Consider the following 112,619-nt stretch of genomic DNA (forward strand, 5'->3'; position numbering starts at 1 on the left):
TGGTGCCGTTGGTGGCCGCCATCACGTCGTTGCCGGCGCCGCCGTCGATCACGCCGACGAAGCTGCCCACGCCGCTGGCCAGCGTGAAGGTGTCGGCCCCGCTGCCGCCGGTGATGGTGGCAAAGCCGCTGAAGCTGGTGACACCGTTGAAGGTGCCGGCGGCCGCGCCGGTCAGGCTCCAGCTGTTGGTGCCGTCGGTGGCGCTGAAGGTGTCGTTGCCGCCACCGCCGATGATCGAGCCGGTGTAGCCCGTGACGCCGCTGGCCACGGTGACGGTGTCGTCGCCGGTGCCGCCCTGCAGCGTGGCGACGCCGGAGATCGCGGTGCTGCTGTTGAGCGTGACCGTGCTGTTGCTGGAGACCGTCCAGGTGTTGCTGCCATCGGGCACGATCACCACATCGGCGCCGCCGCCGCCGGCGATCGAGCCGTTGAAGCTGGCCAGACCCGACGGGAAGGTGAAGGTGTCGGCGCCCGTGCCGCCGCGCATCGACTCGATGCTGCTGAAGCTGGTGTCGGTGTTCACCGTGCCGGTGTTGGCCGCCGTCGGCGCCCAGGCATTGGTGCCGTTGGTGGCCGCCATCACGTCGTTGCCGGCGCCGCCGTCGATCACGCCGACGAAGCTGCCCACGCCGCTGCCCAGCGTGAAGGTGTCGGCCCCGGTGCCGCCGGTCAGGGTACCGATGGCACTGAAGGTGGTCACGCCGTTGAGCGTGCCGGCGCCCGCGCCGGTGATGGTCCAGGCGTTGGTGCCGTCGGTGGCAGTCAGCGTGTTGTTGCCCGCGCCGCCCAGCAGCGTGCCGGCAAAGCCGGTGGCGCCCGCAGCCACGGTGAAGGCGTCGTCGCCACTGCCACCCTGCATCGACTCGACCGAGGTGATCGTGGTGCTGGTGTTCAGCGTGACCGACGAGCCCCCGTTGAGCAGCCAGGCGTTGTTGCCGTCGGTCATCACCAGGCTGTCCGCCGTGCCACCGCCGCCGGCGATCGAGCCGTTGAAGCTGGCCAGACCCGCCGCCACGGTGAAGGTGTCGGCGCCGCTGCCGCCGGACAGCGACGAGATGCCGCTGAAGGCGGTGGTGGTGTTGAGCGTGCCGGTGTTGGCCGCGGTGATCGACCAGGCGTTGGTGCCGTTGGTGGCCGCCAGGATGTCGGTGCCGCCGCCCCCGACGATCGAACCGCCGAAGGTGGTGACGCCGGTGTTGAGGGTGAAGGTGTCCGAGCCGGCGCCGCCATTGAGCGTGCCGATGCCGCTGAAGGTGGTCAGGCTGTTGAGCACACCGGCGTTGGCGCCGCTGATCGCCCAGCTGGTGCCACCGGCCGTCAGCGACAGCGTGTTCGAGCCGCCGCCACCGACGATGGTGCCGGCAAAGGCGTTGGCCGCCGTGGGCGCGGTGAAGCTGTCGTTGCCGCTGCCACCCTGCAGGGTCTCGGTGGAGGTGATCGTCGTGGTGGTGTTGAGCGTCACCGAGGAGCCGCCGCCGAAGTCCCAGCTGTTGGCACCATCGGTCATCACCAGGCTGTCCGCCGCACCGCCGCCGCCGGCGATCGAGCCGTTGAAGGTGGACACGCCGGCCGCGAAGGTGAAGGTGTCGGCACCCGAGCCGCCGCTGAGCGACTCGACGTTGCTGAAGCTGGTGCTGGTGTTGACCGTGCCGGCCCTGGCCCCGGTGATCGACCAGGCATTGGTGCCGTTGGTGGCCCCCAGCGTGTCGGTGCCGCCGCCGCCGTCGATCGAGCCGTTGAAGCTGGTGACGCCGGTGTTGAGCGTGAAGGTGTCACCCCCGGAGCCGCCCTGCAGCGTCTGCACGTTGCTGAAGGTGGTGTTGCCGGCCAGCGTGCCGGCATTGGCGCCCGAGATCAGGAAGGTCCGGCCGCCATCGGTGATGCCCAGCGTGTTGTTGCCCGCGGCGCCATTGAAGCTGCCGGTGAAGGGCGTGATGCCGGTGCCGAAGGTCAGCGTGTCGTCGCCCGCGCCACCCAGCGCCGCGATCGAGGTGCCCGCCGGCGCCGCATTGACCGCCAGGGTACCGCCGGCCCCGCCCTGGCCGAAGCGCAGGTTCATCACCGAAGTGCCGCCGTTGGCGGTGACCACGCTGCCCAGCGTCAGGTCGGTGCCGGCGTTGAGCGTGACACTGCCCCGGGTCGTGATGACCGCATTGACGCTGATCGCGCCGGTGGCGTCCAGCGTGATCAGGCTGCTGTTGTTGGCGTTCGGGCGGGTGTTGGTGATCGCGGCATTGACCGTCAGGTTGTTGTCGGCGTGCAGCGTCAGGGAGTTCTGGTTGTTCCAGGAGATGGCGGAGCTGACCAGCAGGTTGCCGACTTCGGTCACTCCGGTGTTGTCGGCGGTGGTGACCGAGACGCTGGTGGTGTTCAGGCGGTTCTCGATCAGGCCGGCGCCGAGCGTGGCGCCGTCACCGTCCGGCACGAAGACGCCGTTGCCACCGGTGTCGTTGATGTTCGAGCGGCCGTTGCCGTTGACGATCTCCACATTGCGCGGGTCGAGCAGCCACAGACCGACAAGGCCATTGGGCGCCAGCGTGTTGACCTGGCCCACCGCCTCCAGGGCGTTCCTGGACGAGGTCTCGATCAGGCCGCCGTCGCCACCGCGAACACCGCCCTGGGCCGAGATCGAGCCCCCGAAGCGGGTCGAGTTCTCGGACCACAGCACGACCTCGCCGCCCTGACCCTGGTCACGCGCATCGGCCATGATGGTGGCGCGGGTGCCCATGAACACCGCGTCGGCGTTGTGCGATTCGCCCTGGCCCCGGAAGCCCCCGCCCACATGGACCACACCGCCACCGGCAGAGCCCGAGGCATCGATGCGCGCGTTGTCGAACAGGCCCACGTGGTGGCCCAGCACGTCCACCGAGCCGCCGGTGGAGCCGGCGGCCTGGCCACTGGCGTCGATCGAGCCACGCACCAGGGTCTGGCCGGCGGTACCGCCGTCGATCACGACCTGACCGTCCTTCATGCCCAGCGAGCGCGCCTGCACCACGCCGTTCATGTTGAGCACCGTGTCGGCAAAGCCGGCGCGGGCCTGGGCGCGCATGTCGACGGTGCCGCCGCCCTGGGCCAGCACCTGGCCCAGCACGTCCAGCCGGGCGTCGAGCTTGCTGTTGGCCACATTGAAGAAGATCAGGCCGTCGCCTTCAACGTCGACCTGCACCCGCTCCGCCGCCGCCAGGCCCACGCGCTGGCCCTGCAGGCGCCCGCCCACCGACAACTCGGGCGAGATCAGCGCCAGCGTGCCGCCATGCACGTCGATCACGCCATCGGCCTGCAGCTTGCCCGGCTGGCCGTTGCCCGCCGACAGCAGGTAGCGACCGGCCATGAAATCGGCGTCGGTCATGCCCAGCGTGGTGGCCATGAACCCGCCCGCGTCGACGCGCGAGCCCTTGCCGAAGACGATGCCGTTGGGGTTGATCAGGAAGACCCGTCCGTTGGCGCTGATCTGGCCCATCAGCGCCGAGGCATCGACACCCACCACCCGGTTCAGCAGCACCGCGCTGCTGTTGGGTTGCTGGATGCGCAGCCACTCGCCGACGTTCACCGAGAAGCGGTCCCAGTTGACGATCGCCTTCTGGCTGCCCTGCTGCACCAGCAGCTGGCCCGGCGCCACCGGCTTGACGGTCACCTGGCCGGTCACCACCTGGGCGCCCTGCGGCAGGGCCAGTGCGGCGGTGTCCAGGAACATCAGGCAGGCGGCCCAGGCCACCGGACGCCACCCGGGCAGGGGTGCGCGCGACAGGGTCAGGGCGGATGCGGTAGTGCGCTTCATGGTGGAACTCTCGGCAGGTCGGTCTGCAATGCGGACGGGCGGTCAGGCAGCTTCGCCTGGGCGGGCCTCAGAAGTAGTAGCTGGCCTGGACATAGATGCGCGGGTCACGTGCCAGGGTGTCGCCGGTGGCGGTGCCACGCAGCTTCCAGGCGACGCTCATGCGCATCGAGTAGGCCTTCTGGCGCGCCCACACCACCGACAGGCCGGCGCCGGCATAGCGCGCCTCGTTGCGGTAGTTGGCGGCGCGGGGAATCTGGGTGGGGTCGTGGCGCAGCAGCACATAGGCGGCATCGCCGAAGACCGAGAACACCAGCTCGCGCGCCCAGCGGTCGAACAGCGACTCGGGCGGCAGCCAGCGCAGCTCGCCGGTGGCCACCAGGCCGCTGTCGCCGGTGCCCTCGCCGGGCGCGAAGGCGCGCACGCCGTCGGGGCCGCCGATGCGGAACTGCTCGGTCGTGTCCAGGTTGTGCAGCGCGTACTGGCCATGGACCGAGCCGTAGACCATCAGGCGCTCCACCGGCAGCGCCTGCAGGCGGGTGTAGGCCAGGTTGAGCTTGGCGAAGCGCGCAGCGCTGTCCAGGCCCTGCGGCCGGCCATCGGGGAAGCGCAGCGTGCCCAGGTTCATCGAGGCCTGGAAGGTGTTGACGCCCCCGCCGAACAGCGCGTCGCGGAAGTCGCCGGTCACGCCCAGGCCCAGCACGTCGGCCTGCTTGAGCGTGGAGGAGCCGGCGGCCGAGTCGTCGTACTGCTTGTGGTCCAGCGAACCCAGCGCAAACAGGTTGATGTTGCGCGACCGCAGCCACGGGTACAGCGCGAACGCATTGACCGTGACGCCGGTGCCTTCCAGGCCCAGCGGGAACTCGACCTCGCTGAGCTGGTAGCGCAGCCCCGACACCGAGGCGCCCACCTTCAGCCCGTTGCCGAACAGCGGCGTGTTGTAGCCCAGCAGCACGAACTGCATGCCGCCGTTGACCGAACCCAGGCCGGACAGCGTGATGCCATCGCCGCGGCCGAAGGGGCTGTCGTAGGACAGCATCGCGCCGATCCGCTCGCGGCCGATGAAGCGCGAGCCGTTGGCATCGACGTCGACCTTGCCGTTCCACTGCGGATCGGCCTTGGGCGTGAATTCAAGGATGGCGGTGCCGGGCTGGCTGCCTTCCTTCACCTCGGCGCGCAGGTTGATGCCGCGCAGGTCGCCGATCAGGAACACCGCCCGCTCCACCGCCTGCACGGTCAGCACGTCACCGGTGCGCAGTTGGTCGAGGTAGGACTGGATCACCTCGCAGCGCACCGGCAGCGGCTGCGATTCGTCGCAGTTCAGCACGTAGCGGTCGAGCTTGCCGACCAGCACGCCGATCGTGATCACGCCCTCCTTGGGCGCCTGCTCGGGAATGTAGGCGTAGCCCAGGTAGTAGCCCAGGTCACGCTGCAGGTAGCGGGTGATGTCGCTGGCGGCGTTGACCAGGTCCTCGTAGCTGCGGCCCTTGCCCACATAGGGCGCGGTGATCGTGGCCAGCGCCTGGCGCAGGGCCTCGGGGGCGTCGTCGGCCACGCGGTAGGCGTTGACGTCGATCGTCAGGTTGTCGTCGCGCTTGCCCAGTTCGCGCTGCACCGGCGCCACCGCACCGTCCACCAGGATCGGCGTGCTGGTGCGCGGCAGACGGGCGTCGCCCCCCAGCGACGAGGGGCTGGGCACCGACGGTGGGGTGGGCACGAAGGCGCCTTCGGCCGGGGGCGGCGCCACCTGGGCCTGCGCGGCAGTGCCCAGGGCCCATGCCAGCAGGGTGGCCGTCATCACGGGACGGAGCGATCGGCGCTGGGGCCGGGGGGCTCCGCTGTGCTGGGCGTTCATCGTCGGAATCTCCTCGTCATACAAGTCTGCGGTGCGGGCGTTGTCGGGGCAGTGTGCCCGCAGTCCGGCCGGGTCGGTCATGCCCAGGCCTCGAAAAGCGATGCGGCCGGCGGCAGGCCCTGGACCAGCTGGCAGGCCCCGTCGGTCGAACATCCGCGCTGCCACAGCGAGCGGCCCGCGCGATGTTCGGTGAAGAGGCGTCGCCCTGCCACCCCCATGGATGCTAGGGCGTCCGCTGCAAAGATGACGCGATCTTGCGCCAGATCCAGGTCGGCCGCGCTGGGTGGCGCACGGCGCTGCGGGTCTGCGTCGAGCTCGGCCTCCAGGCGCTCGATGGACCAGTCGTCGTGCAGCGCATCGACCGCGGTGCGCTCCAGGCGCTCCAGCCACCAGCCCAGGGCCTCGCCGTCGGCGGGGTCCAGCGGCCAGCCGGCCAGCGGTGCCAGCAGGGTCAGCGGAAAGTAGCGGCCGACGCTGTCCACCGAGGGGATCAGCACGCCCGCCCAGGCATGCTGGCCCAGCTTGCCCGGCGCGACCCCGGGCGCCAGCACGAAGCGCCAGACCGGCGCGGCCAGGAACTGCGCCTGCCAGTCGTCGGCATGGCGCTCCCGCAGCGCGGCCAGGCCCAGCGAGAGCCAGCTGTCCCACCAATCGATGACATCCTGAGGCAGGCGCCGGGACACAAAGTCGCCGGCTGTTGGCAATTTGCCAAACCATCCCGGTGCGATGAGGGTCTCGAACATGGCGCAGTCGGTTTGGCGAAGGTCAAACGGCCGTCGCGGCGGAGCGATCGGCCACCACAGGCTGGGGGGTCGGAGGACAGAGCGGTCGGCCCACAATGCGCGCTGCCGGGCATCGCCGCGGCCGACCGGCGAATTCTTCCTCGTTTTTATCCCCGGCCAAGGCCTGGCCTCCCCCTATGGTCAACCCTGACCCCATGCTAACCAGCGCTAATGCCCGCGCCCACATCGGCGTGATATATTGGCGGAACGCTATGGATGCACGCCACATGCCCGTCGTGATTGCCACCACACCCGGACCTGACCAGCCGGACACCCGGAGGACGGCTGGATGAGCGAATCCTCAGGACCCAAGCATCCGTCGGTCGAGTCCATCGACCGCCAGGTCGACGCCTGGCTCGAACCGGTGGGCGACGCCCCCTGCGGCGAGAACATGGAGTACGAGCTCGACTTCCTCGAGTTCTCGCAGGCCGCCGAAGGCAAGCCCGAGACCCAGTTCTCGGCCGCCGAGCCCCCCGTCTGGAGCGACGTCGAGTCGCGCGCCGTGGCGCTGATGGAGCGCACCCGCGACCTGCGCATCGTCGTGCCCTGGATCCGCGCCCAGCTCTATGAACACGGCCTGCCGGCGCTGGCCCCGGGCGTGCGCCTGCTGCATGGCCTGATGGAGCGCTTCTGGGAGCAGCTCCACCCCGAACTCGACCCGGACGACGGCGACCCCTTCGCCCGCATCACCGCGGTCAGCTCGCTGGCCCAGTTCAACGGCCTGCTGGGCGACACCCGCGAGTGCCCACTGCTGGTCGACCGCCGCCTGGCCGGCCTGCGGGTGCGTGACGTCGAACTCGCGCTGGACCGCCTCACGCCCAAGCCCGACGAGGACCCGCCCTCGCTGGCCCACGTGCGCGGCGTGCTGACCGACCCTGACCTGGCCGAGCCCGGCGCGCAGCTGCGCACCGCGGTGCTCGACGCGCAGGAGCAGCTCAAGGAGCTGCAGCGCCTGATGCAGGACCGCTTCGGCTTCGAGCGCTCGGTCGACCTCAAGCCGATCCGCGGCATGCTTGATGCCGTGCTGGGCCTGCTGCCCGAGTCCTTCGACGGCGCCAGCGCCGGCAGCGGCGACGGTGCCGGCAGTGACGGCGGCGAGGGCGGCGGCGAGGCCGCGGCAGATGCCCCGCGTGCACGCCGGGGTGGCGGCGCCTGGAGCGTGGAATCGCGGGAAGACGCGCTCAAGGCCATCGCCCTGGTCTGCAACTACCTCGAACGCCACGAGCCCACCAACCCGGCCCAGTTGCTGCTGCGCCGCGCCGAACGCCTGATCGACAAGAATTTCCTGCAGCTGGTCCGCGATCTCGCACCCGATGCGATCAACGAAGTTGCTCGAATCATGGGGGTTGATCCCGATAGCATCACGTCCGACCATTGAGGGCTCCGGTGCGGTCGGCCGCTGCTGCGGACAGACCAACCCGTTGCCCGCTGGTCACTCCTTCGCCCTGACCCTGACAACTCTCTTTCTCAACCCGGAGCCAACACATGGGAAGCAGCCAGAAATTCATCGCCCGCAACCGGGCGCCTCGGGTCCAGATCGAATACGACGTCGAGCTCTACGGCGCCCAGAAGAAGATCCAGCTGCCCTTCGTGATGGGCGTGATGGCCGACCTGGCCGGCAAGCCCGAGGAACCCCTGCCGCCGGTGGCCGACCGCAAGTTCCTCGAGTTCGACGTCGACAACTTCGACACCCGCATGAAGGCCATGAAGCCGCGCGCGGCCTTCACCGTGCCCAACACCCTGACCGGTGAAGGCAACCTGTCGGTCGACCTGACCTTCGAGAGCATGGACGACTTCTCGCCGGCCGCCATCGCCGCCAAGACCGAGGGCCTGAAGCAGCTCCTCGAGGCGCGCCAGCAGCTGTCCAACCTGGTCACCTACATGGACGGCAAGGGCGGCGCCGAAGAGCTCATCGGCAAGGTGCTCAACGACCCGGCGCTGCTGCAGTCGCTGAGCAGCACCCCCAAGCCCGAAGGCGACGCCTGAGCGTCTGACCCCCAGCCCCTTCGAACACCCAGAACCCGGAGCTACCGATGGCCGATCCCCTGCAGCAAGGCAATGCGTCCTTTGCCGGCGTGACGATGGAAGGCAGCGATTTCGCGTCGCTGCTCAGCAAGGAATTCAAGCCCAAGTCCGAAGAGGCCCGCTCGGCCGTCGAGACCGCGGTGCAGACGCTGGCCCAGCAGGCGCTGACCAACGCCAAGCTGATCAGCAACGACACCGTGGCCACGATCGAGTCGATGATCGCGGCGATCGATCGCAAGCTGTCCGAGCAGGTCAACCTGATCCTGCACCACCCCGACCTCCAGAAGCTGGAGTCGGCCTGGCGCGGCCTGCACTACATGGTCAACAACACCGAGACCGACGAGCAGCTGAAGATCCGCGTGATGTCCATCTCCAAGCAGGAGCTGGGCAAGACCCTCAAGCGCTACAAGGGCACGGCCTGGGACCAGTCGCCGCTGTTCAAGAAGCTCTACGAGGAAGAGTACGGCCAGTTCGGCGGCGAGCCCTTCGGCGCCATCGTCGGCGACTACCACTTCGACCACTCGCCGCCCGACGTCGAGCTGCTCGGCGAGATGTCCAAGATCGCCGCCTCGGCCCATGCCCCCTTCATCACCGGCGCCGCGCCGACCGTGATGCAGATGGACTCCTGGCAGGAGCTGGCCAACCCGCGTGACCTGACCAAGATCTTCACCACGCCCGAGTACGCCGCCTGGCGTTCGCTGCGCGAGTCGGACGACGCGCGCTACCTGGCGCTGTGCATGCCGCGCTTCCTGGGCCGCCTGCCCTACGGCGCCAAGACCAGCCCGGTGGACGCGTTCAACTTCGAGGAAGACACGGTCGGCGCCGACCACGACAAGTACTCGTGGTGCAACGCGGCCTATGCGATGGCCACCAACATCAACCGCTCCTTCAAGCTCTACGGCTGGTGCTCGCGCATCCGCGGTGTCGAGTCGGGCGGCGCGGTCGAGAACCTGCCGGCCCACACCTTCCCCACCGACGACGGCGGCGTGGACATGAAGTGCCCCACCGAGATCGCCATCTCGGACCGGCGCGAGGCCGAACTGTCGAAGAATGGCTTCCTGGCGATGATCCACCGCAAGAACTCGGACTTCGCCGCGTTCATCGGTGGCCAGTCGCTGCAGAAGCCCGCCGAGTACGACGATCCGGACGCCACCGCCAACGCGGCCCTGGCCGCCCGCCTGCCCTACCTGTTCGCCTGCAACCGCTTCGCGCACTACCTGAAGTGCATGGTGCGCGACAAGGTGGGCTCGTTCAAGACCCGCGACGCCATGGAGCGCTGGCTGAACGACTGGATCGGCAACTACGTCGACGGCGACCCCACGAACTCCAGCGAAGTGACGAAGTCCGAGCGCCCCCTGGCAGCGGCCGAGGTCGTCGTCGAGGAGGTCGAAGGAGCACCGGGCTACTACCAGTCCAAGTTCTTCCTGAAGCCTCACTACCAGCTCGAAGGTCTGACCGTGTCGCTGCGGTTGGTGTCCAAACTGCCCTCCGAGAAATCCGGCGGCTGACAACCGCACCCTTCCCCTTAACCCTGCACGGAGAAACTGCACATGCCCGGTAATACCTTCATCAAGTTCGACGCGGTGCCAAAGGGCGAGTCGTTCCAGGACGGCCACCACGGCGACCAGGGCTGGATCGAGATCGGCGACTGGAGCTGGGACATCGAGGCCGAGACCAGCTTCCTCAAGGGCGGCGGCGCCAGCGTGGGCAAGCCCACCCCCGGCAACCTGTCGTTCAGCCACTACTACGACAAGGCCTCGCCCGTGATCATGGGCAAGATCGTCGCCGGCACCGCCTTCGGCGTCGTCACCATCGAAAGCCTGAAGCAGACCGGCGCCAAGAACCCCGAGATCTTCATGCGCCTGACGATGACCGACGTGTTCATCACCAAGGTCTCGTCCAAGGGCGGCGAAGACGGCTCGGTGAACCAGGACGTCGAGATGGTCTTCAAGAAGATCAAGGTCGAGTACAAGGCCCAGACCAACCAGGGCAAGCTCGAGAGCTCGTTCATCCCGTTCGAGTGGGACATCGCGGCGATGAAGCTGCTGCAGTAAGGCCCAGGCCGCACTGCCCGTGCACGGTTTCTCCGGCCCTGTGCCAGCCGGACCGGGAAACCCTGCCGAAGTCGCGCGCGCCTCGGCGCGCGCGCTTGATTTGTCCTGAGCCCACGGTCCCGCCATGAGCGACACCCTCTTCTACCTGGACATCACCTTCGAGAAGGCCGGACAGTTGCGTGGCGAATCCACCGTGGCCGGCTTCAAGCACCAGATCGAGATCGACGGCTGGAAATGGGGCATGTCGGTCCAGGAAGTGCGTGCCGAGGTGTCGCAGCGCGACGGCTCGGGGGTCAAGTTCGAGACGCTGGACCTGTCCGGCTACTTCGACACCGCCACGATCAACCTGCTCAAGGCCCTGCGGCACCGCGACAAGTTCACCAAGGCCAGGTTGTCGATGATCCACGCGGTGCAGCCCAAGGACCGACCTCGGGAACTGCTCACGATCGAGGCCCGCAACGGCTACGTCGAGGACCTGCAACTCGACATCAACAGCGGCAAGGTGGCGCAGATCAAGTGCTCCCTGAAGCTGTCCTATGCGCTGATCGGGGTCGACTACTACCCGACCACCAAGCGCCGAGACGAACACTCCGGCCGCCTGACCTTCTCCGCCGAGGCGCGGGGGCGCAGCGACCGCTGATCTCCTTCCTGCACAGGCGCACCCACCATGCCGTCCACCCCGTTGTTCATGTCGCTGTCCACCGAGGGCGGCGGCCCCGTCGTCGGCGAAAGTGAAGTCGACGGCTTCGAGAAATGGATCGAGCTCGACGACTGGAACTGGGGCGCCGCGTTCCAGCAGGCCGAGGGCGATGGCCGTGACGAGGTCGTGCCCACCAAGTTCAGCTTCACCAAACCGCCCGACCGCTCGTCGACGGTGCTGATGAAGGCCCTGAACACCGGCAAGCCCTTCCCCAAGGCCCAGATCTGCTTCTCGGACTGGACCTACAACGAGTTCGAGCTGTGGGTGGAGCTGACCAACCTGCGCATCATCAGCCTGTCGATGACCGGCTCGCTGTCGGACGCCTCGGCCGACATGGACGAGCACTGGGAGTGCGACTTCAACTCGATCAAGTTCAAGCACTACGTCAAGAACCCCCTGGGCCAGAAGGTCGCCACCGACGCCGAGATCATGCGTCCGCCCAATGCCTCGCTGAACGCGCCGCGCCGCCAGCGTCCACGGCGCGATGACGACGACCGCGACGACGACGGCAACGACCGCGATCGCGATGGCCGGGGCGGCAACAACCGAGCCGGCTCGCGCAATGGCGGCGGCGGCAACCGCCGCAACTGAGCGGCACAGCCAGCGAGGCCCACCCATGCCCCTGAACCAGTACCGCGACCTCAGCGTCATCGGCTCGCACATGCAGGCGGGCTTCCAGTTCGAGTTCGCCTGTGCCCACTGCTCGAACACCTGGCGCAGCCCCTTCAAGCCCTACCGCATGGGCCAGCTGTCGACGCTGCTGCACAAGTTCACCTTCCTGCTGCCCGGCATGGACAACGCCGGCCGCGCCAGCACCAGCCTGGCCGACATGCGCGCGAAATCGGCCCGCGACAGCGAACTGGCCACCGCGATGCGCCAGGCCGAGAGCCAGTTCGTCAACTGCGAGGTCTGCCACGCCACCGTCTGCAACGAGTGCTTCAACCCGTCCGAGGGCTGCTGCGAGAAATGCGCTGTCGAGCGCCGCGGCGGCGCCCGCTCGGCCGGGGGTGGGGGCGCCACCGCATCGGCCAGTGCCGATGCCGCCGGCGCCTACTGCCCCAACTGCCGCACGCCCAGCGACGGCGGCCGCTTCTGTGCCGAGTGCGGCTACGACCTGGCCAGCACGCACAAGAGCTGCCCCGCCTGCGGCGCCATGACCTCGCGCTCGGCGCGCTTCTGCACCGACTGCGGCCACGCCTTCTGAGCGCCCCTGCGGCGACCCCACCATGAACGACGCCCTTGCCACTGCCGAAACCGCCCTGCGCGCCGGCGACCCCCAGTCCGCCCTGGCGGCACTCACCCAGGCGGTGCGCGCCAAACCGGCCGATGCCCGGCTGCGGGTCTTCCTGGCCCAGCTGCTGTGCGTGCTGGGCCAGTGGGAACGCGCCCACACCCAGCTCAACGTGCTGGCCGACATGGACAGCGAAGCCGGCCCGATGCGCGAGATGGTCGGCCACGCACTGCGCTGCGAAAAGCTGCGCGACGCGGTCTTCGCCGGCCGCCGCTCGCCGATGGTCTTCGGCCAGCCCGACCAGTGGCTGGCGCTGCTGATCGAATCGATGCTGCAGGCCGGTGCCGGCGATGCCGCGCAGTCGCACGCGCTGGCGGCGCGCGCCTTCGACGAGGCGCCGGCCACCGCCGGCACGATCGACGGAGTGGCCTTCGACTGGATCGCCGATGCCGATTCGCGCCTGGGCCCGGTGCTGGAGGCCGCGATCAACGGCAAGTACTACTGGGTGCCCTTCTCGCGCCTGTCGGCCATCCGTTTCGAGGCGCCCACCGACCTGCGCGACCAGGTCTGGCTGCCGGCGCGCCTGACCTTCGCCAACGGCGGCGAAGCGGTGGCCATGGTGCCCTCGCGCTACCCGGGCAGCGAGAAAAGCACCGACGGCCTGATCCTGATGGCCCGCAAGACCGAGTGGCGCGAGGGCGGCCCGGAGCGCTGGTTCGGCCTGGGCCAGCGCGTGCTGGTCACCGACCAGGGCGAGCACGACCTGCTGTCGATCCGCCACATCGAGCTGCAGCCCAGCGCCGGCGAGGACGCCGCGAATGGCTGAACTGGCCTCGCGTGACCGGCTCCAGCCCTCCCTGCTCGACCGGCTGATCGATCCCGAGCCCCGTCAGCAGACCGAGACGGCCGCCGCGCGCGTGCTGACCCGTCAGCAGTTGCGCCAGGCCGTGCTGCGCGACCTGAGCTGGCTGTTCAACGCCACCCGCCCCGAGCCCGAGCCGCGCTCCGAGCGTCGCGCCGAGCACCAGCTCTGGCAGCACAACGAGCTCGCCCGCCGCTCGGTGCTGAACTTCGGCATGCCGGCCTTCTCGGGCCAGACCCTGTCCTCGGTCGACATCCCCACCATCAAGCGGGCGGTCGCCGACTGCATCAAGACCTTCGAGCCGCGCATCGACCCCGCCACGCTGGAGGTCGACGTCAAGGTCGACCACGACAACCACCACAACACGATGCAGATGACGATCCGCGGCTTCATGTGGAACCAGCCGGTGCCGCTGGAGCTGCTGCTGGCGGCCGACGTCGACTTCGAGACCGGCACCACCCGCCTGCGCGACGTGCGCGCCTGACCCGCCAGAGCCCATGGACGCCCGGCTGCTGCGCTACTACAACCAGGAGCTGCGCTACCTCTACGAGGTGGGCGCGGAGTTCGCTGCCGAGTTCCCGAAGATCGCCTCGCGCCTGGGCATGGAGTCGATGGAGGTCACCGACCCCTACGTCGAACGTCTGCTCGAAGGCTGCGCCTTCCTCGCCGCGCGCGTGCAGCTGCGCCAGGACAGCGAGTTCCCGCGCTTCTCGCACCGGCTGCTGGAGCTGCTGTACCCCAATTTCCTGGCGCCGATCCCCTCGATGCTGGTGGCCCAGGTCCACCCGGTGCCCGACGCCAACCTGCTGAAGGCACCGCCGCTGCCGCGCGACCTGCCGCTCTACGCACCGCCGCTGGCCAACACCAGCACCCGCTGCGAGTACCGCACCGCCAGCCCGCTGCGGCTGACCCCGCTGAGCACCACCCAGGCCGAGTACCTGCTGAACCTGGCCGATCTCAACATCGCCGCCCTGGGCCTGCCCGAGCGGCCGCGGGCCGGCATCCGGGTGCGGCTGCAACTGCCCGCGGGCATGAAGCTGTCGCAGCTCGACCTGGACAGCCTGCGCTTCTACGTGGGCGGCCCCACCGAGGTGGCGATGCGCGTGCACGAGCTGGTGCTGGGCAGCACCGTGGGCGTGCTGGCCGGCGCGCCCGGCCTGGCCGACAGCCGCCAGCTGCTGCCGGCCTCGGCGGTGCAGCCGGTGGGCTACAGCGACGACGAGGCCATGCTGCCCGTCACGCTGCGCGGCTTTGGCGGCGTGCGCCTGCTGCAAGAGCACTTCACCTTCCCCGAGCGCTTCCTGTTCATCGACATCCAGGGCCTGCGTCCGGTGCTGCAACGCCTGGACGGCCATGCGCTGGAGCTGACGCTGCTGCTCAACCGGCCCGGCACCGGCCTGGAAGGCGTGGTCGACGCCAGCCACTTCATGCTGCACTGTGTGCCGGCGGTGAACCTGTTCACCAAGCGCATGGACCGCATCCAGGTCGACGACGGCCAGTACGAGTTCCACGTCGTGCCCGACCGCACCGCGCCGCTGGACTTCGAGGTCTATGACCTGCTGTCGCTGACCGGCTACGACGACAAGGGCGATGAGCGCCGCTTCATGCCGATGTTCGCGCCCGACCACCGGGCGCCCACCGGCCAGCCGGCCTACTACTCCTCGTGGCGCGAGCCACGCCTGCCGTCCGAGGCGGCGCGCCGCGAGGGCCCGCGCTCGGGCTACATCGGCTCCGAGGTCTTTGTCTCGCTGGTCGACCCCGAGGAGGCGCCCTACTCGGGCGACCTGCGCCAGGTGGCGCTGAAGGCCCGCTGCACCAACCGCGACCTGCCGATCTTCATCCCGATGGCCGGCGGCCAGGCCGAGTTCCAGCTCGATGCGCCGGTGCCGCTGAACGCGGTGCGCGTGGTCAACGGCCCGTCCCGGCCGCAGACCGCGCTGCGCGAAGGCGGCGTGGCCTGGCGGCTGCTGAACCTGCTGTCGCTGAACTACCTGTCGCTGCTCGATACCGAGGGCGGCGAAGCCGCGGCGGCGCTGCGCGACCTGCTCAGCCGCTTCCCGATGGCGGGCGAGCCGGCCCAGCGCCGGCAGATCGAGTCGCTGCAGGGCGTGCGCACGCGGCCGGTGGTGCGCCGCCATCCGGTGCGCGGCCCGATCGCCTTCGGCCGCGGCATCGAGGTTGAGCTGACGGTGGACGAACTCGGCCACGAGGGCGGCAGCGCCTACCTGTTCGGCGCCGCGCTGCACCACTACCTGGCGCGCCACGCCTCGCTCAACAGCTTCGTCGAGACCTCGCTGGTCTCGCTGTCGCGCGGCCCGATCGCCCGCTGGAAGCCGATGCTGGGCCAGCGCCCCGTGCTGTGAGCGAGCGATGACCAGCCTGCCGCCCGCACTGCCCACCCGGCACCTCGAGGCCGAGCGCGAGGCCCTGTGGCGCGACCTGGCCGAGCGTCCGGGCCACCAGGACTTCTTCCTGACGCTGCGCCGCATCGAGGCGCTGCACCCCGAGCTGCCGCGCCTGGGCGAGGCCATGCGCCCCAGCGACGAGCCGCTGCGCGTGGGCCAGCCACCAGAGCTGAGCTTCGCGCCGGCCAACGTCACCGGCGTGATCCAGACGCCCAAGGGCCGGCGCTGGCTGATGCAGCGGGCCTTCGGCCTGACCGGCCCCAACGGCGCGCTGCCCATCCACCTCACCGAGTTCGCGCGTGAACGCGCCCACCAGCACGGCGACCAGGCGCTGGCGCGCTTCCTGGACCACCTGACCCACCGCTTCGCGCTGCTGTTCTACCGCGCCTGGGCGCGAGCCCAGCCCACGGTCGGCTTCGACCATTTGAACGACAGCCGCTATGCGCGCTGGATCGGCTCGCTGTTCGGCATCGGCAACGAGACCCTGCTCAAGCGCGACGCCGCAGGCGACATGCCCAAGCTGCTGTTCGCCGGTCGGCTGGCGCGCGCCACCCGCGACGCCGACGGCCTGCTGTGCTGGCTGCGCGCCGAGTTCGACGTGCCGGTGCGCATCGAACAATGGTGCGGCCACTGGATGGCGCTGGGCCGCGCCGAGCGCAGCCGGCTGTCCAAGCGCGATGGCCAGCCGCTGGGCGGCGGCGCGGTGCTGGGTGGCAGCGTCTGGGACGTGCAGCACAAGTTCCGCATCGTCATCGGCCCGCTCGACCTGCCGCGCTACCACGACTTCCTGCCCGGCGGCCGTGACCTGGCCCGCCTGCACGCCATGGTGCGCCAATGGGTGGGCCTGGAGTTCGAATGGGACCTGCGCCTGGTGCTGCGCCGCCAGCAGGTGCCGCGCGCCCACCTGGGCCGGCGCACCACGCCGCTGGGTCGCGCCAGCTGGCTGGGCCACTACCGCCGCGAGCAGGACGCGGGCGACCTGCTGCTCGACGCCGAACGCATCCTGCGCACCCGACGCACCCCTTCCGCCCCTGCGGCTTCCCCTCCCCCACCGCCCTTTGGCGCCACACAAGGAACACCATGAGCGAGATCAGCCGAGTCGCCCTGTTCGGAAAACTCAACCCCCTGGCCTACAAGGCCGTCGAGGGGGCCACGGTGTTCTGCAAGATGCGCGGCAACCCCTATGTGGAGCTGGTGCACTGGCTGGCCCAGCTGGTGCAGACCGCCGACACCGACCTGGAGGCGCTGATGCGCCACTACCAGCTGGATGCCTCGGTGCTGGCGCGCGACATCACCACCGCGCTGGACCGCCTGCCGCGCGGCTCCACCGCGATCTCCGACTTCTCCGAGCACATCGAGAACGCGATCGAGCGCGGCTGGGTCTACGGCACGCTGATGTTCGGCGAGACCCAGGTGCGCACCGGCCACCTGCTGATCGGCCTGCTCAAGACCAACAGCCTGCGCAATGCGCTGCTGGGCATCTCGCGCCAGTTCGAGAAGATCAAGCCCGACGACCTGGTCGAGCAGTTCCCCAAGCTGTGCAGCGGCACCGCCGAGGCCCGCCTGGGCGCCCAGGACGGCAGCAGCATGGGCAGCGCCCAGCCGGGCGAGGCCGAGGGCGCGATCGCGCCGGCGGCGATGGGCAAGCAGGAGGCCCTGAAGAAGTTCACGGTGGACCTCACCGAGCGGGCGCGCGAGGGCAAGATCGACCCGGTCACCGGCCGCGATGAGGAGATCCGCCAGATCGTCGACATCCTGATGCGCCGCCGCCAGAACAACCCCATCCTGACCGGCGAAGCCGGCGTGGGCAAGACCGCGGTGGTCGAGGGCTTCGCCCAGCGTCTGGCGCGCGGCGACGTGCCGCCGCAGCTGCAGGGCGTGTCGCTGCTGTCGCTGGACCTGGGCCTGCTGCAGGCCGGCGCCAGCATGAAGGGCGAGTTCGAGCAGCGCCTGCGCCAGGTCATCGACGAAGTCCAGGCCAGCCCCAAGCCGATCATCCTGTTCATCGACGAGGTCCACACGCTGGTGGGCGCCGGCGGGGCGGCCGGCACCGGCGACGCCGCCAACCTGCTCAAGCCGGCGCTGGCGCGCGGCAACCTGCGCACCATCGGCGCCACCACCTGGGCCGAGTACAAGAAGTACATCGAGAAGGACCCGGCGCTGACCCGTCGCTTCCAGGTGGTGCAGGTGCCCGAGCCCGACGAGCACAAGGCCATCCTGATGCTGCGTGGCGTGGCCAGCGTGCTGGAAAAGCACCACCGCGTGCAGCTGCTGGATGAGGCCATCGAGGCGGCGGTGAAGCTGTCGCACCGCTACATCCCGGCGCGCCAGCTGCCCGACAAGGCGGTCAGCCTGCTCGACACCGCCTGCGCCCGCGTGGCCGTCAGCCAGCACGCCATCCCCGCCGAGGTCGAGGACAGCCGCCGCCGCATCGAGGCGCTGGAGATCGAGCAGGGCATCATCCATCGCGAAGCGGCCGCCGGTGTCGACACCGGCGAGCGCGGCCCCGAGGTCGAGGCCAAGCTGACCGCCGAGCGCACCCGCCTCGCGGCGCTGGAAGAGCGCTGGCAGGCCGAGAAGGCGATCGTCGAGCGCGTGCTGGCCCTGCGCGCCAAGCTGCGCGGCGACGCCGAGCCGGTCGACCAGGCGGTGCCCGCGGGCGACGCCGACCGCGGCGCGCTGATCGACGAGCTGCGCAAAGAGCAGGCCGCGCTGGCCGAGCTGCAGGGCGATGCCCCGCTGATCATGCCGTCCACCGACGCCCAAGCCGTGGCCAGCGTCGTGGCCGACTGGACCGGCATCCCGGTGGGCCGCATGGTCAAGAACGAGTTGGAAGCCATCCTGCGCCTGGGCGAAACGCTCGGCCAGCGCGTCATCGGCCAGCAGCACGGCCTGGACATGATCGCCAAGCGCATCCAGACCTCGCGCGCCCGGCTGGACAACCCGAACAAGCCGATCGGCGTGTTCATGCTGTGCGGCACCTCGGGCGTGGGCAAGACCGAGACCGCGCTGGCGCTGGCCGAGTCGCTCTACGGTGGTGAGCAGAACGTCATCACGATCAATATGAGCGAGTTCCAGGAGGCGCACACCGTCTCCACCCTCAAGGGCGCGCCTCCGGGGTATGTGGGCTACGGCGAGGGCGGCATCCTGACCGAGGCGGTGCGCCGCCGGCCCTACAGCGTGGTGCTGCTCGACGAGGTCGAGAAGGCCCACTCCGACGTGCACGAGCTGTTCTTCCAGGTCTTCGACAAGGGCCGCATGGAAGACGGCGAGGGCCGGATGATCGACTTCAAGAACACGATCATCCTGCTCACGTCCAACGTCGGCTCCGAGCTCATCATGAACATGTGCAAGGACCCGGAACTGCTGCCCGACCCGGACTCGCTGGCCGAGGCGCTGCAGGAGCCGCTGATGAAGGTCTTCCCGCCCGCGCTGCTGGGCCGGATCGTGACCATCCCCTACTACCCGCTGTCCAACGAGATGCTGGCCAAGATCATCCGGCTGCAGCTGGGCCGCATCAAGAAGCGCGTGGAGGAAAACCACCGCATCCCGTTCGAGTTCGACGACGCCGCGGTCTCGCTGATCGTCAGCCGCTGCAACAACGCCGAGGCCGGCGGGCGCATCATCGACGCCATCCTCACCAACACCGTGCTGCCCAAGATCTCGATCGAGTACCTGGGGCGCATGGCGCGTGGCGAGGAACTCAAGGTGATCCGCCTGGGTGCGGCGGACGGCGAGTTCACCTACACCTTCGATTGAGTTGAGACCGGGCGGCCACGCGCCGCCGGCCCAAGGAGCCCTCGATGGCCAAGCTGGATGCCGAATTCAAGTGCGTGAAGGGCCCCGACGCCCTGCTCTTCCACCGCCTGCAGGCGGTGGAGGAACTCGGCCGTCTGCCGCAGTACCGCATCGAGCTGCTGCGCCCGCGCAGCGATCCGGTGATCACGCCCGACGACCTGTTGGGCACCCGGGCGACCGTCAAGCTGCTGCTGGCCGATGGCAGCTACCGCTACATCAACGGCTTCGTCACCCGCTTCGAGCGCGGCGGCTCGCAGGGCAAGCTCGACCGCTACTTCCTGGACCTCAATGTCTGGCTCTGGTATTTGCAGCTGGGCGCGGACTGCCGCATCTTCCAGGGCAAGACCGTCATCGAGATCATCAAGGCGGTCTTCGGCGACTACTCCAACCAGTCGGTGCAGGACAAGTCCACCGCCACCTACAAGCCACGCGATTTCTGCGTCCAGTACAACGAGAGCGACTTCGACTTCGTCACCCGGCTGATGGAGCAGGAGGGCCTGTACTACTACTTCACCCACGAGGACGGCCAGCACAAGCTGGTGCTGTGCGACGACGCCTCGGGCCACGACCCCATCCCCGGGGCCAGCCTGGCCTGGGCCAGCACCCAGACCGACAACCAGCTGCGCGACGACATGGTCACCGACTGGCGCCTGGTCAAGCAGGTGGGCTCGCTGAAGTACACCCACGATGACCATGACTTCCAGGTGCCCTCCACCTCGCTGGAAGTGACCAAGATGCGCACCCCGTCGTACCCCAACCCGGGTGACCTGGAGGTGCGCCACTGGCCCGGCGCCTTCTACGACCTCAAGCGCGCCGCGGCGGCGGCCGACCACAAGGGCGTCGGCGAGCGCTTCGCCCAGGGCCGCGTCGACGCCTACAAGACCCAGCAGATCGTCGCCTCGGCCGAGACCCGCTTTCGCGCCATCGCCGCCGGCAAGACCTTCAAGCTGAAGGAGCACACCAACGACAACGGCGACTACCTGGTGACACGGCTGGTCTTCACCGCCGAGTTCGGCGAGTACGAGGCCAACGTCAAGGGCGGCAGCCGCGGTTTCCAGGCGCGCTTCGACGCCATCCCCAAGAGCATCCGCTTCCAGCCCCAGCTGAGCGTGGCCTGGCCGCGCATCAACGGGCCGCAGACCGCGGTGGTGGTGGGCGGCAGCGGCGACGAGATCGCCACCGACGAGCATGGCCGCGTGAAGCTCAAGTTCCGCTGGGACCGCGTCAATCCGGACGACCTGACCGCCTCGTGCTGGGTGCGTGTCAGCCACCCCTGGGCCAGCAAGAACTTCGGCATGATCGCCATCCCGCGGGTGGGCGACGAGGTGGTGGTCGAGTTCCTCGACGGCGACCCCGACCGCCCGCTGGTCACCGGCCGCGTCTACAACGCCGAGCGCATGCCGCCCTATGAGCTGCCGGCCCAGAAGACCGTCACCGGCATCCGCAGCCGCTCGACCAAGCAAGGGGGCGAGGCCAATTTCAACGAGCTGCGCTTCGATGACCTGAAGGGCTCCGAATACGTCTGGTTCCAGGCCGAGAAGGACTACCACCAGCTGGTCAAGAACGACGCCAAGATCACCGTCAAGAACGACCGCTGGGACAAGGTCGAGAAGAACGTGGCGCAGCAGATCGGCGAGAACCTGACAGTGGACGTGGGCAAGAAGGCCACGCTGTCGATCAAGGAGGACGTGCACGCCAAGCTGGGTGCCGACTTCAACCTCAAGATCGAGGGCGCACTGAACACCGGGATCACCGATGCGGTGGCCGTCAAGGGCGATCAGGCGATCTCGATCACCTCGGGCCAGGGCATGGACATCAATGTGGGCCAGGCCTTCAACGCCACCGCCACCTCCAGCCTGCACCTCAAGGGCATGGGCGTGGTGATCGACGGCAGCACCACGCTGTGCATCAAGGCCGGCGGCTCCTTCATCCTGGTCGGTCCCGACGGCGTGACCATCCAGGGCGCAATGGTCAAGATCAACAGCGGCGGCTCGGCCGGCAATGCCAACGACGCGGCGCAGGCCAGCCCGGCGGATCCGACCGCCCCGACCCTGCCGGACCCGGACCAGGACCCGCTGGCCTCGGGCAGCTGAGGGCCCGACCGTCGCGCCGATGGCTGCTGCCGACACGCCCCTCGAGATCGCCCCTGCGCAGTTCAGGGCCCAGCTCTGGGCCGACGACCGCCAGCAGGTGCACGCCGTGCTGCTGGGCCGCTGCCTGAGCGGCCTGCCGGCGCGGCTGGCGGCGGCGCAACAGGCCGGCGAGATCGACGATTTCGACTGCCTGCTGCCCGGCGCCCTGCCGCCGGCGGTGCAGCAGAGTGCGCCCTACCTGGTGCGGCTGCGCCGCGAGAGCCCCTTCACCGATGCGCTGCTGGTGCCGGGCGACGGACCCACCGACTGGGGCGTGCTGGTGCTCAGCGGCGTGCGCCTGATCGCCCTGCGCAACCACCTGCGCGCGCTGCTGCAGGCGCGCCTGCCGGATGGCCGGGTGGTGCCGCTGGACACGCTCAGCCCCGAGATGCTGCGCATCGTGCTGGACCATGCCGACGCCGCCCAGCGCGCTGCCGTCAACGGCCCGGTCGGTGCCTGGGCCCTGCCCGGCCCAGCGCACTGGTCGCTGGCGCGCATCACCGGCGGCCACCTCGAATGGCGCCAGTTGCGCCTGGGGGCGGGCACATGAGCGGGCCGCGCCGCTCCCCAGCGCGCAACCGGGCGCACGCCGTGCGGAGGGCCGCGCGTTGACCCTGGTGCTCAATGTCGAGCAGGCCACGCGCCTGCAGGCGGTGCAGGCCGAGCGCGACCGCCGCCAGCTGGCGCAGGTGCTGGTGGCCGCCTTCCCGGCGCTGGCCGAGCGCGTGGGCGACCGCCTGGGCGCGCTGGTGGCCCACGGCGAACAACGCGCCGCCGCGCATGGCCTGACCCATGCGCTGGCGGTGGCCCGCTACCTGGCCTGCTGGGTGGTGCTGGGCACCGAGTTCGAAAGCCGTGGCGGCCACACCTGGGCGCTGGACCTGCTGGGCGATCGGCGCCGTCAGGAGGGCGCCAAGGCCTTCCAGCTGGTGCGCCGCTGCCGCGAGGAACTGCAGCGCCTGCTGGCCGCGGGCGGGCCGGCGGCCGCCGATCTGCCCAAGCTGCCCGATTTCGACCGCGCGATCGCCCTGCTGGATGACGCGCTGCGTCAGCTCGGCGTGATGGGCTCGCTGCAGCGGGGCCAGCGCCTGGTGCTGGGCCAGCCCTGCGACATCGACGCGGTCGAGCTGCGCGAGCACGAGCCCCCGCCGCGCCAACCCTATCGCTTCGAGCGCGGGCAATGGAGCCGCGCGGGCGGCGACAGCGCCCCCCCCGCGCCGCTGGTGGTCACGGCCGCCGATGCCGCCGCCTGGCCCTCGCGCATCTCGCTGCTGGGACAGGACCCGGCAGGACGGCCCGCCCGGCTGCGGCTGCGGCTGCGCGCCGGCCACTGCTGCGACCCGGCGGTCCACCCGGCCGTGCTGCAGTTCACCGAGACCGGGCTGCTGGAATGGCGCGGGCCGCACACCACCGAACTGGTGCTGACCCAGCATGCCTCAGCCACCGAGCTGCCGCCCACCCAGACCTGGCAGCCGGCGCTGGCCTGGTCGGGTGGCGCCCGCTTCGGGCGCCTGCAGCTGGCCTCCTGCGGCCTGCGCGAGCAGGGCGACGCGCTGGGCGATCTGGCCACCGACTGGTGCGTCTACCCCGCCGCCCAGCACTGGATGCTGTGGCGCCGCGAGGCCGCCCCCGACCGCCAGTGGAGCACCGACGCCGCGCCGGCCCCGCATGCGCCACGCGCCGCCTGCATCATCGAGCGCGATGGCCAGCGCCTGGACGCCGGCGCCTGGCAGGCCGGCCTGCAGGCCCTGGATGCGCAGCTCGAGCAGGGGCTGGAGCGGCTGTTCACCGCCTGGTGCCGCGAGGCCGGCTTCGAGCAGCCGCAGATGGCGGCCGAGCCCGCGCTGCTGTGCGGCGACGCCGGTCTGGCCTGGGGCTGGCAGCCCGCCGCCGAGGGGCTGGCCGGCACGCCCAGCCACCGCGTGGCCGCGCACCTGGACCTGATCGCCGCGCGGCTGTCGCTGCGCCTGTCGGGCCAACTGGCGCTCCATGGCAGCCTCAGCCAGTGGCGCCTGCACTGTGCCGGCCAGATCCCGCTGCAGCTGCAGTGGGACACCAGCGCCCGCGATGGCCAGGAAGCCCTGCCGCCCGCCGGCGCCCAGGTGGCGATCCTGCTGCCGCTGACGCTGCAGGTGGACGTGGCCGCCGCCGAGAGTGCCTGCATGGTGGACGCCAGCCTGGTGGCCGGCGCGGTGGTCGGCCGCTGCGGCCTGCGGCCCCGTGCCGACGGCCTGGGCTGGCAGTGGTTCGCCCAGCTGGCGGTGGAGCCGGTGCAGGCGCTGTGCCGCATCAGCGACCCGCTGCTGGGCCACCTGCAGTGGCGCCGCTCGCTGCTGCCGGCCATGACCCTGGTCGACTGGAGCCTGGGATGATCGAGCGGCTGCTGGTGCTCAAGCTGGACGCCGTCGAGTGCGAGGCCGAGGCCTGGCTGAACGGCATTCCGGTGGCGCGCGCCCACCCTGGGCGCCCACGTGTGCTGCTGCCGGTGCACGAATACACGCTGACTGGCGACAACCAGCTGGCGCTGATGGTCTGGCCCTACCCGGCGACGATGGCCCCGGACAAGGCCCCGCCGCAGCAGCGCGTCACGGCCAATGGCCGCTGCTCGGCCCACCTGCGGCTGCTGCTGCCGCGCACCGGCAAGCTGGCCGATGAGGGCCACGCGCGCACGCTGGGCCAGATCGACTGGGCGCCCGATGCCGGCCAGGCCCATGTGGCGCCGCTGCCGCTGGACCAGACCCTGAACCTGCCGATCAATTTCCCGCGCTGGCGCTGGGTCGACGCCCCGGCCATCGACGACAGCCCCGCCCTGCACGCGCTGGTGGCCGAGCAGACCGCGCTGTGGGCGCGCCAGTTGACCGAGGGCCAGCCCGAGGCCTTCCTGGCGGCGCTGCGCCTGCGCGTCGAGGAAGTGGCCGCGGCCTACCAGCGCGACGCGCGCAGTGAACTCGACCGCCTGCGGGTGCACCTGCTGGAGCTGGCCGAGGCGCGCCGGCTGGACTGGCTGCCCTTCGAGCCCGCCGGCCTGGTGCTGCGCCGCGTGGCGCGCGGTCGCCTGTTCGAATGCCTGCGCGCCGATGGCACGCCCTGGCTGTCGACCAAGGCCGATGCCGATGGGCGTCAGCTGGCCTGGCCGCTGCGCCTGACCGCGGTGGAAGGACGCCTGTATGTGCTGCGCTGACGCGCGTCGGTGGCCTGGGCCTCAGGACATCATGGCCACCGCGCAGCCGGCACCACAGGCGCCGGGCAGCGCCAGCATGGGCTGCAGGGCCACCGTGGACATCAGCATCGTCAGCGGCCCCAGTTGCCCGGGCGTGATGCCCCCCAGCGCCGCCGACAGCGCCGGCAGGTCGGGCAGATCCGGCATCGGCACCTCGGGCAAGGGGGGCAGTGGCGGAAAGCTGGGAATCTGCAGGGCCGCCAGTGCGGGCAGCGGCAGGCCCGACAAGGCCGCGTTCAGCGCCGGCAGGGACCCGGGCGCCAGCGGGTTGACACCCAGCTGGGCCTGCACCATGGCCTGGATCGACAGCAGCCCGAACAGGCTCGCCAGCGTGGGCAGCACCACCGTGGGCAGCGGCGGCAGACTGGCCAGCACCGGCACCACCGCCTGCAGCACCGGCAGCGCCGGCAGCCCCCCCGCGGCCACCGACAGCTGCAGCATCGCCGTCGACAGCGGCGAGGTGAGCGACACCGAGGGCACCGGCGGCACCGCCAGCAGGGCCTGCAGCGACGGGATCGCGCCGCCGGCGCGCAGGTCGATGCCCAGGCCCGACAGCGCCATCATCAGCGAGGCCAGTGAACCCAGCGGCGCCAGCGCCGACAGCGTGGCCTGCAGCGCCGGCAAGGACGGCAGCGACGCCGCCGCGACACTGAACGACAGCGAGAGCTGCGTCAGCGGCAGCTGCAGCGCCAATGGATCGAGCACCAGGTTGGGCATCGGCAGCACCGCCGGCAGGCTGGCCAGCAGCTGCGCGATCGCCGAGATCGACGCGGTGATCGACGGCGCCGCCGGCACACTGAAGGTGGGCAGCGAAGGCGCCGAGGCCACCGCCGACAACAGCGCCGAGGGCAGCGTGGGAATCGGCAGCGCGGGCAGCGAGACCGAGCAGGCCGCCGTCGCAAAGGCCGACAGCGCGTTGGAGCAGAAGCAGGGCATGGTCAATGGCCTTGGTTGCGGGGTGGCGCGGCGCCACCCGTGCCGACGCGGCGATGTTAGGGCAACACCACCGCGCCGCGGGCCCTTCGGCCACCCCCACCCCCGCATTCGCCCCTGCCGCTTAGCGCTCGGCAACGGTATGCTCGACGCCACCCCGGTGGCCGCCACCGGCTGCCCCGCCGCCACCGCCACCCGGCCCTTCAAGGACCTTTCGCCGTGATCACGCTGACCGTCATCTCGTTCAACGGTGCGCCCCCCGCCAGCAGCCTGAGTGCCGCCTTCGACGAGCTCGGCGGCACCATCGGCCGTGCCGACACCAACCAGTTCGTGCTGCCCGATCCCGACCGCACGATTTCCCGCGTCCACGCCCAGGTCGTCTACCGCAACGGCAGCTTCGGCGTCATCGACAAGGGCAGCAACGCGATCCTGGTCAACGGCAAGGCGCTGGGCAACGGCAAGGAGGCGCCGATCAAGGACGGCGACTGGCTGCAGATCGGCGGCTACCAGATCGAGATCCGCGCCAGCGCCGGCGCCGCCAAGTCCAATGATCCCTTTGCCGACCTGCTGGGCCCCGCCGCCGCGCCGCCGGCCAAGGGCGCGCTGCCCGCCAGCTTCGACCCGCTGGCGCTGACGCCACCGGCCGCCCCGGCGGCCCGCAGCAACGACCCGTTCGCGGCCTTCGCGCCAGCCGCTGCCCCGGCAGCCGCCCCGGCGGCGGGTGGCATCCCCGACGACTGGGACCCCTTTGCCGCGCCCGCTCCCAAGCCCGGCGCGCCCGACCTGGGCCGTGCCTTCGGCGGCAGCTTCGGCCTGGATGCCGTGGGGGGCGCCCCCGCGCCGCTGATCCCCGACCTGCCGTCCAGCCCCGCGGCCAGTGGCGGCGATTCGCTCGACAGCCTGTTCGGCCTGAAGCCCGGCGCCGTGGGCGACCCATTGGGCCAGTCGGCCCTGACGGCCGCGGCCGCCCAGCCCAACATGGCGGCCTCGGCCGATCCGCTGGCCTCGCTGAAGGCCGTGCCGCGCGCCACCTCGGCCACCTTGCCGGACGACTTTTCCGACCTGAACCGGCCCTTCCTGCCCCCCGGCGCGCTGTCGGCGCCGCCGCCCAGTCCGCTGCCGCCGGCGCCTGCGCCGGCACCGGTGGCGCCGGCCGAGCGGCCCGCCGGAGCGGTGATGTCCTGGGACGAGGCCGGGACCGAAGGCCGCACCGTGATCCGCGCCCGCCCGCCGGCGCCGCCGCGGCCTGCCAGCCCCGTCCCGTCGGCGCCTGCCGCGCTGCCACCCCTTCCCCCGTCGCTGCCGAGCAGCGACCCGCTGGCGGCCTTTGGTCTGGACGCGCCGCCACCGGCCGCGCCGGCGATGGGATTCCTGGATGAGCTGCGGCCTGCTCCGGCCCCGGCGATGGCGATGGCGCCACCGGCGGCCATGCCTGCGCCGACCCCGGCGCCCATCGCTGCGCCGCCCGCGGCGATGGCAGCGGCCGGCCCTGCCGACGCGGCGGCGGTGCAGGCGCTGCTGGCCGCGTTCCGTGAAGGCCTGGCCACGCCCACGGTGCAGGTCGAGGCGCTGACCCCGGCGCTGATGAAGCTGATCGGCGAGCTGCTGCGCGAATCGGCGGCCGGCACCGTCGACCTGCTGGTGGCGCGCGCCGCGATGAAGCGCGAGATCCGCGCCGAGTCGACGATGATCGTCGCCAAGGAGAACAACCCGCTGAAGTTCTCGCCCAGTGCCGAGGCCGCGCTGGGCCACCTGCTGGCGCCGCCCACCCGCGGCTTCATGCCCGCGGCGCCGGCGATGCGCGACGCCTACGACGACCTGCGCGCCCACCAGTACGGCTTCGTGGCCGGCATGCGGGCGGCCCTGGAAGGCGTGCTCGAGCGCTTCGACCCGGCGCGCCTGGAGGGCACGCTGACCCAGCGCAGCGCGCTGCAGGCCATCCTGCCGGCGGCCCGCAAGGCGCGCCTGTGGGAGAGCTTCAACGAGCTCTACACCCAGATCCGCAGCGAGGCGCAGGACGACTTCCACACCGTCTTCGGCAAGGCCTTCCTGAAGGCCTACGAGGAACACATCGACCAGCTGCAGTCGCGGGGGCGTGGATGAGCGCGCCGGACCGTTCCCAGCGGCAACTGCCGCAGTGCGCAGCAAGGAGGGTCGCCCCGTGAGCGATGACGCCCCCTTCGCCGATTCGGTCTTCGGCCTGGGTGACCTGCCGGCGATCGAGCTGTCCATCCTGTCGCGGCAGGGCGGCCGCGACTACAACGAGGACGCCTGCGGCCACTGGCACTCCGAGCAGTACCTGTGCTGCGTGGTGGCCGACGGCGCCGGCGGCCACGGCGGCGGCGACGTCGCCGCACGGCTGGCGGTGCGCCACATCATCGAGCAGGCCTCGGCCGCGCCGCTGCACGCGCCCGACGAAGTGCACGACCTGCTGCTGGACACCAACGCGTCGGTGCTGAGCCACCGCGACGACGACCCGGCGCAGAAGGACATGCACTCCACCGTGGTGGCGCTGTTCATCGACCTGGCCTCGGGCACCGCGCTGTGGGGCCATGCCGGCGATTCGCGCCTGTACCTGTTCCGCAGCGGCCAGATGCTGGCCCACACCCGCGACCACAGCGTGGTGCAGTCGCTGGTCGAGGCCGGCCTGCTGGGCCCCGACCAGATGCGCACCCACCCGCAGCGCAGCGAGCTGCTGTCGGCGCTGGGCACGCCCACCGAGCACCTGAAGGTCTCCACCGCCTCGCGCCCCTGGGTGCTGCGCGAGGGTGACGTCTTCCTGCTGTGCACCGACGGCCTGTGGGAGCATGTGGACGAGGCCGAGATGAGCGCCAGCCTGGCCCGCTCCAGCGACCCGGCCGACTGGCTGGCCCGGCTGGAGCAATCGGTGCTGGCGCACGCCCGGGCCACGAACAAGCCGCGGCACGACAACTTCAGCGGCATCGCCGTCTGGGTCGGCAACCCGATGGCCTGAAGGAGCCCCCCGATGCCCCAGCAAGTGACCACCAGCGCGATGATGACCTGCCCGTTCGGGCTGGCGCCGTCCACCTTCAACGCCACGCCGCGCATGGTGATGAGCAGCAACCTGGTCTGCGGCGTCATCACCGACAACGTGCCCTTCATGAACATCCCGCCGTTCGGCATGTGCACGTCGCTGTCCAACCCCACGGTCGCTTCGGCCACCTCGGCGGCCCTGGGCGTGCTCACCCCCATGCCCTGCGTGCCGGTGTTCCCGGCGCCCTGGACGCCCGGCGTGCCCACCGTGCTGCTGGGCAACATCCCGGCGATCGACAACACCTGCACCCTGAACTGCATGTGGGGCGGCGTGATCACCTTCAGCACGCCGGGCCAGTTCACCCACGACATTCCCTGAACACAACGCATCCATGACCTGGCAAAACAAAGTGATCTGGGCGGAGGGCATGTTCCTCCAGCCGCAGCATTTCCAGCAGCACGACCGCTACCTGGCCGCGCAGGACCATGCCCGCCAGAGCGCCCTGCTGGCCTACAGCTGGGGCTTCGTCTCGCTGCAGCTCGACAACGCCGCGCTGAACCTGGGCAAGATCGCCATCAACGCCGCGGTGGGCCTGATGCCCGATGGCCAGGCCTTCGACATCCCCAGCCAGGACGCCGCGCCGGCCGCCCTGGACGTGCCGCCAGACGCCCGCGACGAGCTGGTGGTGCTGGCCCTGACCCTGCCGCGCCCCGGCGTGGCCGAGACCGACGCCGAAGGCGACACGCCGGCGATGCCGCCGCGCTTCCTGGCCACCGAGGTGGACGTGGGCGACAGCAACGCCACCGGCGAGCGCGCTGCGCCGCTGCAGATCGGCCGCGTCAACCTGCGCCTGATGCTGGCCCGCGACGCCGCCGAGGGCTACGCCACGCTGGGCCTGTGCCGCATCATCGAGCGCCGCGCCGACAACAAGGTCACCCTGGACACGCAGTTCATCCCGCCCACGCTGCACGCCGGCGGCAACGACCTGCTGGCCGGCTACCTGCGCGAGCTGCACGGCCTGCTGCACCAGCGTGGCGAGGCGCTGGCCGCGCGCCTGGCCCAGCCGGGGCGCGCCGGTGTCGGCGAGATCGCCGACTTCCTGCTGCTCGAAGCCGTCAACCGCCACGAACCGCTGCTGGCGCAGATGCGCCAGTGCTCGGTGCTGCACCCGCGCGAGCTGTACTTCAGCGCCTGCTCGCTGGCCGGCGACCTGTCCACCTTCGGCGAGCGCCGCCGTCCGCCGGCGCTGCCGGCGTACCTGCACGACGACCCGCAGCGCTGCTTCAAGCCGCTGATGGATGCGCTGCGCCAGTCCCTGTCGATGGTGCTGGAGCAGAACGCCATCCCGATCGAGCTGCAGGAACGCGCCTATGGCGTGCGGGTGGCGATCATTGCCGACATCGAGCTGCAGCGCAGCGCGCAGTTCGTGCTGGCGGTGGGCGCCCAGTTGCCGGGCGACGCGCTGCGCGCCCGCTTCCCCACCCAGGTCAAGATCGGCCCGGTCGAGCGCATCCGCGACCTGGTCAACCTGCAGCTGCCCGGCGTCACGCTGCGGCCGATGCCGGTGGCGCCGCGCCAGATCCCCTACCACGCCGGCTTCAACTACTTCGAGCTGGAGACCCGCGGCAACGAGCTGTGGAAGCAGCTGGAATCCTCCGGTGGACTGGCCCTGCACATCGCGGGCGAGTTCCCCGGCCTTGAACTCGAATTCTGGGCGGTGCGCGGCTGAGCCGCTGAGCACCCCACCCGTCAACGCCGCGAGACCCCATCATGAGCGACCAGGACGATCCGTTTGCCGCCTTCGGCTCCGACCGCACCGTGATCAAGCCCGCCGCCGGGCGCGGCGCCCGACCGGGCACGCCCGCCGACCCGGGTGCGCCGGCGCCCGCGGCCGCCACCACCGCGGCCGGTGGCCGCGACGCGCCGATGGCGATGGACGCGCTGATGACCGCCAGCCTGAACCCGCTGGTGGCCGCGGCCGTGCCGCTGCTGGCGGCGGCGCCGCGGGTGCGCACCACCGCGCGCCACCCCAACCCGGCGGGCCTGAAGGAATCGCTGGCCGAGGGCATCCGCAAGTTCGAAACCCAGGCCCGCGCCCAGGGCCTGCCCAATGAGCAGGTGATCGCCGCGCGCTACATCCTGTGCACGCTGCTCGACGAGATGGCCGCCAACACGCCCTGGGGCGGCTCGGGTGTGTGGTCGGCGCAGAGCCTGCTGGTGCAGTTCCACAACGAGACCTGGGGCGGCGAGAAGGTCTTCCAGCTGATGTCCAAGCTGGCCGAGAAGGTGGACGCCAACCGCAACCTGCTGGAGCTGCTGTACGTGGTGCTGAGCTTCGGCTTCGAGGGCCGCTACCGCGTGCTCGACAACGGCCGCGCCCAGCTCGACAGCGTGCGTGACCGCCTGGCGCAGATGCTGCGCCAGGGCAAGCCCGCCCAGGAGCGCACGCTGTCGCCGCGCTGGCAGGGTGTGCCCACCGAGGGCGAGCGCCTGACCGATGGCCTGCCGATGTGGGTCATCGCCTCGGTCACCGCGCTGGTGCTGGCGATGGTCTTCCTGGGCCTGCGCCTGCGCCTGGCCGACAAGGCCGACCCGGTGTTCAGCGCTCTGGCAGCGCTGGACGTCAAGGCCGCCACGATCCAGGCACCACCGCCTCCGCCGCCGGCCCCCAAACCGCGCCTGGCCACCTTCCTGAAGGCCGAGATCGACGCCGGCCTGGTCAGCGTGCAGGACCTGGCCGACCGCTCGGTGGTGACGATCCGCGGCGACGGCTTCTTCGAGCCCGGCAGCGCGCAGATCTCCGACAGCGTGCGCCCGCTGCTGGGCCGCATCGCCAAGGCCTTGTCCGAAACCCCGGGCCAGGTGCTGATCACCGGCCACACCGACAACCAGCCGATCCGCACGTTGCGCTATCCGTCGAACTGGCACCTGTCTCAGGACCGCGCCGACGCGGTGCGCCAGGACCTGGGTCAGAGCGTGCCGCTGTCGCGGCTGAAGGCCGAGGGCCGCGCCGACGCCGAACCGGTGGCCGACAACGGCTCACCCGCCGGCCGCGCGCGCAACCGCCGCGTGGTGGTGACCCTGTTCGTGGCCCAGAACGCCCCGTGAGCGCCCGGCACGCCCGCCCCGCGAAGGCTGAACGCACGCTCGCACGCTGAACGCACGTCGAAGACAAGCGCATGAAAAAAGTCCTGCAGATCCTCTTCCACCCGCTGCTGCTGGTGCTCTACGGCTTCCTGGCCCTGGCCGCGCTGGTCTGGTGGGTGGGCCCGGTCCTGTCCTGGAATGACGACCACCCGCTCGACGGCGCTGGCGCGCGCCTGTGGACCATCGCGGGCCTGGCGGTGTTCATCGGCCTGATCGTGGCGCTGCGGGCCTGGCGCCGCAAACGCAACAGCACGGCCATGGTGCGCGGCCTGCAAGGCGGCCCCTCGGCCAGCGACCGCGAGGCCGAGCAACTCGACAAGCGCTTCACCGAAGCCCTGGCCACGCTGGAGGACAGCGCCAGGCAGAGCGGCAAGCGCTCCTTCCTGAACCGCGGCGGCTACCTCTACGAGCGGCCCTGGTACATCTTCATCGGCGCACCCGGCTCGGGCAAGACCACCGCGCTGCTCAATGCCGGGCTGACCTTCCCGCTGGCCGGCAAGATGGGCCAGGGCGCGATCAAGGGCGTTGGCGGCACCCGCAACTGCGACTGGTGGTTCACCGACGAAGCGGTGCTGATCGACACTGCCGGGCGCTACACGCTGCAGAAGTCCGACGAGAAGGTCGACGCCACCGCCTGGGAGAACTTCCTGGGCCTGCTGAAGAAGTCGCGCCCGCGCCGACCCATCAACGGCGTCATCCTCACCGTCAACGTGCAGGACCTGCTGCAGCAGAGCCCGGCCGACCGCAAGGACCACGCGGCGCGCCTGCGCACCCGGCTGCAGGAGCTGCACCAGCGCCTGGGCATCCGCCCGCCGGTCTATGTGATGGTCACCAAGACCGACCTGATCGCCGGCTTCAACGAAACCTTCGGCGAGTTCGCCAAGGAAGAGCGCGACCAGGTCTGGGGCTTCAGCTTCCCGCACGATCCGCGCGGGCTGGACAACCCGATGCAGTCCTTTCCGGCCGAGTTCGCGGCGCTGGAGAAGCGCCTGCGCGATCGCCTGCTCGATGCCCTGCAGGCCGAGCGCGACGTGATGAAGCGCGCCGCGGTCTTCACCTTCCCACAGCAGTTCGGCGGCCTCAAGGGCCTGCTGGGCGGCTTCCTGGAGCAGGTCTTCGACGGCGGCGGCAGCCTGGAGGAGCGCGCGCTGCTGCGCGGCGTCTACTTCACCAGCGGCACCCAGGAGGGCTCGCCGATCGACCGCGTGCTGGGCACGCTGGCGCGCACCTTCGGCGTGGACCAGAAGGCGGCGGGGATCGCCTCGTCGCGCGGCAAGAGCTTCTTCCTGGCGCGCCTGCTGAAGGACGTGATCTTCGTCGAGCAGGGCCTGGCTGGCGAGAACAAGCAGGTGGCCGCCAGCCGCCGTCGCCTGCGCCTGGCGGGCTTTGGCGTGCTGGGCCTCACCTCGGTGGCGCTGCTGGCCGGCTGGGTGGTCAGCCTGTGGCGCAACCAGGCCTATGTGGCCGAGGTGGAAGGCAAGCTGCCCGAGCTGAAGGCCGCCGTGGACACCGTGGTGCCCAACGCCAGCAGCGATTTCGGCACCCTGCCCGCGGTGCTGGACCTGCTGAACCAGGCCGCCACGCCGGCCGGTTTCGACCACGACAATGTGCCCCTGCTCAACGGCCTGGGCCTGTACCAGGGCCGCTACCTGCAGGCCGGCGCCGACACCGGCTACCGCCACCTGCTGGACCACGCGCTGCTGCCGCGGGTGGTGCGCCGCCTGGAAGAGCGGCTGCGCGCCGCCAACCGCGACAACCTGGAGCTGGCCTACGAGGCGCTCAAGGCCTACGTGATGCTCTACACGCCCGAGCGCTTCGACGCCGAGTCGCTGCACGCCTGGGTCACGCTGGACTGGGACGCCAACCTGGCCGGCACGCTGAACGACGCCAAGCGCGCCGCACTGGGTGTGCACCTGGCCAACGCGCTGGCCCAGGGTGCGCCGCAGGCGATCGCGCCGATGGACAAGACCCTGGTGGCCAACGTGCGCGAGATGCTGGTGGCCTACCCGCTGGAGTACCGCATCTTCAGCCGCCTGCGCCGCGCCGGTGCCGGCAGCGACTTCCCCGAGATCTCGATCGCCGCTGCAGGTGGCCCCAACTCGGCCCAGGTCTTCGAGCGTGCCAGCGGCCAGCCGATCACCAAGGGCGTGCCGGGCCTGTTCACCAAGGACGGCTACTTCAAGGGCTTCACCAAGGCCGTGGCCAGGGTCACGCCCACACTGGCCGCCGAGCAGGAGTGGGTGCTGGGTACGCCCGCGTCGCCCGGTGGCGTCAAGGACGCGGCCAAGAACATGCTGGCCGGCAACGAGCTGGACGCCAAGATCCGGCGCCTGTACCTGCAGGAATACATCAAGGTCTGGGACGCCTACCTGAAGGATGTGCGCCTGGTGCGCCTGGACGGCATCGACCGCAGCGTGGCCGTGGCCCGGGTGCTGGCCGCGCCCGATTCACCGTTGATGGCCTGGATCCGCGCCGTCACGCGTGAGACGCAGCTGGGCGCCGCGGTCAAGGCGCGCGACGAGGCCCGCGCCGACAGCGTGGCCGGCGGCCTGCTCAGCAAGGCCGGCAAGGCCAAGGAGGACATGGCCGCGCTGGTGGGCAAGGCGCCTGACCCCGCCGCCAAGGCCGACGGCGACCCGCTCGAGCAGATGGTCGACGACCACTTCGCGCACATCCACCGCCTGCTGCAGGGCCAGCCGGCGCCGATCGAGGAGGTGGGCAAGCTGTTCAACGAGGTCTATGTGCAGCTCAACGCGGTGTCCGCCGCGCAGAAGAGCAAGAGCGCGCCGCCCGCTGGCGGCGGCGGTGGTGGCAGCGACGCCGCCAAGGCCGCGGCCGGCCTGCAGCCCGAGCCGATCAAGTCCATCCTCGAGGCCCTGGGCAGCGCCGGTGCCGCGCAAAGCCGCAATGCCGAGCGCCAGGGCCTGAGCGCCGAGCTGAAACCCATCGCCGAGCAGTGCCAGCGCACGATCGCCGGGCGCTTCCCGTTCGCGCCGGGCTCCAAGTCCGACGTGCTGCCCGACGACTTCGGCCAGATGTTCGGCGTGGGCGGCCAGCTCGACGACTTCTACAACCGCCGCCTGGCCACGCTGGTCGACACCGGCGTCACGCCCTGGACCTTCAAGCCGCTGACCGACGGCACCCGCCCGCCCGGCGGCGCCGCGCTGGCCGACTTCCAGCGCGCCGCCAAGATCCGCGAGGCCTTCTTCCGCTCCGGCGGCAAGCAGCCCGGATTCAAGGTGGATGTGCGCGTGGTGGAGATGGCCGAGGGTCTGAAGGAAGTCGACATCGACATCGACGGCCAGGTGCTGAAGTTCGCCCCCGGCAACACCGCCGCGCAGACCATCACCTGGCCCAGCACCAAGGTGGCCTCGCAGATCAAGCTCAGCGGGGGCCCGGGCACCACGCCGCAGTTGTTCGAAGGTCCGTGGGCGCTGTTCCGGTTGTTCAACAGCTTCGAGATCCAGCCTTCGCCGCAGCCCGAGAAGTTCGCCGTCGTGATGACCGTGGACGGCAAGAAGCTGCGTATGGAGGTGATCTCGGGCAGTGCGCTCAACCCGCTGCGGCTGCGCGAGATGAGCGGCTTCCGCTGTCCTGACGCACTCTGAGCCCGGCCGGGCCGGCCCTGTCGGGCCCGGCCCGGTGGGCCGATCAGCCCTTCAGCAGCTTCTCCATCTGGCTGATGTAGTCCTCGCCGCTTCGGGTGAAGCTGGTCACCTGGCGCTTGGCGGCGATGGTGAGCTGCAGCAACTCGGCGCTGATCGACTTGAACTCGGGCTGACTGCTGAGGTCCTTGGGCAGCTTGGCGATCTGCGATTTGGCCAGTGACTCCAGCACATTGACCTCCTGCTGGAGCGCATTGATCTTGGCCTGCCAGGCCGTGATCTTGGGCGGCATCGACTCGCGCAGACCGGGCTGTTTGGACGGCGTCTGCCACTGCTCGATGTATTCCTTGGTCGAGTGCGTCAGCCCGGAGTTGGTCTCGGTCTCGTACTGCTCGTTGATGTTGGCGGCGAGCCCCTTGCCCTTGTTCAGGGCCTGCTGCAGGCCCTTGAGCACCATGCCGCGGATGTCCTTCAACTTGGCGGCCTCGTCGGATTCGGTCGCGGCCACGCGCGTGTCCTCGGCCAGCTGCTCGTACTCTTCGATCATCCCCAGCACCTGCTTGCCCAGGTGCTGGGCCTTGCTGAAGATCGCATTGATGCCGATCTGGCCCTTCAGGAACTCGGGCTTCTGGTCTTCCTGAAGGTCGAATTCGCCGCCGTCGCAATAGGTCAGGAAGCCGCGGTTGCGGTCCGACTGGAAGGCCTTGGTGATGCGCAGCTCGTAGGCCGAATGCAGCGCCTTGGCGGTCTTCTCGGCCTCGTCGGCGGACTTCAGGGCCAGGTCGGCCACCTTGCGGGCGTCGTTCAGGCGGCCCAGCTTGGCCAGGCCCAGCGCCTGCCCGACCGCGGCGGCCGCCGTCTCGTGCCACTTGCGCATCTGCGGACCGGCGGACTTGACCTCTTTCTCGATGTTCTCGATCGCCGCCAGGTGGATCCGGCGACGCTCCTCGAAGTGCGCCAGCGCCGCCTTGAGCTTCTTCTGGCGCACCCCCTCGACCATCTTGTCGACCACCGCCTTGCCGCCCTCGGGGCCCTCGGCCATGGTCTGCAGCCGCTTGGCCTTGAGCTCGATCTCCTGCAGCAGCTTCTGGACGTCGTCCTCCAGCCCGTCGACGATCTTGCCCAGGGCCTTCTGATCGCCCTTTTCCTTCTTCAGCTGCTCGCGGATCTTGTTGACCCAGACCTTGAAGTACTTGGCCGCATCACCGTGCGCGTCGACGAGCTTCTTCGCGTCGTCGCCGGCGTTGTCCAGCGCCTTGAACTGCGTGACCATCTTCTCCTCGCCAACGAAGGCCTCGAAGACGGAGCCCGGCTTGAGCTTCTGCAGCGCCGTCACGCGCTCCTTGCGCACAGCCTTGAATTCAGCTTCGTATCCCATGGTGGGTTGCCTCTCAGTGGGGGTGATGCGGTGAGGGGTGGGCTGCGGCCAGGTCAGAGCATGCCGAACTTGTCGAGCGCCGCGGCCACGAACGGCGCCAGCGTGTCCTTCAGCGCATGCGACTTCAGCGCCGCGTGGGCGTCCTTCAGCTGCTCCTCGTAGAGCACGCCCTTCTGGACGATGTTGAAGCGCTTGTTGCCCAGCTTCAGATGGAAGCCGCCACCGTAGACGTGCACATGCGGCTCGTCCTCGCCGCCGCCCAGGTATTCCTTGTTGGCCTTGGCGCCCTTGGTCTTGGCGAATAGCGGGCATTCCTTGGCGATGTCGAGCTTGGGCTCGGGCTCGATCGTCAGATCGATCTTGGTGGCCTTGTCGTCGCCCACATAGACATACAGCTCATGCTTGCCCGAGTATTCCTTGGACGGCAGACCGGTCAGCTCGGAGGACTTGATGCCGCTGCGCACCGCCTCGACCTTGATGGCCGACTTGACCTCGTCGATGATCGCCGCGGCCATGCCCGACTTGCTCCAGTCGATCACCATCGAGCGCAGGCGGATGGCCTCGGCCAGCTGGGTGTGGGTCACCATGGGCGTGTTCTTCACCGGCTTGGAGCCGAGCTTGGGGGTGAAGGTCAGGTGCAGCTTGGCCATGGGTGCGCGCTCCGGGTTGATGCCCTGGCACCAGCGGCGCGGTTGCTCCCCAGTCCATGGGCTTGCCGATTGCAGCACTTCGCCCGCTAATCGGGGCTAACGGCAGCGACAGCTCACACTGGGTGTGTCGTCGGCGCCGCATCGGTGGTCAGTGCATTGACGCCGGGCGGGCGGGCGGCGACAGTCCAAGCTGACCATCCCCGCCGACCCTCTCTGGAGCACGCAGCGCATGAGCGACGACGCCTGGCAACCGAACTTCGGCCACCTCACCACCCAGCCGCCGACCTGGGCCGCCAAGCGGCCACTGCGCGTGGCACTGCTGGGCGACTTCGGTGGCGGCGCGCTGGCCGGCCGCCTGGACGCCGCGGACGCGCTGGGCCGGCGCAAGCCGCTGAAGGTCGAGTTCGACACGCTGGAGGACGCGATCGGCCGCCTGGGCCTGACGCTGACCCTGCCCATCGGCGCCGAGGGCGCGGCGGTCGAGGTGCCGATCACCGACACCGAGTCCTTCCACCCCGATGAGCTTTACCAGAACGTCGAGGTCTTCTCGGCGCTGTCCGACCTGCGCCGGCGCCTGAACAATCCCTCCACCTTTGCCAAGGCCGCGGCCGAGGTGCAGTCCTGGGGCGATGAGGCGCTGCGCAAGGCCTCGGCGGTCAGCCGTCACTCCCGTGCCCAGGGCGCGGCGCTGTCGGTCAGCGGCACGCTGGACGACTTCGCCCGCCTGACCGGTCGCCCGTCGCGCGCCCAGGAGGCCGACACCGAGATCGACGGCCTGCTGCGCCGGATCATCGGCCCCTTCATCACGCCGGCCGACAGCCCGGACAAGGCCCGGCTGCTGGCCGCGGTCGATGCGGCCCTGAGCGACGCGATGACCGCGGTGCTGCACCAGCCCGACTTCCAGAACATGGAGTCGCTCTGGCGCGGGGTGGACTTCCTGCTGCGCCGGCTGGAAACCAGCCACCAGCTGCAGGTGCACCTGATCGATGTCAGTGCCGAGGAGTTCGCCGCCGACCTGAGCAGCCACGACGACCTGTGCGAGTCCGGCCTGTACAAGCTGCTGGTCGACACCCCCTCGCAGGAAGAGGACGGCGGCTACAGCTACATCGTGGGCTGCTACCACTTCGAGGCCACACCGCCGCAGCTGGAGCTGCTGGGCCGCGCCGCCATGCTGGGCGCGGCGGCCGGTGCGCCCTTCCTCAGCGCGATCGACACCACCGCCTTCAGCAACCGCAAGGAGCCGCCGCACCGGCTGGTGCGCGACACGGTGAAGGCGCTGCGCGAGTCCCCCCAGGCCTCGTTCCTGGGCCTGTTCGGCCCCCGTTTCCTGCTGCGCCACCCCTACGGCAAGAAGAGCGAGCCGATCAGCAGCTTCGCCTACGAGGAATTCACCCGCCAGAGCGGCCTGCGCAGCATGCTGTGGGGCCATCCGGCGCTGCTGGCGCTGTGCGTGCTGTGCGTGCGCGGCGCGCAGCTCACCATCAACGACCTGCCCTTCCACCACTACCTGGACGAGGACGGCGACTCCACCGCCCTGCCCTGCACCGAGCGCCTGGTCAGCACCACCGTGGCCACGCTGCTGCGCGACATGGGCATCAATGGCCTGATGGCCTTCAAGGGCCAGCCGCTGGTGCGCCTGACCGGCGTCACCGCCATCAATGGCGACGGCCTGGCCACGCAGGCCGCGCCGCGCTCGGGCCTGGTGGTGGAGCGTGGTTCGGTGCACAGCAAGACCCCGGTCAAGACCGACTGGACACCCGAGGCGCGCGGTGGCGGCACGGTGACGGTCAGCACACCGATGCGCACCGAGGAAGCCGACAGCGACGACACCGCCAATGCGCCCGAGGACAGCAGCAGCGACGCGACCGAAACCGCCGCGCCGGCCGCTGAAGAGGCCGCCTCGGCCGTCGACGACGAACTGGCCGCGCTGCTGGCCAGCCTGGACACGCCGGCCGAGCCCGCCGCGGAGGAGCCGGCGATGGACCCCGACCTCGAGGCGCTGCTCAAGTCGCTGGGCTGATCACACGGATCGACGACACACACGGAGGATGTTCATGCGTTGGTATGCCTTGCTCGCCCTGTTGGCGGGGCTGCTGTTCGGACCCACGGCCCAGGCGGCACCGTCACCGGTGACGATCGGCAGCTATGTCAAGGAAGTGCGCGACCTGGATTTCCGGGCCAACAAGTACACGATGGACTTCTTCATCTGGTTCCGCTGGCGCGAGACCGACGCGCTGAAGGACTACAAGCCGCTGGAGAGCTTCGAGCTGGTCAACGGCAAGATCGAGGACAAGTCCAGCGTCGTCGAGAAGGTCGTCAACGGTGAGCACTACGCCAGTGCCCGCATCGTGGCCACGATCAACGAGCCCTGGGACCTGGTGAGCTACCCCTTCGACCGCCACCGCATCAAGATCGCGATCGAAGACAGCAATCTGGGCGCCGATGACATGGTGTTCGTCGACGACAAGCCGAATTCGCGCCTGGGCGACGAGATGACGATTGCCGGCTGGGTGCCCAGCAACTTCGCCACCCAGGTCAGCACCATGACCTACCACAGCAACTACGGCGACCCGTCGCTGTCGTCGGAAGCGCGGTCCGACTTCTCGCGCTTCTCGTTCGCGCTGGACCTGGACCGTCAGACCTTCGGCAGCGCCTTCAAGCTGCTGAGCACGGTGCTGCTGGCCACCGCTGTGGCCTTCGTGGCCTTCATGGTCAAGCCGTCCGACCTGGATGCACGCTTCGGCATGGGCGTGGGCTCGTTGTTCGCGGTGGCGGCCAGCGCCTTCGTGGCGGCCGGCTCGGTGCCCGACTCCGGCGTGATGACGCTGGCCGACCACATGCACATGGTGGCGCTGGCCTTCATCTTCGTGAGCCTGCTGATTTCAGCGATTGCGCTGAAGTTCGAGGTGACCGGCCGCGAGGAGCTGGCCTTCAAGATCGACCGGATCGTGCTGGTCGTGATGCCGCTGCTGTTCTACGGCTGGGCCGGCTGGACGATCTACCGGTCGATGTAAGGCCCGGCGGCGGGCAGCCCCTCAGGGCTGCTCGCGCCCGATGACCACGCGGCGGTTCTCGGCCGCATTGGGATTGCGCGGGTCCTTCAGCTGCTTGGCGCCCATGCCCACGGCCATCACCAGGTCGGGGTTCACGCCCTTGTCGACCAGGTACTGCTTGGCGGCATCGGCGCGGCGCTGCGACAACTCCAGGTTGGCAGCCATGTCACCCGAGGCGTCGGCGTGGCCTTCCACCCGCACCTTGCGGTCGGTGGCGCGGCGGTTGCGCAGCACGTTGGCAAAGGCGTCCAGCTGCTGACGCAGCACGTCGGGCAGCTCGGCCGATCCCAGCTTGAAGGTGGCGGCCGGCAGCGTGAAGCGCACCGGCGGCTTGAAGCCCATGCACTTGAAGCCCGCGGCCTTCAGTTGCTCGCACTCGTCGTCCGGGAACAGGCCCTGCTCGATGTCGGTGGCGCTGGGCACCTTGTTGCCCAGCTCGACGCCGTCATCGGCGGCCCATGCCTGTACCCCCACACAGCCCAGGGCCAGGACCACGGAAGCACAGCGGAGGAGAGAAGCAGCAGCACGCATCGGAATCACCATCGAATCAAGCGGGTTCAGGGACTGGCCGGTCGGCGGTCAGGGGGACTGGGGCGGCTGTTCGCGCCCGATCTCGACGCGGCGGTTCTTGGGCGACATCGGCTGGTCCCCCACGGCCAGCGCCTTGCTGCCCATGCCCACCGGCTTGAGCAGCTCAGGCGACACGCCCTTGCTGACCAGGTAATCGCGCGCGGCCTCGGCACGGCGCAGTGACAGCGCCTCGTTGACCTCCGGCGTGCCCGAGGCGTCGGCATGGCCCTCGATGCGCACCGCGCGCGCCGAGCCGCTCTTGCCCTTCAGCACCTGGGCGAAGACATCCAGCTGCTTCTTCAGGCCATCGGGCAAGGCGGACGAGCCGACCTGGAACGAGGTGGTGGGCAGCACGAAGCGCACCGGCGGCTTGAAGCCCATGCACTTGAAGCCGCTGGCCTTGAGGTCTTCACAGACATCGTCGGGGAACAGGCCCTGCTCGACGTCCTTCACGGTCGGCACGCCGGCACCCAGCTCGACACTGCCTTCCGCGGCCTGGACAGGCAGCGACAGCACGGCGGCGGCCAGCCAGGCCAGCACGGGCAGCGAGCGCTGCACGCCGCGAGCAACTTGTTTCATCGGGGACCCCCAGTTCGGGATGCTGCCGCCCCGCAGGACAGGCATTTGTGATCAACTGTGAAATGCTAAAACAATCCAACGCTAATCCGCGTTGACGACCCCCCCGTAAAGTGGGGACGTCCACGCCCGACGCAGCGCCGGGCGTCGATTGTGCGCCTGAAGCGTGACAATCGGCACGCCGCCGCTCGCCCCCAACTGCCCGCTCGTCCATGACCCTGCCTTCCGACGACGACGACCGCACCGTCATCCGCCCCGTGGGGGCGTCCAGCGCCCCCACGCCGGCCGCGCCCCCCGCGCCGGCACCCGCCCCCCAGGACGGCGGCAGCAACCTGCCCATCGGCACCTACCTGGGCGAGTTCGAGCTCACCGGCGTGCTGGGCGAAGGCGGCTTCGGCATCGTCTACCTGGCCTGGGACCATTCGCTGGAGCGGCGCGTGGCGCTGAAGGAGTACATGCCCTCCTCGCTGGCCATGCGGGTGGGCGCCACCCAGGTGCAGGTCAAGTCGCAGCGGCACCAGGACACCTTCGCCGCCGGCATGAAAAGCTTCATCAACGAAGCCAAGCTGCTGGCCCAGTTCGACCACCCCTCGCTGGTCAAGGTCTACCGCTTCTGGGAAGCCAACGGCACCGCCTACATGGTGATGCCCTTCTACGAGGGCATCACGCTGAAGGACTGGCTGCGCAACCACGGCAGCGCCCCCGACGAAACCTGGCTGATGACCCTGCTGGCGCCGCTGACCGAGGCGCTGGCGGTGATCCACCGCGAGAACTGCTTCCACCGCGACATCGCCCCCGACAACGTGATCCTGCTGGCCGGCAGCGAGCGGCCGCTGCTGCTGGATTTCGGCGCCGCCCGCCGTGTGATCGGCGACATGACCCAGGCGCTGACCGTGATCCTGAAGCCGGGCTACGCGCCGGTCGAGCAGTACGCCGAATCGCCCGACCTGAAGCAGGGGCCCTGGACCGATGTCTATGCGCTGGCCGCGTCGATCTACTACGCGATCACCGGCAGCACGCCGCCGCCGTCGGTCAGCCGCATCGTCACCGATGGCTACAAGCCCATCGCGCAGACCCACGCCGGCCAGTACAGTGAGTCCTTCCTCACCGCGATCGACAAGGCGCTGGGCGTGTTGCCGGACCAGCGCACGCCCTCCATCGACGCCTTCCGGGCCGATCTGGGCCTGGGTGAGGCGGGCAGCTTCGGCGCCGGTGTCACGCTGATGCCCTCCGCGCCGGCCCCCAGCCGAGCCAGCCCCGCCAGCGCCCCCGCGCCGGCACCGGCCAAGCGCGGCATGGGCCTGTGGGTGGGCGCCGGCGTGGCCGGTCTGGCGGTGCTGGGCGCCGTGGGCTACCTGGCGCTGGGGCGGTCGCCGGCGCCGGCCCCCGCACCAAGCGCGGCCGCCAGCGCCGCCCCGATCGACCCCGTGGCCACCCCTGCACCACCGCCGCCGGTGGCCGTGGCCAGCGCGCCTGAGACGACCCCGGCCGCCACCCCGGTGGCCACGCCGCCCGCGCCGGCCGCCCAGGCCAGCCTCAGCATCGCCAGCGAGTTCGACCGCGTGCTGCGCGAGTCCCACGCCGACATCCAGGTGTCTGCCAGTGCGCCCAAGACCACGCTCAAGATCGACCGCGACGACCTGGTCTTCGGTCTGCGGTCCAGCCAGAACGGCTTCGCCACCGTGCTCGCCCTGGGTCCGGACAACAGCCTGATCCGCCTGCTGCCCGACAGCCTGCACCGCAGCATTCCGGTGGTGGCCGGCAAGCCGCTGCGCCTGCCGCCCGACCGCATTCCGATCGGCGACCCGCCCGGGCCGACCCGCCTGCTGGTGATCGTCACCCCCGAGCAGCGTGATTTCTCCACCTGGGGTGGCCGCGAGGAAGGTGGCTACCTGAGCCTGCCCACCGACGCCGGCACGCTGCAGCGCGTGGTGCAGGAGGCGGGCACCGTGTCGCCGCTGGTCGGCCGGGCGCGCAACTGCAGCACGCCCGATTGCGCGCGCTATGGTGCCGCGGAGATCCGCCTGGACATCGTGCGCTAACGCCCACCCACGATCGTGGTATCGATCACGCAGTGGTGCGTGACAAATCACTTGTCTGGGGTCAAACTGCCGTATGAGCCAGGCGGCCCGCCGGGCGTCAGGGCCCCGGTCCGGGCGACCCCAGCGGCTCAAGTTCCGCTGCCGATGGCCGAAGTTGGGAGCGACACTCGCTCAACGGAAGAGGTGATCGTGAACAAGACCTCCGGGCTGCTGCTGGCCCTCCTCATCGCGCTGGGTTCCACCGCCACGCTGGCCAATGAAGCCACCGCGCCGCGCGAGGACCTGCGCCAGCAGATGCATGCCGCCACCTGGCCGGCCGACATCGTGCGCATCGCCGACCGCCTGCTGGCCGTTGAAGAGCGTGACGATGCGATCGCCGACGCCTGGGACACCCGCCGCAAGGCCGCCTGGACCGCGCAGCTGCTGCGCTCCAACGTGATGCTGCTGCAACGCAGCGCCTTCGTGGCCGGCAACAACCCGGGCGAACGCCAGGACCTGCGCCAGGCCGCGCTGGGCAATGCCGACGCCGCGCTGCGCATGGCGCGCCGCTACCAGCCGGGCAGCGCCCACGCGGTGGCCGACCCGCACCGCTACGTGGGCTGGCTGCAGCTGGCCTCGCAGCTGGGCAGCGACAACGCCTCGTATGAGCTGGCGCTGTTCTTCCGCCGCGAAGGCCAGCCCTCGCAGGCCGCCGTCTACGAGACCCGCGCCGCTCAGCAGGGCTATGTGGCGCCGGTGGCGCTCGACCACGTCCGCAAGTGACACGCAGGGCCTTCGGGTCCTGCCTTGACACACAGGGCCTTCGGGTCCTGCCTTGACACACCGGGCCTGCGGGCCCTGCCGTGGCTGTCCCGGCCAACGCTGACCCGCCCTGCGCACCCGCAGGGCCGGGCACAGGCTCGTCAGTAGGGCAGCTTGTCCAGCATCTGGTGCGGCCAGTCGTCGGTCATCACGATCGACGCCAGGCTGGTCGGGTACAGCGCCGCCAGTTCCCACTGCTGACGGGCGTTGAGGCGGAACAGCGGATCCACCGCCAGGCGCACCGTCTCCGGGCGCCCGCGCGGGCCGTCCGGGTAGTTGCTCTGGAACTGGATCAGTGACTGGCCGTGGGCGTCGGTCAGGCGTGCCAGACGCCCCTGCGCCATGGTCTGCATCGTCAGCGGCCCGAAGACCGACAGATAGCGCAGCTGCACACGCGGCGGCCACTGGCCGTTGGGCAGGCGCGCTGGCAGGTCGGCGACCGTCGGTGCATCGTCGCGGCTGTCACGCCCACCCGAAGGCCGCTCCAGGCTGCGCACGAACTGCTCCGGGCTCTCGTCGCCAGGCAGTTGCAGCCGGGTGGCCACCTCCAGCAGGCGATCCAGTGCCCAGGCCGGCCGGCCGCCCAGGGCGCTGGCGCGCTGGAAGTCAGCGGTGCTGGCGCGCACCGAGGCCACCCAGTCCGTGGGCGGCGTGCCGCTGCCGGCCCGGTACAAGCCTTCCCAGACCGCCTGCACGGCCGCCTGCAGGCTCTCACGCCGCGCCGGGGTGTCGTCGATGAGCGGCGCGTCCACCCAGTCCCAGGCCGGCAGGCCCGGGCAGTCGAAGGCCAGCTCCAGCCGCTGGGCGGCCGAGCCGGCGCCCACGCTGCGGGACAGCCGCCCCAGCTCGGTCAGCGGATACACCGTGCCCCGCGGCTGGCCGGGCGTGAAGCGCATCATCGCCGGGCGCAGGTCGACTTGCGCCGGCACGTCGCCCACCGCGCCCAGGTCGAGCCGCAGCAGGTTGCCACGCGGGCGCAGCGCATACGGATGCAGCACCGCGTAGCGGGCCAGCGGCCGGCCCAGCACGCTGGCCTGGCCGCCCATGCCGGCCTCCACCGCCGCGAACCAGCGCAGCGGCAGGCCATTGACGCTCAGTTGGTTGGACACCGTCAGGCGCTCGACGACCAGCAGCAGCGGAATCTCATGCACGGCGGGGGCTCCCTTCGAGGGCAAGGCGGACATCAGTCCGGACAGACCAGCCAGGACGGCGGGCAGGTCTCGTCGGCGCCATCGGGCGCCTGCAGCGGGATCACGGTCAGGCATCGTCAGACCTCCGCCGGCATGAACAGCCGGGTGGCATCGGCAAAGGGGCTCTGGGCGATGCGGCCGCGCATCTCGACCCAGTCCGGATCGGCGTCGATCTCGGCCAGCAGCGCGCGCGGCGCGCGCCGCCAGCCGACCACGACCGAGGACTCGTTGTCCTGCCAGCCGAACACCAGCTCCTCATCGGCCAGGTTCAGCAGGCGCAACTCGGCCGACAGCAGGGGCGCCGGCCCGCCGGCGCGGATCAGCGCCAGCTTGACCATCTCGATCAGCACATCGTCAACGCCGGAGCCGGCCAGCAGCACCTTCTCGCGCAGCGCGGGCCAGCCGAAGGTGACACGCCAGGACAGCTCGCGGCCGATGGCCTGCGCGCCTGCCGGCGCCGCCGCGCCGAAGGCCTCGTCAAAGGCCTGGTGGGATTCCTCGACCGCGGCCTCCCAGTCGCCCAGGCGCTCGCGCGGCCAGGCGGCGATCCAGCGGCCGCGCTTCTGGTCCAGGTAGTGGAACTGCGGGGCCAGCCGGGTCTCGCTGCCGCAGCCGGGGCAGCGCCGCATCTGGAAGCTGTTGTCCAGGATGGCCTCGCGCAGGTCCGGCCGGCGGTCGGCATTGACGCTGAGGACGACATCCACGGGTACCGCCCCGCCGCAGGCGGAGCAGTGGGCTGTGAGGGTTCGGAAGATCGACATGCGGACCTCAGAGGGCGTTCAGCCAGTCTTTGAACGGGTGCTTGGCCTTGTCGAGCTTGCCGCCGTGCCAGCACATGTAGACCTCGGCGAACCATTCGCCGGGCGCCCGCCATTGGTAGCCAGTGACCCCCTTGGCCCGCTCGGCCAGCTTGTAGCTGACCCAGTTGTTGGCGTAGGCCTCCTGGTAGACGTCGTCGCCGATCGCCGCCGCCTTCGACTTGGCGTAGCTGTACCAGATGTTTCCCTTGGTGGCGAGCTGGTGCCAGTCCAGCACCGCCTGGCGCGCCTTGGCCCATTTCTCGGCCCCGCCGGGGTAGTCCGCGGGCATCACCACCGGCGCCGGCTCCTGGCCGTTGATCAGCTGGCGCACGAAGCCCTCGTCGAACTGCTTGGCCGCGGCCACCGCCTGGGCGATCGGCGTCAGGTCGGTGTAGACCCGCCACCCGCCAAAGGCAGCCTGGCCCATCTTGCCGTTCATGAAGCCCAGGCGATCATCCACCGCGTGGCCGATCTCGTGCAGGGCGGTCATGTTGAACAGGTTCTTGCCGGTGTCGTCGATCGGCGCGTACTCGTCCTGGTTGTCGTGGCCCAGTGCCTTCATCCGGGTGTCGTGGTCGAAGTTCTCGGTCTTGCCGTCGTCGGGGCGACCATCCATCGTGATGGCCTTGTCAGCCCAGTTGTAGGCGCCGCCATCGCTGTTGGGCTTGTCGAGCGTCACCTTCTTCAGGCTGGGCTGTTTGGCATGGCCGGTGGGCACCTGGGCCAGGGCCTCCCACATGCCCTTGGCCGACACCGTCTTGGCGCCGGCCTCGCCCGAGGTCGTGGCATCGCCCGGTGCGGTGCGCGTGCGCTCATCGAGCTGAATGCCGAAACGCTTTTCGGCCAGCTTGCAGATCAGGCCGAAATCGGCCTCGTTGCCCAGCGTCTGCACGAAGCTGTCGAGCTTCTTGTCGCCGCCAGGCAACTTGAGCAGGGCCTCGGCCTGCGCCACCACCGCCGGGTCATCGGGGTTGGCCTTGGCCAGCGACTGCACGCGCAGCGTGGTGAGCTCCGCGTCGGCGTCGTCGTGGTGCTTGCGCGCCCCCGCCAGATCCAGCTTGGCCAGCGCCTCGGCGGCCTTCTTCAGCAGGGCGTCGATGGCCTTGACGTCGGCGCCTGCGGACTTGGCGTCCTGGCTGCGCTGGCCGAGGTCGGTGGCACGCAGATCGAAGGCCTTGATGTCCTCGACCCAGCGGTCGATCTCGCCGGCCAGCGCCAGCGTGCTGGCGATGCCGGTCTGGGTGGCGGTGGCGTCGCCACCCTTGTGCGCCTTCTCGGCCTTGGCCAGTTCGGCCTTGAGCTCGCCCGCCTTGCCCGCCAGGGCCTTGAAGCTGCCGGCCTTGGTCTGGCCTTCCAGCGCCTTGACCCGCTCGCGCAGCGAGGTCAGCGCCTCGTCGGCGCTGCGCTGCTGCTCGCGACGTACCCAGCCGTCGGCCACGATGCGGGCGACCAGGGCGATCAACTCGCCCACCTTGTCCGCCGCCCCTTCGGTGAGCAGCTTCAGCGCCTGCGACAGCTGGGTGCGCGCGGTCTTGAGTTCCTTGGTCAACAGGTCCGGGAACGGCGGTGCCTCCAGCCTGGCCACATCCCCCTGCAGCTGTTCCAGGGCCTTGCCCAGGGCCGTCACGTCGGCGCCCGACTGGACCGCGTCGGCCACGCCGGCGGTGGCGTCCAGTTGCTTGGCCAGGTTCTCGGCGTTGTCCATCTCGGTGGACAACTGGGTGATGTAGACCCGCGCGCCGGCCCAGTCGGCCGTGTCCGGCGCTGCGCGCTCGCCCGCCTTCAGACGCAGTGCCTTGAGGGTCTCGAGGGCGGCAGCCGGGCAGCGCGCGCCGGCCAGCTGGTCCAGGACCTCCAGCCGCTTGTCGAGCCCGGCCAGGTCGTTGACCACGGCGGTGGCCAAAGCGGCTGCAGGAGCCAGGGCCAGGGCCTCGGTGCGCACCGCATCGCACACCGAGATGGCCTCCTCGAAGCGCATGGTCGAAATCGACGCGGCCGGATCGGCCTCGGCGCTCAGCCGGGTGTCCAGCTGCCCCACCCGGGCCGCCAGCGGCACGCAGGTCCTGAGCGGCGCCAGCGCCTGGACGGCGGCGGTGCGCGCCTGCACGAAGGCCTCACGGCGCTGCTTGATGTCCTGGCCGCGCTGCAGCTCGCGCCGGGCGGCGCGATCGACGACGTTCAAGGCCGCGTAGTCGCCCGAGGCCACCTGGCCGGGCACCGCCGCCAGCATGTCCTGCAGCTTCTTCAGGCTGTCGTCCTTGATGAAGTCCGCCTGGGGGGGCTTCTTCAATTCGGTGATGGCGTTGTTGAGGTCATCGTCCAGCCAGGTCTTGCGGGTGCTCGACATGTCCGATGCGATCTTCTTGACCGCGGCGATGGCTTCGTCGTACTTGCCGGTGGCCAGCGTGGCCTTGGCATCGGCCGCATTGAGTTTGTCCTGGAAGCCGGTGTAGGTGGCCGCAGTGGCGTACATGCCCGCCATGGTCTTGAGCGTGCCGGTGGCCGGGGCGCGTGCGATGCGGTAGTCGTTGTACTTGCCGGCCGCCACCAGGGCCTCGTCGCAGCGCTTCTTGGCGGCGTCGATCTTGACCGTGGCTTGCGGGTACTGCTTGGCGTCGTTCAGGCGGATCGCCTCGGCATGGTCGGTGCGCGCCTGGTCGGTCCAGGGCTTGACGTGGGCCGCCTGGGCGTGGGCATCCAGCTTGTCGAGCAGGAGCTTGACCGCCTCGCGCTTGGCCACGAAGCCGGGGTTGGCCTTCTCCGCGTCGACCTCCTTGCGCACCGCCTGCTTGATCGCGTCCAGGGCTTCATAGGCTTCGCGCAGCACGGCTTCGCCCGCATCGCGCAAGGCGCCCTTGATGCGGTTCTGGATCTGGCCGACCTCGTTCTCGAAGCTAGCGATCAGACCGCCCAGGCCGCCCGACTTCTCCAGCGTGGCCAGGTCCTTCAGGACCTTGCCCTCGCGGCGGGTGTAGTTCTCGGCGGCCTGGCCGATCGCCTCGTCGGTCTTCTGGTCGGTGCTCTTGAACAGGCCGGTGCGCTTGCGAGGCTGGACACCCAACTGGCCGGTGATGAACTGTTTCTGGAGCGCGGTGAGCTTCATGGCAGGGTCTCTCCAGGCATCGTCAGGCGGTCTGCAGGCGCTCGGCCAGCTGCGTCAGGGTCTGTTCGGCCTCGCGGCGGATCGCGGTGTCGAGGAAGCCGTTGGCGTCAATCTGGGCGATCAGCGGGTCGGAGCCGACGAAGCTGCGGTATTCGGTGACGATGGCCTGGGCCTCGCGGTGGCGCTGCTGGCGGTCGGCGCCGCTGGCCGACAGGGCCTCGTCGAGCTTGTCGATCAGCCGGGTGTCGAGCCGATCAAGCAGGGTGTGCAGACGGCGCAGACCCGCGGTGAGTTCGGCCTCGTCGAACTCGTCCTCGTTGTCGGCGTCGGCGTTGTGGGCGCGCACCTGTTCGATCACCGCCTGCTCCAGCGCGTCCAGCTGGTCGCTGACGCGCTGGCGCAGGCCGTCCCAGGCCAGCCGGCTCTGCTGCAGCGCCACCAGGCCGCCACCGGCCGACGCCGCGGCGGTGCCGAGCCAGGCCTCGACCTCATCCAGCAGGCCATGGGCCTGGTCGAAGGCCTGCTTGCCCGCGGCCGCCACCGCCTGCGCCATCCGGGCGCGCTGCTCGGCAGCGCCGTCGCGGCCGGCGTCCAGCGCGGTCTTCAGCGCCGCGGTCAGCTCGGTGATGCGGGACTTGAAGCCGGTCATGCCGTCGCCCGCGGCGGTTGCGGTCTCGGCGCCGACCTTGGGGGCCGCCTTCTCGATCAGCTTGGCCACCGCGTCCAGACCCTGGTGGGCAGCGCGGTGCAGCCCTTCAGCGGCCTTGCCGGTGGCGAAGTCCAGCAGGGGCTTGAGCTTGGCCACCTCGGCCACGCCTGAGGCCGCGAACCGCTCGATCGAGGCGCGCATCTCGCGCAGCCGGGCGTCGAAGCGGACCTGCTCCGGGTCGGCCACGGGGTCGGACGGCGTGTCCGGGGAGGTATCGGTGGGGGTGTCGGTGCGCTCGCCGTCGGAACTTCCGCGCGTCGCCGTGTCGCCCGTGTCGGGCTCGTCGTCGGCGTGCGCGGCCAGCGCCTCGCCGCGCGAGCGCGGCGCATCGGCGCTGTCCTCGGCCAGGTCGTCGGGCTCGACCAGGTCACCGTCGTCGTCCACCTCGTTCGGGTCGGCGCCACGGGCGCGCACCTTGTAGCGCTGCTCGGTCTGCTTGAGCAGCGCCGCCTTCAGCTTCTTGGCGATGCCGGCGGGCAGCGTCTCCAGCACGAAGGTGTGGCTGTTGGCCTCGAAGATGCACTGCGCCGGGAAGTACTTGATGCTGCCGCCATCGAACTCGCCGGCCAGCAGCTTGCGCGAGCTGGCGGTGATCGGGCGGCGTGACAGCAGCACCGCCGCCAGCGGCCCGCCCAAGGCGATCAGCGCGTGCATCGGGTTGCCCTTGCGGACCTCGCGCATCAGCGGGATCAGCTTGGTGGTCAGCTGGGCCGGGCTGGACTCGTCGTCCTCGGCCTCTTCCTGGGCCTTGGCGGCCGCCTTGGCCTCCTGCTCGGACAGCTTGCGCTGCTTGGCCACGGCCTTGCCGATGTCGGCCACCTGGCTGGCGACCTCCTTGTCGGCCTTGTGGGCCTTGGCCAGCGCGTCGGCCTGCTTCTCCAGCTCGTCCAGGGCCTTGAGCACGGCGTCCGGCCCGGCGCGCTCGGCCTTGGCCAGCTCGGCCATGGCCTTGAGCAGGGCCGCGTCCTTGACGGTGCGCCCCTTGGCAAACTTCTTCCACTCGGCTTCGGTCAGGATCTTGTCGGCCATCTCGGGTCTCCGCGCGGCACAGGGCGTCGCCAGCGTGGGCCAGAATACCCCGAGATGCCGCGCCTGCCGAGCTTTCGGGCCCCCCATGTGCGGGGGGCCCTGGCGGCCGACACATTCCTTGACATTCGGGCAGCACCCCCGATGCCCGCCCGCGCCGACAATCGGCACTGTCAACCCGAGACCCCCCTGGATCGTTGCCCCGTGATGAACCCTTCGCGCCTGTTGCCGCTGAGCCTGCTGACCCTTGCCCTGGGCGGCTGCGTCGTCACCTCCCCGGACCGGGTGCCGGTCTACCAGACCCAGCGCCTGCAATCGGTGCAGGAAGCCACCGTGGTGGCCGTGCGCCCGGTGACCATTGACGGCCACCAGAGCGGCGGCGGCTCGGCCATCGGCGCGGTGGTGGGTGGTGTCGCGGGTTCACAGATCGGCGGCTACCGTGACGGCTTCGTCGGCAGCATCGTCGGCTTCGTGGCCGGCGCGATGCTGGGCAACGCGATCGAGCGCGACGCCACGCGCAGCAACGGCATCGAGCTGACGCTGCAGATGCGCAACGGCGACAAGCGCATGATCGTGCAGGGCCAGGGCGCCGAGGTCTTCCAGCCCGGTGATGCGGTCACCGTGGTCAGCGACGGTTACCGCGCCCGGGTCAGCAAGGCGGCTGGCGGCAACGCCCAGGCCGCGCCCGCGGCGCCCACGCTGCCGCCGCCTGTGCTCTCGGCCCGGCCGGCCGTGCCGCCGCCGGCCACTGGCGCCAGCGCGCCGGTCTATACCCCGCGCTGAGCCAGCGCCGTGCAGGCCGCGTGGTGCTCGCGCAGCACCGGCACGCTCAGCGCCTGCTGCGGCCCGCAGAACCAGCCACGCCAGCCCTCGGGCAGTTCGCGCGCCGGGAAGTAGACGCTGGGGCGCAGCATCACCGGCACCGCCGCGGCCTGCGCCGCCTGACCGCCGGGGGTGGAATCCTCGATCGCCAGCGCCTGCCCTGGCGCCAGCCGCAGCCGCGCCAGCGCGCGGTCATAGACCTCGGGGTCGGGTTTCTTGCGGGCCACGTCCTCGCCGCACAGCACCACCTCGAACAGGGTCCGCCAGTCCTCGCCCAGCAGGCGCGGCATCAGCGCGTCGACATTGCTGCGGCTGGTGGTGGTGACGATGGCCTGGCGCAGACCGGCGGCCGCGGCCTCGCGCATCAGGCCCAGCACGCCGGGGCGCGCGTCGATGCGGCCCTGCGTCACCAGCGCAGCGTAGTGGCGGTTCTTGGCCGCATGCAGGCGCAGCGCCAGGGTCTCGCGCTCGGCGGTGCTGGCCGGCGCATCGGCGCGGGTGCGCATGTCGGCCAGCAGGCGCTCGCGCCCGCCGGTGACCTGCAGCAGCTCGCCATAGCGCCGCTCGTCCCAGCCCCAGTCCAGGCCCAGTTCAGCAAAGGCCAGGTTGAAGGCCACGCGGTGGCCGTCACGCTCGGTCTCGGCGATCGTGCCGTCAACATCCCACAGCAGGGCCTTCAGCATGCCCGTCTCACTGGTAGCGGCGGACCATGGCGTCCAGCGCCACCGGCTTGATCCGGCTGGCCTGGCCGGAGCAGCCGAAGGCCTCGAAGCGCGCCTGGCAGATGCCCTGCGCCGCCTTGGTGGCCGCGGCCAGCGCCTTGCGCGGGTCGAACTCGGCCGGCTGGGTGGCGAAGAGCTGGCGCATCGCACCGAACATCGCCAGCCGGATGTCGGTGTCGATGTTGACCTTGCGCACGCCGCTGGCGATGCCGCGCACGATCTCCTCCACCGGCACGCCGTAGGTCTCCTTGATGTCACCACCGTACTGGCGGATGATCGCCAGCCATTCCTGCGGCACGCTGGAGCTGCCGTGCATCACCAGGTGGGTGTGGGGAATGGCGGCGTGGATCTGCGCGATGCGGTCGATCGCCAGCACCTCGCCGGTGGGCGGGCGGGTGAACTTGTAGGCGCCGTGGCTGGTGCCGATGGCAATCGCCAGCGCATCCACCCCGGTGCGCGCGACAAAGTCCTTCGCCTCGGTCGGGTCGGTCAGCATCTGGTCGTGGCTGAGCTTGCCGACCGCGCCGACACCGTCCTCCTCGCCGGCATCACCGGTTTCCAGCGAGCCCAGGCAGCCCAGCTCACCCTCGACGCTCACGCCCACCGCATGGGCCATCTCGCAGACCTTGGCGGTGACGTTCACGTTGTAGTCGTAGCTGGCCGGCGTCTTGGCGTCCTCCATCAGCGAGCCGTCCATCATCACGCTCGAGAAACCCGAGCGGATCGCCTGGATGCACACCGCAGGCGATGCGCCGTGGTCCTGGTGCAGGCACACCGGGATGTCCGGGTGCGTCTCGATCGCCGCCAGCACCATGTGGCGCAGGTAGGCCTCGCCGGCGTACTTGCGCGCACCGGCGCTGGCCTGCAGGATCACCGGGCTGTCGGTGGCCTGCGCCGCCTGCATGATCGCGTGGATCTGCTCGAGGTTGTTGACGTTGAAGGCCGGCACGCCGTAGCCGTGCTCGGCGGCGTGGTCCAGCATCTGGCGCAGTGAAATGAGTGCCATGGCAGTCTCCTGGTTGCGAATGGGGTGTCAGGCCGCCCTGCGGCTGAGGATCTCGAAAGCCGGCAGGGTCTTGCCCTCCAGCACCTCCAGGAAGGCGCCGCCGCCGGTGGAGATGTAGCCCACGTCCTGCTCGATGCCGTACTTGGCGATCGCCGCCAGCGTGTCGCCGCCGCCGGCGATGCTGAAGGCGTCCGACTCGGCGATCGCGCGGGCGATGGCCTCGGTGCCCTTGGCGAAGGCGTCGAACTCGAACACGCCCACCGGGCCGTTCCAGACGATGGTGCCCGCGGCCTTGAGCTGCGCCGCCAGCCTGGCCGCGGTCTTCGGGCCGATGTCCAGGATCAGGTCGTCATCCGCCACCTCGGTGGCTGCCTTGACGGTGGCCGGCGCGTCGGCCGCGAAGGCCTTGGCGGTGACCACGTCCTCAGGAATGGGCACCTCGGCACCTCGGGCCTTCATCGCGGCGATCACCGCGGTGGCCTCGCCCAGCAGGTCGGGCTCGGCCAGGCTCTTGCCGATCTTCAGGCCGGCGGCCAGCATGAAGGTGTTGGCGATGCCGCCACCCACGATCAGGCCATCCACGTTCTTGGCCAGGCTTTGCAGGATGGTCAGCTTGGTGCTGACCTTGCTGCCCGCGACGATGGCCACCAGCGGGCGCTTCGGGTTGGCCAGGGCCTTGCTGATCGCATCGATCTCGGCGGCCAGCAGCGGGCCCGCGCAGGCGATCTTGGCGAACTGGGCGATGCCGTAGGTGCTGGCCTCGGCGCGGTGGGCGGTGCCGAAGGCGTCGTGCACGAAGATGTCGCACAGCGCGGCCATCTTCTGCGCCAGCTCGGGGTTGTTCTTCTTCTCGCCCTTGTTGACGCGGCAGTTCTCCAGCAGCACCACCTCGCCGGGCTCTACCGCCACGCCGTCCACCCAGTTGGCCACCAGCTTCACCTCGCGGCCCAGCAGCTCGCCCAGGCGCTGGGCGACCGGGGCCAGAGAATCTTCGGGCTTGAACTCTCCCTCGGTGGGGCGGCCCAGGTGCGAGGTCACCATCACCGCGGCACCGCCTTGCAGCGCCATCGCAATGCAGGGCACCGAGGCGCGGATGCGGGTGTCTTCGGTGATGTTTCCGGCGTCGTCCTGCGGGACGTTCAGGTCGGCGCGGATGAAGACGCGCCGCCCACGCGCCTGGCCGTCGTTCGCCAGGTCCTCGAAGCGCAGCACCTTCATCGCAGGTCCTTCCCGATGACGCGCGCCATCTCCAGGCACTTGTTCGAGTAGCCCCACTCGTTGTCGTACCAGGCCACGACCTTGACGAAGGTCTTGTCCAGCGCAATGCCGGCCTCGGCGTCGAACACCGAGGTGCAGGACTCGCCGCGGAAGTCGGTGGCCACCACCTTGTCCTCGGTGTAGCCCAGCACGCCCTTCATGGCGCCCTCAGAGGCGGCCTTCATCGCGGCGCAGATGTCGGCGTACGAGGCTTCCTGGTTCAGCTCCACCGTCAGGTCCACCACCGACACGTCGCTGGTGGGCACACGGAAGGCCATGCCGGTGAGCTTCTTGTTCAGCTCGGGGATCACCACGCCCACCGCCTTGGCGGCACCGGTGCTGCTGGGGATGATGTTCTCCAGGATGCCGCGGCCGCCGCGCCAGTCCTTGTTGCTCGGGCCGTCCACGGTCTTCTGCGTGGCGGTGGCGGCGTGCACCGTGGTCATCAGGCCGCGCTTGATGCCGAAGCTGTCGTTGAGCACCTTGGCCACCGGGGCCAGGCAGTTGGTGGTGCAGCTGGCGTTGGAGATGATGGCCTGACCGGCGTAGGTCTTGTCGTTGACGCCGTAGACGAACATCGGCGTGTCGTCCTTCGACGGGGCCGACATGATCACCTTCCTGGCACCGGCCTTCAGGTGGGCCTCGGCGGTTTCCTTGGTCAGGAACAGGCCGGTGGACTCGATGACGATGTCGGCACCCACGTCGCCCCAGGCCAGCTCGGCCGGGTTCTTCACCGCGGTCAGGCGGATCTTCTGGCCGTTGACCACGAGGTGGTTGCCGTCGACCGAGACCTCGCCCTTGAAGCGGCCATGCACGCTGTCGTACTTCAGCATGTAGGCCAGGTAGTCGGGCTCGAGCAGGTCGTTGATGCCGACGATCTGCACGTCCTTGGCGAAGTTCTGGATGGCGGCGCGGAACACCATGCGGCCGATGCGGCCGAAGCCGTTGATTCCGATCTTGAGGGTCATGGGTGGGGTCTCGTCAGTTCAGGCGGATTCATGACAGCGCGGGCGCATAGCCCCAGGCGCGGTTGGCCTCGATCACCAGTTCGGCGATCTCGGGCAGGCTGTTGAAGACGCGGTCGGGGTGGGCCAGCTGGATCGGCTCGCCGCTGTTGTAGCCCCAGGGCACGGCCCAGGCCTCGGCACCGGCAGCCCGCGCGGTCTCGACGTCGGTGCGCGAATCCCCCACATGGGCGGCGCGGTGGGTCTGGCCGCCCAGCACGCCCAGCACATGGTGCAGGCCGGCGGGGTCGGGCTTCTTCTGTGGCAGCAGGTCGCCGCCGACCACGTAGTCCAGCATGTCGGCCAGGCCGCAGCTGCGCAGCACCTTGGTGGCGTAGCGGTGTTCCTTGTTGGTCAGGCAGGCCACGCGCACGCCGTGCTCGCGCAGCGTGCGCAGCGCGTCACGGCAGCCCGGGTAGGGCTTGGCGGTGAGGCCCGCGGTGGCGCCGTAGTGGGCGTCCAGCCGGGCCAGCACCGCATCGGGGCGCAAGGTGTCGGCGCGCTCGGGCTGCTCCAGCAGCACATGGGCCATCAGCCGCATCATCATGTGACGCGCGCCGTGGCCGATGAAGCCGGTGATCATCGCCGGGTCCTGGCGCGGCACGCCGAACTCGGCCAGCGTGCGGTTGGCCGCTTCGGCAATCTCGTCGGCGGTGTCGACCATCGTGCCGTCAAGGTCGAAAGTGATGACGCTGTAACGCATGGCGGGGCCCCGGTCAGTTGGAAGATCGCTCGATCTGCGGCTCGCGCTCGATCTCCTCGGCCACCAGGGCCGCGAGGTGATCGGCGGTGAAGCCGAAGGCTTTCATCAGGGTGGGGCCTGGGGCCGATTCGCCGAAGCGGTCGATGCCCAGCACCGCCTGGCAGCCGTACGCCGCCCACAGCTTGCTGCTGCCCGCCTCCACCGCCACGCGCGGCAGGTGGCGGCCCAGCACCGCCTGGCGCCAGGCACTGTCCTGCTGGTCGAAGACCGAGGTCGAGGGCATCGAGACCACCCGCACCGCCACGCCGCGCTCGTCCAGCAGCGCCTGCGCCTGCATCGCCAGCGCCACCTCGGAGCCGGTGGCCACGATCACCGCGCGCGGCTGCGGGCGGTCGGACAGCACGTAGCCGCCGCGTCGGATGGCCGCGGTCTGCTCGGGCGTGCGCGGCTGTGCCGGCAGGTTCTGGCGCGACAGCAGCAGCGCGCTGGGCCGGCTGCGGCTCATCAGCGCGTGGCCCCAGGCGACGAAGGTCTCGGCGGCGTCGCAGGGGCGCCAGACGTCGAGGTTGGGGATCAGGCGCAGGCTGGACGCATGCTCCACCGGCTGGTGGGTCGGTCCGTCCTCGCCCAGGCCGATCGAGTCGTGCGTCAGCACATGCACCACGCGACGGTTCATCAGCGCCGCCATGCGGATGGCGTTGCGGCTGTAGTCGCTGAAGGTCATGAAGGTGCCGCCGAAGGGGATGAACCCGCCATGCAGCGCGATGCCGTTCATGATGGCCGACATGCCGAACTCGCGCACGCCGTAGTTGATGTGGCGCCCGCCCGGCTCACCGCCACGCACGGCGCCACAGCCCGGCCAGTCGGTCAGGTTGGACGCGGTGAGATCGGCCGAGCCGCCGAGCAGTTCGGGCAGGCGCGGGCCCAGCTCGGCAATCGCCTGCTGCGAGGCCTTGCGTGAGGCCACCGTCTCGCCACGCTGCTGCACCGCAGCCACGGTGCTGATCCAGTCGGCCTCGAAGCCCAGCGGCAGCTCGCCGGCCATGCGCCGCTCCAGCTCGCGCGCCTCGGTCGGGAAGAGCTTGCGGTAGGCCGCCCAGCGCGCACGCCATTCGCCTTCCGCATCGGCGCCGCGGCCGCGCGCGTCCCATTGGGCGGCCACATCGGCCGGCAGCTCGAACGGCGCGGCGCTCCAGCCCAGGGCCTCGCGGGTGGCGGCGATCTCGGCGGTGCCCAGCGGCTCGCCGTGCGCCTTGGCCGTGCCTTCGCGGGCCGGCGAGCCCTTGCCGATGGTGGTGCGGCAGATGATCAGCGTGGGCTGGGCACTTTGACCCTTGGCCGCGGTGATGGCCGCGTCCAGCGCGTTCACGTCATGGCCATCGACCGGGCCGATGACGTGCCAGCCACAGGCGCGGAAGCGCGCTGCCGTGTCGTCGGCAAACCAGGGCGTGACACCGCCGTCGATGCTGATGCCGTTGTCGTCGTACATCGCCACCAGCTTGCCCAGCTTCCAGGCGCCCGCCAGAGAAATCGCTTCCTGGCTGATGCCTTCCATCAGGCAGCCATCGCCCAGGAAGACCCAGGTGCGGTGGTCGATGAGGGTGTGGCCGGGGCGGTTGAACTCGTCGGCCAGCAGCTTCTCGGCCAGCGCCATGCCCACCGCGTTGGTGATGCCCTGTCCCAGCGGGCCGGTGGTGGTTTCCACGCCCGGCGTGTGGTCCACCTCGGGGTGGCCGGGGGTGAGGCTGCCGCGCTGGCGGAACTTCTTCAGCTCGTCCATCGGCAGCGGGTAGCCGGTGAGGTGCAGCAGCGCGTACAGCAGCATGCTGGCGTGGCCGTTGGACAGCACGAAGCGGTCGCGGTCCCACCACTGCGGGTTGGAGGGGTTGTGCTTCAGATGGCGGTGCCACAACGCCTCGGCCATCTCGGCCATGCCCATCGGCGCGCCCGGGTGCCCCGAGTTGGCCTGCTGCACCGCGTCCATCGCCAGCGCGCGCAGCGCATTGGCCAGCACATGGCGTTGCCCATTGTCCGCACGGACCACACGGTCCGAAGAATTCGATGCCATCACCGGCTCCAAGAGAGAAGGAAGTTGTCCACCAGCACAGCGACAGGCTGCACCCGCGGTCCGCAGTCATCGTGTCCAGCGACCACCGCGGATCCGGCTCTGCCGGTCCGCCAGCGGTGCCCCGGGGGGGAAGCGGCCGCCAGGACGCTTCGGGGGGGCTTAGATCGCCCCGAGCGCGCGCTTGCGCCGCTCCATCATTCGCCAGATGTAGGGCGTGAAGATCAGCTGCATCGCCAGCTCCATCTTGCCCCCCGGCACCACCAGCGTGTTGGCCCGGCTCATCCAGGAGTTGTTGACCATGTTGAGCAGGTAGGGGAAGTCGATGCCCTTGGGGTTGGAGAAGCGGATCACGCAGATCGATTCGTCCGGCGTGGGAATGTCACGGGCGATGAAGGGGTTGGAGGTGTCGACCACCGGCACGCGCTGGAAGTTGACATGCGTGTGGGCGAACTGCGGGCAGATGTAGTGCACGTAGTCGGGCATGCGGCGCAGGATGGTGTCGGTCACCGCCTCGGCGCTGTAGCCGCGCACGTTCTTGTCGCGGTAGAGCTTCTGGATCCACTCGAGGTTGATCACCGGCACCACACCGATCAGCAGATCGGGGTGGCGGGCGATGTTGATCTCGGGCGTGACCACGGCGCCGTGCAGGCCCTCGTAGAACAGCAGGTCGGTGCCTTCGGGCAGGTCTTCCCAGGGCGTGAAGGTGCCCGGGTCCTGCTTGTAGGGCGCAGCCTCGCCGGGGTCGTGCAGGTACTTGCGGCGCTTGCCGGTGCCGGTTTCGCCGTAGCTGCGGAACAGTTGCTCCAGTTCGGGGAACAGGTTGTTCTCGGGGCCAAAGTGGCTGAAGTGCTTGTCGCCCGCCTTCTCGGCCTCGGCCTGGCGCTTGCGCATCTCCAGGCGGTCGTAGCGGTGGAAGCTGTCGCCCTCGATCACCGCGGCGATGACGGCCTCGCGGCGGAAGATGTTCTCGAAGGTGCGGGTCACCGACGAGGTGCCGGCACCGGAGGAGCCGGTGATGGCGATGATGGGATGTCGTTCTGACATGTCAGCCCCTCGTCCAACGGTTACGTTGGCCGATCCCCCGAGGGGATGCGGGCCGGCTTGGGGCGGCCCGGCGCTCGGCCCGGCTCGGTGAACAACGGCGGTGGTGCATGGTGGGTCTCCTGTGAATCGAATGCGGTGCGGGCCGGCGCGTCAGTCGCGGAACAGCGAACGCTCGCTGAACAGCGGGTTGGCGCTTTCCTTGGCGGCCGGCTCGTGGTGGTAGCGCTCGATGCGCTCGACCTCGTTCTTCGAGCCGAACACCAGGCCGATGCGCTGGTGCAGGCCGCTGGGCTTGACGCCCAGCACCGGCTGGCGGCCGGTGGAGGCGCGCCCACCCGCCTGCTCCATCAGGAAGCCCACCGGATTGGCCTCGTAGAGCAGGCGCAGGCGGCCGGGCTTGCTCGGGTCCTTCATGTCGCGCGGGTACATGAAGACGCCGCCGCGCATCAGGATGCGGTGCGCCTCGGCCACCATGCTGGCGATCCAGCGCATGTTGAAGTCCTTGCCGCGCGGGCCGGTGGCGCCGGCCAGGCATTCGTCCACATAGCGCTTGACCGGCGGCTCCCAGAAGCGGCTGTTGCTGGCGTTGATCGCGAACTCGCGGGTGTCCTCGGGCACGCGCACATCGCTGTGCGTCAGCATGAACTCGCCCAGGTTGGGGTTCAGCGTGAAGCCGGCCACGCCGTTGCCCACGCTGAGCATCAGCATCGTGGTGGGGCCGTACAGCGCATAGCCGGCGGCAACCTGGGTGGCGCCGGGCTGCAGGAAGTCGGCCTCGGTCACGTCGCGGCCGCTCTTGATCACGTCGTCGGGCGCGCGCAGGATCGAGAAGATGCTGCCCACCGACACGTTGACGTCGATGTTGCTGGAGCCGTCCAGCGGGTCGAACACCAGCAGGTACTTGCCGCGCGGGTAGCTGGCGGGGATCTGGTAGGGCAGCTCCATCTCTTCCGAGGCCATGCCGGCCAGCAGGCCGCTCCACTCGTTGCGGCGGATGAAGACCTCGTTGCTGATCACGTCCAGGCGCTTCTGCACCTCGCCCTGCACATTGACCTGGCCAGCCTGCACGCTGGGCATGGCGTCGCCCATCGTGCCGCCCAGTTCGCCAAAGGCCACGGCCCGGGCAATGGCCTTGCAGGCCAGCGCCACGTCCAGGATCAGCGCATTGAGCGCGCCGCTGGCCCCGGGAAAGCGGCGCCGCTCCTCGATCAGGTACTGGGTCAGCGTGCTGCGGTTGGACAGTGGCATGGCGGGTCTCCTGGGATCACTTCTTGGCGGGGGCCTGGTGTGGACAGGCCGATGAGGACCGAATGTAGAAACGCGGTCGTTTAAGGTAAATTCATTGATATTTGGCTCCTGATTCAGGAGAACTTAATGAAGACCGTGACCTTCCGCCAGCTCCGGGTTTTCACGGAGGTGGCGCGCCACCTGAGCTTTGTCCGCGCCGCCGAAGCCCTGCACCTGACCCCGCCCGCGGTGACCATGCAGGTCAAGGAACTGGAGGCGGCGATCGAGCTGCCGCTGTTCGACCGCCAGGGCCGCAAGGTCAGCCTGACCACCGCCGGCGAGTACTTCCTGGTCTACGCCAAGCGCCTGCTGGCCACGCTGAAGGACGCCGATGTGGCGATGGCCCGTTTTCGCAAGCTGGAGACCGGCATCCTGACCGTGGGCATGGTCAGCACCGCCAAGTACTTCGTGCCGCGCCTGCTGACCCGGTTCAGGGAGGAGCACCCCGGCGTGGAGGTGAAGCTGCAGGTCAGCTCCAACCGCGAGCAACTGGTGGCGCTGATGGCGACCGCCGAGGTGGACCTGGCCATCATGGGCCGCCCGCCGAAGGAGCTGGCCACGCGCGCCGAGCCCTTTGCCGCCCACCCGCATGTCTTCGTGGCGCCGCCCCGGCACCCGATCTTCCGCAGCGGCCACCCGCCGGTGTCGGCGCTGGCCAACTACCCGCTGATCGTGCGCGAGCCCGCCAGCGGCACCCGCGCGCTGATGGACCGCTTCTTCCAGGCCCACCGCGTGGAGCCGCGCATCGCCATGGAGATGCCCAGCAACGAGACCATCAAGCAGGCGGTGATGGCCGGCATGGGCCTGAGCTTCCTGAGCCTGCACACGCTGGGGCTGGAGCTGCGGGCCGGCGAGATCGAGCTGGTGCATGTGGAAGACACGCCGGTCATCCGCACCTGGAACGTGGTGCACCTGCCCTCGCGGGTGCTGTCACCTGCGGCCGAGGCCTTTCGCTACTTCATCATCGAAGAGGGCGAGAACTACCTGGCCGAGCACGACCGGCCGTGGCTGCAGCCAACCGCCGAGGGCTGAGCCCGCCGGCGCTCAGCGCCGCCGGCCCATCGACAGCAGATCGCCGTCGTTGACCTCGCAGGCCGGATCGGGCCCGTAGGCCGTGTCCATCACCCGGCCATCGTCGCCCACGCCCACCATGAACCACTGGCAGAAGGGCGCGTCGTAGCGGTAGGCCCAGACCGTTTGCGGCGGCCGCGCCACGCGGAAGCGCTTGGCCGGCGGCCCGATGCGCCGGCGCAGGTCCTCGGTGCTCATGCCCGCGACGATGGTGGCGAAGTTCGCCTCGGTCAGCACCTGCTCGGCCGACAGCAGGCGCTCGTCCGCGGCGAAGCGCAGCTGGTAGGTGAACTTGCCGAAGGGGCCGGTCGCGTACTCCAGCACGCGCTGGCCGTTCTCGCCGGGGAACTCGTAGGTCGGGTAGCCCAGGCGGGCGACCACGCCGTTCAGCGGCTCGCCGGTGGTCCAGCGGGACGGCGTGGCGCAGGCGCAGAGCAACAGGGCCAGCGTGGCAGAAGCAAGGGCGCGCATGGCCCCATCCTACGCCCGGTGAGTGCCCCTCAGGGCGTCAGCAGATACGCCCGGGATTGCCCGCTGAGGGTGTTCTGCGCCTGACCGACGATCCAGCCCAGGTTGTTGATCGCCGTCGCACTGGTCAGCACCCAGCCGGCGGCGCGGGTGGGCGCGTCCAGCAGGTCGTTCAGGTCGATGACGCGCTTGCCCTTCCACAGCGTGGCGCGGTAGAAGAACCCCCCGGTGGCCTGGCTGGCGCCGACGATGTGGCCGCGGCGGTTGATGCCCTGGGCCTGGCTGTTGTCGCCGCCCAGCGTGCCCAGGTCGGTGGCCACGCCCAAGGTCCAGCTCACGGCGCGCAGGGCGGTGTCGCCGGGCACGCTGGCGTAGCCCACCACAGTGCCACTGCGGTTGATGCCCAGGGCAAAGCCCAGGTTGCCGCCCAGCGTGGGCAGCGCGGTGGCCGTGCCCTGGTCCCAGACCACACCGCGCGTGCCGCTGTCGCCCGCGGTGCTGCTGTAGCCCACCACCACGCCCCGGGTGTTGACCGCATAGGCGGCGCTGGTCTGGCCACCGATGGTGCCCAGGTCGGTGGCCTGGCCCTGGCTCCAGCGGCCTGCCACCGACTGCTGGTCGCCGGTGCGCGTGGATTCGCCCACCACGTCGCCCTTGGCGTTGATCCCGTTGCCATAGCCGGCGGTGCCGCCCAGCGTGCCCAGGTCGGTGGGTGTCAGGCCGTCCCAGCGCACCACGTGCAGGTCGCGGTCGCCCGCCAGCAGCGAATAGCCGGCGATCTGGCCGGCATCATTGATCGACTGCGCCCCGCTGCTGCTGCCGCCCAGCGTGCCCAGGTTGGTCATCGTGCCCGCCTGCCAGAGAAAGCCCCGCTGGGAGCCATCGGGCATCTGGCTCCAGCCCACCACCTGGCCGGCGGCGTTGATGCTGGTCGCGCTGCTGGAGGTACCGCCCAGGGTGCCCAGGTCGGTGAAGGTGTAGGGGGCGGCCTGGCAGGCCGCCGCGGCCAGCAGCCCACCCGCCAGCGTCCATGTCCGAAGCCATTGGCGCGCGCGACGTGCCGGCTCCTGGTGGAGCATGGGCGAAGCATCCAAACGGGTGGGGGTGTTCATCATGGCCGGCATCCTCTCGCTGTGGTCGTGGCCGGCGGCCGGGATGGCACGACGGATGCGGACGATTCTGCGGGCCACCCAGGCGCGCCGCCAGACTGGCAAACGCGGGATGCGCGGGGCGTCAGCGGGTCAGCGCGGCGAAGACTTCCGGCAGCCGCCGCGGCAACTGCTCCACCCGGTCGACCACGCTGAAGCGCTTGCCGAAGATGCGCCGCAGGTAGTCGTCCGCCGCGCGGTCCACGCTGACCGCGTGCACCGGCAGGCCCTGGCCGGCCAGCGTGCGCACGGCATGCGCGGCATCGGCCACCAGGTGCTGCGGGTCCGGCGCGTCGACATCGCTGGGCACACCGTCGGTCAGCACCAGCATCAGGCGCTGGTCGGCGGGGCGGGCCAGCAGCGCATCGCCGGCGTGGCGCAGTGCGGCGCCCAGGCGGGTGCTGAAGGCGCCTTGCACGCCCGCCAGACGGGCGGCGGGGTGGCCGTCGGACCAGCGCTCGCCAAAGCCCTTGAGGTGCCACATACGCACCTCATGGCGGGTGTTGGAGTGGAAGCCGACGATGGCCAGCTGGTCGCCCAGCGCGTCCACCGCCTGCGCCAGCAGCGCGACGGCGGCGCGGCTGAGCGACAGCACGGTCTCGCCCGGTGCGCCGGGCACCGGGTCGTTGACCGACGCCGACAGGTCCAGCAGCAGCGTGACCGCGAAGCGCCGGCCCTCGGGGCGGGTGCTCATCTGCACCCGGGTGTCCACCGCCTGGCCGCTGGCGCGGGCGTCCACCAGGGCGCGCACCGCGGCGTCCAGGTCCAGTTCGCTGCCCTCCACCTGGCGGCGCAGGCGCGCGCGGTCCTGCGGGCGCAGGTGCTGCAGCAGCCGCTGCAGGTGACGCGCGGTGCCGGCGTGGCGCTGCAGCAGCCGATCGATCTCGGACGCATCGCCGGCGGGCTGCAGATGGTCGTAGACGCTGACCCAGTCGGGGCGCAGCTGCTGCGCGCCCTCGTCCCACTCGGGATGTCGGCGCGGGGGCAGGCCGTGCTCGTCGTGGTGTGGCAGGCGGCGGGCGGCGTCGTCGAAGGACTGTTCCTCGTCGCCGTCCTCGATGAAGCGCCAGAGGTGGCGGTTGTCGTCGCGCCAGTCGACCTGGGTGCCGTCGAACACCACGTCGGCGAACTGGTCGCTGGCGCGGCGGCTGCGTGCGGCCCAGCCCAGCGCCAGGCGGGACATCGCCGTGCTGTCGGCGCCGTCAGCCAGCGCAGCGTCGAAGGCGGCCAGCGTCTCGTCCTCGAGCACGTCCTTGGGCGCGCCGAACAGCAGCGCGTGCGACAGCCGCGTGAGGCGCACGCGCAGGCCGCTCTGGCGCGATTCATCCACGCTGTCCAGCGTCGGGCAGGGGTGCAGCGCCTGCATGGCGCTGCGCAGGCCGGGGCAGCGCTGCAGCAGGGCCCGGTCCACGCGGGCATCTTCCAGGCATTCCACGGCCAGGCGCTGCAGCGGGCTCCAGTTGTCTGCCACCAGCGCCTGGCTGTGGCGGCGGTGCAGTGCCAGGTGGCCGATCATCAGGCGGTAGCGGGTGCTGGCGCTGATGCCGTTCACCTCGTCCAGCACCTCGGGCAGGCGCAGGCCCCACAGCGGGGTGTCAGCGTCGCCGTCGTTGGCCAGCCAGGGCTGGGGCAGCGGGGCCTCGGCGTCCACCGGTTGCGGGACCAGCGTGGCGTCCCACTGCCACAGCGACTGCAGCGTGCACTGCAGGCGGCGCTGGGCATCCATCAGCAGCGTGCCGTGGCGCTCGCGCTGCAGCAGGGCACGGCTGTCGTCGGATTCGGCGGCGAAGAAGGCGATCTGGCGCTGCGGGTGGCCGCCGTGGGCGCGGATGCCGGCCTCGATCCAGCGCGCCAGGCCGTCCAGCGGCACCTGGGCCACCAGGCGCGGCGCGGCCTGCAGCAGCGCCGGCAGGCCGGGGCTGGGCTCGGTGGCGTGGCGGCCGTGGATGGACACGCTGGTGCGCTGCATCAGCCCCACCACCAGTTGCAGGTAGCGGCGCAGCGCGGGCTCGGACGGCAGGCGCCGCGCCACCGCGGGCAGGCTCTGCAGCAGCGGCGCGATGGCGCGGCCGTTGGGTGATTTCTGGAACGTGCCGATGGCCTCGCGCAGCGGATGCATGACCGCTTCGCCGGCGGCGTGGGCGACCTCGGGCCAGGCCTCGAGTGCGGCCAGCACGGGCTCGGGACCTCGGCCCAGGCGGGCCAGCCAGGCGCACAGGTCCATCCACTCGCCAGCGCCGGTGTCGCTGAGCAGCGGCAGGCCGCGGTCCAGCGCGTCATCGAAGACGGCGTCCACCTCGAGGAAGACGCGGCCCAGGCGTTCGCGCCACAGCGGGTGGCGGGTGCTGGACTGGGGGGCGAGCATGGCCTTCAGGCGAGCAAGGCGTCGATCGCGTGCTCCAGCGACTCGCGGATGTCGGCGTCGTCGGTGATGGGCTGCACCATCGCCATGCGGGCCGCCGCCGCGGGCGCCACGCCGCGCTGGATCAGCGTGCCGGCGTTGACCAGCAGCCGGGTGGAGATGCCCTCGGCCAGGCCGTGGCCCTTCAGACGGCGTGCCGCATGGGCCACCTCGATGAGTTGCGCGGCCAGGGGTGCGGCCACGCCGGTTTCGGCCACCAGCACCGCGGCTTCCTGGGCCGCGGCGGGATAGTCGAAATCAAACGCGCAGAAACGTTGCCGGGTGCTGGGCTTCAGGTCCTTGACCAGGCTCTGGTAGCCGGGGTTGTAGGAGATGACCAGCTGGAAATCCGGGTGGGCGCGCAGCAGTTCGCCCTTCTTGTCCAGCGGCAGCTGGCGGCGGTGGTCGGTCAGTGCGTGGATGACGACCACGGTGTCCTGCCGCGCCTCGACCACCTCGTCCAGGTAGCAGATGCCGCCATGGCGCGCGGCCAGCGTCAGCGGGCCGTCCTGCCAGCGGGTGCCGTCAGGCTCCAGCAGGAAGCGGCCCACCAGGTCGGCGGCGGTCATGTCCTCGTTGCAGGCCACGGTGACCAGCGGCCGGCCCAGCTTCCAGGCCATGTGCTCGACGAAGCGGCTCTTGCCGCAGCCGGTGGGGCCCTTGAGCATCACCGGCAGCCGGGCGGCCCAGGCGGCCTCGAACAGCGCCACCTCGTCGCCCTGCGGCTGGTAGCGCGGCTCGGCGGTGATGCGCCAATCGTGCAGCGGGTCCATGGCGGGGCTCAGCGGTGGATGCCGACCAGCTTCTCGCGCCAGCCCGGGTACAAGGCGTCGGCGTCCTTCGGGAAGCTCTCGAAGGCGCGCGCGAACTCGCGGTGCTCCTTGGCCCATTCGATCGGGTCGGCCTTGGCCTTCCAGCAGTCGTAGGCCTGGCGCAGGCTGCGCGCACCGGCGGCCGGCGAATCAATGTGGCCGTAGCTGCCGCCACCCGCGGTGTTGATGACGTTGCCGTGGCCCAGGTTCTCGAAGAAGCCGGGCAGGCGCAGCGCGTTCATGCCGCCCGAGATGATCGGCGTGGTGGGCTTCATGCCGAACCACTCCTGGTGGTAGACCGGGCCGGTGTAGCTGTCGCGCTCGATGATGTAGGCGATCGCGCGGTCGTCCTTCTCGCCCTCCATCTTGCCGTAGCCCATGGTGCCCACGTGGATGCCGCTGGCCCCCTGCAGGCGCGACATCTTGGCCAGCACATAGGCGGTGTAGCCGCGCTTGGCGCTGGGGCTGGTGACGGCGCCATGGCCGGCGCGGTGGTAGTGCAGGTACTGGTTGGGGAAGTTGCGGCGGGCGGTGGTGATCATGCCGGGGCCGCCCACATAGCCGTCCACCAGGAAGGCCACCTTGTCGGCGTCGGGGCCGAACTGCTCGAGGATGTACTCGCCGCGGGCAATCATCTCGTGGTGGTCGTCGGCGGTGATGTTGGCCGAGAACAGCTTGGCCTCACCGGTCTCATCCATCGCGCGGCGCATGGCGTCCACCACCAGCGGGATGGTCTTCTTCATCGGAGCGAAGACCTGGTTGCCCTGCGGTTCGTCGTTCTTGATGAAGTCGCCGCCCAGCCAAAATTCGTAGGCCGCCTTGGCGAAGGGCTCCGGCCGCAAGCCCAGCTTGGGCTTGATGATGGTGCCCGCGATGTAGCCGCCGTTGTGGACCGGCCGGCCCAGCACCCGCCACAGGTCGGAGATGTCCTTGCTCGGGCCGTCGAACAGCTGGATAGCGCGCGGCGGCATCCAGAAGTCGATGATCTTGGCGTGCTGGATGTCGCCCATGCCCTGGTTGTTGCCGATCACCAGGGTCAGGAAGCTGACCATCATCATCCGGCCGTCGGTGATGTTGCGGTCGAACAGGTCCAGCGGGTAGGCGATCCGCATGTCCTCGTTGGCCTCGTCGATCCAGTAGACCAGCGCGTCCACGCCCTTGGTGAACTCGTCGGTGGTGCTGACCTCGACGTTCGTTCCAGTGGAGGACTCAGCCGCAAAGTGAGCAGCCGCTTCCAGATAGCCATGCCCCGCCTTCGGCTTCATCTTGTAGGCCACCAGGATGTGGCGCCCACCCTTGATCAGGTCCTCCTCGCGCAGGCTAAGGTCGGCGTAGCGGTTCGATTGGTCCATGCTGGGTCTCCGTCTGAGATGCGATGGAGTGCATGCTAGAAAGACCCTACGATAAGTGGAAGTCAGTTGTTTTGACTTCTCAGTTAAGTATCTTATTAACCTATAGCAGACCGCTCACCGCCCGGAGCAGTCACTGCGCGCGGAGGTGCCGGAGGCGAGGTGGGGGAAAGGGGTCTCTCTCATGTCCCCCGGCCTGCGGCCTCCTCCTTGACTTCGTTCGACCCCTTTCCCCCACCTCGCTGGTCACCGTCCTGAGACTGCCCAGGCGAGCAGTCCCGCAACGTCTGCCCCAGACAAGGACCGAGCGGCCAGGGGCTGGCGGCGCTGTCGGGGGCGCCGAGGAGCGCAGCCGCCCCGGGGCGCGCGCCGCAGGCGCGCCTCGCGCACTGACTTGGTCGACACTGTCTGAGCGCAGCGAACCGCAGGTGAGCGTAGCGAGTTTGGCGACCACCCCGGGGTGGCGAGCACCGCAGGGGAGTCGGCGAAGCCGACCGCCACCGTCTGCGCCGCCAGCCCCTGGCCGCTTGGGCCTTGTCTGCGCCACCCCCTTTGCAGTCAGCCACTTCGACTGACTGCAACGGGCAGTTTGCAGCCGCACCCGGTCCAGCTGTCGATAATCGCCCACATGAACCTCAAGCAGCTGGAGTACTTCGTCAGCGTGGCTGAGCTGGGCAGCTTCAGCAAGGCGGCGGTGGTGCTGGACATTGCCCAGCCGGCCTTGAGCCGCCAGGTGCGGGCGCTGGAGATCGACCTGCGAGAGACGCTGCTGCTGCGCAACGGCCGTGGCGTGGTGCTGACTGATGCCGGTCGGCGGCTGTTCGGCCATGCCACCGAGATCCTGCAGCAGGTGGCCCAGGCGCGGGCCGACATGGGGGCCAGCCGCGACGAACCGGTGGGGCATGTCACGATTGGTGTGCCGCCCAGCATTGGCCGCCAGCTCACCCTGCCCTTGATCGAATCCTTCGAGCGCCAGTTGCCCCGCGCGCGGCTGGCCCTGGTGGAAGGCCTGTCCAGCCATGTGGCCGAGTGGATCAGCACCGGCCGGGTCGACCTGGGTCTGGTGCACAACCCCGAGACCCAGCCCGGCCTGGAGTTCCGTCCGCTGCTGGAAGAACGGCTGTGCCTGGTGCAGCGCGCACGCGACGCCACGCGTGGTCCGCTGCCCTTCCGCGATCTGGCACCGCTGCCGCTGGTGCTGCCCGAACGTCAGCACGTGATCCGCCGCCAGCTCGACAGCCAGGCCACGCTGGCCGGGCTGACGCTGCAGGTGCGATGGGAGGTCTCCAGCATCGCCGCCATCGTCGACCTGGTGGCCGCCGGACACGGCCACGCGGTGCTCACCGCCAGCGCCGTGGCCGCCTCGGGACGGGGCGATGAACTCGCCGTGCGTCCGATCACCGACCCGCCGCTGATCAGCGTGCTGTGCCTGGCCAGCTCGGCCCACAAGCGCCCCACGCCGCTGATGCGCCAGGCCAGCCGCCTGATCGGCGAGCTGGTCAAGGCCCTGCCCCAGGGCACCGCTGCCCGCTCTTTGCCGGGCTGAACCACCCACCCAGGAGACACCGATGCGCGCCATCTGGAAGAACACCGTCATCGCCGAGAGCGACGACACCGTGCTGGTCGAAGGCAACCACTACTTTCCCGCCTCGGCGGTCAAGCCGCAGTACCTGCTGCCCAGCAACACCCGCACCATGTGCAGCTGGAAGGGCGAGGCCTCGTACATGACCGTCTTCGTCGATGGCGACGCCCTGCCCGACGCCGCCTGGACCTACGCCGCGCCCAAGGACGCAGCCGCCGAGATCCAGGGGCGCATCGCCTTCTGGAAGGACGTGAAGGTGGTGGAGTGACTCAGGCGCGGGTGCCGCCGGCCGGCAGCGAATAGTCGGCCGCCTCGCCCAGCGCCTCGAACAGGGGCCCCAGCCAGGGCTCGAAGTGGCGCCAGTGGTCGACGGCCTGCGGGTCCAGCGGTCGGCGCACCTGCTCGGAGCTGGGGGTGAGGACCTGGCGGGTGTTCTCGTGGAAACGCAGGCAGGCGGCGTCCCAGGGCAGGCCCAGATGGTCCAGCAACTGGCGCAGCACCGGCTCGGGCTGCTGCACCAGTGATTCGTAGTGCAGCGTGAGCACGCGGCCCGGCTGCAGGCGCTGCACGTGGCTGACCAGGCGCAGGTAGTGGCGGTAGTACTGGCCCAGTTCCTCCAGCGCCAGCGCACCACGGCCGTAGGCGCTGTACATCGACCAGGCAGTGGCCACCGGGTGGCGCCGCACATCGACGATGGCGGCGTTGGGCAGCATCGCGCGGATCAGGCCCAGGTGCAGCACGTTGGCGGGCTTCTTGTCGATGAAGCGCGGGCGGTCGCTGTGGCGGTGGGCGCCGGCTCGGCGCAGGTAGTCCTGCCCCAGCGCCGCCCAGCGCTCGGGCGGCTGCTGCAGCAGCGCGCGCACATGCGCGGGTCCGAGCTCGCCGCTGCGGCGCTCGGCCAGCACGCGCGCCAGGTGGCCCACATAGGGCAGCTCGGAGGTGCCCTCCACCGCCGGGTGGCTGGCCAGCATCTGCTCGACCAGCGTGGAGCCCGAGCGCGGGCGGCCGACGATGAAGATCGCCGCTGCTGACGGATCGCCCTGCCCCGCACAGCGCGCGAAGAAGGCCTCGTCCAGGCCCTGGATCTGGGCGTCGACCATGGCCTGCAGGGCGCCCGCATCGTAGTGGATGCGCGCGCGCAGGCTGCGATTGGCCTGGTGGTACAGCGCAAAGCTCTCGGCGTACTCGGCGCGCAGTTCCAGCGCGCGCGCCAGCGCGAACTGCAGCGCCGGGCGTTCGGATTCAGGCAGGCTGCGGCGGCCCAGTCGCTGGCGCAGCGTAGCCAGGTCCGCGTCGTCGAAACGCCAGGTCTTCAGGTTGGCCAGCGCTGCCCAGGCGGCGCCGCAGTCGGGCTGCAGGCGCAGCGCGGCACGGTAAGCGGCCACGCAGTCGGTGCTGCGGCCGGCCACGCGCAGCGCATGGCCCAGGCGCACCTGGAAGGCCGGCTGTTTCGGCGCGGTGGCCAGCAGGCGCTCGACCAGCGGCAGGACCTGATCACCCTGCCCCAGGCGCTCCAGCACATTGGCCTGGTGGTGCAGGAACAGGGCTTGCGCCGGCTGGTGGCTCAGCAGCTGATCCAGGTGCTGGCGCGCCGCAGCCAGTTCCTCGTCGCGCAGCAGCAGCTCAACCAGCCGCCAGCGTGCCGGGTCATGGCCCGGTGCCAGCGCCAGGCAACGCTGCAGCTGCTCGATCGCCTGCGGCGCGCGGTCCAGGCGCTCGCTGGCCTGCGCGGCCAGCCACCAGGCGTCGGCGTCGTCCGGGTGAGCGGCCAGGTGCTGGCGCAGTTCCAGGTCGGCCAGCAGCGACTGGCCCTCGCGCAGCGCAGTGGCCTGCGCGCGCAAGGCGGCCGGCGGCGGGCACTGGCGCGCCAGCGCAGCGCGCGCCGCGGCCAGCGGATCGTGGGCCGCCGGGGTGGGCTGGGCGGCGGGCCGGGCCACTCAGCGGTGGGTGAAGCTGGCCGGGCGCTTTTCCAGGAAGGCGCCCATGCCTTCGCGCTGGTCCTCGGTGCCGAACAGCGCGTGGAACAGCCGGCGCTCGTAGCGCACACCGGTGGACAGGCCGCTCTCGAAGGCCTCGTTGACCAGTTCCTTGATCATCATCACGCTGGGCTGGCCCATGGCGTTGATCTGGCCGGCGGTGACCAGGGCCTCATCCAGCAGGCTGGCGGCCGGCACCACGCGCGAGACCAGGCCGCTGCGCTCGGCCTCGTCGGCACCCATCATGCGGCCGGTCAGCAGCATCTCCATGGCCTTGGCCTTGCCGATGGCGCGCGGCAGGCGCTGCGTGCCGCCGGCACCGGGCACGATGCCCAGCTTGATCTCGGGCTGGCCGAACTTCGCGCTGTCGGCAGCGATGAGCACGTCGCACATCATCGCCAGCTCGCAGCCGCCACCCAGCGCGAAGCCGCCCACCGCGGCGATCACCGGCTTGCGGACCTGGCGGATGGTCTCCCAGTTGCGCGAGATGTGGCCCTTCTTGAAGGCGTCCATGTGGCTGTAGCCCGCCATCAGCGAGATGTCGGCGCCGGCGGCGAAGGCCTTCTCGTTGCCGGTCAGCACGATGCAGCCGATGGTGTCGTCGGCGTCAAAGGCCAGCAGCGCGGCGCCCAGCTCGTCCATCAGCTGGTCGTTCAGCGCATTGAGCTGCTTGGGGCGGTTGAGGGTGATGACGCCGGTCTTGAGCGCGCCGTCGCCGCGCACCTCGGTGAGGATGCATTCGTAGGCCATGAAAGTCTCCTGCGGGCCGCCCCAGCACCTGGGGCAGCGGGTTCATCGGGGGGATGGGCCGATGATAGAGGCGTTCGGCCCGGCCTCAGGAGGACGGCGCGTTCAGCACCGCGATGCGCGGCGCGGTCTTCAGACGCAGGTCCAGGTAGTTGTCGGCATCCTGGCGGATGACGATGCGCACCGGCAGGTACAGCAGGCCCGGCGCCACCCACAGCTCCACCGCCAGTTCGCCCGGCTTGGCGTTATCGCGCTGCGGCACCACGTGCACCGCATCGATCGTGCCGAAGGGCAGCTCCAGCGGGCCGCGCTCCTGCACGCGATAGATCCAGCGGCCCACCCGGCGTGGCAGGGCCAGTGGCAGCTCCACGGTGGCCCCGGTCTGGGCCAGCTCGGGCCGGGTCAGGAACAGCCAGGTCATCTGCACGAACTGGCTGGCCACGTCCTGCAGCCCGGGCGGTCGGGGTTCGGACTTGCCGTTGGCCAGTTGCACCCGGTCGCCATCGATCTGCACGGTCTCGCGCCGCGGCGCCGACAGCGCCACCTCGGTTTCCTGGTCGTAGCGGCTGGGGCTCAGGCCCTCGTCACCCAGCAGGCCGTCGCTGAGCATGCGGCGCTTGAACAGCGGCGGCACGCGCACCTCCAGGCGCACCTGGTAGCGCTCGCCCTCGCGCAGCCAGTCGACCTGGGCCTCGCCGACGATCGGGCCGCGGTAGGAGCCCTCCAGCGCGTAGAGCAGCTGGGTGGACGGCGGCCAGGCGAAGGGAGGCGGGGCCGACGCCGCGGGCGACGGCGCCTCGGCGACGGCGCTGGCCGCGTCATCGGCCGGCTCGGGCGGCGCCGTGGCCACCGGCGGTGGCGGCACCGGGGCCGACGCCGCCTCGGCCACGGCACTGGCGGCCGGCTCGGCCGCCACCACCGGCTGGGGCCGTGGACGGCGGGCCGGCGGTGGCAATGCGGGCGGCGGCGGCTCGGTCAGCGCCATCTCCTGGATGAAGCGCACGTCGATCGCTGCGGGCGGCGCGTCGCGGCTCAGCGCCAGGCTGGCCGAGACCCACTGGCCGGCGCCCAAGTGCACGCAGGACACCAGCACGGTGAGGCCGGCCAGCGCCAGCCGACGGCCGCCGCTGCCCCAGCGCCGCATGGCCGCGATCACGCGCCCAGCCAGCCCTGGCGAAGCGCCGCCGCGGCGGCGGCCGGCTCGCTGCGCAGCGTCAGCGCCCAGGCGCGGGTGAAGCCGGCCTCGCCCCCCGGTTGCACCCGCAGCGTGCGCAGGCGCTGCTGTCGCACCAGGGTCAGCTCGAAGGCCTGGCCCTCGCGCACCCAGGCCTGGGCGTCATCCAGGCGGCGGATGCGCCAGCCGTCCACCGCCAGCAGCTCGTCGCCTGCGGACAGGCCGGCGCGCGCGGCGGCGCTGCCGTCCAGCACCTGCTTGACGTGGCAGCCGCTGACCGGGCCCTCGCTGAGCTTCAGGCCCAGCGCAGCCGTCCAGCCGCTGCCCTCCTGGCTCAGCTGCACGCCGCTGGCGGCCAGCGCGGCTTCCAGCGGCAGCTCGTCACGCCCATGCACCCACTGGGCCAGCTCGCGCGCCAGATCGGCGCCGCCCAGTTCGGTGACGGCGGCCAGCACGTCGTCCTCGGTCAGACCGCTGCTGGCGTGGCGTGCCCACAGCAGACGCATCAGGGCGTCCAGCGACTGCTCGCGGCCACGCAGCCGCAGGTCCAGCAACAGCGCGATCAGCGAGCCCTTGGTGTAGTAGCTGACGGTGGCGTTGGGCGTGTTCTCGTCGGGCCGGTAGTACTTGTTCCAGGCATCGAAACTGGCCTCGGCGACGCTCTGCACGCGCCGGCCCGGGGTGGCCCGCACGCCGTTGATCACGCGTGACAGCAGCTTCAGGTAGCGCGGCGCATCGATCAGGCCGGTGCGCTGCAGGAACAGGTCGTCGTAGTAGGACGTGAAGCCCTCGAAGAACCACAGCAGCTGGGTGTAGTTCTCGCGCTGGTAGTCGTAGCGAAGGAACTCGCGCGGCTTCAGGCGCTTGACGTTCCAGGTGTGGAAGTACTCGTGGCTGATCAGGCCCAGCAGCGTGACATAGCCATCGGTGCTGGCGCTCTGGCCCAGGCGCGGCAGGTCGCGGCGGTTGGCGATCAGGGCGGTGCTGGCACGGTGCTCCAGGCCGCCGTAGCCCTCGTCCACCGCCCACAGCAGGAACACGTAGCGCTGGAACGGCGGCTTGCGCCGACCGTGCCAGAAGGCGATCTGCGCGGCGCACAGGCGGCGGGTGTCGGCCAGCAGGCGCTCGCCATCGAAGCCGGGCCAGGCGCCGGCGACGACGAACTCGTGCACCGCGCCAGCCACCTCGAACTGGCCGCGCCAGAAGGCGCCCAGCTCCACCGGGTGGTCGGCCAGCTCGTCGTAATCGGCGCACAGCCAGGCCTGGCGGCGGCCGGGCAGCGGCGTCATCGCGGTGGCGACCTCCCAGCCGCGTGGCAGGGTGCCGATCTGCAGCTCGTGGGGTTCGGCCTCGCGGCCCACCACCTGCAGACACAGGCTGGTGGGGTTGAAGAAGCCGCGGGTGTCGTCGAGCCAGGCGGTGCGCACCGAAGGGTCGAAGGCATAGACCTCGTAGCTCAGCACTAGCGCCGCGCGGCCGTGGCACTCGGCCACCCAGCGGGTCTTGTCGAGCTGGCGCAGTGCGCAGGCGCGGCCGCCCTGGCGGGCCTCGAGGCGGCTGAGGTGGCGCGCGAACTCGCGCAGCATGTAGCTGCCCGGTATCCACACCGGCAGCGCCAGCTCCTGCAGCGCCTGCGGCTGCGGCACGGTCAGCGTGACGCGGTAGCGGTGGGTGCCCGGCTCGGGCAGCTCGATACGGTAGGCGATGCGGGCCATCGGGTGGGGGTCCTCGGGCTCAGCGGCGGAGCAGTGGATGGGGCCAGGCGGCGGGGGTTGAACGACGCTCGGTCGCTCAGGTGGCGGCGGCCGCCAGGAAGCAGCACAGCGCTGCCACCACGGTCAGACGGAAGCGCAGGGTCAGCCAGTGGGCCAGCTGGGCCTGGGGGTAGAGGCGGCGGTCCACCAGGTAGCACACCACCAGCATCATGCCCACCAGCGGCAGGCCGGAGTAGGCCGGCATCACCACCGCCAGCGTGCCCACCAGCGGCGGCACGACGGCCCAGCGCCGGGCCGTGGGGGGTTCGCCATGGGCGTTCATCGTCAGGCCCCAGTGCACGCCACCCAGGAAGGCCAGCACGGTGGCACCATAGGCGGCCAAGGCCAGCGCCACGAAAGCGTGGGGCTCAGGGCTGTCGATCAGCCACAGCAGCGCAGCGCCGAACACGAAGGGCAGCAGGCCCAGGTAGGACAGGCGCGCCGCATCGGCGGGCGGCTCATGCAGCGCCAGGGCACGGGTGGGAGCATTCATGGCGGGCGATTGTCGCTGCGCCGCGCCACCTTTGCCGGCGCAGGCGTTCCCGCCCCCCCTGTGTCGGGCCTTCAGCCCTTCTTCTGCAGATCGGCCAGGCGCTTCTCGATCAGGTTCGCGGGCATGGCGCCTGGCGAGCGGGAGCCGTCCTCGAAGACGATGGCCGGCGTGCCCTGGACACGGAACTTGCGGCCCATGGCGGAGTTGCGGTCGATCGCCGTGGTGTCGCATTCACCGACCGACTTGGGCGGCGTGACGCCGTCGATCATCCAGGCGCGCCAGGTCTTCTGGGCATCCTTGGCGCACCAGATGTCCTTGGTCTTGACCGTGCTGTCGGGGCCCAGCACCGGGTAGAGGAAGGTGTAGATCGTGACGTCCTTCACCTTCAGCAGGTCGCGCTCCAGGCGCTTGCAGTAGCCGCAGTTCGGGTCGGCGAAGACCACCAGCTTGCGCGCGCCGCTGCCCTGCTTCTGGACCATCGCGTCCTTCAGCGGCAGGCTGCCGAAGTCGATGGCGGTGAGCTTGTCGACCCGGGCCTTGGTGAGGTCGGTGCGGGTCTTGGTGTCGAACAGGCTGCCTTCGATCAGGAAGTTGCCGCCATCGTCGGTGTAGAGCACGTCGGTGCCCAGGCGCACCTCCCACAGGCCGCCCATCGGCGTGCGGCTGACCTCGTCGATCGGCGGCAGGTTGGGCATGCGATCGGCCAGGACCTTGCGGATCGTGGCTTCGTCAGCCTGCGCCAGCGTGGCCACGGCCATCAGGGCCGACAGGCCGATCGAGCGGAACAGCGGGGTGGTACGGGTCATCGGGGGTCCTTGTGGCGGCCGGTCAGGCGCCGAGTGCGCGGTCGATCAGCCAGCGCTTGAGCGGCGGCATCCTGTCAACCAGAGTCAATCCGTGGTGGCGAAGTTCCCGCAGCAGCGGGTGCGGATGGCCAAAGAGTTGCCACAGGCCGTCGGTGGTGCCGGCCATCAGGTGGTTGGGGCCGCTGCGGCGGCGGGCATGGCGGCGCAGCAGCGCCGGGTCGCCCAGCGCCCGCCAGGGTTCGCGCGCGGCCAGCACCTCGGACAGCGAGAGCACGTCGGCCAGGCCCAGGTTCAGGCCCTGCCCGGCCAGCGGGTGCACCACATGCGCGGCGTCGCCCAGCAGCGCCCAGCCGGGGCCGGTGGTGGCGCTGGCATGGCCCAGCGACAGCGGCCAGGTGGCGCGCTCGCTGGCCAGGTGCAGCGCGCCGGCCGCACCGCCGGTGGCCTCGGCCAGCGCGGCTTCCAGCTCCGCCGCCGGTGCGTCGCGCCAATGCCGCGCCTGGGCCTCGGGCTGCGACCAGACCAGCGCGTACGACGCGCCGGGCTGCGGCCGGTCCAGTGGCAGCAGCGCCAGAACATCGGGCGAGCGGAACCACTGGCGGGCCAGGCCCTGGTGCGGCTGGTCGCTGACCAGGCGGGCGGCCAGCGCATGGTGGCCGTAGCCGTGGCGCTCGAAGCGCACCCCCAGCGCCTCACGGGCGGCCGAGGCCTTGCCCTCGGCGATCACGGTGAGCGCCGCTGCAGCGGGCTCGTCCTGCACGCTGATGCGCGGGGCGAAGCGCAGCGCGGCCTCCAGCGTGTCTTCCAGCGCGGCTGCGTCGACGATCCAGGCCAGCGCGTCCACGCCCTGCTGCCAGGCCGAGAAGCCGATCACCGCGCCCTGGTCGCCCTGCACACGCATGTCCTGCACGGCGGTGCGGGCATCGGCGGGCAGGCTGTCCCAGACGCGCAGGCGCTCAAGCAAGGCCACCGACGCGGCATTCAGCGCATAGGCACGCAGGTCGGCCGACGTTGGCGCGGCGCGGCGCTGCACCGCCACCGACAAGCCGTCGTGCGACAGCGCCAGCGCAGCGGCGCGGCTGACGATGCCGGTGCCGAGGATGCGAACGTCGGGCGAAACCATCCCGGCATTGTAGGCACCGCCCTAAAATGGCGGGTTATGCCTGGAAACCTCCAGCGCCCCCCAGAACCCCAGGAATCCCCATGAGCCTCAAGTGCGGCATCGTTGGCCTGCCCAACGTCGGCAAGTCCACCCTGTTCAATGCCCTGACGAAGGCCGGCATCGCCGCCGAGAACTACCCCTTCTGCACGATCGAGCCCAATGTGGGCGTGGTCGAGGTGCCCGATCCGCGCCTGGCCGCGCTGGCCCAGATCGTCCAGCCCGAGCGGGTGCTGCCGGCCATCGTCGAGTTCGTCGACATCGCCGGTCTGGTGGCGGGCGCCAGCAAGGGCGAAGGCCTGGGCAACCAGTTCCTCAGCCACATCCGCGAGACCGACGCGATCGTCAACGTGGTGCGCTGCTTCGAGGACGAGAACGTGATCCACGTGGCCGGCAAGGTCGACCCGATCGCCGACATCGAGGTCATCCAGACCGAGCTGTGCCTGGCCGACCTGAGCACGGTCGAGAAGAGCCTGCAGCGCTACACCAAGGCGGCCAAGAGCGGCAACGACAAGGAGGCGGCGGCCCTGGTCAAGGTGCTCGAGAAGTGCCGCGCCGCGCTGGACGAAGCCAGGCCGGTGCGCTCGGTCGAGTTCAGCAAGGAAGAGTGGGTGCTGCTCAAGCCGCTGTGCCTGATCACCGCCAAGCCGGCGATGTTCGTCGGCAACGTGGCCGAGACCGGTTTCGAGAACAACCCCTTCCTCGACCGCCTGCGCGAGTATGCCGCCGCCCAGAAGGGCGAGGTGGTGGCCATCTGTGCCAAGACCGAGAGCGAGCTGGCCGAGATGGATGACGAGGACCGCGCCCTCTTCCTGGCCGAGATGGGCCAGGACGAGCCGGGCCTGAACCGCCTGATCCGCGCCGCCTTCAAGCTGCTGGGCCTGCAGACCTACTTCACCGCCGGCGTGAAGGAGGTGCGCGCCTGGACCATCCACATCGGTGACACCGCGCCGCAGGCTGCCGGGGTCATCCATGGCGATTTCGAACGTGGTTTCATCCGCGCCCAGACCATCGCCTACGAGGACTTCATCCAGTTCAAGGGCGAGCAGGGCGCCAAGGATGCCGGCAAGATGCGCGCCGAAGGCAAGGAGTACGTCGTCAAGGATGGCGACGTGATGAACTTCCTGTTCAACGTCTGAGCCTGCTTCCGGCCTGCGCGCCTGCCAGCGCCCCACGATGAGCTCCGGCCACGCCGAGAACGCCCCCAGCGCCCTGGCCCGCCAGGCCGGGGTGGCGCTGCTGACCGCGCTGGCTTACGCCGCCACGGCGGCCCTGGCGCTGTGGCTGGCGGCGCCGCCGTCGTTCGCGGCCCCCTTGTACCCGTCGACCGGCATCGCCCTGGTCGCCACGCTGACCTGGGGGCGCGCCGGCTGGGTGGGCAGCCTGCTGGGGGCCTTCGCCGTCAACACCCTGCTGGGCAGTGCCCGCGGCCAGACCGACTGGATCAGCCTGCTCAGCGGTGGCCTGATCGCGCTGGGTGCGGCGGCCCAGGCCGAGCTGGGCGCGCGCCTGGTGCGCCGCCGACTGCGGCCGCCGCGCGACCTGTCCGAGCCGCGCGACGTGCTGCAGCTGTTCCTGCTGGCCGGCGTGCTGGCCTGCACCGTCAGCGCCAGCGTGGCCGTGTCGGTGCTGGGCGGCACCGGCGCACTGGGCCGCGACGCCCTGGTCAGCACCTGGCTGTCCTGGTGGACTGGCGACGCACTGGGCGTGCTGCTGGGTGCGCCGATCGCGCTCACGCTGGTCGGCCAGCCGGCGCACCTGTGGCGCTCGCGCCGGCTGACGGTGGCGCTGCCGATGCTGGCGCTGGTGGCCGCGGTGGCCACCACCACGCTGCTGGTCGGCCGGGGTGACGCCCAGCGCCTGCGCAGCGCCTTCGAGCGCGACGCCACCCGCACCGCCGACGTCTTCGACTGGGGCCTGCGCACGCCGCTGCATGCACTGGAGGCCATCCACGGCCTGTACCTGGCCTCGGACGACGTCACCGTGGACGAGTTCGACCGCGCCGCCCAGGCCTGGCTCAAGGAGTCGCCGCACCTGGTGGCGCTGGGCTTCGGTCAGCGGCTGATGCGCGCGGACCTGGCCGCTGCCCAGGCCCGGATCGCCGCCCGGGATGGTCGGGCCTGGCGGGTGTTCAACCGCGCCGACGCGCCGCCCAGCCTGACCGCCGACGACGAGGACGTGGTGGCCATGCGCCGCATCACGCCGCTCGGCCCGAACCAGGTGGCGCTGGGCGTCAACCAGTTGTCGATCCCGGCGGTTCGCCAGGCCATCGGACGCGCACTGGCGGACGAACAGGCCCGTGCCAGCGAAGGCTTCCGCCTGACCCAGGCGCTGGGCGACGAGACCGGCGTGGTGGTCTACCGCGCGGTGATGCGGCCGGACGGCCAGGTGCTGGGCCAGGGTCCAAGGGCCCGGCTGGAGGGCGTGGCCTTCGTGACCCTGCGCACCGGTGAAACGCTGTCGCGCATCATGGCCACCGCGCCGCCCTACCTGACAGCCTGCCTGGTCGATCGCGACGGCCAGGGACCGCGGGCCCTGCTGGCCGGCCCACCGGCCTGCGCCGCGGCCCTGCCGGCCGGCCATCTCAGCTACCGCCGCCTGACCAGCTTCGGCGGCCGCAGCTGGGAGCTGCGGCTCAGCGCCGCGCCCAGCCAGGTGCCGGACGATGCACCCTGGCTGACCGGCCTGTTCGGCGTGGGCGGCCTGCTGTTCGCCGGCCTGCTGGGCATGCTGCTGCTGTCGATCACCGGCCGCCAGCGGCGGGTCGAGGACGCGGTGGCCGAGCGCACCAGCGACCTGCGCCACGAGGTGCAGGAACGCCGCCGCGCCGAGGAGCGGCTGCGCGACAGCGAGGCCCGCTGGCGCGCCATCGTCGACAACATCCCCACCGGCGTGGTCTATGCCGACTTGGAAGGCCAGCTGCGCGAGGCCAACCCACGCCTGCGCACGATGCTGGGTCTGCCGCCGGACGGCGCCGCCGAGGCGCTGGCCCGCCTGAGCCTGGCGCGCCTGCTGCCCGGCCCCGAAGGCCATGACCGCGCGCTGGTGGCGCAACTGGCCGACACCCGCGGCCTGTGGCAGGCGCGGCGCCAGCTGCAGCGCGAGGGCGCCGAGCCGCTGGAAGTGCAGGTCACCCTGGGCCTGCTGCGCGACGCCGAGGGCCGGCCGCACCATGTGGTGGGCGTGATCGAGGACGTCACCGAGCACCTGCGTCTGGCCCAGGCCGAGCGTGCGCGCGAAAGCGCCGAGGCCGCCAGCCGCGCCAAGAGCGAATTCCTGTCGCGCATCAGCCACGAGCTGCGCACGCCGCTGAACGCCATCCTGGGCTTTGGCCAGCTGCTGGGCCTGGAGCGCTCACCGGCGCTGACGCCGCGCCAGCGCGAGTGGAACGACCAGGTGCAGCAGGCCGGCTGGCACCTGCTGGGTCTGATCAACGAAATGATGGACCTGGCGCGCATCGAATCGGGCGAGTTGCGGCTGAGTCCGCAGTCGGTGGACCCGGCCGTGCTGCTGCAGGAATGCATCACCATGCTGGCGCCCACGGCGGCCCCCCGCCGCCTGGTCTTCGAGCCGGTGCGCAGCCAGAGCACCCGGCGGGTCTGGGCCGATCCGCTGCGCCTGCGCCAGATCCTGACCAACCTGCTGAGCAATGCCGCCAAGTACAACCGCGAGGGTGGCGCGGTGCGCTGCAGCGTGGTCGATCACGGGGACGGCGTGTGCATCGAGGTGGCCGACGAAGGCGAGGGCCTGACGCCGGAGCAGCTGGCCCATCTGTTCGAGCCCTTCAACCGGCTGGGCCGCGAGCATTCGGGTGTCGAAGGCACCGGCCTGGGTCTGGTGATCAGCCTGCGCCTGGCCGAGGCCATGGGCGGCCAGCTGCAGGCGCGCAGCGCGCCGGGCCAGGGCTCGGTTTTCCGCCTGTGCCTGCCGGCCGCCGGCGCCGACCCGGCCTCGGAGGCCGCGCCCGCCACGGCGGGTGCGCCGGTGCCGGTGCGTGCGCCCGCCCATGTGCTCTACATCGAGGACAACGAGACCAATGCCGAGGTGATGCGCGGCGTGCTCGCGCAGCGGCCCTGGCTGAGCCTGACGGTGGCCGCCACCGGCGCCGAAGGCCTGGCCGCCGCCCGCGCCCAGTTGCCTGACCTGCTGCTGCTGGACATGCACCTGCCCGACATGGACGGTCTGGAGGTGCTGGCCCGCTGGCGCGCCGATCCGCACCTGGCCGAGGTGCCGGTGCTGGCCGTGTCGGCCGACGCCACCCAGGAGCGCCTGGCCAGCGCCCAGGCGGCCGGCGTGCGCGGCTACGTCACGAAGCCGGTGGACATCGCCCGCCTGCTGGCGCTGGTGGACGAGCTGGTCTGAGGGCCGAAGAACACGGCTCAGCTGCCGGCATAGCCCTGGCTGCGCCAGGCATCGAACACCGCCACCGCCACGGCATTGCTCAGGTTCAGGCTGCGCTGACCCGGCCGCATCGGCAGCCGCACCCGCTGCGCGGGCGGGAAGCGCTCGCGCAGCGCGGCCGGCAGACCGGCGCTCTCGGCCCCGAAGACCAGCACGTCGCCCGGCTGCCATGCCAGCTCGCCCAGCGGCCGGCTGCCGCGGGTGGTGAAGGCGAAGCAGCGCGCCGGGTCGGGCTGCTCGGCCGCCACGAAGGCGTCCCAGTCGGCATGCCGGCGCACGGGCGCGTACTCGTGGTAGTCCAGGCCGGCACGGCGCAGCAGCTTGTCGTCCATCGAGAAGCCCAGCGGCTCAATCAGGTGCAGCGCGCAGCCGGTGTTGGCCGCCAGGCGGATAACGTTGCCGGTGTTGGGCGGGATCTCGGGGTGGACCAGGACGATGCGGAACATGCCCCGATTGTCGGCCCGCTCACTCAGGGGTGCGCGCCAGCAGCCACAGGCTGACCGAGGCGGCGCCGGCCTCACGCAGCACCCGGCTGGCCTCGGTGACGCTGGCGCCGGTGGTCATCACATCATCGACCAGCGCCAGGTGGCGCCCCTGCACCTCGGCACGCCGGCCCGGCGCCAGCATGAAGGCGCCGCGCAGATTGGCCTGGCGCGCGGCCCGGTCCAGGCCGGTCTGGTGCGGCGTGTCGCGCCAGCGGCGCAGCAGGCCGCCATCGGCGCGCGCATCCACCGCGCGGGCCAGCAGCAGCGCCTGGTCGTAGCCGCGCTCGCGCAGGCGCGCAGGTGAGGCGGGCATGGGCAGCACCGCGTCCACTGGCGGCTCGGCCGACAGCACCGGACGCATCAGCAGCGCGAACAGACCCGTCAGCGCCAGGTCGCCCGACTGCTTCCAGCGTGACACCAGGCGGTCCCATGGAAATCCATAGTCCAGCGCCACCACCGCGCGGCTGAAGGGCGGCGGCGACAGCTGGCAGCGCCCGCACAGCGGCTGCCCGGCCGGCAGGGGCAGCGCGCAGCGCCCGCAGCGCGGCCGCGGCGCCGCGAAGCGGGCCAGGCATTCCGGGCAGGCCGGGCCGCGCGCCCAGCCGCCGCAGACCGCGCAGACCTGCGGCGGCGGCGCGGGCCGCCAGGTTGGCAACCATGTCCCCAGGGCGGCGGGCGTCGGCATGGCCTCAATATACTGCCGCGCCATGAGCACCTCCCCCGCCCCTCGCGCGCTGGACGCCCGGACCGCGCAGCGCGTGCAGGAGCGTCAGCAGCGGGCCGGCGCCGCGCCCTGGCTGCATGCCGAATCCGCGCGCCGACTGGCCGAGCGCCTGGTCGTGTTCCGTCAGGCGCCTCGGCGGGTGCTGGACCTGTCCGGCAGCGCAGGCGGCCCGGCCTCGGTCCTGGCCGAGGCCTGTCCCGACGCACAGATCGACCGCGCCGGTGCGCCGGCGCCGGGCGGCCGCTGGTGGCAGCGCCTGCTGAGCCCCGCGCCGACCGCGCTGGCCGATGGTGAAGCCGACCTGCTGTGGTCGGTGATGCAACTGCACTGGGCCGCCGATCCGCCGGCGCTGCTGGCCGCTTGGCGCCGGCGTCTGGCGCCCGAGGGCGCGCTGATGTTCAGCACCCTGGGCCCGGGCACGCTGGACGCGTTGCGCCAGCTCTACGACCAGGCGGGCTGGGGCTCGCCGATGGCACCGCTGGTCGACATGCACGACCTGGGCGACATGCTGGTGGCCGCCGGCTACGAGGGCCCGGTGATGGACCAGGAGACGCTGACCCTGACCTGGTCGTCGCCCGAGGCGCTGCTGGCCGAGTTGCGCGAGCTTGGCGCCAACGCCGACCCGGCGCGCTTCAGCGGCCTGCGCACGCCGTCGTGGCGACAACGGCTGCTGGACGCGCTGTCAGCGCGCGCCGACGCGCAGGGCCGCATCGCGCTGCGCCTGGAACTGGTCTACGGGCACGCCATCCGTGGCCTGGACCGCGGGCCGGCCGTCAGCGCCGAGGTTCGCATCGGCCTCGACGACATGAGCGCCATGCTCAGGAACCGGCCGAAGCGCTGAAGCGCCGCCGCGCGATCACCGACACCAGCACGCCCGCCAGGCTGGCGGCCCCGACGGTGTGCATCAGCGCGCCCAGCAACGGCCAGCGCAGCACCACGTTGCTCAGCCCGGTCAGCACCTGCAGCAGCAGCAGACCGGCCAGCCACGCTGCCGGCCGGCGCCAGCCTGGCACGCGCCACAGGCACACGGCCACGGTCCCCACCGCCAGGGCAGCCACCAGCGCAAACAGCCGATGGGTCCAGTGGATCGCCACCAGCGCCTCGAAGGACAGGATGCGGCCGTCGGCGGTGTGGCCCAGTTCGCGCAGCAGCGCGAAGCCCTCGGTCCAGGCCATGGTCGGCCAGCCGTCGCCGTTGCAGCCCGGAAAGTCCTGGCACGCCAGCACGGCATAGTTGGTGCTGACCCAGCCGCCCAGCGCGATCTGCATGACCAGGGCCACCAGGGCCCAGGGCAGCCAGCGCGCCGTGGCCGCCGGGATGGGCGCCTCAGCGCGGCGTGTGAACGACGCATGCTGGATCACCAGCAAGGCCAGCAGGGTCACCGCGCCCAGCAAGTGCAGGGTGACGATGGCCGGATACAGCTTGAGCGTCACCGTGTACTTGCCGAACAGGCCTTGCACGATCACCCAGGCCAGCGTGCCCAGGCTCCAGAGCCACGAGTGCGGCAGCACCTGCCTGTGCCGCCAGCTGGCCACGGCGCTGATCAGGATCAGCAGACCCACCGCCATGGCCAGGTAGCGATGGGTCATCTCGATCCAGGCCTTGGTCTGCGTCACCGGGCCATCGGGCAGCACGGCCTCGGCCGCCGCAATGTGCGCACTCGCGCCCACCGGGCTGGCCCGGCCATAGCAGCCCGGCCAATCGGGGCAGCCCAGGCCCGAGTCGCTCAGGCGCGTGAAGGCACCAAAGGCGATCAGGTCCAGGGTCAGGAACAGGGTCAGCGCGGTGAGCGCCGCCAGCCGCCGTGCCATGGGCTGCCGACGCTGCCGAAACCACCACCATGCCAGTGGCACGGCGGCCAGTGCCATGGCCAGCAGCGCCAGGCGCAGCCAGGCATCAGCGGTGTGAACGGGGGGCATGGCGTCGCGCAGGTCGTCAGAACTTGATCAGGCGCCCCAGTTCCTTGATGAAGGCCATGGGCTCCGGGTGGTCGCTGTAGCGCATCACGATCTGGCCGCGCCGGTCCACCAGGAACAGGTGACGGGGCGCCTGCTTCACGCCGCCCAGTTCGGGCAGGTCACCGGGCTGGACCAGCTTGGCCCATTGCAGATCCGGGTGCGCTGCCAGCAAGGCCGGGTCGGGCTGGGTATCGTCGGTCAGCACCCACAAGCGGCCCAGCCGCAGGCTGGCCTTGCCCTGGGCGGTGCGCGACTGGCGGGTCAGGTAGAGCGTTTCCTGGCAGGCCGCATCGCACTGGCCGGGTGAGGCGTAGACGATCAGCCAGCGATCCGCCACCTGCTCGTGCGGCCAGGGGCGACCATCCGCGCCCACCAGCCGGTCATAGGCCAGCGCTTGCGGCGGCAGCAGCTCACCCAGGCTGTCTGGCTTGGGCGGCGTCCACACCAGGCGAAGCACCACGGCCGCCAGCAGCGGCAGCAGACAGATGGCGGCGATCAGCAGCAGCGTGCGCCGGCCGCTGCGTTGGGAAGGGCTTGTGGTGTGGGATGGGTTCAAGGTCGACTCCTGCTCAACCAACCATAGCCGATGGCGAGCAAGGCAAACACCAACCACATGGCGGCATAGCCCAGGTGGTGCAGTGCGGGGTGTTGCGGCTCCTCCCACTCGCGTGCCAGTCCGTCCTCGGACGGGCTGAGTTGCAGCAACAGGAAGGGGGCGATGCGGTCGGTCGCCGCCAGGCCGGATCTGGCCCGGTAGCGCTCTTCAGTGACATGCTGCCAGACACGGCCCGGCGACACGTCGGGCGCCAGCTCAAAGACGCGCTGCGGGAAGGGCCGCGCCTGACCGGTCAGTTGCACGAGCCCCGGCGCCGTGACCACCTGGGGCAGGTCACTGCGCAGGCGCGGCGCCTGCACCCAGCCACGATTGACCAGCACGACGAGCGCGCTGCCCTCCAGCCGGAAGGGCGTGAGCACGTGATAGCCCACCCATCGACGCCGAATCTGGTTGTCGAGAAAGAGGGTGTGCTCGGGCAGCCAGGTGCCACGCAGGGTCAGCGTGTGCAGTGGCAGGGCGCCCAGGTCCCCGCCCCGGGCCAGCACGTCGTTCAGGGACACGGGGCCCGACGCGATGGCGGCCTGGATCTGGTCGTAGCGCTGGGCCTTGACGTGGGCACGCCAGAGCTGGAACGCCGACATGCCCAGACACACGGCACAGGCCAGCACAACCAACCACAGACCCCATCGGCGCGGTCGGGGCGCGGTGCGTAAGGAACTCATGTGGGGGTGGTCAGCAGATCTGGCCGCTGGCGGGCAGCGTCGGGGCGGTCATGGCAAGTGACCTCGGAGGGTCTTGTGGCCGTGGTGTGGCCAAGGGTTCACGCCGCGCTGCGGGCCCGCGCCGGGATGGCACACTCGCGAGCACACCGACTGCCGTTCAATTCAGGCCATGCGACTGTTTGTCATCTTGATGTTCCTGGCCATCGTCTACAACCTGGGCCGCGCGCTGCTGTTCATTTTCCACGACCAGGGCCCGAACCGGGAAAAGGCCGTGCGCGCCCTGACCTGGCGTGTGGCCTTGTCGGTCGCGCTGCTGGTGGCCTTGATGACGGCCAGGTACCTGGGTTGGACCCACGGCCTGGCGTCCTGACGCGGCCAAAGAAACGGCTGAAGAAGCGCCGGACGCGGCGGGGGGCTGAACCCGCGCCCCGCCCCAGCCGCTGCCCGTCCCCGGGCTCAGAGCATGTAGATGACGATGAACAGGCCCAGCCACACCACGTCAACGAAGTGCCAGTACCAGGCCACCGCCTCGAAGGCAAAGTGGCGCTCAGGCGTGAAGTGGCCCTTCAGGCTGCGCAGCCAGATGACGACCAGCATGGTGGCGCCCAGGGTGACGTGGAAGCCGTGGAAGCCGGTGAGCATGAAGAACGTGGAGCCATACACGCCGGTGCTCAGCTTCAGACCGTGCGAATAGGCCTCGACGTACTCGTATGCCTGGCACCCCAGGAAGGTCAGACCCAGCGCGATGGTGAGGAACAGGCCCAGGTTCAGCTGACGGCGGTTGTTCTTGAGCATGCCCCAGTGCGCCCAGGTCAGCGTGGCACCTGAACTCAGCAGCAGGATCGTGTTGAGCAAGGGGATGCCCATGGCGGGCACGGCGTGGATCTCGGTCTTCGCCGCCTCGGCCACCGGACCGGCGCTGGGCCAATGGCCGCTGAAGCCGCCCCACAACAGTTCCTGCGAGGCGCTGGCCAGCTCCGGCACCGACAGCACGCGCACATAGAACAGGGCGCCGAAGAAGGCGACGAAGAACATCACCTCCGAGAAGATGAACCAGCCCATGGACCAGCGGAAGGAACGGTCCACCTGCAGGTTGTACTGCCCGCCCTCGGACTCGTCGATGACGCGGCCGAACCAGCCGAACAGCATGACCAGCAGCACCACGAAGCCCGCCAGCAGCACCAGGCCGCCGTAGGAGATCTTGTTCATCGACAGCACCGCACCGATGGCCAGCAGCAACAGGGCGGCTGAGCCGACCATCGGCCAGTAGGAGGGCTGCGGGACGTAATAGCGCGAGGCGGCGGTGTGGCTGCTCATGGGGATGGGCTCCTTTAGTTCTCAGGACTTCTCATGGGCGCTGAATGGATCGCGCACCGCTGATTCATTGGCCAACCACATAGCTGGCAATCGACACGACGGACACCACAAAGATCAGCATGAACACCAGGGCGGTCACGATGAGCTGAAGTGGCGACAAGGACGGCATATCTTGTTCGTGGCTCTGTCGCCCGCGGATACCGAACATGGCGGCACCGACGGTGCGAATCAGCCGCAGGAAACCCGGTGTGGCAGGTGGTGCGGCTTTGGGCATGGCTGGCGCTTTGCTCATGTTCCTTTGGCCGGGCCGCTCAAGGGTTTCGCAGCGGCTGCAGCGTCCGCCGACGTGCCCGGAACCTCGAAGAAGGTGTAGGACAGGGTCACGGTGACCACGTCGTCGGGCAATTGACGGTCCAGCGCGAACACCACCGGCATGTCACGCACCTCGCCAGGCGCAAAGGTCTGCTGCCTGAAGCAGAAGCACTCCAGCTTCTTGACGAAATTGGCGGCATGCCTGGGCCCGTAGCTGGGCACGGCCTGGCCGGTGATGGGACGGTCGGACGTGTTCTGGACCCGGAACGACACCTGCACCAGCTCGCCGGTGCGGGCCTGCACCGCGTTGTGCAGGCTGATGAAGCGCAGACCCTGGCCATGGGTGTTGGCGTCAAACTCGATCGTGACCGGGCGACCTGCCACCGACGACGCCTGGAAGTCGTCGGCCTTCTGCACATCGTTGATCCCGGTCCATTCGCAGAAGGCCCGGTACAGGGGCGGCTGCAGGTAGGCAAAGCCGAACGCCGCGCAGGCCAGCACGCCCAGGCCGGCGGCCAGGCGGGCATTGGTGCTCGACAGCTTGGGGCTGGCCACGATCAGACCTCAGAGACCGCCCGACATCCACTGCCGGACGATGGTGGTGACGAACACCGCCAAGGCCAGCGCGGTGAGCGCCAGGCCGACGCGGCGGTTGCCGCGGCGCTGCTGCTCCAGATCAGGTTTCATGACGTTCATCAGTGGCTGGCCGTGCCTTGCGGCAGCTTGGGCGGGTCTTCAAACGTGTGGTACGGCGCAGGCGACGGCACCGTCCATTCCAGGCCCTCGGCGCCATCCCAGACCTTGGCCGGAGCGGCCGGACCGCCACGGATGGCCTTCAGCACCACCCACAGGAAGATCAGCTGGCTCACGCCGAAGCCGAAGGCGCCAATGCTGGACACCGCATTGAAGTCGGTGAACTGCTGGGCGTAGTCGGGGATGCGCCGGGGCATGCCCGCCAGGCCCAGGAAATGCTGCGGGAAGAAGGCGACGTTGAAGAAGACGATGGAGAGCCAGAAGTGCAGCTTGCCGAGGCTCTCGTCGTACATGTGGCCACACCACTTGGGCAGCCAGTAGTAAGTGCCCGCGTAGGCCGAGAACAAGGCGCCGGCCACCATCACGTAGTGGAAGTGGGCCACCACGTAGTAGGTGTCCTGCATCTGCACATCCACCGCCGTGATCGCCAGCACCAGGCCGGTCAGGCCACCCACGGTGAACAGGAACAGGAAGCCCAGCGCGAAGAGCATCGGGGTCTCGAAGGTGAGCTCGCCCCGCCACATCGTGGAGACCCAGTTGAACACCTTGACCCCGGTGGGCACGGCGATCAGCAGAGTGGCGTACATGAAGTACAGCTGGCCCGTCAGCGGCAGCCCGGTCACATACATGTGGTGGGCCCAGACGCCGAACGAGATCAGGCCGATGGCGGCAATCGCGTACACCATCGAGGTGTAGCCGAACAGCGGCTTGCGCGAGAAGGCCGGGATCACATGCGACACCACGCCGAAGGCCGGCAGGGCGATGATGTAGACCTCGGGGTGGCCGAAGAACCAGAAGATGTGCTGGAACAGCACCGGGTCACCACCGCCGGCGGCGTTGAAGAAGCTGGTGCCGAAGTGACGGTCGGTCAGCAGCATCGTGACCGCGCCGGCCAGGATGGGCATGGAGGCGATCAGCAGGAAGGCCGTCACCAGCCAGGTCCAGCAGAACATGGGCATGTTCATCAGCTTCATGCCGGGCGCGCGCATGTTCAGGATCGTGGTGATGATGTTGATCGACCCCATGATCGAGGACATGCCCAGGATGTGGATGGCGAAGATGGCCATGTCCATGCCAATGCCCATCTGCACCGACAGCGGCGGGTACAAGGTCCAGCCCGTGCCCGCGGCGCCGCCTGGCACCAGCAACGACGAGACCAGCAGGATGCCCGCAGGCGGCAGCAGCCAGAAGCTCCAGTTGTTCATGCGCGCGAAGGCCATGTCGGACGCGCCCACCATCATCGGGATCATCCAGTTCGCGAACCCGACGAAGGCCGGCATGATCGCGCCGAACACCATGATCAGCGCGTGCAGCGTCAGCATCTGGTTGTAGAACTCGGGCGAGACGTACTGCAAGCCAGGCGAGAGCAGTTCGGCCCGGATGACCAGCGACATCGCGCCGCCGACCAGGAACATCGCGAAGCTGAACCACAGGTACATCGTGCCGATGTCCTTGTGGTTGGTGGTGGTGAACCAACCGACCAGGCCAGGCGCCCGGCCATGGTGGCCGTGGTCGTCGTGGTGGTGGTGAGCCGAGTGTCCGCCCGCCAGGGCTTCTTGGTTTGCTTGCATGTTCAAAACGTCCTCAATGCGCCAAACGGGATGCTGGTGTCAGTGGCCATGCTGGCCCGTCACTTGGCACGCAGGGCCTTGACCTCGGCCGGTTGGATGGCATCGTTCAACTGGTTGCTCCAGGCGTGGCGCTCATAGGCCACGACCGAGGCGATGTCCAGATCGCTCAGTTGCGCACCGAAGGCTGCCATGGCCGTGTTGGGCTTCCCGTTGAGCACGATCTTCAGGTGGTTCTCCTTGGGACCCTTGACGATCGCCGAGCCGTCGAGCGCCGGGAACACCGGCGGCAGGCCCTTGCCGGTGGGCTGGTGGCAGGCCGCGCAGTTCGCCGCGTAGACCTTCTCACCCCTGGCCACCAGTTCGTCCAGGGCATAGGTCTTGTTGGGATCTTCGGCGCCCGCCGCCATGGCCTTCTTCTGCTCGGCGATCCACTCGGCGTACTTTGCCTCGGAGACCACTTCCACCACCACGGGCATGAAGCCGTGGTCCTTGCCGCACAGTTCTGAACACTGGCCGCGGTAGATGCCTTCCTTCTCCGCCTTGAACCAGGTGTCGCGCACAAAGCCCGGCACGGCGTCGGTCTTGACGCCAAAGGCCGGCACCGACCAGGCGTGGATGACGTCGGCCGAGGTGGTCAGCACGCGGACCTTCTTGTTGACAGGCACGACCAGGTGGCGATCCACCTCCAGCAGGTAGTGCTCGCCCTTGGGTGCGTTCTCGCGGATCTGGTTCTGTGGCGTGGCCAGCGCGCTGATGAACTTCACGCCGGCGGCATCGCCGGTCATGTACTCGTAGCCCCACTTCCACTGGTAGCCGGTGGCCTTGACGGTGATGTCAGGCTGGCTGGTGTCGCGCGCAGCGACCAGGGCCTTGGTGGCCGGGAAGGCAATCATCACCAGGATGATCGCGGGGATGACCGTCCAGACGATCTCGATCGTGGTGTTGTCGTGGAAGGTCGCCGCCTTGTGCCCGCGCTTGCGGGTGTGCATGATCAGCGAGTAGGTGACCACGCCGAACACACCCACGAAGATGGCGAAGATCAGCCATGTCAGGAAGGTGTGCAGCTCGTAGATCCGGCGCGCGGTGCTGGTCACCGGCTCCTGCAGATTGATGTCCCACGCGGCGTTCGCTGCGCCGGCAAAGAGGGCCAGCGCCAACACCAGCCATGCCTCAATGCCAACGAATTTCTTGAACGTGCCTCTCGTCATTCTTTCCTCCGGACCTAGACCTCACGCCGACGCACTCCTTGAGCCGCCGCATGAAAAATGGCACTGGCCATTGATAATGCTCAAAGCAATGGCTCAGTCTGCTCGGTTCCCCCGGACGAGGTTAGCACGCCCTACCAGGGGGGACTTGTCAGGGATTCCAGCTATCGCCAAGCCCGTCGCCAGATGTTTGGACAGGCCGCAGGCCCTGCTTGATAAGGATCAGGCAGGCCCGCTGCCCACCGCTGGCGGCTGTCATCCACCCGGTCCCGGCCGCGTCACTCGCAGACCCCAGACCTTGGCCCATCACGACCTCCGGCCATGAGCCGCAACAAGGCGATCGCCCCCCTGCTTCTCGTTGCCGTGGTGGTGGCACTGCTGGCCGCGATGGCCGGTGCCAGCCTGTGGGCGACACGCCCGTCGGCCCGCCAGCAGCCAGCGTCGGCCCCGCCCATGGCGACAACACAGCCCGGGGCCGTCTGGTCGCTCACCCTTCCTGACGCGCGGGGCCGCCAACAGGCGCTGCGGGCCTGGCGCGGCAAGGTGCTGGTGCTGAATTTCTGGGCGACCTGGTGCCCACCCTGCCGGGAAGAGATGCCGGTGTTCTCGCGGGCGCAGACGACCTTCGGCTCCCAAGGCGTGCAGATGGTCGGGCTGTCGATCGACACACCGGACAACGTCGCCCGGTTCGAGGCGGAGCATCCGCTCAGCTACCCCTTGCTGATGGGCGGGGTGGACCTGCTGGAGCTCAGCGTGGCCTGGGGAAATTCGGCCCAGGCGATGCCCTTCACGGCCTTCTTCGGTCGCGACGGACGCTTGGCAGCGGTGCACCTGGGCCCTCTGTCCGAGCCGGCCCTGGAGCAGCAGCTCAGGACCCTGCTCGCGGCCCAGCCCTAGCGTTCGGCCATCAGCTGGCGCAGGTCCTGCGCGATGGCCGCGCTGCTCTCACCGTGCGTGAAGTACAGCCTCAGGCGGCCGTGCGCATCCAGCACATAGCTGCCCGTGGAGTGATCCATGGCGTATTGACCGGGTGAAGTGCCCGGGCGCTTCTCATAGTGCACCTTGAAGGTCCTGGCCACGCGGGCCGTGGCGGCGGCATCGCCGCGCAGACCGAGAAAGCCCGCATGAAAGGCCCCCAGGTACTGGGCCAGCAGGACCTGCGTATCGCGCTCGGGATCGATCGTCACGAACACGACCTGCACCTTGTGCGCGTCCTCGCCCAGCTGTTGCATGGCCTGACTCATGGTGCCGAGCACCGTCGGACACACGTCGGGACACTGGGTGTAGCCGAAGAACAGCACCACCAGCTGCCCCCGGAAACCGTCCAGCCGCCGGGCTTGTCCGGTGTGGTCGGACAGGGCCTGGGCCAGGCCGTCACGGTCCAGGTCGGTGCCGCTCAGGTCGGTGCCACGCCATGGGGTGGCGCGGGGGGCCGCCGGCTGGTCGCACCCCAGCAGCCAGAGCAGGGGAACGCACGTGGCCGCACGCAGCCAAACGGCTCGAGACACCCGGGCTTGGCCCATGTTCAGCCCTCGGCCACCGCCCGTGGTCTCATGCTTTGGATGCAGGCCCACGCGAACATCACGCCGCCAATGATGGCGATCAAGCCGCCCAGGCCCATCATGCCCATGCCGATCTTCTCCGGCAGGGTCGTCAGCACCTGCTGCGCTCCGGCCACCTTGCGCTGCACGCCATAGCCGCCGGACCAGGCCAGCCCCAGGATGTGCATCAACTGACCGCCACCGTAGACCACGGGCTGCCAGCGGGCCCAGGCGGCCTGGACCGGTCGATAGCCCAGCAGCGGCAACAGCGCATAGGTGAGGCCCATGAACGCCAGCGTGACGCCGACGATGGAGCCGTGGTAATGCGCCGGCACCACCACGTTGACCCCGCGAATCATGTAGGCCAGCACGCCGCCGGTGGCAAACAGCAGCAGCGAGAACAACAGCGCGGAGCGCTGCGGGCTGGGCGCCGCGCGCCACACGCCCGGCAGCGCGGTCAACACCAGCGCGCCCAGGGGCAGCATCCACAGATGACCCCACTGCATCAGCTCGGTGAACGCCGCCAGATGGCCGGGGCTGCCCACCGGCCACACGACGTACAACACCGGCACGGCGGCCAGCGGCACGGCCGCCAGCATCACCGCCCAGCGCAGCCAGCGCCCCTGCGAAACGGGCGGCTGCGCGCCCAGCCCATGCACCAGCCACAGCCAGGCCACGCCCAGCAGCAGGGCGTGTTGAAACTGCAACACGTGGCCGGGCCCCCAGAAGAGCAGCTCGAAATAGGCGGTGCCCTGCGTCGCCGGCAGCTGCAGCCAGGTCCAGCCAAACGCCAGCCACGCCATCGCGCCCGCCAGTGCCGCCAGGCGCACACCCTGCCGAAGCGCCCGCTCGCCCGCCGGCCACTCCGGCCCGGAGCCGTTGAGCAGCAGGCAGCGCAGCAGGGTCATCCCGAAGCCGGCGCCGCAGGCCAGCAGGCCGGCCAGGAACACCCCTTGGTCCAGCACCGGGATGTAGTTGTTCAGCAGCGGTTGCGCGCCATCCAGGAACGGTGACACCAGCATCAGACAGGTGCCCAGGGCCGCCAGGGCCCAGGCCAGCCAGCCCATCGGCACCCAGCGGTCCGGCGTGACGATGCTGGTCAGCACGCCGGCGAAGGCCATGAACCAGACCAGCACCGACAGGTCCACGTGCACGACCAGCGCGGCCCGGAAGAGGTTGGTCGAGGAGAACAGCGCCGAGGCACCGGGGGTGCGCGACAACACCAGCACCACGGCCAGCAAGCCAGCACCGACCAGGGCCGCCACGCCCAGCCACAACTGCCCCCTGGCCAGGGCCGAAGCCCCTCCCGAAGGGGCCCTGATGTTCCAAGCATCCACACTCATTGCAGTAACCGAGGATTTCAGCGACCGCGCAGTAGACCACAAGCCTGCCCCTGTGCCGGGCGGCGCGGGATCGGTGGCGGCCGGGCTGGGCCCGACCCCGGGCCGGGGCGCTGGCGGACACCGGCTAGGCCGCTTATGGCCGCACAATCCATCGGTGTCAGCCCCAGCCTTGAGTGCCCTTTCGTTGTGGCAGAGTGCGTGCCTGGGTTATTGCTCTGCCCGCCGCAGAGCCCCTTGAAGATCTCACTCATGAACACCTCCGTCGTCGGCAAGAGTGCCGTCAGCCAGTTTCTTTCGCTGGCCAAGCCGCGCGTGGTGTCGCTGATCGTGTTCTGCGCGGTCATCGGCATGTTCCTGGCGACGCCGGGTGTGCCGTCGCTGCAGGTGCTGGTTTTCGGCACGCTGGGCATCGCGCTGACCGCCGGATCGGCGGCCGCCGTGAACTGCCTGCTCGAGCGGCACATTGACGCGCAGATGGCGCGCACCCGGGGTCGGCCCCTGCCCTCTGGCGTGATCAGCTCGCGCCAGACGGTGACCTTCGCCTTCCTGGTGGGGGGCAGCGGCCTGGTGCTGCTGCACTATTTCGTCAACCCGCTGACGATGTGGCTGACCTTCGGCACCTTCGTCGGTTACGCCTTCATCTACACGCTGTGGCTCAAGCCGGCCACGCCGCAGAACATCGTGATCGGCGGCGCCTCGGGCGCGATGCCGCCGGTGCTGGGCTGGTCGGCGGTGACCGGCACCGTGCCGGCCGAGGCCTGGCTGCTGTTCCTGATCATCTTCATGTGGACGCCGCCGCATTTCTGGTCGCTGGCGCTGTACCGCACCAAGGACTACGAGCGCGCCGGCCTGCCGATGCTGCCGGTCACCCACGGCTCGCTTTACACCCGGCGCTCGATCGTGGCGTACACGCTGGCCCTGATCGTCGTCACGGTCATGCCCTATGTGATCGGCATGAATGGGTTACCCTACCTGGTCTGCGCACTGGGCCTGGGCGGCGTCTTCCTCTACCGTGCGGTGAAGCTGCTGACCCACTACTCCGATGCCTGGGCGCGCAGCACCTTCAAGTTCTCGATCCTCTACCTGGCCGCCCTGTTCGCGGCGCTGCTGGTCGACCACTACCTGGTCTGATGCGGCGGCGCGCGGGGCCCCTTCCCCGATGCGCCGACGCCTGCTCCTCAGCCTCAGCCTGCTCACCGCCCTGGCCGCCTGCCGGCCGGGCGGGCCGAGCCCCAGCCCGTTCAAGGGCATCGACATCACCGGGGCTGAATACGCCCGCCACCTCGACCTGAAAGACCCCAGCGGCCAGGAGCGCCACCTGGGCGACTTCAAGGGCAAGGTGGTGGTGGTGTTCTTCGGCTACACCCAGTGTCCGGACGTCTGCCCCACCTCGATGGCCGAGCTGGCCGCCGCCCGGCAGCTGCTGGGCGCCGATGGCGAGCGTGTCCAGGGCATCTTCGTCAGCGTTGATCCCGAGCGCGACACGCCCGAGGTGCTGGGCGCCTATGCCGAGAGCTTCAAGGCCGGCTTCATCGCGCTGCGCGGCACGCCAGAGCAGACGCAGGCCGCGGCAAAGGAGTTCAAGGTCTTCTACGCCAAGGTGCCGGGCAAGACCGAGGGCAGCTACACCGTGGACCACACGGCGGGCTCCTATGTGTTCGATCCCCAGGGCCGCATCCGCGTGTTCAGCCGTTATGGCGCCGGCGCCGAGACGCTGGCCCATGACCTGCGCGTGCTGCTGAAGGAAGCTGCCTGAAACGCCGACGGCCCCGTCGGGGCCGTCGTCACAGCGCGGGGCGGACCCGGGTCAGGCCGCTTCCAGGGCCTTGCGCATCTTCTTCAGCGCCGCCACCTCGATCTGGCGGATGCGCTCGGCGCTGACGCCGTACTCGGCGGCCAGCTCGTGCAGCGTCATGCCGCCGCTGCTGTCGTCGTTGACCTTGAGCCAGCGCTCCTCGACGATGCGGCGGCTGCGCGCATCGAGCTGCTCCAGCGCATGCGCCACGCCGTGGGTCGACAGCGCTTCGCGGCGGCGCGATTCCAGCACGCGGGTGGGCTCCTGGCGCTCGTCGGCCAGGTAGGCGATCGGGGCGACGCTGTCCTCGCGGTCGTCGTCCTGCGGCTCCAGGGCCACGTCGGCGCCGGCCAGCCGGGTCTCCATCTCGACCACGTCCTCGGGGCGCACGTCCAATTCGGCGGCCACGCGCGCGACCTCGTCGGCCGACAGGGCCTGGCGGTAGGTGTCGCCCTCGGCGGCGTCGCTCTTGAGGTGGCGCTTCATCGAGCGCAGGTTGAAGAACAGCTTGCGCTGGGCCTTGGTGGTGGCCACCTTGACCATGCGCCAGTTCTTCAGGATGTACTCGTGGATCTCGGCCTTGATCCAGTGCAGCGCGTAGCTGACCAGGCGCACGCCCTGTTCAGGGTCGAAGCGCTTGACCGCCTTCATCAGGCCGACGTTGCCTTCCTGGATCAGGTCGCCCTGCGGCAGGCCGTAGCCCAGGTACTGGCGCGACACCGCCACCACCAGGCGCAGGTGCGACAGCACCAGGCGGCTGGCGGCCTGCAGGTCGCCCTCGTCGCGCAGCGCGCGGGCGAAGCGGGTTTCCTCTTCCTGCGTCAGCAGCGGCAGCTGGTTGACGGCCGAGATGTAGGCGTCCAGATTGCCGAGCGAGGGCACCAGGGCCCAAGGGTCACGCAGGGCGACGGCGGTGGCAGTGGAGTGCTGGGTCATGGCGAAGTTGGAGAGGCACGAGGCCCGTTGGTTCCAACAATATTAGCACTCTTGGGAAATGAGTGCTAAGTGCGGGTTCGCCTGCGCCGGCGAGCGGCGAGCGGCGGCGCCAGCGTGCTGGAAAGCCCTGAGCAAATTTCTCCTGGAGAACTCTTGAAGATTCTTTGAGAACGGCCTAGAGTGGCTGCCATGCAAGGGCGCACCCGGCGTCCTGGAGGATCTCGCGATGCACACGTCCCCCCTGTCAGCGCTTGGCCGCTGTTTCGGCCTGCGCCAGGCCGCCACCGCGCTGGCGCTGGCCGCCGGCCTGCTGCAGCCCGCCGCACCGGCGCTGGCCAAGCCCTACACCGTGATCGGCGACGGCTGGGTCACCGACCTGTCGGCCGACGGCCGCACCGCCACCGGCCAGCTGTCGGCCGACTTCCAGACCTTCCGCTGGCGCGCCGAGGACGGCCAGGTGCCGCTGGGCCGGGCCACCACCGCGATCGGCCTGTACAGCGGCACGCCGGCGATCTCGGCCGACGGCGAGGTGATCGCCGGCAGCATCCTCGACGACAGCGGCCAGTTCGGCATCCAGGGACGCTGGACGGCGGCCACCGGCTGGCAGGTGCTGGGGCCGCTGCCCCGCGACGCCGGCCAGATGGACCTGGACCAGGCGGGTGTCTACGGCATGTCGGGCAACGGAAAGGTGGTCACCGGCCTGTACTGGCGCGCCGGCAAGAAGGACGGCCTGGCGCACGGCAGCGCCTGGACCGCGCGCAAGGGGGTCAAGGACCAGGGCAGCGGCGGTCGGTCCAGCCGCATCGACGATGCCAACCACGACGGCCGCGTGATGGTGGGCTGGGACGAGCACCTGGAATGGGGCATGCGCCAGGCCGCGGTCTGGATCCACGGCCAGCGCCAGCTGCTGGAACTCAGCGACTGGCCCAGCGAAGCCGCCGCGGTGGACGCGGCCGGCACCCGCATCGTCGGCCAGGCCTGGGACGCCAGCACCGGCGTCGAGTCGGCGATGATGTGGACGGCCGACGGCAGCGGCGCCTGGCAGCGCCAGCTGCTGGGCGTGCTGCCCGGCACCGAATGGGACGGCTCGGCCTATGCGCTGGGCCTGTCCGATGACGGCCAGGTGGTGGTGGGCTTCGGCCGCACCACGTTCAGCCCGCAGTCCTCGGGCTGGGTCTGGACGCCGGCCACCGGGCTGATGGAGGCACGCGCCTTCCTCAGCGCCCAGGGCATTGACCTGCCCAGGCGCTACCAGGTCTTCGAGGTGAGCGCCGTCAGTGGCGATGGCCGCACCCTGGCCCTGGCCACGCTGGACCGGCAGATCCCGGGCAGCTACCGCGCGCTGCTGGTGCGCCTGCCCCGTCCCGCCGCCCGCTGAGCCCCCCTGGAAGCGCTGGATGTATCCGTTTGTACGCCTCGATTGCTGGGGACAATAGGCGGCAGGCGCCAGGCAGAGCGCACCCCACCCATGAATGACCGACTCCCGGACGCCACCACCGTCGTGCAACAGCTGCGAGCCACCCTCGGCCCGCTGATGGATGCGCACGCCGGACGGCCGGCGCGCGGCGTGCGGCTGACCCGTGAGCTGGGCCTGGACAAGAGCCTCGCCAGCCGCCTGGTGCGCGCCTGTGCCAGCGGCAGCGATGGCGAGTTCGTCCACCACCTGCCCTCGCCCACCGGGCTGCGCAAGCTGCTCGACGCCGCCCTGGGTCGTGGCAGCGACACCGCCAGCGCCGCTGCTGCGGTCGACGGCTACCAGCAGCTGCTCGACAGCCTGCCCGGCAGCCGCCAGACCCTGGAAGCGCAGCTGGGCTGCGGCTCGCGCCTGGTGCGAGAACGCCTGGGCCATGCCTCGCGCCAGGCGGTGTTCAAGGCCCAGTCCTACCTGTTCGGCCACGGCTGCGACACCATCGCCTCGGCGCTGTTCCTGTGGCCCTCGGCCGAGGGCCCCTGGGTCGACGCGCTGGAGGTGCACCGCCGCCGCGGCCTGTGGCGGGTGCAGCCGGACGTGGCCGTGCCGCTGCTGAGCGTGATGCCGCGCACCGCCGCCACCGACGGCACCACGATGGCCCCGCTGCACGGCCAGGGCGATCCGGCCGACTACCTGCTCGGTCCGGCGGTGGCGCTGCAGGTCATCCAGGACGGCCCGGTGACCACGCTGGTGCTGCCGCCCGAGCTGGACCCGCTGCCCGACGCGCTGGACACCGCCTACCAGGTGCGCCACGCGCTGCCGCTGGCGCGGGCCGAAGGCTGGCAACGGCTGCGCAACTACATGCTGCACACGCCCTGCAAGCGCGTCTGGCGCGAGCTCTACCTGGCCCGCGACCTGTGGCCCGGCGCCCGCGCCGACACGCTGTTCCAGCTGCCCTCGCCCTCGGGGGTGCAACTGCCCGACGCCACCCCGGACCAGCCGCACCACCGGCGCCTGGCCCTGCAGGCGCCCTTGACGGAGCTGGGCACCGACCCCCTGGCCACACAGCCGGACGAGCTGCCGGACCACGCGGCCGTGCTGCGCCACGCGCTGGCGCTGGCCGGCCTGTCCGGCCAGGCCTGGCGCGGTTGGCGCAGCGAGCTGGCCTACCCGCTGCCGCTGGTCGAAATGCAATGGCTGCTGCAGCCCGGCTGAGCCGGCGGCGCTATTCGGCCCGCGCCTCGCGGCGCATCAGCAGCTCCACCAGCTGGCGGGCATCCACCTGCCCCTGCAGCAGCGCATGCACGCCCTGCGCAATCGGCATGTCCACGCCCAGCGCCGCAGCGCGCTGCACCACGGTGGCCGCGCTGTAGACGCCCTCGGCCACATGCCCCAGGCGCTGCAGGATGCCGCTCAGGTCCAGGCCCTCGGCCAGCAGCAGGCCGACGCGCCGGTTGCGCGACAGGTCGCCGGTGGCGGTGAGCACCAGATCGCCCAGGCCGGCCAGGCCGGCGAAGGTGTCGGTGCGGGCGCCCAGGGCCACGCCCAGGCGGGTCATCTCGGCCAGGCCGCGGGTGATCAGCGCAGCGCGGGCGTTCAGGCCCAGCTGCAGGCCATCGCACACGCCGGTGGCAATGGCCAGCACGTTCTTCACCGCGCCGCCCACCTCCACACCGATCGGGTCGGTGGAGCTGTAGATGCGCAGTGCACCGCGGTGGAAGGCCTCGACCGCCCGCTCGCGCACCCGCGCCTCGGGACTGGCCACCACCAGCGCCGCCGGCAGGCCGGCGGCCACTTCCTGTGCGAAGCTGGGGCCGGAGAGGATGCCGCAGGCCAGGCCCGGTGCGCAGGCCGCCGCGATCTCGTGGCCCAGCAGGCCGCTGCCCGCCTCGAAACCCTTGCACAGCCACAGCACCGGGGTCGGGCCCTGCAGCGAGCCCAGCATGCCGCGCAGCGCCGCCATCGGCGTGGCCAGCACGCACAGGTCGGGGCCGGCCGCCAGCGCCTGCGACAGATCGGCGGTGACGCGCACGCGCGCCGGCAGCGGCACGCCAGGCAGGTAGCGCGCGTTCTCGCGCGCGGTCTGCATCGCGGCGGCCTGCGCCGGGTCACGGGCCCAGAGGCTAACCTCATGCCACGAGGCCGCCGCCACCGCCAGCGCAGAGCCCCACGCGCCAGCGCCCAGGATGGCCAGACGCATCCGGGGTCAGGCGATCAGTTGACCGCGGGCGCGGCGCCGTCGCCGGCCGCCTGTTGCAGCTGGGCTTCGTACATGGCCTGGAAGTTCACCTCGGCCAGCAGGATCGGCGGGAAGCCGGCGCGCGTGCAGACATCCGACACGATGGCGCGCAGGTACGGGTAGACCATCTGCGGGCAGACCACGCCCAGGATGCCCTGGATCTGGTCTTCGGGCAGGTTGCGCAGCTCGAAGATGCCGGCCTGCTTGGCCTCGACCAGGAACAGCGTGCGCTCACCGATCTTGGTGGTCACGGTGGCGGTGACCGCCACCTCGTAGACGCCGTCGGCGATCCCCTCGGCGCCCATCGCCAGCTGGATGTCGACCTGCGGCTGTTGCTGCTCGAGCAGGATCTGGGGCGAATTGGGCTGCTCCAGCGACAGGTCCTTCAGGTACATGCGCTGCAGCTGGAACACGGGGGCGAGTTCTTGGTCGGCCATGGGGAAAGCTTTCTGCAAAGACGACAACGGCCGGCCGCCGGACATGGCGGCCAGCCTGGGTCAACCGCAGAGTGTAGCGCGCGGACCAGGCGGCCCGGCGGCAGCGCGGGAGGTGGCCGGGACCGGCCGCTCAGGCGCCCTGCAGCAGCGGCATCAGGCCACCGCGCTGGTCGAGTGCCACCAGGTCGTCGCAGCCGCCGACGTGAGTCTCGCCGATGAAGATCTGCGGGACGGTGCGGCGGCCGGTCAGGCTCATCATCTGGTCGCGCTGCACGGGGTCGAGGTCGACGCGGATTTCCTCGATCTCGGCCACGCCGCGCTGCGACAGCAAGGCCTTGGCCCGCACGCAGTACGGGCAGACCTGGGTCGTGTACATCTTGACCTTGTTCATGGAAGACACGCTGGTGGGTTCGGTCACCGGTATTGTCGGCGCGCCGCCGCAAGACTGCAGCGCAGCGCGCACAAAACCCTGGTCCGCCGACCCGGATTCGCCCGCGCCGTTCAGCCCTTGGCGCCGGTGACCACCGGCAGGCTGGCCTCGCGCCAGGCCCGCATGCCGCCGGCCAGCACGCGCACGTCCTGGTAGCCCTGCTTGCGCAGCACCGCCGCGGCGCGCTGGGCGCGCGCGCCCGAGGCACAGGTCACCAGCAGCGGCAGCGCCTTGTTGCTGGGCAGGCCCTTGGCCTCGTCCAGGCTGCCCAGCGGCACGCTGCGTGCGCCACCGATGTGGCCCTGCTCGAACTCGGCCGGCTCGCAGACATCGATCACCGTGGCCTTCTCGTGGTTCATCAGGCGCACCGCCTCGGCCGGCGACACGCCCGAGCCCCCTTGCAGGCTGCCACGCAGCAGCAGCGCGCCGGAGACGACGGCGACGAGGATCAGCATCCAGTTCTCGATCACGAATTGCACGGGGCAGGCCTTTGGAAAGTCAGGAAGAGCAAAGCGCCCGGATTATAGAATTCGGGGTTTGCACCAAGTCTGACGCGGGCCTTCACACCCGCCCTTCACCGCCATGTACAAGCTCGTGCTGATCCGCCACGGCGAATCGACCTGGAACCTCGAGAACCGCTTCACCGGCTGGACCGACGTGGAGCTCACGCCCACCGGCGTGTCGCAGGCCCTGTCGGCCGGACAGTTGCTGAAGGCCGAGGGCTATGAGTTCGACGTCGCCTACACCTCGGTGCTCAAGCGCGCGATCCACACCCTCAACCATGTGCTCGACGGCATGGACCGCGCCTGGCTGCCGGTGGTCAAGGACTGGCGTCTGAACGAGCGCCACTACGGCGGCCTGCAAGGCCTGAACAAGGCCGACATGGCCAAGCAGTACGGCGACGAGCAGGTGCTGATCTGGCGCCGCAGCTACGACACCCCGCCGCCCCCGCTGGACGCCGCCGACCCGCGCGGCCAGCGCCAGGACCCGCGCTATGCGCGTCTGGCCCCCGAGCAGGTGCCGCTGACCGAGTGCCTCAAGGACACCGTGGCCCGCGTGCTGCCCTGCTGGAACGACACCCTGGCCCCGGCGATCAGTGCCGGCCAGCGCATCGTGCTGGCCGCCCATGGCAACTCGATCCGCGCGCTGGTCAAGTACCTGGACGACATCAGCGACGCCGACATCGTGGGCCTGAACATCCCCAACGGCATTCCGCTGGTCTACGAGCTGGGCGCTGATCTCAAGCCGATCCGCAGCTACTACCTGGGCGATGCCGCCGCTGCTGCGGCCGCCGCCGCCGCGGTCGCGGCCCAGGGCAAGAAGGCCTGAGCCAGCGCACGGACGCGGGCCGCCACGGCGGCCCGCGTCCGTGCGATCATCGCGGCACGCCACCCCCGGAGGAGCCCGCGATGCAGACCCTCGACGAGATGCTGGAGCGCCACCTGCTGAGCCCGGCGCAGCACGCCGAGATCCGCGACTGGGTCATGCGCGAGCGCACCCCCGAAGGCATCCTGGCGATGCCAGAACACCTGTGGCGCCGGCTGGAGCTGGCCTGCGTGCTGATGGGCGGCGTGCCGGGCGACCCGGCCTGAGGCCCGCTCAGCGCGGGCGCCGCAGCGCCCCGGACAGCAGCACCTGCCGCCCCTGCACCGTGGGCACGCCCGCCCGCAGGGCGGCCGCCACCGCCGCGGCCGGGATCGGCCGGTAGTTCGCCGGCACCAGCGGACCCAGCCAGCGGCCCAGTGCCGAGGCCCAGCGCTCACCCGGCCGCTCGGGCTGGCCCAGGGCCGCGCGGTCACCCTCCAGCATCGATGGCCGGACGATCAGCAGCCCGTCGAAGGGCAGCGCGGCCAGCGTGTCCTCCAGTTCGCCCTTGACCCGGCTGTAGAAGACCGCCGAGCGCGCATCGGCACCCATCGCGCTGACCAGCCCGGCGCGGCGCGCTCCCGCCGCCAGCGCGGCACGCGCCACGGCCAGGTTGGCGTCGAAGTCCACCGCGCGGAAGGCGGCCTGGCTGCCTGCCACCTTGATCGTCGTGCCCAGCGCCAGGTAGACCTCGTCGCAGGGCGGCAGCGCGGGCAGCGCAGCAAAATCCACCACCAGGGCCTGCAGCCGCGGGTGTGACAGCGTGGCGGGCCGGCGGCCCAGGCTGATCACCTGCGCCACGCCGGGATCGGCCAGCAGCCCCTGCAGCAGGTGCTGGCCCACCAGGCCGGTGGCGCCGGCCATCACGACAGTGCGTCCGCTCATCAGGGTCTCCTTCGCATGCAACAGGGTGCGGCCGCGTAGACTGCGGCGCATCACCAGTATCCCCCGCTTGACGATGGCCCAGAGCATCCACGACTTCCACGACGACCCGCGCAATGCGGACATCCGCATCTGGATCAACGGTCGGCTGTTTCCACGCGCCGAGGCGGTGGTGTCGGTCTTCGACAGCGGCTTCGTGCTGGGCGATGGCGTCTGGGAGGGCCTGCGCGTGGTGGACGGCGAGCCGGTCTTCCTGGCCGCCCATCTGGACCGGCTGTTCGAAGGCGCCCGCGCGCTGGCGCTGGACATCGGCCTGAGCCGCGCGCAACTGGCTGCCGCGCTGCGCGAGACCCTGGCCGCCAACGGCATGCACGACGGCGTGCATGTGCGGCTGATGGTCACGCGCGGCATCAAGCGCACGCCCTACCAGGACCCGCGCGCCTGCATCGGCAACGCCACCGTGGTGATCCTGCCCGAGTTCAAGCGCCCCAAGCCCGAGTTGCTGGCCCAGGGCCTGAAGCTGTTCACCGTGCATGTGCGCCGCGGCGCGCCCGACGTGCAGGACCCCAAGCTCAACAGCCACAGCAAGATCAACTGCATCACCGCCTGCATCCAGGCCACCGAGGCAGGGGCCGACGAGGCGCTGATGCTGGACCCGCACGGCTTTGTCGCCACCTGCAACTCCACCCACTTCTTCATCGTCAGGAAGGGCGAGGTCTGGACCAGCAGCGGCGACTACTGCCTGGGCGGCATCACCCGCGCCAACGTGCTGCAGGTCTGCCGCGAGGCCGGCATTCCGGCCTTTGAGAAGAACTTCAGCCTGACCCAGGTCTACAGCGCCGACGAGGCCTTCTGCACCGGCACCTACGCCGGTGTGGCGCCGGTGCGCTCGGTCGACGGCCGGGCCTTCGATACGGTGCCCGGCCCGATGGTGCAGCGCCTGCAGGCACTCTATGCCGACCTGGTGCGCCGCGACGTGGCCGCCGCCCGGGCCGGGAGCACGGCGTGACGCAGACACCGCTGCGCGTGGCCATGTGGAGCGGGCCGCGCAACATCAGCACCGCGATGATGCGCTCCTGGGAGAACCGCGGCGACTGCGCGGTCAGCGACGAGCCGCTCTACGCCGCCTACCTGGCCGCCACCGGTCTGGACCATCCCGGCCGCGACGAGATCATCGCCCAGGGCGAATGCGACCCCGCACGCGTGGTGGCACAGCTGCTGGGCCCGGTGCCGGGCGGCCTGCCGGTCTGGTACCAGAAGCACATGGCCCACCACCTGCCGGCCAGCCTGGCCCTGGACTGGGTGGACGGCCTGCACAACGTGCTGCTGATCCGCGACCCGGTGCGGGTGGTGGCCTCCTACGTGAAGTCGCGCGCCGAGGTGGCGCCCGAGGACCTGGGCGTGCTGCAGCAAATGCGCTTGCTGGAGCACCTGCAGGCGCGCCACGGCCAGGTGCCGCCGATCATCGACAGCGCCGACTTCCTGCAGCGCCCCGAGGCCCATCTGCGCGCGCTGTGCGCCCACCTGGACCTGGACTTCCGCCCCGGCATGCTGCAGTGGCCGGCCGGGCCGCGCGCCTCGGATGGCGTCTGGGCCCCGCACTGGTACGCCGCGGTGTGGCGCTCCACCGGCTTCGAGCGGGCGGCCGACGAGGCTCCCGTGCTGACGGGACACGCCGCCGAGGTGGCCGAAGCCTGCCGCCCTGCCTACGAGCAGCTGCGCGCACTGCGCTGGCGCATCGACTGAGTCGCGTGCTCAGGCCCTCGCCAGGGCCAGCCGTTCGCTCAGCGGCGGCAGACGCAGCGCGCCGCCCTGCAGCCGCTGGTCGTGGCGGTAGCCGTCCACCGCCTGCACCCGCCAGTGGTCGCGGCCCGCGGCGCGCGCCAGGGCGCGCGCGATGCGGTCGAAGCGCCAGCCGTCGCCGGCATTGCTGTCCAGGTGCAGCACGCCCGGCAGCGGATCCTGCAGCAACTGGGCCAGCGCCTCGACCGTGTCGTCGATGAAGGAACAGGCCGGTCGCCAGTGGCGGCTGGCCTCGATCACGCCCTGCTCCTGCTGCCAGCGCTCCAGCGTGGCCAGCATGGTGTTGCCGCCACGGCTCAGGTCGATCTGCCAGCCCAGGCGGGCGATGCAGGCAAAGGGGTGGGCGCGGCGGATGGCGTCCTCGCAGACGATCTTGCCGCGGCCGTAGGCGTCGCGCGCCGTGCGCGTGTCGCTGGGCTGGTGGGGCCCGTCGGGCTGGGCGTCGAAGACCATGGCGGTGCTGGTGAACACGAAGGGCCGGTCGCCCTGCGCCGCCCACCAGGCCATCCAGCCGGCCCAGTGCGCATCGCCGGTGGCCAGGTGGGCGATGGCATCGGGGCGCACCTGGTCGAGCCAGGCGCGGCCGGCGGTCTCGTCGTCCACCGACTGGCGCGCCCGGTCCCAGCCGATGACCTCGTGGCCATCGGCGCGCAACCGCGCCGCCAGCACCGGCGCCAGCGTGCCGTTCAGGCCGGTCACCAGGACCTTCATGCGTTCACCCCCTGGGGGCGCAGCACCGCCACGCCATAGGGTGCCAGCGGCACCCGGTCCAGCCGCTGCGGCGCGGCGATCGGCGGGCTGGCCAGCAGCACCTCGGCGGTGGGGCCGGTGCCTGCGGGCAGGCCCCGCACCGCCACCTCGCAGGCCTGCTCGCCCCAGTTCAGCAGCACCAGCGCCAGCGTGCCGTCCGCCGAGCGGCGGCCGAACACCAGCACCGAGCTCTGGTCGGCGTGCAGCGGCCAATGGGCGCCGGCGTGCAGCGCCGGGTCGTCCCGCTTGAGGGCGATCAGCGCGCGGTACCAGTGCCACAGCGAGTGGGGGTCGGCGCGCTGCGCCGCCACATGGCGATCACCCCAGGTGCGCGGCAGCGGCAGCCACGGCGTGCCCAGGCTGAAGCCGGCGTGAGGGCCGGCGTCCCACTGCATCGGCGTGCGGGCACGGTCGCGTGGGTCGGCCCGGGGGCGGCTCAGGCCCAGCGGCGCGGCGGCCAGCTCGGCCTCAGGCAGGTCGGCCATGCCGATCTCCTCGCCGTAGTAGACCAGGGCGGTGCCGCGCTGCAGCAGCGTCATGGCCGCCGTCAGCCGGGCGATGGCGTCGTTGTGCACGCCGTCGCCAAAGGCGCTCCACTGGCGCCAGTGGTCGTGGTTGCTGAAGAAGCTCACCGGCGTGCGGTCGTGCAGCAGCGCCTGGGTGTCGTCGATCAGCCGCTGGAAGAACGGGGCGTCGCGCTGCCAGTGGCGCGCGTAGACGAAGTTCATCGGCAGCTGGATCTCGTCGCCCTGCTCGCCGTAGGCGGCGCGCAGCTCGGCCAGGGTGTCGGTGCAGGACTCGCCCAGCAGCACGCGTTCATCGTCGAAACCGGCGTTGAACTCGGCCAGCACCGCGCGCAGTTCGCGCAGCACGCCGTGGTTCTCGGGCCGGTTGCTGTTGAAGGGCTGCAGCGGCCAGGGGGGCTGCCGGTCGGGGTCCGGGTCGTCCGGCCAGGCGGGGTCTTCGAAGAGGAAGGCGGTGGCGTCCAGGCGAAAACCGCTGGCGCCGCGGCGCAGCCAGAAGCGCGCGACATCGGCCATCGCCGCGCGCACGCCCGGGTGGTGCCAGTTCAGGTCGGGCTGCTGCGGCAGGAAGGCGTGGTAGTACCACTGGCCGCTGCGCGGCTCGTGCGTCCAGGCCGGGCCGCCGAACACCGAGCGCCAGTTGGTGGGCGGGCCGCCATCGGGGGGGCCATCGCGCCAGACATACCAGTCGCGCCGCGGGTGCTGCGGCGAGCTGCAGGCCTCGCGGAACCAGGGGTGCTGGTCCGAGGTGTGGTTGAGCACGAAATCCACCAGCAGGCGCATGCCGCGCTGCCTTGCCTGGCGCACCAGCGCGTCCCAGTCGGCCAGCGTGCCGTACTCGGGCGCCACATCGCAGTAGTCGCTGACGTCGTAGCCGAAGTCGGCATTGGGCGAGGGGAAGAAGGGCGTGATCCAGATCGCCTGCACGCCCAGGTCCCGCAGGTCGTCCAAGCGGCTCGCCAGGCCCGGCAGGTCGCCGATGCCGTCGCCATTGCTGTCCTGGAAGCTGCGCAGGTAGACCTGGTAGATGACCGTGTCCTGCCACCAGGGCGCGGCGCTGGTCATGGCGCGTCGATCTGCCAGGCCCAGGGCGCCAGGCGCTGCACCCCGGGCAGCGCCGCCAGCGCCACGTCCTGCGGCTGGTCGCTGACGTTGACCACCACCGTGACCTGGTCGCTGCCCTGGCGGCGGCGGAAGGCGAACACCTGGGGGCTGCCGCCATCCAGCAGCTCGACGTCGGCGCCGTACTGGCCGTTCCACAGCGCCGGGTGCGCATGCTTGAGCGCCAGCAGCCGGGTGTAGAGCGCCTCGTGCGGGAAGCTCGACAGATCCATCGTGTCCTTTTCGAAGAAGGCCAGGCGCTTGCGCAGCCCCGCCTCCTGGCCGCCCAGGATCAGCGGCATGCCGGGCAGCGTGGCGGCCAGCACGGCCATCGCCGGGAAGGCGTCACCGTAGAGCTCACCGTCGTGGCCATGCCAGGAGTTGTGGTCGTGGTTGCTGGTGAAGCGCATCCGGTAGGCGCTCTTCGGGAAGGCCTGGCCGGCCTTGCTGAGCGGCGGCTGGCGCACCCAGGCGGCCAGGTCGCGCGCATCGGCCTGGCCCTTGGCGACCTTGGTGAGCACGTCCGTCAGGTCCCAGCCGTAGGTCATGTCGAAGGCTCGCTCGTGCAGGTCCACCTCGGACCACTCGGCCAGCATGAACATCGGCTTGATCGCGTCCAGCTCGGCGCGTGCCTGGTCCCAGAAGTCGGTGGGCACCAGGCCGGCCACGTCGCAGCGGAAGCCGTCGAAGTCGGCCTCGCGAACCCAGAAGGCCATCGCGTCGATCATCGCCCGGCGCAGCGCGGCGCTGGCGTAGTTCAGCGCCACCACATCGGTCCAGTACTCGACCTGCGGCGTGCCGGCATTGAAGGTGACCGGGAAGATCCGGCCCTTCGCATCGAGCTTGTACCAGTCGGTGTGCGCCTGGGTCCAGGGGTGGTCCCAGGCGGTGTGGTTGGCCACCCAGTCGAGGATCACCTTGAAGCCCATCGCGTGTGCCTCGCGCACCAGCGCCCGCGCATCATCCAGCGTGCCGAACTCGGGGTTCACCGCGGTGTAGTCGCGGATCGAGTAGTAGCTGCCCAGCGTGCCCTTGCGCTCCTGCAGGCCGATCGGCTGGATCGGCATCAGCCACAGGATGTCCACGCCCATGCGGCGCAGCCGCGGCAGGTGGGCCATGAAGGCGCGCAGCGTGCCCTCGGGCGTGTACTGGCGGATGTTGACTTCGTAGATGTTGGCGCTGCGGGTCCAGTCCAGGTGGGTCTGGGCGGCAGGCAGGGCGGCGTGGCTCATCGTGGGCAGGCAGGCAAGGACCGGCGTCAGCGACGCGGCCAGGTTGAAGTGGCGGCGCCTCATCCCTTGACGCCGCCGGCGGCCAGGCCGGCGATCAGCCAGCGCTGCGCCAGCAGGAACACCGCGGTGATCGGCAGGCCCGAGAGGATGGCGGCGGCGGCGAAGTCGCCCCAGCGGAAGTTGTGCTCGTGCACGAAGAGCTTGGCGCCCACGGCCAGCGTCAGCTGGTCCTGCTGCGTCAGCAGCACCGAGGCCACCGGGTACTCGATCACCGCGCCGATGAAGGCCAGCAGGAAGACCACCGCCAGAATGGGCAGCGCCATCGGCAGCAGCACGCGCCAGAAGGTGGTCCAGGTGCCGGCGCCGTCGACGCGGGCGGCCTCCTCGATCTCGGTGGGCAGGGTGTCGTAGTAGCCCTTGATCGTCCACACGTGCATGGCGATGCCGCCCGAGTAGGCCAGCACCAGCGAGGCATGGGTGTTCAGGCCGATCGCTGGCACGGCGGCGCCCAGGCGGTCGAAGATGGCGTAGATCGCCACCAGCGCCAGCACGGCCGGGAACATCTGCATCAGCATCAGACCCGTCAACACCTGGCGCCGGCCCCGGAAGCGCATGCGCGCCAGCGCATAGGCGGCGGTGGTGGAGAGCAGCAGCGTGACCAGGCCCGACACCGTGGCCACCTTGACCGAGTTCCACAGCCAGCGCAGCACCGGCAGGTCGGGCTCGACGAGGCGGCCATCGGGCGCGGCGTAGGGCAGGCCCAGCACGTAGCGCCAGTGCTCCCAGCTGATGGTCTCCGGGATCAATGAACCGGCGGCGAAGTTGCCCGGCCGCAGCGACACCGACACCACCACCAGGAAGGGAAACAGCACCACGGCACACAGCGCCAGCAGGAAGGCGTGGGCGGCCAGCTTGCGCCAGCGCTGGGATCGGCTTTGGACGATGGGCATGTCGGTCAGCGCGCGGGTTCGTCGTTGATCCTGGTGAAGCGCATCTGCACCAGCGTGATGGCCGCCACGATCAGGAAGATCACGGTGGAGATGGCCGCCGCCAGGCCGAACTGCTGGCCCGAGTCCTGGAAGGCGATGCGCCAGGTGTAGCTGACCAGGATGTCGGTGCCACCCACCGGCAGCGCGGTGTCCACCCGGTCGGGGCCGCCGGCGGTGAGCAGGCTGACCAGCACGAAGTTGTTGAAGTTGAAGGCGAAGGCGCTGATGAGCAGCGGCGTCAGCGGCTTCAGGATCAAGGGCAGCGTGACGCGGCGGAAGTGCGTCAGCGGCCCGGCGCCCAGCACCGCCGAGGCCTCGACCAGATCACCCGGGATCGCCTTGATCAGACCCGAGCACAGCACCATCATGTAGGGGAAGCCCAGCCAGATGTTGACGATCAGCAGCATCGTGCGGGCCAGCGCCGGATCGGTGAACCAGGCCGGCTTGATGCCGAACAGCCCGTTCAGGATCAGGTTGATCTCGCCCAGGTTCTGGTTGAACAGGCCCTTGAACACCAGGATCGAGATGAAGCCTGGCACCGCATAGGGCAGGAACAGCACCAGGCGGTAGGCAGCGCGGCCCTCCAGCGCCTCCCAGTTCAGCAGCACGGCCAGCAGCAGGCCCAGCGCGGTGACGCCCAGCACCGTCAGCGCCGAGAAGGCCACGGTCCACAGGAAGACGCTGGCGAAGGGCTCCTGGAAGCGGCCGTCGCTGAAGATGCGCTGGTAGTGGCGCCAGCCCACGGCCACGCGAAAGCCCGGCTGCAGCTGGTCGCCGGCCTCGCTGGTGAAGAAGCCCTCGGCCATGTCGGGCCGGTAGGCGGTGGCGGTCAGGGTGTCGACCAGCGCGCCATCGTCGCGCAGGGTGTAGAGCGGCCGCGAAGGCGCCACATGGCGCAGCGACTGCAGGCTCAGTGTCTGGCCGTCGGGCGTGGTCAGCTGCAGCGCACGCAGCGCCGGCACGCGCTCGACCACCTGGGCCGGCGGGGCGGCCGGGGTCAGCGCGGTGTCGGCCAGCGGCTGCAGCGGCACGGCGCGGGTCTCGGGGCTGTCCAGCGTCAGCGGCGCCGTGACCAGCGCCGCCTGGCCGTCCTCGGCCGGCAAGGCCACGCGCCAGCGCGCGCCGTCAGCATGCAGCGTGAAGGCGCGCTCGCTGCCGGGCTGCACCAGGCGCTCCTCCAGCAACTGGGCGCGCGCACGCTCGAATGACAGCAGGTTGCGGGCGCTGTAGTTGGTGAAACCCAGGCTCAGCGTGTAGAGCATCGGGAAGACGACGAACACCGCCGCCGCGGCCAATGCCGGCAGCAGGTAGCGCCAGGCGGGGGAGGATCGGCCACTCATGCGCTGTCCCGGATGCGGCGCTCGGCCGCCTGAAGCGCTTCGCGCGGGGTCTGGCGACCCTCGGTGAGGTTGGTCAGCGCGGCCTTCATCGCACTCCAGAAACGGCCCATCTCGGGCAAGGGCGGGATCGGCAGGCCGTCGCGCGCCGAGTCCATGATGCCGGCCACCTTGTCGCCCAGACCGGGCCGCGCGCGCAGCTCGGCGAACAGGGCCCGGCTGGCCGGTGC

General features: G+C 70.5%; 100 protein-coding genes (1 of these 100 running past the window's edge). 43 read left to right on the forward strand and 57 right to left on the reverse strand.

The window, feature by feature from the left end:
• The 3 genes from KAK03_RS07705 to tagF all read right to left on the reverse strand — a co-directional run.
• A partial coding sequence (locus KAK03_RS07705; RefSeq protein ID WP_210853032.1) for a beta strand repeat-containing protein occupies positions 1 to 3,778 on the reverse strand: 3,778 nt, incomplete at its 3' end.
• A gap of 67 nt (positions 3,779 to 3,845) precedes the next feature.
• Positions 3,846 to 5,573: a ShlB/FhaC/HecB family hemolysin secretion/activation protein gene (locus KAK03_RS07710; RefSeq protein ID WP_210853034.1), complete on the reverse strand. Its 1,728-nt coding sequence runs from the start codon at positions 5,571 to 5,573 to the stop codon at positions 3,846 to 3,848.
• A gap of 134 nt (positions 5,574 to 5,707) precedes the next feature.
• Positions 5,708 to 6,373: a type VI secretion system-associated protein TagF gene (gene tagF / locus KAK03_RS07715; protein WP_210853041.1), complete on the reverse strand. Its 666-nt coding sequence runs from the start codon at positions 6,371 to 6,373 to the stop codon at positions 5,708 to 5,710.
• 328 nt (positions 6,374 to 6,701) lie between these two features.
• On the opposite strand from tagF, the gene tssA reads away from it, so the two are divergent.
• The 16 genes from tssA to KAK03_RS07795 all read left to right on the forward strand — a co-directional run bounded on the left by tssA (position 6,702) and on the right by KAK03_RS07795 (position 24,800).
• On the forward strand, positions 6,702 to 7,790 hold the full coding sequence (tssA, locus tag KAK03_RS07720) for a type VI secretion system protein TssA (protein ID WP_210853043.1): 1,089 nt from the start codon (positions 6,702 to 6,704) through the stop codon (positions 7,788 to 7,790).
• Between the two features lie 107 nt (positions 7,791 to 7,897).
• Entirely contained in the window at positions 7,898 to 8,398 is a 501-nt protein-coding gene (gene tssB / locus KAK03_RS07725; protein WP_210853045.1) for a type VI secretion system contractile sheath small subunit, read from the forward strand.
• Between the two features lie 47 nt (positions 8,399 to 8,445).
• On the forward strand, positions 8,446 to 9,945 hold the full coding sequence (gene tssC / locus KAK03_RS07730; protein WP_210853047.1) for a type VI secretion system contractile sheath large subunit: 1,500 nt from the start codon (positions 8,446 to 8,448) through the stop codon (positions 9,943 to 9,945).
• 42 nt (positions 9,946 to 9,987) lie between these two features.
• Positions 9,988 to 10,491, forward strand: a complete 504-nt coding sequence (locus tag KAK03_RS07735) for an Hcp family type VI secretion system effector (protein WP_210853049.1) — start codon at positions 9,988 to 9,990, stop codon at positions 10,489 to 10,491.
• 124 nt (positions 10,492 to 10,615) lie between these two features.
• Complete coding sequence (locus KAK03_RS07740) at positions 10,616 to 11,131, forward strand: type VI secretion system tube protein Hcp (RefSeq protein ID WP_210853051.1); 516 nt, start codon at positions 10,616 to 10,618, stop codon at positions 11,129 to 11,131.
• 27 nt (positions 11,132 to 11,158) lie between these two features.
• Positions 11,159 to 11,782 (forward strand): type VI secretion system tube protein Hcp, encoded by a 624-nt coding sequence (locus KAK03_RS07745; RefSeq protein ID WP_210853052.1) that lies wholly within the window; start codon positions 11,159 to 11,161, stop codon positions 11,780 to 11,782.
• Between the two features lie 25 nt (positions 11,783 to 11,807).
• Complete coding sequence (locus KAK03_RS07750) at positions 11,808 to 12,395, forward strand: zinc ribbon domain-containing protein (RefSeq protein ID WP_210853054.1); 588 nt, start codon at positions 11,808 to 11,810, stop codon at positions 12,393 to 12,395.
• A 22-nt stretch (positions 12,396 to 12,417) separates the two neighbouring features.
• Positions 12,418 to 13,248, forward strand: coding sequence for a type VI secretion system accessory protein TagJ (locus tag KAK03_RS07755; protein WP_210853056.1), 831 nt, complete (start codon positions 12,418 to 12,420; stop codon positions 13,246 to 13,248).
• Positions 13,241 to 13,768: a type VI secretion system baseplate subunit TssE gene (gene tssE, locus KAK03_RS07760; protein WP_210853058.1), complete on the forward strand. Its 528-nt coding sequence runs from the start codon at positions 13,241 to 13,243 to the stop codon at positions 13,766 to 13,768. Before KAK03_RS07755 ends, tssE begins: the two co-directional genes overlap by 8 nt.
• Positions 13,769 to 13,781: 13 nt before the next feature.
• Positions 13,782 to 15,647, forward strand: coding sequence for a type VI secretion system baseplate subunit TssF (gene tssF, locus KAK03_RS07765; protein ID WP_210853060.1), 1,866 nt, complete (start codon positions 13,782 to 13,784; stop codon positions 15,645 to 15,647).
• A 7-nt stretch (positions 15,648 to 15,654) separates the two neighbouring features.
• Entirely contained in the window at positions 15,655 to 16,773 is a 1,119-nt protein-coding gene (tssG, locus tag KAK03_RS07770) for a type VI secretion system baseplate subunit TssG (protein WP_210853062.1), read from the forward strand.
• Positions 16,770 to 19,448, forward strand: a complete 2,679-nt coding sequence (gene tssH / locus KAK03_RS07775) for a type VI secretion system ATPase TssH (RefSeq protein WP_210853064.1) — start codon at positions 16,770 to 16,772, stop codon at positions 19,446 to 19,448. The genes tssG and tssH overlap by 4 nt, the downstream gene beginning before the upstream one ends.
• A gap of 44 nt (positions 19,449 to 19,492) precedes the next feature.
• Entirely contained in the window at positions 19,493 to 21,580 is a 2,088-nt protein-coding gene (locus KAK03_RS07780) for a type VI secretion system Vgr family protein (RefSeq protein WP_210853066.1), read from the forward strand.
• Positions 21,581 to 21,599: 19 nt separating this feature from the next.
• Positions 21,600 to 22,169, forward strand: a complete 570-nt coding sequence (locus KAK03_RS07785) for a DUF4123 domain-containing protein (RefSeq protein ID WP_210853068.1) — start codon at positions 21,600 to 21,602, stop codon at positions 22,167 to 22,169.
• Positions 22,170 to 22,227: 58 nt separating this feature from the next.
• Positions 22,228 to 23,991, forward strand: coding sequence for a hypothetical protein (locus KAK03_RS07790; RefSeq protein ID WP_210853069.1), 1,764 nt, complete (start codon positions 22,228 to 22,230; stop codon positions 23,989 to 23,991).
• Positions 23,988 to 24,800 (forward strand): hypothetical protein, encoded by an 813-nt coding sequence (locus tag KAK03_RS07795; protein ID WP_210853071.1) that lies wholly within the window; start codon positions 23,988 to 23,990, stop codon positions 24,798 to 24,800. Before KAK03_RS07790 ends, KAK03_RS07795 begins: the two co-directional genes overlap by 4 nt.
• A 21-nt stretch (positions 24,801 to 24,821) precedes the next feature.
• Here KAK03_RS07795 and KAK03_RS07800 read toward each other — a convergent pair whose 3' ends face one another.
• The gene (locus KAK03_RS07800) at positions 24,822 to 25,775 is read right to left on the reverse strand and encodes an NEL-type E3 ubiquitin ligase domain-containing protein (protein WP_210853073.1); all 954 of its coding nucleotides are present in this window, start codon (positions 25,773 to 25,775) and stop codon (positions 24,822 to 24,824) included.
• 216 nt (positions 25,776 to 25,991) lie between these two features.
• On the opposite strand from KAK03_RS07800, the gene tagH reads away from it, so the two are divergent.
• The 6 genes from tagH to tssM all read left to right on the forward strand — a co-directional run bounded on the left by tagH (position 25,992) and on the right by tssM (position 35,522).
• A complete protein-coding gene (gene tagH, locus KAK03_RS07805; RefSeq protein ID WP_210853075.1) occupies positions 25,992 to 27,875 on the forward strand; it encodes a type VI secretion system-associated FHA domain protein TagH in 1,884 nt (627 codons plus the stop codon).
• A 58-nt stretch (positions 27,876 to 27,933) separates the two neighbouring features.
• Positions 27,934 to 28,746 carry a PP2C family protein-serine/threonine phosphatase gene (locus tag KAK03_RS07810; RefSeq protein ID WP_210853077.1) on the forward strand — a complete coding sequence of 271 codons (813 nt, stop codon included), beginning with the start codon at positions 27,934 to 27,936 and terminating at the stop codon, positions 28,744 to 28,746.
• A gap of 12 nt (positions 28,747 to 28,758) precedes the next feature.
• Positions 28,759 to 29,145, forward strand: coding sequence for a DUF4280 domain-containing protein (locus KAK03_RS07815; protein ID WP_210853078.1), 387 nt, complete (start codon positions 28,759 to 28,761; stop codon positions 29,143 to 29,145).
• Positions 29,146 to 29,158: 13 nt separating this feature from the next.
• Positions 29,159 to 30,496 carry a type VI secretion system baseplate subunit TssK gene (tssK, locus tag KAK03_RS07820; RefSeq protein WP_210853080.1) on the forward strand — a complete coding sequence of 446 codons (1,338 nt, stop codon included), beginning with the start codon at positions 29,159 to 29,161 and terminating at the stop codon, positions 30,494 to 30,496.
• 41 nt (positions 30,497 to 30,537) lie between these two features.
• A complete protein-coding gene (locus KAK03_RS07825) occupies positions 30,538 to 31,875 on the forward strand; it encodes a DotU family type VI secretion system protein (protein WP_210853081.1) in 1,338 nt (445 codons plus the stop codon).
• 71 nt (positions 31,876 to 31,946) lie between these two features.
• Positions 31,947 to 35,522, forward strand: coding sequence for a type VI secretion system membrane subunit TssM (gene tssM / locus KAK03_RS07830; protein ID WP_210853084.1), 3,576 nt, complete (start codon positions 31,947 to 31,949; stop codon positions 35,520 to 35,522).
• A 43-nt stretch (positions 35,523 to 35,565) separates the two neighbouring features.
• Here the strand turns inward: tssM and KAK03_RS07835 are convergent, their stop codons facing one another.
• The gene (locus tag KAK03_RS07835) at positions 35,566 to 36,897 is read right to left on the reverse strand and encodes a hypothetical protein (protein WP_210853086.1); all 1,332 of its coding nucleotides are present in this window, start codon (positions 36,895 to 36,897) and stop codon (positions 35,566 to 35,568) included.
• Positions 36,898 to 36,950: 53 nt separating this feature from the next.
• A complete protein-coding gene (locus KAK03_RS07840; RefSeq protein ID WP_210853088.1) occupies positions 36,951 to 37,547 on the reverse strand; it encodes a hypothetical protein in 597 nt (198 codons plus the stop codon).
• A 229-nt stretch (positions 37,548 to 37,776) separates the two neighbouring features.
• Between KAK03_RS07840 and KAK03_RS07845 the strand changes: the two genes are divergently transcribed.
• Both KAK03_RS07845 and KAK03_RS07850 read left to right on the forward strand, forming a co-directional pair.
• On the forward strand, positions 37,777 to 39,567 hold the full coding sequence (locus tag KAK03_RS07845; RefSeq protein ID WP_210853090.1) for a type VI secretion system contractile sheath domain-containing protein: 1,791 nt from the start codon (positions 37,777 to 37,779) through the stop codon (positions 39,565 to 39,567).
• A gap of 28 nt (positions 39,568 to 39,595) precedes the next feature.
• Positions 39,596 to 40,561 (forward strand): ligand-gated ion channel, encoded by a 966-nt coding sequence (locus tag KAK03_RS07850; protein ID WP_210853092.1) that lies wholly within the window; start codon positions 39,596 to 39,598, stop codon positions 40,559 to 40,561.
• Between the two features lie 21 nt (positions 40,562 to 40,582).
• Here the strand turns inward: KAK03_RS07850 and KAK03_RS07855 are convergent, their stop codons facing one another.
• Together KAK03_RS07855 and KAK03_RS07860 are read right to left on the reverse strand one after the other, a co-directional pair.
• Complete coding sequence (locus tag KAK03_RS07855) at positions 40,583 to 41,095, reverse strand: OmpA family protein (protein ID WP_210853094.1); 513 nt, start codon at positions 41,093 to 41,095, stop codon at positions 40,583 to 40,585.
• Positions 41,096 to 41,179: 84 nt separating this feature from the next.
• Positions 41,180 to 41,749: an OmpA family protein gene (locus tag KAK03_RS07860; RefSeq protein WP_210853096.1), complete on the reverse strand. Its 570-nt coding sequence runs from the start codon at positions 41,747 to 41,749 to the stop codon at positions 41,180 to 41,182.
• A gap of 209 nt (positions 41,750 to 41,958) precedes the next feature.
• On the opposite strand from KAK03_RS07860, the gene KAK03_RS07865 reads away from it, so the two are divergent.
• Positions 41,959 to 43,788: a serine/threonine protein kinase gene (locus KAK03_RS07865; protein WP_210853098.1), complete on the forward strand. Its 1,830-nt coding sequence runs from the start codon at positions 41,959 to 41,961 to the stop codon at positions 43,786 to 43,788.
• Positions 43,789 to 43,977: 189 nt separating this feature from the next.
• Complete coding sequence (locus KAK03_RS07870) at positions 43,978 to 44,550, forward strand: SEL1-like repeat protein (protein WP_210853100.1); 573 nt, start codon at positions 43,978 to 43,980, stop codon at positions 44,548 to 44,550.
• Between the two features lie 140 nt (positions 44,551 to 44,690).
• Here the strand turns inward: KAK03_RS07870 and KAK03_RS07875 are convergent, their stop codons facing one another.
• The 4 genes from KAK03_RS07875 to KAK03_RS07890 all read right to left on the reverse strand — a co-directional run bounded on the left by KAK03_RS07875 (position 44,691) and on the right by KAK03_RS07890 (position 51,420).
• Positions 44,691 to 45,740 carry a hypothetical protein gene (locus tag KAK03_RS07875; protein ID WP_210853107.1) on the reverse strand — a complete coding sequence of 350 codons (1,050 nt, stop codon included), beginning with the start codon at positions 45,738 to 45,740 and terminating at the stop codon, positions 44,691 to 44,693.
• 116 nt (positions 45,741 to 45,856) lie between these two features.
• Positions 45,857 to 46,540 (reverse strand): CpXC domain-containing protein, encoded by a 684-nt coding sequence (locus KAK03_RS07880; RefSeq protein ID WP_247661016.1) that lies wholly within the window; start codon positions 46,538 to 46,540, stop codon positions 45,857 to 45,859.
• A 7-nt stretch (positions 46,541 to 46,547) separates the two neighbouring features.
• Positions 46,548 to 49,682, reverse strand: coding sequence for a hypothetical protein (locus KAK03_RS07885; RefSeq protein WP_210853111.1), 3,135 nt, complete (start codon positions 49,680 to 49,682; stop codon positions 46,548 to 46,550).
• A 22-nt stretch (positions 49,683 to 49,704) separates the two neighbouring features.
• Positions 49,705 to 51,420 (reverse strand): hypothetical protein, encoded by a 1,716-nt coding sequence (locus KAK03_RS07890; RefSeq protein ID WP_210853112.1) that lies wholly within the window; start codon positions 51,418 to 51,420, stop codon positions 49,705 to 49,707.
• 204 nt (positions 51,421 to 51,624) lie between these two features.
• Between KAK03_RS07890 and KAK03_RS07895 the strand changes: the two genes are divergently transcribed.
• On the forward strand, positions 51,625 to 52,200 hold the full coding sequence (locus tag KAK03_RS07895) for an outer membrane lipoprotein (protein WP_210853114.1): 576 nt from the start codon (positions 51,625 to 51,627) through the stop codon (positions 52,198 to 52,200).
• On the opposite strand, the gene KAK03_RS07900 is transcribed toward KAK03_RS07895, so the two are convergent.
• From KAK03_RS07900 to KAK03_RS07935, 8 genes are all read right to left on the reverse strand, one after another.
• The gene (locus KAK03_RS07900) at positions 52,185 to 52,922 is read right to left on the reverse strand and encodes an HAD-IA family hydrolase (RefSeq protein ID WP_210853116.1); all 738 of its coding nucleotides are present in this window, start codon (positions 52,920 to 52,922) and stop codon (positions 52,185 to 52,187) included. The two genes, KAK03_RS07895 and KAK03_RS07900, sit on opposite strands and share 16 nt — an antisense overlap.
• A 7-nt stretch (positions 52,923 to 52,929) precedes the next feature.
• Positions 52,930 to 53,967 (reverse strand): class II fructose-bisphosphate aldolase, encoded by a 1,038-nt coding sequence (fba, locus tag KAK03_RS07905; RefSeq protein ID WP_210853118.1) that lies wholly within the window; start codon positions 53,965 to 53,967, stop codon positions 52,930 to 52,932.
• 27 nt (positions 53,968 to 53,994) lie between these two features.
• The gene (locus KAK03_RS07910; RefSeq protein ID WP_210853120.1) at positions 53,995 to 55,185 is read right to left on the reverse strand and encodes a phosphoglycerate kinase; all 1,191 of its coding nucleotides are present in this window, start codon (positions 55,183 to 55,185) and stop codon (positions 53,995 to 53,997) included.
• Positions 55,182 to 56,192: a type I glyceraldehyde-3-phosphate dehydrogenase gene (gap, locus tag KAK03_RS07915; protein WP_210853122.1), complete on the reverse strand. Its 1,011-nt coding sequence runs from the start codon at positions 56,190 to 56,192 to the stop codon at positions 55,182 to 55,184. Before gap ends, KAK03_RS07910 begins: the two co-directional genes overlap by 4 nt.
• 28 nt (positions 56,193 to 56,220) lie before the next feature.
• Positions 56,221 to 56,931, reverse strand: a complete 711-nt coding sequence (locus KAK03_RS07920) for an HAD-IA family hydrolase (protein WP_210853124.1) — start codon at positions 56,929 to 56,931, stop codon at positions 56,221 to 56,223.
• A 13-nt stretch (positions 56,932 to 56,944) separates the two neighbouring features.
• A complete protein-coding gene (gene tkt / locus KAK03_RS07925; RefSeq protein WP_210853126.1) occupies positions 56,945 to 58,999 on the reverse strand; it encodes a transketolase in 2,055 nt (684 codons plus the stop codon).
• Between the two features lie 159 nt (positions 59,000 to 59,158).
• Positions 59,159 to 60,043, reverse strand: a complete 885-nt coding sequence (locus KAK03_RS07930; RefSeq protein WP_210853128.1) for a phosphoribulokinase — start codon at positions 60,041 to 60,043, stop codon at positions 59,159 to 59,161.
• A 150-nt stretch (positions 60,044 to 60,193) separates the two neighbouring features.
• Entirely contained in the window at positions 60,194 to 61,291 is a 1,098-nt protein-coding gene (locus tag KAK03_RS07935; protein WP_210853130.1) for a class 1 fructose-bisphosphatase, read from the reverse strand.
• Positions 61,292 to 61,417: 126 nt separating this feature from the next.
• On the opposite strand from KAK03_RS07935, the gene KAK03_RS07940 reads away from it, so the two are divergent.
• Complete coding sequence (locus KAK03_RS07940) at positions 61,418 to 62,362, forward strand: LysR family transcriptional regulator (RefSeq protein ID WP_210853132.1); 945 nt, start codon at positions 61,418 to 61,420, stop codon at positions 62,360 to 62,362.
• Between the two features lie 12 nt (positions 62,363 to 62,374).
• Here the strand turns inward: KAK03_RS07940 and KAK03_RS07945 are convergent, their stop codons facing one another.
• The 5 genes from KAK03_RS07945 to KAK03_RS07965 all read right to left on the reverse strand — a co-directional run bounded on the left by KAK03_RS07945 (position 62,375) and on the right by KAK03_RS07965 (position 68,582).
• A complete protein-coding gene (locus KAK03_RS07945) occupies positions 62,375 to 62,872 on the reverse strand; it encodes a hypothetical protein (protein ID WP_210853134.1) in 498 nt (165 codons plus the stop codon).
• A gap of 29 nt (positions 62,873 to 62,901) precedes the next feature.
• Positions 62,902 to 63,948 carry a hypothetical protein gene (locus KAK03_RS07950; protein ID WP_210853136.1) on the reverse strand — a complete coding sequence of 349 codons (1,047 nt, stop codon included), beginning with the start codon at positions 63,946 to 63,948 and terminating at the stop codon, positions 62,902 to 62,904.
• Positions 63,949 to 64,102: 154 nt separating this feature from the next.
• Positions 64,103 to 66,382, reverse strand: a complete 2,280-nt coding sequence (locus tag KAK03_RS07955; RefSeq protein ID WP_210853139.1) for a nitric oxide reductase activation protein NorD — start codon at positions 66,380 to 66,382, stop codon at positions 64,103 to 64,105.
• Between the two features lie 5 nt (positions 66,383 to 66,387).
• Positions 66,388 to 67,191 (reverse strand): CbbQ/NirQ/NorQ/GpvN family protein, encoded by an 804-nt coding sequence (locus tag KAK03_RS07960; RefSeq protein ID WP_210853140.1) that lies wholly within the window; start codon positions 67,189 to 67,191, stop codon positions 66,388 to 66,390.
• An 8-nt stretch (positions 67,192 to 67,199) separates the two neighbouring features.
• Positions 67,200 to 68,582, reverse strand: a complete 1,383-nt coding sequence (locus KAK03_RS07965) for a ribulose-bisphosphate carboxylase (protein WP_210853142.1) — start codon at positions 68,580 to 68,582, stop codon at positions 67,200 to 67,202.
• Between the two features lie 625 nt (positions 68,583 to 69,207).
• On the opposite strand from KAK03_RS07965, the gene KAK03_RS07970 reads away from it, so the two are divergent.
• Both KAK03_RS07970 and KAK03_RS07975 read left to right on the forward strand, forming a co-directional pair.
• Positions 69,208 to 70,125, forward strand: a complete 918-nt coding sequence (locus tag KAK03_RS07970; RefSeq protein ID WP_210853144.1) for a LysR substrate-binding domain-containing protein — start codon at positions 69,208 to 69,210, stop codon at positions 70,123 to 70,125.
• Positions 70,126 to 70,147: 22 nt separating this feature from the next.
• Complete coding sequence (locus KAK03_RS07975) at positions 70,148 to 70,429, forward strand: DUF427 domain-containing protein (RefSeq protein ID WP_210853145.1); 282 nt, start codon at positions 70,148 to 70,150, stop codon at positions 70,427 to 70,429.
• A 1-nt stretch (position 70,430) separates the two neighbouring features.
• On the opposite strand, the gene KAK03_RS25390 is transcribed toward KAK03_RS07975, so the two are convergent.
• The 7 genes from KAK03_RS25390 to KAK03_RS08010 form a co-directional block, all read right to left on the reverse strand.
• Positions 70,431 to 72,098 (reverse strand): tetratricopeptide repeat-containing sulfotransferase family protein, encoded by a 1,668-nt coding sequence (locus KAK03_RS25390; RefSeq protein ID WP_210853147.1) that lies wholly within the window; start codon positions 72,096 to 72,098, stop codon positions 70,431 to 70,433.
• On the reverse strand, positions 72,099 to 72,887 hold the full coding sequence (locus KAK03_RS07985; RefSeq protein WP_210853149.1) for an enoyl-CoA hydratase: 789 nt from the start codon (positions 72,885 to 72,887) through the stop codon (positions 72,099 to 72,101).
• A gap of 85 nt (positions 72,888 to 72,972) precedes the next feature.
• Entirely contained in the window at positions 72,973 to 74,040 is a 1,068-nt protein-coding gene (locus KAK03_RS07990) for a DUF3108 domain-containing protein (RefSeq protein ID WP_210853151.1), read from the reverse strand.
• A complete protein-coding gene (locus KAK03_RS07995) occupies positions 74,037 to 75,773 on the reverse strand; it encodes a M61 family metallopeptidase (RefSeq protein ID WP_210853153.1) in 1,737 nt (578 codons plus the stop codon). Before KAK03_RS07995 ends, KAK03_RS07990 begins: the two co-directional genes overlap by 4 nt.
• Before the next feature lie 76 nt (positions 75,774 to 75,849).
• Entirely contained in the window at positions 75,850 to 76,305 is a 456-nt protein-coding gene (locus KAK03_RS08000) for a DUF3429 domain-containing protein (RefSeq protein ID WP_210853155.1), read from the reverse strand.
• Between the two features lie 71 nt (positions 76,306 to 76,376).
• Positions 76,377 to 77,111 (reverse strand): DsbC family protein, encoded by a 735-nt coding sequence (locus KAK03_RS08005; RefSeq protein ID WP_210853157.1) that lies wholly within the window; start codon positions 77,109 to 77,111, stop codon positions 76,377 to 76,379.
• A 22-nt stretch (positions 77,112 to 77,133) separates the two neighbouring features.
• Positions 77,134 to 78,234, reverse strand: a complete 1,101-nt coding sequence (locus tag KAK03_RS08010) for an FAD-dependent monooxygenase (protein ID WP_210853159.1) — start codon at positions 78,232 to 78,234, stop codon at positions 77,134 to 77,136.
• A gap of 80 nt (positions 78,235 to 78,314) precedes the next feature.
• Here KAK03_RS08010 and ychF point away from each other — a divergent pair, with 80 nt between their 5' ends.
• Positions 78,315 to 79,409: a redox-regulated ATPase YchF gene (gene ychF / locus KAK03_RS08015; RefSeq protein ID WP_210853166.1), complete on the forward strand. Its 1,095-nt coding sequence runs from the start codon at positions 78,315 to 78,317 to the stop codon at positions 79,407 to 79,409.
• A 37-nt stretch (positions 79,410 to 79,446) separates the two neighbouring features.
• Positions 79,447 to 82,632: an ATP-binding protein gene (locus KAK03_RS08020; RefSeq protein WP_210853167.1), complete on the forward strand. Its 3,186-nt coding sequence runs from the start codon at positions 79,447 to 79,449 to the stop codon at positions 82,630 to 82,632.
• 17 nt (positions 82,633 to 82,649) lie between these two features.
• Here KAK03_RS08020 and KAK03_RS08025 read toward each other — a convergent pair whose 3' ends face one another.
• Positions 82,650 to 83,117: a tRNA (cytidine(34)-2'-O)-methyltransferase gene (locus KAK03_RS08025; protein WP_210853169.1), complete on the reverse strand. Its 468-nt coding sequence runs from the start codon at positions 83,115 to 83,117 to the stop codon at positions 82,650 to 82,652.
• 19 nt (positions 83,118 to 83,136) lie between these two features.
• Complete coding sequence (locus tag KAK03_RS08030; RefSeq protein WP_210853170.1) at positions 83,137 to 83,841, reverse strand: ComF family protein; 705 nt, start codon at positions 83,839 to 83,841, stop codon at positions 83,137 to 83,139.
• A 22-nt stretch (positions 83,842 to 83,863) separates the two neighbouring features.
• Between KAK03_RS08030 and KAK03_RS08035 the strand changes: the two genes are divergently transcribed.
• Entirely contained in the window at positions 83,864 to 84,721 is an 858-nt protein-coding gene (locus tag KAK03_RS08035) for a methyltransferase domain-containing protein (RefSeq protein WP_210853172.1), read from the forward strand.
• Here the strand turns inward: KAK03_RS08035 and KAK03_RS08040 are convergent.
• The 3 genes from KAK03_RS08040 to KAK03_RS08050 are packed head-to-tail and all read right to left on the reverse strand — an operon-like array spanning position 84,699 to position 87,116.
• Entirely contained in the window at positions 84,699 to 85,799 is a 1,101-nt protein-coding gene (locus KAK03_RS08040; protein WP_210853179.1) for a COX15/CtaA family protein, read from the reverse strand. The two genes, KAK03_RS08035 and KAK03_RS08040, sit on opposite strands and share 23 nt — an antisense overlap.
• Positions 85,800 to 85,815: 16 nt before the next feature.
• Positions 85,816 to 86,394, reverse strand: coding sequence for a redox-active disulfide-containing membrane protein (locus KAK03_RS08045; RefSeq protein WP_210853181.1), 579 nt, complete (start codon positions 86,392 to 86,394; stop codon positions 85,816 to 85,818).
• A complete protein-coding gene (locus KAK03_RS08050) occupies positions 86,391 to 87,116 on the reverse strand; it encodes an SURF1 family protein (protein ID WP_210853183.1) in 726 nt (241 codons plus the stop codon). The genes KAK03_RS08045 and KAK03_RS08050 overlap by 4 nt, the downstream gene beginning before the upstream one ends.
• A gap of 169 nt (positions 87,117 to 87,285) precedes the next feature.
• Here KAK03_RS08050 and KAK03_RS08055 point away from each other — a divergent pair, with 169 nt between their 5' ends.
• Positions 87,286 to 87,486 carry a twin transmembrane helix small protein gene (locus KAK03_RS08055; RefSeq protein ID WP_210853189.1) on the forward strand — a complete coding sequence of 67 codons (201 nt, stop codon included), beginning with the start codon at positions 87,286 to 87,288 and terminating at the stop codon, positions 87,484 to 87,486.
• A gap of 86 nt (positions 87,487 to 87,572) precedes the next feature.
• Here KAK03_RS08055 and KAK03_RS08060 read toward each other — a convergent pair whose 3' ends face one another.
• From KAK03_RS08060 to coxB, 6 genes are all read right to left on the reverse strand, one after another.
• Positions 87,573 to 88,433, reverse strand: a complete 861-nt coding sequence (locus tag KAK03_RS08060) for a cytochrome c oxidase subunit 3 (protein WP_210853192.1) — start codon at positions 88,431 to 88,433, stop codon at positions 87,573 to 87,575.
• A 64-nt stretch (positions 88,434 to 88,497) separates the two neighbouring features.
• Positions 88,498 to 88,725 carry a DUF2970 domain-containing protein gene (locus tag KAK03_RS08065; RefSeq protein ID WP_210853193.1) on the reverse strand — a complete coding sequence of 76 codons (228 nt, stop codon included), beginning with the start codon at positions 88,723 to 88,725 and terminating at the stop codon, positions 88,498 to 88,500.
• On the reverse strand, positions 88,722 to 89,300 hold the full coding sequence (locus KAK03_RS08070) for a cytochrome c oxidase assembly protein (RefSeq protein WP_310738507.1): 579 nt from the start codon (positions 89,298 to 89,300) through the stop codon (positions 88,722 to 88,724). Before KAK03_RS08070 ends, KAK03_RS08065 begins: the two co-directional genes overlap by 4 nt.
• Before the next feature lie 9 nt (positions 89,301 to 89,309).
• The gene (locus KAK03_RS08075) at positions 89,310 to 89,432 is read right to left on the reverse strand and encodes a cytochrome oxidase small assembly protein (protein ID WP_210853195.1); all 123 of its coding nucleotides are present in this window, start codon (positions 89,430 to 89,432) and stop codon (positions 89,310 to 89,312) included.
• An 8-nt stretch (positions 89,433 to 89,440) separates the two neighbouring features.
• Positions 89,441 to 91,069: a cytochrome c oxidase subunit I gene (gene ctaD, locus KAK03_RS08080; RefSeq protein ID WP_210853198.1), complete on the reverse strand. Its 1,629-nt coding sequence runs from the start codon at positions 91,067 to 91,069 to the stop codon at positions 89,441 to 89,443.
• Positions 91,070 to 91,128: 59 nt separating this feature from the next.
• On the reverse strand, positions 91,129 to 92,277 hold the full coding sequence (coxB, locus tag KAK03_RS08085) for a cytochrome c oxidase subunit II (RefSeq protein ID WP_210853200.1): 1,149 nt from the start codon (positions 92,275 to 92,277) through the stop codon (positions 91,129 to 91,131).
• A 318-nt stretch (positions 92,278 to 92,595) separates the two neighbouring features.
• Here coxB and KAK03_RS08090 point away from each other — a divergent pair, with 318 nt between their 5' ends.
• Entirely contained in the window at positions 92,596 to 93,171 is a 576-nt protein-coding gene (locus KAK03_RS08090; RefSeq protein WP_210853201.1) for a TlpA family protein disulfide reductase, read from the forward strand.
• Here the strand turns inward: KAK03_RS08090 and KAK03_RS08095 are convergent.
• Positions 93,168 to 93,782 carry an SCO family protein gene (locus KAK03_RS08095; protein WP_310738508.1) on the reverse strand — a complete coding sequence of 205 codons (615 nt, stop codon included), beginning with the start codon at positions 93,780 to 93,782 and terminating at the stop codon, positions 93,168 to 93,170. The two genes, KAK03_RS08090 and KAK03_RS08095, sit on opposite strands and share 4 nt — an antisense overlap.
• A gap of 17 nt (positions 93,783 to 93,799) precedes the next feature.
• The gene (locus KAK03_RS08100) at positions 93,800 to 95,158 is read right to left on the reverse strand and encodes a cbb3-type cytochrome c oxidase subunit I (protein ID WP_256441135.1); all 1,359 of its coding nucleotides are present in this window, start codon (positions 95,156 to 95,158) and stop codon (positions 93,800 to 93,802) included.
• Between the two features lie 249 nt (positions 95,159 to 95,407).
• Here KAK03_RS08100 and cyoE point away from each other — a divergent pair, with 249 nt between their 5' ends.
• On the forward strand, positions 95,408 to 96,289 hold the full coding sequence (gene cyoE / locus KAK03_RS08105; RefSeq protein WP_210853207.1) for a heme o synthase: 882 nt from the start codon (positions 95,408 to 95,410) through the stop codon (positions 96,287 to 96,289).
• A gap of 28 nt (positions 96,290 to 96,317) precedes the next feature.
• Positions 96,318 to 96,914 (forward strand): SCO family protein, encoded by a 597-nt coding sequence (locus tag KAK03_RS08110; protein ID WP_210853209.1) that lies wholly within the window; start codon positions 96,318 to 96,320, stop codon positions 96,912 to 96,914.
• A gap of 51 nt (positions 96,915 to 96,965) precedes the next feature.
• On the opposite strand, the gene rpoH is transcribed toward KAK03_RS08110, so the two are convergent.
• Positions 96,966 to 97,889, reverse strand: a complete 924-nt coding sequence (gene rpoH / locus KAK03_RS08115; RefSeq protein ID WP_210853211.1) for an RNA polymerase sigma factor RpoH — start codon at positions 97,887 to 97,889, stop codon at positions 96,966 to 96,968.
• Positions 97,890 to 98,115: 226 nt separating this feature from the next.
• On the opposite strand from rpoH, the gene KAK03_RS08120 reads away from it, so the two are divergent.
• Positions 98,116 to 99,267, forward strand: coding sequence for a hypothetical protein (locus tag KAK03_RS08120; protein WP_210853213.1), 1,152 nt, complete (start codon positions 98,116 to 98,118; stop codon positions 99,265 to 99,267).
• Between the two features lie 90 nt (positions 99,268 to 99,357).
• On the forward strand, positions 99,358 to 100,515 hold the full coding sequence (locus KAK03_RS08125) for a hypothetical protein (protein WP_210853214.1): 1,158 nt from the start codon (positions 99,358 to 99,360) through the stop codon (positions 100,513 to 100,515).
• A gap of 10 nt (positions 100,516 to 100,525) precedes the next feature.
• Here the strand turns inward: KAK03_RS08125 and KAK03_RS08130 are convergent, their stop codons facing one another.
• The 4 genes from KAK03_RS08130 to KAK03_RS08145 form a co-directional block, all read right to left on the reverse strand.
• Positions 100,526 to 101,500, reverse strand: a complete 975-nt coding sequence (locus KAK03_RS08130; RefSeq protein ID WP_210853216.1) for an NAD(P)H-dependent glycerol-3-phosphate dehydrogenase — start codon at positions 101,498 to 101,500, stop codon at positions 100,526 to 100,528.
• Between the two features lie 14 nt (positions 101,501 to 101,514).
• Positions 101,515 to 101,976, reverse strand: a complete 462-nt coding sequence (secB, locus tag KAK03_RS08135; RefSeq protein WP_210853218.1) for a protein-export chaperone SecB — start codon at positions 101,974 to 101,976, stop codon at positions 101,515 to 101,517.
• 130 nt (positions 101,977 to 102,106) lie between these two features.
• Positions 102,107 to 102,367, reverse strand: a complete 261-nt coding sequence (gene grxC / locus KAK03_RS08140) for a glutaredoxin 3 (protein ID WP_210853508.1) — start codon at positions 102,365 to 102,367, stop codon at positions 102,107 to 102,109.
• A 110-nt stretch (positions 102,368 to 102,477) separates the two neighbouring features.
• On the reverse strand, positions 102,478 to 102,885 hold the full coding sequence (locus KAK03_RS08145) for a rhodanese-like domain-containing protein (protein WP_210853219.1): 408 nt from the start codon (positions 102,883 to 102,885) through the stop codon (positions 102,478 to 102,480).
• Between the two features lie 103 nt (positions 102,886 to 102,988).
• Here KAK03_RS08145 and gpmA point away from each other — a divergent pair, with 103 nt between their 5' ends.
• Complete coding sequence (gene gpmA / locus KAK03_RS08150; protein WP_210853221.1) at positions 102,989 to 103,735, forward strand: 2,3-diphosphoglycerate-dependent phosphoglycerate mutase; 747 nt, start codon at positions 102,989 to 102,991, stop codon at positions 103,733 to 103,735.
• A gap of 80 nt (positions 103,736 to 103,815) precedes the next feature.
• Positions 103,816 to 103,998: a hypothetical protein gene (locus KAK03_RS08155; protein ID WP_210802848.1), complete on the forward strand. Its 183-nt coding sequence runs from the start codon at positions 103,816 to 103,818 to the stop codon at positions 103,996 to 103,998.
• Between the two features lie 7 nt (positions 103,999 to 104,005).
• Here KAK03_RS08155 and KAK03_RS08160 read toward each other — a convergent pair whose 3' ends face one another.
• Entirely contained in the window at positions 104,006 to 104,656 is a 651-nt protein-coding gene (locus KAK03_RS08160) for an NAD(P)H-binding protein (RefSeq protein ID WP_210853223.1), read from the reverse strand.
• 73 nt (positions 104,657 to 104,729) lie between these two features.
• Between KAK03_RS08160 and KAK03_RS08165 the strand changes: the two genes are divergently transcribed.
• Complete coding sequence (locus KAK03_RS08165; RefSeq protein ID WP_210853225.1) at positions 104,730 to 105,662, forward strand: aminotransferase class IV; 933 nt, start codon at positions 104,730 to 104,732, stop codon at positions 105,660 to 105,662.
• On the forward strand, positions 105,659 to 106,399 hold the full coding sequence (locus KAK03_RS08170) for a sulfotransferase-like domain-containing protein (protein WP_310738509.1): 741 nt from the start codon (positions 105,659 to 105,661) through the stop codon (positions 106,397 to 106,399). Before KAK03_RS08165 ends, KAK03_RS08170 begins: the two co-directional genes overlap by 4 nt.
• A 9-nt stretch (positions 106,400 to 106,408) precedes the next feature.
• On the opposite strand, the gene KAK03_RS08175 is transcribed toward KAK03_RS08170, so the two are convergent.
• The 6 genes in view from KAK03_RS08175 to malE are tightly spaced (at most 5 nt apart) and all read right to left on the reverse strand, a layout consistent with a single transcriptional unit that may run on beyond the window.
• Positions 106,409 to 107,167: a sugar nucleotide-binding protein gene (locus KAK03_RS08175; protein WP_210853226.1), complete on the reverse strand. Its 759-nt coding sequence runs from the start codon at positions 107,165 to 107,167 to the stop codon at positions 106,409 to 106,411.
• A complete protein-coding gene (locus KAK03_RS08180) occupies positions 107,164 to 108,795 on the reverse strand; it encodes an alpha-glucosidase (protein ID WP_210853229.1) in 1,632 nt (543 codons plus the stop codon). Before KAK03_RS08180 ends, KAK03_RS08175 begins: the two co-directional genes overlap by 4 nt.
• A complete protein-coding gene (locus tag KAK03_RS08185) occupies positions 108,792 to 110,126 on the reverse strand; it encodes an alpha-amylase family glycosyl hydrolase (protein ID WP_210853230.1) in 1,335 nt (444 codons plus the stop codon). Before KAK03_RS08185 ends, KAK03_RS08180 begins: the two co-directional genes overlap by 4 nt.
• Complete coding sequence (gene malG / locus KAK03_RS08190; protein WP_210853232.1) at positions 110,123 to 111,013, reverse strand: maltose ABC transporter permease MalG; 891 nt, start codon at positions 111,011 to 111,013, stop codon at positions 110,123 to 110,125. The genes KAK03_RS08185 and malG overlap by 4 nt, the downstream gene beginning before the upstream one ends.
• 5 nt (positions 111,014 to 111,018) lie before the next feature.
• Positions 111,019 to 112,392: a maltose ABC transporter permease MalF gene (gene malF / locus KAK03_RS08195; protein WP_210853234.1), complete on the reverse strand. Its 1,374-nt coding sequence runs from the start codon at positions 112,390 to 112,392 to the stop codon at positions 111,019 to 111,021.
• A protein-coding gene (malE, locus tag KAK03_RS08200) for a maltose/maltodextrin ABC transporter substrate-binding protein MalE (RefSeq protein WP_247661017.1) crosses the window boundary here: on the reverse strand, positions 112,389 to 112,619 show its final stretch. It continues 969 nt past the right edge of the window; only the last 231 of its 1,200 coding nucleotides appear in the window; its start codon lies off the right edge, out of view; it ends in the stop codon at positions 112,389 to 112,391. Before malE ends, malF begins: the two co-directional genes overlap by 4 nt.

It is taken from the genome of Ideonella alba (genome assembly GCF_018069845.1).
Lineage (GTDB): Bacteria > Pseudomonadota > Gammaproteobacteria > Burkholderiales > Burkholderiaceae_C > Ideonella > Ideonella alba.

Excerpts from the sequence above, each read along its gene's own strand:
- KAK03_RS07710 (WP_210853034.1), bottom strand. The coding sequence starts at position 5,573 with ATGACGGCCACCCTGCTGGCATGGGCCCTGGGCACTGCCGCGCAGGCC.
- tagF (WP_210853041.1), bottom strand. The coding sequence starts at position 6,373 with ATGTTCGAGACCCTCATCGCACCGGGATGGTTTGGCAAATTGCCAACA.
- tssA (WP_210853043.1), top strand. The coding sequence starts at position 6,702 with ATGAGCGAATCCTCAGGACCCAAGCATCCGTCGGTCGAGTCCATCGAC.
- tssB (WP_210853045.1), top strand. The coding sequence starts at position 7,898 with ATGGGAAGCAGCCAGAAATTCATCGCCCGCAACCGGGCGCCTCGGGTC.
- tssC (WP_210853047.1), top strand. The coding sequence starts at position 8,446 with ATGGCCGATCCCCTGCAGCAAGGCAATGCGTCCTTTGCCGGCGTGACG.
- KAK03_RS07735 (WP_210853049.1), top strand. The coding sequence starts at position 9,988 with ATGCCCGGTAATACCTTCATCAAGTTCGACGCGGTGCCAAAGGGCGAG.
- KAK03_RS07740 (WP_210853051.1), top strand. The coding sequence starts at position 10,616 with ATGAGCGACACCCTCTTCTACCTGGACATCACCTTCGAGAAGGCCGGA.
- KAK03_RS07745 (WP_210853052.1), top strand. The coding sequence starts at position 11,159 with ATGCCGTCCACCCCGTTGTTCATGTCGCTGTCCACCGAGGGCGGCGGC.
- KAK03_RS07750 (WP_210853054.1), top strand. The coding sequence starts at position 11,808 with ATGCCCCTGAACCAGTACCGCGACCTCAGCGTCATCGGCTCGCACATG.
- KAK03_RS07755 (WP_210853056.1), top strand. The coding sequence starts at position 12,418 with ATGAACGACGCCCTTGCCACTGCCGAAACCGCCCTGCGCGCCGGCGAC.
- tssE (WP_210853058.1), top strand. The coding sequence starts at position 13,241 with ATGGCTGAACTGGCCTCGCGTGACCGGCTCCAGCCCTCCCTGCTCGAC.
- tssF (WP_210853060.1), top strand. The coding sequence starts at position 13,782 with ATGGACGCCCGGCTGCTGCGCTACTACAACCAGGAGCTGCGCTACCTC.
- tssG (WP_210853062.1), top strand. The coding sequence starts at position 15,655 with ATGACCAGCCTGCCGCCCGCACTGCCCACCCGGCACCTCGAGGCCGAG.
- tssH (WP_210853064.1), top strand. The coding sequence starts at position 16,770 with ATGAGCGAGATCAGCCGAGTCGCCCTGTTCGGAAAACTCAACCCCCTG.
- KAK03_RS07780 (WP_210853066.1), top strand. The coding sequence starts at position 19,493 with ATGGCCAAGCTGGATGCCGAATTCAAGTGCGTGAAGGGCCCCGACGCC.
- KAK03_RS07785 (WP_210853068.1), top strand. The coding sequence starts at position 21,600 with ATGGCTGCTGCCGACACGCCCCTCGAGATCGCCCCTGCGCAGTTCAGG.
- KAK03_RS07795 (WP_210853071.1), top strand. The coding sequence starts at position 23,988 with ATGATCGAGCGGCTGCTGGTGCTCAAGCTGGACGCCGTCGAGTGCGAG.
- KAK03_RS07800 (WP_210853073.1), bottom strand. The coding sequence starts at position 25,775 with ATGCCCTGCTTCTGCTCCAACGCGCTGTCGGCCTTTGCGACGGCGGCC.
- KAK03_RS07815 (WP_210853078.1), top strand. The coding sequence starts at position 28,759 with ATGCCCCAGCAAGTGACCACCAGCGCGATGATGACCTGCCCGTTCGGG.
- tssK (WP_210853080.1), top strand. The coding sequence starts at position 29,159 with ATGACCTGGCAAAACAAAGTGATCTGGGCGGAGGGCATGTTCCTCCAG.
- KAK03_RS07825 (WP_210853081.1), top strand. The coding sequence starts at position 30,538 with ATGAGCGACCAGGACGATCCGTTTGCCGCCTTCGGCTCCGACCGCACC.
- tssM (WP_210853084.1), top strand. The coding sequence starts at position 31,947 with ATGAAAAAAGTCCTGCAGATCCTCTTCCACCCGCTGCTGCTGGTGCTC.
- KAK03_RS07835 (WP_210853086.1), bottom strand. The coding sequence starts at position 36,897 with ATGGGATACGAAGCTGAATTCAAGGCTGTGCGCAAGGAGCGCGTGACG.
- KAK03_RS07840 (WP_210853088.1), bottom strand. The coding sequence starts at position 37,547 with ATGGCCAAGCTGCACCTGACCTTCACCCCCAAGCTCGGCTCCAAGCCG.
- KAK03_RS07845 (WP_210853090.1), top strand. The coding sequence starts at position 37,777 with ATGAGCGACGACGCCTGGCAACCGAACTTCGGCCACCTCACCACCCAG.
- KAK03_RS07850 (WP_210853092.1), top strand. The coding sequence starts at position 39,596 with ATGTTCATGCGTTGGTATGCCTTGCTCGCCCTGTTGGCGGGGCTGCTG.
- KAK03_RS07860 (WP_210853096.1), bottom strand. The coding sequence starts at position 41,749 with ATGAAACAAGTTGCTCGCGGCGTGCAGCGCTCGCTGCCCGTGCTGGCC.
- KAK03_RS07865 (WP_210853098.1), top strand. The coding sequence starts at position 41,959 with ATGACCCTGCCTTCCGACGACGACGACCGCACCGTCATCCGCCCCGTG.
- KAK03_RS07880 (WP_247661016.1), bottom strand. The coding sequence starts at position 46,540 with ATGTCGATCTTCCGAACCCTCACAGCCCACTGCTCCGCCTGCGGCGGG.
- KAK03_RS07885 (WP_210853111.1), bottom strand. The coding sequence starts at position 49,682 with ATGAAGCTCACCGCGCTCCAGAAACAGTTCATCACCGGCCAGTTGGGT.
- KAK03_RS07890 (WP_210853112.1), bottom strand. The coding sequence starts at position 51,420 with ATGGCCGACAAGATCCTGACCGAAGCCGAGTGGAAGAAGTTTGCCAAG.
- KAK03_RS07895 (WP_210853114.1), top strand. The coding sequence starts at position 51,625 with ATGAACCCTTCGCGCCTGTTGCCGCTGAGCCTGCTGACCCTTGCCCTG.
- KAK03_RS07900 (WP_210853116.1), bottom strand. The coding sequence starts at position 52,922 with ATGCTGAAGGCCCTGCTGTGGGATGTTGACGGCACGATCGCCGAGACC.
- fba (WP_210853118.1), bottom strand. The coding sequence starts at position 53,967 with ATGGCACTCATTTCACTGCGCCAGATGCTGGACCACGCCGCCGAGCAC.
- KAK03_RS07910 (WP_210853120.1), bottom strand. The coding sequence starts at position 55,185 with ATGAAGGTGCTGCGCTTCGAGGACCTGGCGAACGACGGCCAGGCGCGT.
- gap (WP_210853122.1), bottom strand. The coding sequence starts at position 56,192 with ATGACCCTCAAGATCGGAATCAACGGCTTCGGCCGCATCGGCCGCATG.
- KAK03_RS07920 (WP_210853124.1), bottom strand. The coding sequence starts at position 56,931 with ATGCGTTACAGCGTCATCACTTTCGACCTTGACGGCACGATGGTCGAC.
- tkt (WP_210853126.1), bottom strand. The coding sequence starts at position 58,999 with ATGGCATCGAATTCTTCGGACCGTGTGGTCCGTGCGGACAATGGGCAA.
- KAK03_RS07930 (WP_210853128.1), bottom strand. The coding sequence starts at position 60,043 with ATGTCAGAACGACATCCCATCATCGCCATCACCGGCTCCTCCGGTGCC.
- KAK03_RS07935 (WP_210853130.1), bottom strand. The coding sequence starts at position 61,291 with ATGCCACTGTCCAACCGCAGCACGCTGACCCAGTACCTGATCGAGGAG.
- KAK03_RS07940 (WP_210853132.1), top strand. The coding sequence starts at position 61,418 with ATGAAGACCGTGACCTTCCGCCAGCTCCGGGTTTTCACGGAGGTGGCG.
- KAK03_RS07945 (WP_210853134.1), bottom strand. The coding sequence starts at position 62,872 with ATGCGCGCCCTTGCTTCTGCCACGCTGGCCCTGTTGCTCTGCGCCTGC.
- KAK03_RS07950 (WP_210853136.1), bottom strand. The coding sequence starts at position 63,948 with ATGCTCCACCAGGAGCCGGCACGTCGCGCGCGCCAATGGCTTCGGACA.
- KAK03_RS07955 (WP_210853139.1), bottom strand. The coding sequence starts at position 66,382 with ATGCTCGCCCCCCAGTCCAGCACCCGCCACCCGCTGTGGCGCGAACGC.
- KAK03_RS07960 (WP_210853140.1), bottom strand. The coding sequence starts at position 67,191 with ATGGACCCGCTGCACGATTGGCGCATCACCGCCGAGCCGCGCTACCAG.
- KAK03_RS07965 (WP_210853142.1), bottom strand. The coding sequence starts at position 68,582 with ATGGACCAATCGAACCGCTACGCCGACCTTAGCCTGCGCGAGGAGGAC.
- KAK03_RS07970 (WP_210853144.1), top strand. The coding sequence starts at position 69,208 with ATGAACCTCAAGCAGCTGGAGTACTTCGTCAGCGTGGCTGAGCTGGGC.
- KAK03_RS07975 (WP_210853145.1), top strand. The coding sequence starts at position 70,148 with ATGCGCGCCATCTGGAAGAACACCGTCATCGCCGAGAGCGACGACACC.
- KAK03_RS07985 (WP_210853149.1), bottom strand. The coding sequence starts at position 72,887 with ATGGCCTACGAATGCATCCTCACCGAGGTGCGCGGCGACGGCGCGCTC.
- KAK03_RS07995 (WP_210853153.1), bottom strand. The coding sequence starts at position 75,773 with ATGGCCCGCATCGCCTACCGTATCGAGCTGCCCGAGCCGGGCACCCAC.
- KAK03_RS08000 (WP_210853155.1), bottom strand. The coding sequence starts at position 76,305 with ATGAATGCTCCCACCCGTGCCCTGGCGCTGCATGAGCCGCCCGCCGAT.
- KAK03_RS08005 (WP_210853157.1), bottom strand. The coding sequence starts at position 77,111 with ATGACCCGTACCACCCCGCTGTTCCGCTCGATCGGCCTGTCGGCCCTG.
- KAK03_RS08010 (WP_210853159.1), bottom strand. The coding sequence starts at position 78,234 with ATGGTTTCGCCCGACGTTCGCATCCTCGGCACCGGCATCGTCAGCCGC.
- ychF (WP_210853166.1), top strand. The coding sequence starts at position 78,315 with ATGAGCCTCAAGTGCGGCATCGTTGGCCTGCCCAACGTCGGCAAGTCC.
- KAK03_RS08020 (WP_210853167.1), top strand. The coding sequence starts at position 79,447 with ATGAGCTCCGGCCACGCCGAGAACGCCCCCAGCGCCCTGGCCCGCCAG.
- KAK03_RS08025 (WP_210853169.1), bottom strand. The coding sequence starts at position 83,117 with ATGTTCCGCATCGTCCTGGTCCACCCCGAGATCCCGCCCAACACCGGC.
- KAK03_RS08030 (WP_210853170.1), bottom strand. The coding sequence starts at position 83,841 with ATGCCGACGCCCGCCGCCCTGGGGACATGGTTGCCAACCTGGCGGCCC.
- KAK03_RS08035 (WP_210853172.1), top strand. The coding sequence starts at position 83,864 with ATGAGCACCTCCCCCGCCCCTCGCGCGCTGGACGCCCGGACCGCGCAG.
- KAK03_RS08040 (WP_210853179.1), bottom strand. The coding sequence starts at position 85,799 with ATGCCCCCCGTTCACACCGCTGATGCCTGGCTGCGCCTGGCGCTGCTG.
- KAK03_RS08050 (WP_210853183.1), bottom strand. The coding sequence starts at position 87,116 with ATGAGTTCCTTACGCACCGCGCCCCGACCGCGCCGATGGGGTCTGTGG.
- KAK03_RS08055 (WP_210853189.1), top strand. The coding sequence starts at position 87,286 with ATGCGACTGTTTGTCATCTTGATGTTCCTGGCCATCGTCTACAACCTG.
- KAK03_RS08060 (WP_210853192.1), bottom strand. The coding sequence starts at position 88,433 with ATGAGCAGCCACACCGCCGCCTCGCGCTATTACGTCCCGCAGCCCTCC.
- KAK03_RS08065 (WP_210853193.1), bottom strand. The coding sequence starts at position 88,725 with ATGAGCAAAGCGCCAGCCATGCCCAAAGCCGCACCACCTGCCACACCG.
- KAK03_RS08075 (WP_210853195.1), bottom strand. The coding sequence starts at position 89,432 with ATGAAACCTGATCTGGAGCAGCAGCGCCGCGGCAACCGCCGCGTCGGC.
- ctaD (WP_210853198.1), bottom strand. The coding sequence starts at position 91,069 with ATGCAAGCAAACCAAGAAGCCCTGGCGGGCGGACACTCGGCTCACCAC.
- coxB (WP_210853200.1), bottom strand. The coding sequence starts at position 92,277 with ATGACGAGAGGCACGTTCAAGAAATTCGTTGGCATTGAGGCATGGCTG.
- KAK03_RS08090 (WP_210853201.1), top strand. The coding sequence starts at position 92,596 with ATGAGCCGCAACAAGGCGATCGCCCCCCTGCTTCTCGTTGCCGTGGTG.
- KAK03_RS08100 (WP_256441135.1), bottom strand. The coding sequence starts at position 95,158 with ATGAGTGTGGATGCTTGGAACATCAGGGCCCCTTCGGGAGGGGCTTCG.
- cyoE (WP_210853207.1), top strand. The coding sequence starts at position 95,408 with ATGAACACCTCCGTCGTCGGCAAGAGTGCCGTCAGCCAGTTTCTTTCG.
- KAK03_RS08110 (WP_210853209.1), top strand. The coding sequence starts at position 96,318 with ATGCGCCGACGCCTGCTCCTCAGCCTCAGCCTGCTCACCGCCCTGGCC.
- rpoH (WP_210853211.1), bottom strand. The coding sequence starts at position 97,889 with ATGACCCAGCACTCCACTGCCACCGCCGTCGCCCTGCGTGACCCTTGG.
- KAK03_RS08120 (WP_210853213.1), top strand. The coding sequence starts at position 98,116 with ATGCACACGTCCCCCCTGTCAGCGCTTGGCCGCTGTTTCGGCCTGCGC.
- KAK03_RS08125 (WP_210853214.1), top strand. The coding sequence starts at position 99,358 with ATGAATGACCGACTCCCGGACGCCACCACCGTCGTGCAACAGCTGCGA.
- KAK03_RS08130 (WP_210853216.1), bottom strand. The coding sequence starts at position 101,500 with ATGCGTCTGGCCATCCTGGGCGCTGGCGCGTGGGGCTCTGCGCTGGCG.
- secB (WP_210853218.1), bottom strand. The coding sequence starts at position 101,976 with ATGGCCGACCAAGAACTCGCCCCCGTGTTCCAGCTGCAGCGCATGTAC.
- grxC (WP_210853508.1), bottom strand. The coding sequence starts at position 102,367 with ATGAACAAGGTCAAGATGTACACGACCCAGGTCTGCCCGTACTGCGTG.
- gpmA (WP_210853221.1), top strand. The coding sequence starts at position 102,989 with ATGTACAAGCTCGTGCTGATCCGCCACGGCGAATCGACCTGGAACCTC.
- KAK03_RS08155 (WP_210802848.1), top strand. The coding sequence starts at position 103,816 with ATGCAGACCCTCGACGAGATGCTGGAGCGCCACCTGCTGAGCCCGGCG.
- KAK03_RS08160 (WP_210853223.1), bottom strand. The coding sequence starts at position 104,656 with ATGAGCGGACGCACTGTCGTGATGGCCGGCGCCACCGGCCTGGTGGGC.
- KAK03_RS08165 (WP_210853225.1), top strand. The coding sequence starts at position 104,730 with ATGGCCCAGAGCATCCACGACTTCCACGACGACCCGCGCAATGCGGAC.
- KAK03_RS08175 (WP_210853226.1), bottom strand. The coding sequence starts at position 107,167 with ATGAAGGTCCTGGTGACCGGCCTGAACGGCACGCTGGCGCCGGTGCTG.
- KAK03_RS08180 (WP_210853229.1), bottom strand. The coding sequence starts at position 108,795 with ATGACCAGCGCCGCGCCCTGGTGGCAGGACACGGTCATCTACCAGGTC.
- KAK03_RS08185 (WP_210853230.1), bottom strand. The coding sequence starts at position 110,126 with ATGAGGCGCCGCCACTTCAACCTGGCCGCGTCGCTGACGCCGGTCCTT.
- malG (WP_210853232.1), bottom strand. The coding sequence starts at position 111,013 with ATGCCCATCGTCCAAAGCCGATCCCAGCGCTGGCGCAAGCTGGCCGCC.
- malF (WP_210853234.1), bottom strand. The coding sequence starts at position 112,392 with ATGAGTGGCCGATCCTCCCCCGCCTGGCGCTACCTGCTGCCGGCATTG.